Source organism: Streptococcus suis (assembly GCF_019856455.1).
In the GTDB taxonomy this organism is placed as follows: Bacteria; Bacillota; Bacilli; order Lactobacillales; family Streptococcaceae; genus Streptococcus; species Streptococcus suis_AE.
Genome location: NZ_CP082205.1, coordinates 2,305,426 through 2,420,768 on the forward strand (window position 1 = coordinate 2,305,426; position 115,343 = coordinate 2,420,768).

Sequence of the window (115,343 nt, forward strand, 5' to 3'; positions counted from 1 at the left end):
CTCGCCTATGCAGTTCCTGAGCGTATTCTTCCTCGGATACATAGAAGACTGGCACTTGATGTTCAGACAGGTCCAACAGCCCAAGCAAGCGTTCTAGCCAAAGGTCCCAACCATCTGGATAGGCTGGCAAGTCCGTTTCATCCAGGGCACGAACTTCGACAAAATCATCACCCTCAAACTGGGATTGAATAGCTCTAAAGCGAGTCAATAAATCCAAGCCAATCAAGTCGCCACGATCCCTATCATAGCCTGAAACCACCACACAAACCTGACCACAGGCCAACTTTGCTCGCTCGATCAAATCCAAATGTCCCTTGTGCATAGGGGCAAAAGTTCCGAAAACAACAGCTATGGTTTGATTCATAGATTTCCTTTCTACTTGCTAAAGAGGCGAGCAAGCTCACCTCTCCAACTATTTCATCCTTTTTTCAAAACGGAAGAATAATTCTGCATCTGGAAAGGATAGCAACAACAAGCACTCCTTATCCCTTTACCACATCAAACTTGAGCTCTTCACCCTTGACCCCAACCTTCAAGGTCGAACCAGTAGTCAAGTCACCACGGAGCAACATCTCTGCCAATGGATCTTCCAACTTGGTCTGCAAGAGTCTACGAAGAGGACGAGCCCCCATTTCTGGGTCGTAACCTTGTTTAGCCAATAACTTAAGGGCTGACGGTTGCAGTTTAAGAGTAATTCCTTTCTCAGCTGTTACAGCCAACAAAGGTTTAATCATGACCTTGACAACATCCTGCATATGAGTTTCCGTTAGGCTATGGAAGACAACTTTCTCGTCAATACGGTTGATAAATTCTGGACGATAGGCTTTTTTCAATTCCTCAAAAATGCGTTTCTCCACTTCCTTGTGGTCCTTAGATAAATCAAGGGCACCAAAACCAACTGTCTTATCATCACGAAGGGCTGTTGCTCCAAGGTTTGACGTCATGATAATGATAGTATTGGAGAAATCAACCTTGCGCCCTTTACTGTCCGTCAGAACACCATCATCCAAGACCTGCAAGAGAACATTGAAAATATCTGGATGAGCCTTTTCAACCTCATCAAAAAGAAGAACAGAATAAGGTTTGTTACGAACTTTTTCTGTCAATTCGCCACCTTCTTCATAGCCCACGTAGCCTGGAGGCGCTCCATTGAGACGGCTGGCCGCAAATTTCTCCATATACTCAGACATATCAAAACGGATAAGAGCAGATTCATCATCAAAGAGAACCTCTGCCAAGGCTTTAGCAAGCTCTGTCTTACCGACACCAGTTGGTCCCAAGAACATAAAGGAACCAATCGGTCTGCGACCTGTACGAATCCCTGACTGATTACGGCGAATAGCTCTGCTAACTGCAGAAATAGCTTCTTCCTGCCCAATCACACGCTTGTGCAATTCTGCTTCCAGATTCAGATACTTCTTAGTATCTGATTGGCTAAGCTTGGCTACTGGGATACCTGACAAGCGGCTAAGTGTTTCTAAAACATCTTCTTCTGTTACTTCAAGGTCATAGTTTTGACTAGCCTCGGCATCTTCTTTCGTTTTAATCAACAGCTTGCTGACAGTCTTATATTTTTTATCCATCAAGGCCTTGTCTATGCTCGTCAGTCCTGTTTCCTCAGCCTGCCCTTTCACTCGATTTTGTACCGTTGCACTGGCTTCATCCAGCAAATCAATGGCTGAATCTGGCAGGTTTTTACTGGTCAAATACCGCTTAGCGTAGGTCACAGCAGTCTCTACAGCTGCTTGTCCAATACGGACCCTGTGGTATTTTTCAAAAGTACCTTTTAAACCAGTCAAAATGGCAATGCTATCTTCCACTGTCGGCTCTTCAATGGTGACTTTGGCAAAACGACGAACCAGGGCTGCGTCTTTCTCAATATGCTTTTGGTACTCTGTCTGAGTCGTCGCTCCGACCGTACGGAGGGTGCCACGAGCAAGAGCTGGTTTGAGGATATTGGCCGCATCCAAGGTCGAATCAATCCCCGAGCCAGAACCCATAATGGTATGCAACTCATCGATGAAAAGGATGACCTGACCATCTTCCTCGATGTCGTTGATGATATTATTCATCCGCTCTTCGAAATCACCACGGAAACGAGTTCCAGCGATAACGTTCATCAAGTCAAGTTCCAAAACCCGCATCTTAGCCAAGCTGACAGGGACATCACCTGCAGCAACACGTTGAGCAAGACCCAAAGCAAGCGCAGTTTTTCCGACACCAGCATCACCAACTAGAACTGGATTATTCTTAGTTTTACGTGATAGAATTTGAATCATCCGTGCAATCTCAGCGTCTCGACCGATGACAGGTTCAATCTTCCCTTCACGCGCCAAAGCTGTCAAATCACGAGTGTAGTCTTCTAATCCACCACTTTGAGGTGCTGGGGGCATTCCCATCATCTGTCCCATATTGGCAGGTTTGGCTTTGCCACCCTTCATCACACTGCGGATAGCTTTAAGGTCCTCTTTGGTAAATCCCGCACGTGCCTCCAAGTTTTTACGCAAATCCAAGAAACGAAACTTATCATCTGAGTCTTCAAAACAAAAACCTACCTTGTCCAAAATCTGACTAGCTGTTGACCGCTTGTCCAACAACATAGCCATAAACAAATGTTCCGTTCCCAACTCCTTAGCCTTGACGACTTCTGCAATTTTCTTGGCAAAACTAGCTGTTTCATCCAAACGTTTAGAAGATGGTAAAATACGAAAACTATCCAACTCTTCACGATAGACCTTGTCGGTCACAACAAAAGTTGCATGTTCATAGTCAGAAATTGAAATAGGATATTCTGCCAAAACAGCGCCAGCGACTGTATCATGGTTGATAACGAAAGACAAGAGAACATGCCAGGTTTCCAAGTAATCACAGGCATAACGTTGGGCCACTAACTGGGCATCTTCAAAAACCCGCTGTAAACCAGTTGAAATTTTCATGAATTATTCCTCTTTCCTATCTAAACGTCGTAGTATTTGACGCATCATGCGTGCTCGAATGGTACTTGCATCTTTTCCTAATATTTCATCAGATCCTGTGGACAAAAAGAGATTGCCTTCTCGTTCTGTCATCAATCCTTCATCAAAAAGGAGCTGTAAAATATCCGCATAAACCGTCGCAGACAACTGCTCACCCATATTGTTTAACAAATCATGGACCAGTTCGTGCTTATCCGAAAAGGTAATCCGCCCAATTCGGATATAACCACCACCACCACGCTTACTCTCAACAATATAGCCACGGCTGGCTGTAAAACGAGTTTTAATGACGTAGTTAATCTGACTTGGCACCACTTCAAACCGACTAGCCAATTCACTTCGACGCAACTCAGCTACACTGACTTGGTCCAAGATGGCTTTGATGTGCTCTTCTATATAATCCGATGTATTCTTCATCGCCATAGTATCGCCTCTTTCTTTGACTATCTTTGACCATTATACCTTAAAATGACGAATTTTGAAAGCAAAAGCCTAGCAACTAGCGTAGCAGAATTTTGAAATCTGCTCTGCTTTATCCTATAATAAAAGAAAAAACAGAAAGGACTAGGGCTTCCGTATTTAGTTGAACTGAATACGGGCTACGGACTAGGGCAAAAAGATAAACGAGAACTAGTCGTCGTTCTGTTTCCTATTTTTTCTGTGTCCACTTAAGGCCCTTTATATCTTATACCATGAACTTTCAAGATTACATTCAAGACTTTACAAGTGTGACTGTGGAGCAGGCACAGAACCTTCTAGCCACCAAAGAGAGGGCTGTTCTCTTCATCGGACGAGCAACCTGTCCTTACTGCAACCGCTTCGCACCAAAACTCCACAAGGTAGCCCAAGACAAGCAAGTGACCGTCCACTTCCTCGACTCCAGCCAAATCAGTCCAGAACTCCAGGCCCTCCGCGACCACTACCAAGTCCCAACTGTTCCAGGCCTCCTGGTCGCTAAATCTACTGGTGTCCAAGTCCGCTGCGATTCCAGCATGACCGAAGAAGAAATTGCGGCTTTTATTCAAGACTAATGCTAGACATTTCCTACCAAGCCAACACCTTCCACATCTCTCATCACGGAAGACCAATCGGCAGCATCCATACCTACAGCAACCCCTACCACCAGACCAATATCTATCTGCGACTGGATTTGGCCGATTACGATTGCACCATAGCAGAGCAGCTCTTCCAGTCCCTACAGACTTCCTTAGGCGGAAAAACTCTTCAAGTTATGCTCTCCTCTGCAGAGCAGGAAAAAATTCACTTTCTCACCGCAGCTGGCTTTGTCTGCAAACGAAAGTGTTATGAGTTTGAAGTGACCAAACAAGACTACCTTAGTCAAACAGTCACTTCCAACTTAGGCATAGTCCGCAAAGGCACCGCACCTTATCAAATAGCCTGTCAGCAAATTTTTGACCACTATCAAACAGTCCACCAAGACATCAATCCATGGACTGCCAGTCAAGAAGAATTCGAGAAGGACTTACCTGATCTGGTTTATACAGACTCAGAAAATTGTGCCTTCATAGATACCGATGAAATTGCCTACGTATGCGGAAAAGATGAACAAACTTTTGATTTCTTCATCCAAACAGTTATTTGCCAACTATTTGAACAGTATGAGCAAATTAGCTTTGAGGCCGATGATTGCGATCCTATCGCCATGTGTTTGGCTGACCAATTCCAACAACCAAACAAGCCTAGCTGGGATACTTATATCTTAAAAAGCTAGCAAAAAGCACCGACCACAAGGCCGGTGCTTTTTAAGGAGATTATGAAAAATATTTAGGATTGATACTAGTATAACTCACTCAACCTGTTCAGGCATCAGACCTAAGACCGATTTTACCAAAAAAGAACTCCCATTCGGAAGTTCTTGTGATTTTGAATAGTCTATCAGTTTGCTTTTAGTACTAGGAAACGAGCCGCAGGCTGTACTGAAGTACAGCACGGCGAGTTCAAATACTCCAGTGGAGTATTTGAAGTTGGAAATATGGAAACGGCATTTCCTCATACGTCGAAGTAATAAAAGATAAAATGAAGACTAGCAATTATTTACCAAGAGCTGCTGCCATCGTAGCTGCAACTTCTGCTTCAAAGTCGTTTGAAGCTTTCTCGATACCTTCACCTACTTCGAAACGAGCAAATTCTACAACTGAAGCATTCACTGAGTTCAAGTAAGCTTCAACTGTTTTGCTGTCGTCCATGATGTACACTTGTGCAAGAAGTGTGTAAGCTTGGTCAACTTGAGTGTTGTCGAGCAAGAAGCGATCCATTTTACCTGGGATGATTTTATCCCAGATTTTTTCTGGTTTGCCTTCTGCTGCCAATTCTGCTTTGATAGCTTCTTCAGCTGCTGCAATCACTTCGTCAGTCAATTGAGCTTTTGAACCGTATTTCAACAAAGGCAATGCTGGTTTGTCAACCATTGCACGGCTTTCGTTGTCTTGTTCGATCTTGTGGTTGATTTGTGCCAACTCATCTTTAACGAATTGTTCATCCAATTCAGTGTAAGAAAGAACAGTTGGTTTCATCGCAGCGATGTGCATTGAGATTTGTTTAGCAAGAGTTTCGTCGCCACCTTCAACAACTGAGATAACACCGATACGGCCGCCGTTATGTTGGTATGCACCAAATGCTTGAGCATCTGTTTTTTCAACCAAAGCAAAGCGACGGAATGAGATTTTCTCACCGATTGTTGCAGTTGCGTTTACGTATGCTTCTTCAAGGGTTTCACCTGAAGGCATAGCCAATTTAAGAGCTGCTTCGTTGTCAGCTGGTTTACCTTCTGCAATTACTTTAGCAGTAGTGTTTACCAATTCAACGAATTGAGCGTTTTTCGCAACGAAGTCTGTTTCAGCGTTAACTTCAACAACTGCTGCTACGTTACCATCAACGTAAACACCTGTCAAACCTTCAGCTGCTACACGGTCAGCTTTCTTAGCTGCCTTAGCCATACCTTTTTCGCGAAGCAATTCAATCGCTTTTTCGATATCACCTTCAGTTTCAACCAATGCTTTTTTCGCGTCCATAACGCCAGCACCTGATTTTTCACGCAATTCTTTAACGAGAGCTGCTGTAATTTCTGCCATGTCTATTCTCCTTGTTTGTATTTATAAAATAGAGGAGCGGGCTCAGCCCTGCCCCTCTAGGATTGTTTTTGTGTCTGATAAATGATGTAGAATGTACTCGGACTAAAAAGCTAGGATTTAGACAAATCTCCTTGCAGTCCCCAGACTGCTACGTCCATTTTCTAAAATCTAACGCTTTTTTTAACGTCCTCGTTACTTATTTTATTGTACTCAGGCTAAAATCTTAGTGAAAAAGATAAACTTCCTTGTATGCAAGCATACTGCGTCAGTTTCCTATTTTCATACAGATTTCTAAACGCCTTCGTTACTTATTTTCCTTCTACAACTTCAACCAATTCTTCGATTGATTCTGTAGATGCTGGCTCAGCTGCCAATTCAGCTTCAACTGCTGCTACGCTGTCTTCACCTTGGTTGCCTTCGATGATAGCGTCAGCCATTTTAGCTGTGATCAATTTAACAGCGCGGATAGCGTCGTCATTAGCTGGGATGATAACATCAATATCATCTGGATCTGTGTTTGTGTCAACCATCGCTACAACTGGGATACCCAATTTTTTAGCTTCTTTAACAGCGATTTGCTCTTTGTGTGGGTCAACAACGAACATTACATCTGGAATGCGTGGCATGTCAGCGATACCGCCCAAGAATTTTTCAAGACGAGCACGTTGTTTGTTCAACAATGCTACTTCTTTCTTAGGAAGCACGTCGAAAGTTCCATCTTCTTCCATACGGTTGATTTCTTTCAAACGAGCAATACGTTTTTGGATTGTACCCCAGTTTGTAAGAGTTCCACCCAACCAACGGTGGTTGATGAAGTATTGACCAGCGCGGATAGCTTCGTCTTTAACAGCTTCAGCAGCTTGTTTTTTTGTACCTACGAACAAGATAACTGCGTCGTTTGCTGCAGCGTCACGGATGAATTCGTAAGCTTGGTCAGCCAATTTTACAGTTTGTTGCAAGTCGATAACGTGGATACCGTTACGCTCTGTGAAGATGTACTTAGCCATCTTAGGATTCCAGCGACGAGTTTGGTGACCGAAGTGTACACCAGCCTCAAGAAGTTGTTTCATTGAAATTACTGCCATGAGTATTTCTCCTTTTTGTTTTTTCTCCTCTCCCGAACTTCGACTTGCAGCCTAACCTTTCGGCAACAAGACCACAATTGGTCCGAGATGAGTATTTGTTGCACAGCAACTCTATTAGTATATCAGAATACCTCCCTATTTTCAAGTAAAATAGCAGAGAAATTCGTCAAAATTCAGCACGGTAAATTCTCAAAGTAAGTTCTAGTTCCCGTCCTTCCAGAAGTTACTTTGAGAAAACTGCATAACATCAACAGAATTTAGTCTCAGACTAAGTTCTGTTTTTGACTAAAAATGTTGATAATAGTGAGTTTTAGGGTTGAAAATGTTGAAAAAAAGAGTACACTAAAGTTACTGGCTCTGAGACGTCTCAAAGTAAGTTCTAGCTATCTGGAATTTTGGATGGGACAAGTTCCTTTCTATTTTGAAATTATTTTTTGATAAAAACTAACGATTATTTATCCAATAATCGAGGTGATTGGATGACGTTCTCAGGGTCAATTTTAGAGATTCCCAAAAGTGTTGCCAATTCCTCACCGTAGGTAAATGTAAAGAGTTCATAGGCGGATTTTCCGTTGAAAGAAGCTCGTCTGACGCTGTTGACATGCGAACAAACCAGGTTGATGTCCTCCTGTGTCAAGTTATCAAACGAACTTCCTTTAGGAAGAATATCTCTGATAAGTGTGTGATTCTTCTCAATTCTCCCTTTCTGGTCAGAACGATTTGGGTCACAGAAGAATAGCTTAGATTCTCCACGAACATCCATTTCGATATCGTCCACTCTAGCGAATTCACCGCCATTATCGGTCAGAATGACAGGGAATAGTTCGCAGAAGTCCATCTCTTTCTGATGCAGGTCATTCTTGATAGCGTAGAGATGTTTAGCGACCTCATTAGCTGTTTTATTATCAAGTAATCGAGCGAAGATAAAGTTACAGAAGGAGAGGTTAAAGGTGAGAAGTACCTTTCCACCGATCCGTCCAGTAACGGTGTCCATTTCCAGCCAATAGCTGATTCCTTTCTCTATGAGAAAGCGTTGGAAGTCCTCGTAAGACCGTCCATCTTTGGCAGTTTTAGGAATGGGTTGTAGGTTTCTGGTTCTCCGCTTTCTGAATTTCACGACACGGGGGAAATCAATGGGCTTTGTGGACAGATAGCCTTTTTCAAGGTATCTGTAGATAGAAGCTCTGGATGCCGAAAGTTCGTTTGAGGCGATGATGTGGTTGAGGTGTTGGCCCTTTTGGATGGCAGCAGAAACAATCTCATCCATGCGATAGAATTCTTCCTTGTTTAGTGCAACACCCGTTCTCGAGTCTGAGAGCTTAGTTTCATAATCAAGCTGAGCTCTTTTTGCGTAGTAGAACTGTTTCTGGTATCCGCAGTTGCTTCTCTTTTTCGGACAGGCATTACAAACGTAGGGAGCCTTTTTGAGTAAAGGGCAAGAATCACAATTGGATGTCACAGAATTTTCTTTAGCCACTCGATTTCTCCGAACTTCTTTTGAGATTGTAGAAGGATCTTTACCTAACTTAGCTGCTATAGCTAAGAAGGGCTTAAGTTGTTCAATTCCTATTTGAATATCGTTGCGATCAGAGAGGGTTAAGTGTTTGTTTTTCATTTAGCCTTTTTGTCAGTTACCAACTTGTCCCATAGTAAGTTCTACCTTATTTCTTTGTCTCAGTCTAATTTCCAGTTTTTAAGACAGACTAGAACTTACTTTGGGAATTTAGCAAAATTAGAAATGGGGCTGATACGAAAATTTCCACTTGACCAATTTCACTATTTAAGGTACAATATTATTTGTTATGGCGGTATAGCCAAGTGGTAAGGCACGGCTCTGCAAAAGCTTGATCGTCGGTTCAAATCCGTCTACCGCCTTTTAATCTTCTAAAAAACCTAGGAATCTTCCTAGGTTTTTTACTATTCTTTTCGCTTCAGATTTCCGAGGGCCATAGCTCCACCAAATAGACCTAACAAAGCACTTATAAAGACACTTCCAAGGCTATCCCCAGTTTGAGGCAGTTTCCCACTAGTATCCGCCGCTAATGCACTTGTCTCTCCTCTTCCGCTTCTTTCAAATAATTCTCTGTGAGGTACGGACACTTCTATTCTCTCGTCAGAAATTCCTAGTGCCTCCTCATGTTTTGTAAGTCTCACCAAATGCTCCACACCATCTTCTATTGTATCGCCAGTTAACAGCGCGATTTCAGTGGATTCTGTTTGCGGAGCAAGCGAATTATCTTCTTTTGGCATTGGTACATACGCTTCCGATTTCGGAACAGGAATGCTAGGGGCTTGATCCTTATCTGATTGCTCCACATGAAGGTCTTTTTCAGGAACCTGCTCAGATACTTCCTTGTCATTTAACCGTACCTTATATTTCTTCACAACAGCATTTCCAAAACTGTCACTCAAATCAAGTTTGACTGTATCCCCGTCTTTCAGACTATGTAGCTCATAGCGAAAGGCTTTTTCATTATTTCCATACTGCCTCCAGAAGCCTCCTCGAGCTACAAAATCTTCGTTGATCTTCAAGGACCAATAAATTCCATTATCCTTGGCGCTTCCGGTAAGTGTCAAGTGCCCATCAGCATCTGCCAGGAGAACTCCTGCATACTGATTTTCCTCGTCTTCATCTTCTTCACTATCCACTACCTGTCTTTCCAATGGTAGCACCTCATTTTCCAGCTGTAAAACAGGATTTTCTGTATCAACCAACATCTGATATTTCTTCGTGTAAGTCAACTCATCCTCCTCATTGTACACACTTATATCCACAACATTTCCCTCTTCAATCAGAGTAACTGGATAGGTCAACTTGCCATCCTCAAAATAGCGTTTTTCACCACCATTGATGCGCACAGAATGAGCTTGTTCGGTTTCTGATTTTATTTCAAATGTAAATAGATAAGTCCCATCTTCTTGCTTTTTGAAGTCAACTAACCCGCTATCTAGCTCACGACCAAGACTTTCTTTATTGAAACGAATTGGGTCAATCAACCAGTTATTGACAGTAATCGGAACTTCTGTTTCCTCCTCCTCATCCAGACTCTCTGGACTTGTATTGATACGAAGGTCCTTTAATTTATTGCCTTTCTCATCTACCGCTGTTAATATGATGGCTCTAGGAAAATCGGATTTAAAGAAGTCTTGCTCAAAACTGCCGTCTTCTTTTACATCTATGAATTTCAGCTCGCCCTTACCAATGTCTAGATTGGAATAGTAAAGTTTGATGTTCTTAGGAAGACTAACATTATCACTCACTTTCCCCTTCAATGTAAAACGCCCGTTTTTGCCAATCTGGATAACCTCTTCATCCTCTTCAATATCAAGATCAATCGTCGGCTTTTCATTATCTACCAAATAATTCAAGGTTTTAGTGTAAATAAGCTTGCCATCCTTATCTTTCAAGATTAATTCAAAACTATGACGTCCATCTGATTGCTCTGGAATCTGGAGAGATAGTTGACCATTCTCAAGAGAGTAATTCACAACCTGAGCATCCAAGTTAGCCTGCACATCGGAAACTTGCGCTGAGACGTTCGCTTTAATTTCTACAGTTTTCTTACTTCGAATTGCCATCAAATCTTCCAAATTTTTAAACTGGATTACAGGCGCCACCAAGTCTTTTTCAACAGCAACCACATTACCCGCTATATCCATCACCTCAACACGGAGATGATTTTTAGCATCGAGTGGCAGTTCCACTTCTTTGAGATGGTAATGTAGTTGACCTGCATCATCTACAACCTTTTCAACAAGAAGATCTTCTCCATTTAGATTAGCTCGAACCTCCCAAACTTTATTATTATCCTTGGCTGTAACGACTAGTTCTCTATGGCTGGTTAGACGATTGGTATCAATCGCGACAATCTCTGGCTTTTGATTATCAATTTTGACTGGCAGATAAGTATACTGATAGGCCCCGTTTTCTTTGTTTTTCACCCGCAATCTGAAGAAATATTGTCCTTCTGGTGCTGGTATGTTTTCATCCTGACTTGCATCGTACAGTTTTCCATCCCAGCGGTGCAATTCTATCGGAGTACGAAGCTTGGAATACTCCGAAAGACTTTCAAAATAATCTACATAGCGAACACGAGACAGCATGGTTCCTGTGTCAATCCGCCTCAGAACAGGAGCATCTTCTGTAGCCTCTTTTACAATATCCAAGTCATAGTTGGTAATATCCCTCAATAGTACAAATCGAACAAAAGCATTCCCTGTTTGGCTATCTGAATGTTGGTTTTGAATTGCAATATCTTCTGGATTTATAGGTGATTGATTATCTTGAATCTTTTCACGCCCAAGTTCAATATAGCGCCCAGACTTATTGTGTTTATAGCTAGATAAAACCGAGGTCAGTTTCAATTTAGAACCAGTTTCCCAAGCCGGTGCATCGACAATCCTTTCTTTTGACCAGTCACCCACAAAGCCAAAATAAGGAATGCTGATGTCAGACTGCCCCTCCGTCAATGATTTGAAGTAAATATACCCTTCTGCAAACTGGTCTTTCGCTTCTCCTGCATCCAATCTCAGGCGAATGGTTTTCTTCTCTTTCGGCCCCAGTTGAATAGATTGCTCAGAAAGATGAAGACTCGAACCCTTGATTTCTGTCGCATGAATCTCTTTAACTACTTTTCCAGAACGTCCTATTCTATCAACAGGAACATCTTGACTAGTCAATACTTTCCCAGCTGAAATAGCAAAGTTTCTTTGTTGGTTTCCCAGATTTTCCAAGGTCACCTCAAATTCTGTCTCACGCCCTATTTCTTTTAATTCCACCCCTCCTTTTAGACGGTGGTGAAGAATCACATCTGTTTCAAAGGCTCTATCGATCTGCAGCAGACCAGCACCTTGTTGTCTCGGAGAATTTTCCAAAGCATGCCCAGATGAATCTAGAACATCAACCAAAGGGGTAGCAGTATTCATCAAAATGATTCTCAGCAAATCCATCCTAGTCATGCCTTCTGGTGGTGTCATTTGGCGAATCCGTGGCAATAAAAGTGCACTGGCACCCGCCACAATTGGCGAAGCCATCGAAGTCCCTGACATGGAGCCATAACGATTGTCATTCAAGGTTGCATAAACATCCTCCCCTGGTGCCACAATCTCTGGCTTCAATTCTAAGTTGACCGTAGGACCCCAACTAGAAAAACCTGATACAGTCGGCACTTCAATTAACTTCTTCATTCCAATTGTAGGTTTAAGAACCAAACCAGTGTTACCTTGCGATTGGTTGGCAACTTCTAATAATCGCCTTCCATCTTCCCCACTAAGACTGATGCCCCAGATAGAGGAATAGGAAAGCAAAGTCTTATCGTCTACCAATAACTGATGGGTCTTATAATAATCCTTATTCCATCCCTGATCAGTATTTATCACAATAATTCCAGCAACATCCTTGAATTTCAAATTACGAACGGCATCTTTCAAGTCAAACTTATCTTTTTTGATAATCGCTACTTTACCAGCCAAATCAAGCCCCTGCACTTCTTCCCAGCGACCATTTCCAGCATCTACAAATTCATATTTTCCCTCTGTAAGCGTTGTATAGCCAATAGGATAGTAGCCAAAAGACTGTCCATTCAGCATAAATTCACGTTGAACAAGATGGGTATTTCTTGCCGAACCAACCCCGATAACTGCGGGAGTCGCTGCCACACCAACTGTTGTTGCCGTATCCACAGCTCCTAAGGCATTATTTGTATGCAAGTCAAAGGAGGTGTCTGAAGAGGAGGCACCAGCATTACCAATAGCTGCTGTAATGATAATCCCCTTTTCTGCTGCCCTCTTAGCAATCGTGTAGTAAGCATTCCCTGGCAGCCCGCTATCATAATAACCAACGCTCAAACTAATGACATCTGCCCCGTGTTTGATAGCATCTTCAATAGCAGCATAAGCAGCATCCTCCGTCTCAGCCTTATAATTTTTAGGGTCATTTGAAAAAATCTTGTAGACTAGCAGCTGTGCGTTGGGAGCAATCCCATCAATCCCCTGTTTAGACGCAACTTCTTCGTCTGTTGCATTTCCAGCCAGGGTTCCTGCTATGTGCATACCATGTGGTTCGTGGGTATCATCGTAGAGATTATCATTACCGGATACGTAATTATAGCCATGGGGAACTTTCAGTGTGTATGTCCCTGTCGTAGATGGAGTAATTTCCTTGATTTTAGGGACGACACCTTCATCCAACCTCATGTCTTTGTGCTTAATATCCAAACCAGAGTCAATGACTGCAATCACCATTCCCCGACCATCTGTCTGGTATTTAGAACTTGCTTTTAAGGTACCAACCAGCTGTTTAGCAGTATGAAGAGTCGGTCTGATACGGCGACTCTCTTCTAAAGAGGTTAATTCGGTAATTGCCTTCACATCAGACAAACTTTCTTTCCCCACCTCTACAGATGCTCCCGTTAAAACCTCCTTATACTCATGAACAATTTTAACGCCATCAATTTTCTTTAATTTATCCAATACAAGATTTCGGTTCTCGTCGGAAAATTGTAAAATATAGCGCCCTCTTGTCACCTCTTCTGGCTCAACCGGTGATTCCTGCGGGCTTGTTTGAGGAGCACTAGCTTCTTTTCCGCTAATGTCTTCTTTTTCCCTTGACTCATCTGTTGTCTTACCAGCTGTAGTTTTTATCTCGGTCGCAGCTCGATCTGTGAGAAGACCTGATTCTTCACCCGCCTCTGTATCTACAACTTCTTCGACCCCTCCCTCTTCAGCAACTGGTTCATCCACCTGATCCATGTTAACTGGCTCATCTGATAATGGTCCATCTTCTTTTTTCTCTGCCACAGAATCTGGCCTACTATCCATATCCGTTGCGACCGCAACCGTAGACTCCAATCCTTCTCCACTAGTATCTGCTTGAACCATCGGAATACCTGTGATAAAAAATCCTATTGATACCGATGCCACACCGACACTTAACTTCTTGATACTAAAGCGTTGTTTATTCTCAATCTGAGACCACTTCTGTTTCATAAAACCTCCATTTTTTAAGATTAATTAATTTATAAGTTAGGTATACCTAATTCTATAAAATTTTTAAATCTTTGGCAAGTTTTTTTGAATTTGCGCCCTCAAAAACAAGAAAAAGCACAGGTCTCCCTGCGCTTTAACAACTTATTACAACTCAGCAATCTGGCTCAAATTAACTTCAGCAATGGTATCATTACCAAACATAGAGATAACCATCTTAACCTTGTTGTTGTCGATTTCTGTAATTTTACCTGTATAGTCTGTGAAAGCACCGTCAATGATACGCACAGTGTCGCCAACTTTTACATCAAGATCAAATTCTTGAACGGTTTGTCCCATAGACACCAAGATTTGACGAATTTCTTCTTCCAAAAGTGGCGTTGGTTTTGAACGGTTACCGTGTGAACCCACGAAACCTGTAACGTTTGGCGTGTTACGAACCACAAACCAAGCTTCATCGGTCATAACCATTTCAACCAAAACATAACCAGGGAAACGGTTTTCTTCCACTTCCTTGACCTCACCGTTCTTTTCAACCTGAACAGTCTGAGTTGGAATTTCTACACGAAGGATGTTTTCCAACATGTTATAAGTGTGGGCACGTTGGAGCAAGTTTTCCTTCACTTTATTTTCATATCCTGAGTAGGTCTGTAAAACAAACCAGCCTTTATCAAAACTATCGTACATTGTTACTTCCTTTCTTTGGAAACACGGAATTTTTAGACGCTAAAAAAAGCCCGAAGGCTTTCGCTTTTCTTTATTATATCACTTCCATTTTACAAATGGCAAGTGTTTTCTAGAAAAGATTGATCAAGCTCATGATTCCTCGTGACAAGATCAAGTCAAAGAGGTAAACCACCGCTACGAAAAAGGCAGTATATTCCACTACAGACACGAAATCCGTCCAGCTCTGCTTACGAGTTGGCCAAGACGTATCTTTTAAAATGCGGATAATGTCTTTGATAAATTTCATGCGTGACTCCTATCTGGTTTCCTTGTGAACAGTGTATTGTCCACAGTGTTTACAAAATTTATTTACTTCTAACCGTGTTGGCTTGGGATTGCTCGAAAGGCTGATTGAATAGTTTCGAGAACCACAAACAGTACAGGCTAGGCTTGCTTTTTTTAGTGCCATAAAGCCCTCCATCCTTTTCATTCTACCATGTTTTTATGGATTTGACAACTCTCCAAACCAAGACGTAATGTTATCCCACAAGGTTTTTGCTCGTTCTGGTAACTGGGCATCGATTAGATTTTGTTTGGTTTGCTCAATCAAGTTTTTCGCCTGATCTGAAATTTCTTGTACCTGTTCTTGACCAAGGCTTGATTCAGTTTGCGTAGCCTCATCTGGAGCTACTTCTACAATACCATTTTGTGCATAGGCATTTTCTACTTCGAACTGAGTTCCTGCAGTATATGGCAAGATTGAATTGGCTACAGTCTGGAAGACCGACGGAGCCATCCAGTAGCTACTGCTATCTATATAATGATTTTCATCTGTCTGCTCAAAACCAACCCACTGACTGATGACCAAATCAGGTGTGTAAGCAATATGCCACTGATCATTGACAAGATTGACATCAAAACTTGTTTCGGTTGTTCCTGTTTTCCCAGCAATATAATAATTGGCCGCATCTGCTGTCACTCCCGTACCATTGGTATAGGTTCCAAGCATCATTGCTGTCATCTTATCTGCGACAGAGCGGTCAATCACCTTGGTACTTGTTTCTCGATGCTCTGCTAAAACCTTTCCACTAGCTGTTTCAATACGAGTGATGAGGTGGGCATCCTTCATCACACCCTTATTCGCAAAAGTAGCGTAGGCCTGGGCCATTTGCAGAGGATTAGTCTCCACTCCAGAACCAATTGAAACACCCAAAACTTTCTCGACATTTTCCATATCAAGTCCAAACTTTTGTCCATACTCGAAGGCTTTGTCAATCCCCAAGGTGTTCACTATATAAGCTACTGGTAAATTGTAAGAGAGAGCCAAAGCTTGATACATTGGAATGGTATCAGAAGTCGAATAATCATAGTTATGCAAGGTGTAATCGCCGTAGGTTTCTGTATGGTTATCCAGAGCCATATCAATCGACCAGCCCGCCGCTACTGCTGGAGCATAGGCAACAAGAGGCTTGATTGTTGAACCAGGACTGCGCTTGGCTTGTGTTGCAAAGTTGAAAGTCCGAAAGACCGCATCCTCTGAACTGTTAACTCGACCAACCAAGGCGCGAACTCCACCAGTCCTAGGATCAAGAGCTACGCTGGCAGCCTGAGCATGGGTACCATCAAAACTTGACGTTGGGAACATAGTCTCATCATTAAAAATCACCTGCATGCTGGCTTGAGAATTTTGATCCATCTCTGTGTAAATCCTATAGCCGTTATTAATAATGTCTGATTCTTTCAGTCCGTATCGCTCAATCGCCTCAGCAATCACAGCATCAAAATAGGATGGATAGGAATAATTGCTTTGTTTCCCTGTATAGGTATCTGAAAGCTGACTGGCTAGGTCTACTTGGAAACCTGCATCTGCAGTCGCCTGATCAATATAACCAGCATTGACCATATTTTGCAGGACTGTATCCCGACGATTAACTGCATTTTCTAGAGAATAATAAGGATTATAAATCTCAGGTCCCTTGAGCATACCTGCTATGACGGCTGCTTGCTCAAGAGTAAGATCACTGGCTGGAATACCGAAGTATTTTTGGCTTGCATCTTCCACTCCCCAGACCCCGTTTCCAAAGTAGGCATTGTTGAGATACATGGTCAAAATTTCTTGCTTGCTGTACTTTTTATTGATTTCCAGAGCCAAAAAGAATTCTCGAGCCTTTCGACTGATGGTCTGATCCTGAGTTAGAAAGGCATTTTTTGCCAATTGCTGGGTAATAGTTGAACCACCTCCAGACCGACCTAACGTCAAGGCAGCCAAAATTGTACGCTGGTAATTAATGCCTGAATTTTTGTAGAAGCTCCGATCTTCTGTAGCGATAACGGCATTCTCTAAATTATCAGAGACAGCATCCAGCTCTACATAGGTCCCCTTCTGACCAGACAATGTCCCAGCTTCCGCACCATCTTTATCGTAAATAATCGTTGTGGCTTTTAGCGCCTGTTGTAAATCACCAACATTAGCTGTCTTTGCAAGGAAAAATAGATAGCCACCTACTGTAAGAACTGTCAGGACCATTAAAATGATTAAAATTTTAGTCAGTTGATAACGGCGCCAAAATTTACGAATCGGCTCTGGAATACGTGATTTTTTCTTTGGTTTATCAACAGAGCCACGATTTCCCCTGCGGCGACGGCTAGGTCGGTCTTCATGATCAATTTGGAAATCTTCTGGAACTTCGATTGGCTGGTATTGCAAATCGTCCATACTTTACCTCTTTCTAGTGAATTTTGTACCATTATACACCATTTCCTAAAAACTAGCAGAAAAAAGCCTGCGACAACTTGTGACAACAGACAGAGAAAATTTTCCAAAAATATGATAAAATAGGGTCATTCTGAACAAAGAAGAGGATTCCCATGACACAAGTATATGACATTACTATCATCGGTGGCGGTCCAGTCGGTTTATTCGCCGCTTTCTACGCCCACCTCCGTCAAGCCAAGGTCAAAATCATTGACTCCCTGCCCCAACTGGGTGGCCAGCCTGCCATTCTCTATCCTGAAAAGGCCATTTTGGACATTCCTGCCTTCCCAAGTCTGACAGGACAAGAGTTGACCGACAACCTCCTCGCTCAACTGGCTCCATTTGATACTACCATCTGCCTCAATGAAACCCTGACTGCTATCAAACCTGGGGAAACCATTACCCTAACAACCAACAAGGGCTGCCACCAGACCAAGACTCTGATTATCGCCATGGGTGGCGGGGCCTTCAAGCCACGTCCGCTGGAGATTGATGGTGCTGACAGCTTTGACAACGTCCATTACCACGTGTCTAATATCCAGCAGTATGCCGACAAGGACATCGTCGTCTTGGGTGGTGGTGATTCTGCGGTCGATTGGTCCCTGGCCTTTGAAAAAATTGCTAAGACTACTCACATTGTCCACCGTCGCGACAACTTCCGCGCCCTTGAACACAGCGTAGAGGAACTCAAGCAGTCCAGCGTCACCATCCACACACCTTTTATCCCTAAAGGGCTTTCTGGGGAAAATGGCAGAGCTTCTGCCATTGATTTCGATAAGGTAAAAAGCGAGGACAAGCTCACCCTGTCTTTTGACCACCTCTTTGTCAACTACGGTTTCAAATCATCTATCGGCACGCTAAAAGAATGGGGATTGGAGCTCAATCGCCACCGCATCGTGGTCAACAGCAAACAAGAAACCTCTGTCCCTGGTATCTATGCCATCGGTGACTGTTGCTTCTACGAGGGTAAAATCGACCTGATTGCGACTGGACTGGGCGAAGCCCCAACCGCTGTTAACAATGCCATGAACTACCTCAATCCAAACGAAAAAGTGCAACCAAAGCACTCAACCAGCCTATAAGATGAAAATTGACATTCGCATTCCCCAAGCCTTTCCCCAACTCACTGTCAAGGAAGTCTTGGAAGATTATTTTCTCATTCCTAGAAAAATCCGTCACTTCCTCCGCACCAAGAAACAGGTCCGTGTCAACGGTGAGCTGATTAATTGGCAGAGCCCGATTACCGCAGGCGACTTGTTAGAATTGACCTTTGACCAGGAAGATTATCCTGAAAAAAGCATTCCACTTGGACAAGCGGACTTGGTGAAGGAACTCTATCAAGATGAGCATTTGATTATCGTCAACAAGCCTGAGGGTATGAAAACCCACGGCAATGAGCCGACGGAGATTGCCCTGCTCAACCATGTATCTGCCTATGTCGGCCAGACCTGCTATGTGGTCCATAGGCTGGATATGGAAACCAGCGGAGCCATTCTCTTCGCCAAAAATCCCTTTATCCTGCCCATTCTCAATCGGCTTTTGGAAGACAAGGTCATCTACCGTGACTACCTAGCCCTCTGCCAAGGCCAGCTAAAAAAGACAGACTGGACTATTACTGATAAAATCGGACGGGACCGACACGACCGCAGAAAGCGGGTGGTCGATAACCGCAAGGGGCAGGCAGCCCTTACCCAGGTCCACCTCTTGAAGCCCCTTGGCAAAAATAGTCTAGTTTCCTGTCGTCTCCAGACAGGAAGGACCCACCAGATTCGGGTGCATTTGTCTCATCATGGTCATGCTCTAATCGGTGACCCGCTTTACAGTCGAGTCGCAGCACCTCGCCTCATGCTCCACGCCCAAAAACTCAGCCTGACCCACCCGCTGACACTCGAAGAAATCAGCGTAGAAGCACGGTCGGAGACTTTTGAGAAAGTGTTGAGAAACAGCAATTAAGGAAACCCAAAAACCTCCAGAGTTAGACAAAACTTTTGGAGGTTTTATTGTTCCTTTTTATTGAATGAAGCATTTTAAGCAAAACAATTATCTCGACCTTAAAGGATTTGACGGTTGCTTATCAATAACTTGCGTGGCCTAATCTTATCATACTCCCGATTCAAACAGCATTCAAAATTGTAGCGTAACCAACTTGTATAACAGAAAAAATCCAATTGATTGATGACGATCAGTTGCTTTCTAATCTGTTCGCCCTTTTCTAAACTACCTTGATGATTGCTAATAGATAGTTCATACAACAGTAGCTCTACCAATCCTGTACACAAAATAACATTCTTGGTATCTACAACTCTTTCCAGAATCGGTTCAACTAAATCATTGTCAATTAAAAAGCAGCATTGGTGAATCGCATCGTAAAGAAGAAGGCACATCAAATCAGAATAAACCAGCCCTAATTGTTCTAGTCGTTCCGTCACAGTTTGATACAAATAAGGTTCAAATGAGGTTTCTCTTTTCCACCTATACTGGTTGAATACTGGTTCTATGGCATTAAAAGTCAAATGAGTAATGTCCACTATATTCCACAAAAACAGGCTTGTAAACAATATAGATAGGACAGTCTTGTTCAAAATAAGTGTTAGGAAAATCAACAGTAAGAGAAGAAAACTGATTTTCGATTCATATTTTAAACTAGCTGTTGACAGTGTTTTACGATGGAAGGAAAAATACGGCGAGAATCTCACGTTTATTGTTTCTCCGCTGATAATAATAAAAGGGAAAATCGTAATAATCCGCTCTCTCTTGTACACATCTCTACATGCGAATAGCAGGTCTAGAAGGATCTTTACCAACAGCAAGACTAAAAAAGTAAGAGCCAGAACCACTATAAAATCAAAGGGTACAGCTAGACTGAATGGCAATCGATTCATCAGCAAATATAACTCCAACCACAGTCCATACATAGAAAGAAAGAGTAAACCTCTACTAATTCTAGGCGTCATATCCATTATCCTTTCATCACAGGTAGATCTCCATAAAATATCCGCAACTACGGTTTGTTTGCATGTTTTCTCCAAGAAGCCAATCTGGAATAGACAAAACTTCCCAAGTAGATAATCACAACAGAGCCCGTACACAAGCCTAGAATCGCATTTAAATTTTCTGCATTAGGCAGAACCGTCACAAGTAAGCAGACCAGAAAAGCAACTGTGCTATTCAACTCTTCCTTCTTCTTGTAAAGGAGATAGAGTTGGTTCAGCACAACTACATTTAGCGATAGGGCAACAAATATATAGAGAGTATTCATCTTAATAAAATACCCTATTATTACCAAGATAAGTCAATGCTGCTCCTGCACTAAATCCAGCTAAAAATCCAGTCCAAAATCCACCAATTATCCCTACAAACTTCCCAATTGCCCAGGATATCTTACCTACAATAAATGAAAAACTTCCTTTTAAGGCAGCTAAAGCACCTGCATTAACATAACCCAATGATTTTGCCATTGCATTAACAACCGAGAATACTACCGCAAATTTTTTAGCTGCTCCCCAAAGATTATTTCCTAAAACAGAAGCACTCCATCCCCCATCAAGGTACATCATTTCTTCTTCTTCAAGAACTACATAGTTATTCGGCATTACTAATTCCATAAAAATTCTCCTTTAAAAATCATGGTTAGACGCAATCCTCTAACTGGATATAATCAACGTTTCTCATTCTTGCCTCGATAACAGAAGAGGCTCTCCTCTATGCTGTTTTGTAATGCTAAACGTTACCATTCTAAGTGTCCATCTTCACCAAAAACTTTATTTTTACTCCACTAGATAGAATAAAATCATTGACAATATAGAATAAATGATGAATTGAAAGACATGACTAAGTATTGCTTGGAGTGAGAGACATTTCACAAGTCTATTTTGCTCTATGTACTGCTTTTCTTCTAAAAAGGAGAGAGCTCCTTTAGAAGCGTATGTTTCTATAGATAGTGTGATGGGTATACAAACCAATAACATGACCGAATCAATTAGCAATAGCGACTTCAAAAAGGGAATGTATTTTTGAAACAATAATGAATACGAAGCTAATAGCTTCAGAAATACTGAAATCAGATTAAAATAAAGAGATGTAAAGGATTGTAGCTTTAGCAATCTATTTCTGTCCTTAGAATGATAGAGTTCATGTAAAAAAGCAAAGGCATCCACCAAATAATTGCTTTCTATATTTTTTACTCCGATTGTATGAGACATTGGGCGATACCAAAATGTCTTCGATGCAACAATTTTAGGGGTATCTACAGCTTCTATCTCACAAAACTGTAGAAAAATCGTATGTAAACCATCCCTTATTCTTAGTTCTTTACGAATGTGTCTGTTTAAAATAATTTTATTCGTTACACTCAAAATACTTATTATAAAAAAAAGAATAAGTAGTATAACAACCATCAATATCTCTTTTTCACTATGAAGTTTCATCACCAGAACTTGTAATGTCTCCCTGTATAATATACAGCCAAACCAACAACTGCTGCACCACCCACTACTGCAAATGCACCTCCTGGATTAAGCCACGCTGATATCACTAATGCGTTAATGGTATTAGCAACCCATCCACCAGCAATATTGATTGCTGCACCAACAAAGCTTTTTTTCACGGCATAACCAACTATCTGGGACACCACCCCACCAACAACAGCAATTGCTGCGTCTCTAATCCAATCACCCCCGTCAAGATACATCATTTCTTCTTGTTCAAGAGCCACATAATTATTTGGTAGTACTAATTCCATAAAAATTCTCCTTTAAAAATCATGGTTAGACGCAATCCTCTAACTGGATATAATCAACGTTTCTCATTCTTTACCTAGATAGCAGAAGGACCTTTCATCTACACTGTTGGGATTTATCTACTGTAAAGATGTAAAACCATTATTGTTTAAAACTCAACAAGTCTAGAATCCAATCCAAATAGGTTTCTTTAATATTTTTTATAAAGATAGTACCATTAGATTTATCTTCATAAATAAATTATTGACAAATAATGTTACAACCTTTTAATACAAAGCTATTTTACTTTTATCAATAAGTAATAAGAAATTAGCATACAAATTTGTGCTAATGTAACAATAAGTGCAACCCCCGATAACTGATTAAACTCATTTTGCGAAAAATATATTGTACCGCATAACAAAAGAACAATACTGCCTTCTATGAATAAGAACAAAGGTAAATATTTCATAAATGATTACTTCCCAGTTACTTTTGCATAGAAAGCGTTTTCAAATCCAGTCATAAAAATACCTCCCCAAACATTTCCAACAACTAGTGCCGCCGCCCGAACTTGCCATTTGATTTTTTGATATTGCGAATTTCTTAACCCTGCATAGTATACTCTAGTACCTGCAGCTAAGCCAGCTCCATAAGCTGCTCCACCCGCAGCTACGGCAGCTGATATTATCCCTAATACAGTAGCTGTGGCTATTTCACCCCCATCAAGGTACATCATTTCTTCTTCTTCAAGAACTACATAGTTATTCGGCATTACTAATTCCATAAAAATTCTCCTTTAAAAATCATGGTTAGACGCAATCCTCTAACTGGATATAATCAACGTTTCTCATTCTTTACCTAGATAGCAGAAGGGCCTTTCATCCACACTGTTGGGATTTATCTACTGTAAAGATGTAAAACCACTATTGTTTAAAACTCAACAATTCTAGAATCCAATCTAAATAGGTTTCATTATCATAAACGATACGAGCCTCCACTGGCATATCTTTTTGTAAAACTACAATTTCTTCATCTTTTTTTAGAGTCAATTCTTCAAGAGCAACAACTACTTTGTAAAGACTAACATTACCATTCTGAGTTTCCTGAGTAATCGTTCCAGAGTCTATCTGAGTTACAGCACCCTTTAAGGTACCAAATTTCTGACTATTTACACCCGTGATAGCTATGTCTACCTCTGCACCGACTGTTACACGGGAAATATCTGTCGCAAGAACAAAGGCTTCTACATAGGCTTCTCTATCACTACCAGCAATTTCAGCGATAGTCTGATTTTGTTGGACAGACATCCCCTGCTTAAGCGGAGTAACATAATGTAGAGTTCCATCACTGGAGGCAGAAACAGTTAGCCCTCTATCCTGACCTATGGAAATCCCTAAATTGGCTTCTAACTCTGTTATGCTTTTATTATTGGCTGCCCTTGCTGTCCCTAACTCACTGATTAACTGGGCATAAGTGTTGTAAGCTTGAGAAGTAGGATCATTGTAAGAACGCTCCATCTCCCTAATACTAGACTGTAGGGACTCTATTTCCGTCCCCTTTCCCTGTATAGAAGAAGTTGTCGTTTCAATTTTTGTTTTGACTTCTGATATTTTTGTATTTAGCTGCTCCAACTGAATGCTATTAGGAGAAGAGTCAGTAGATGATGAATTGGTCTCACTATCGGAATTCGTTTCTGCTGTCTCTTGAACAGAGAGAGTTGACAATTCTGCCTCTAAATTAGCAAGTTGCGATTGGTAACTAGACAAGTCCGTTTCTAATTGACTTTTCTCCGCCACTAATTTATTCAACTTAGTGTACTCTTCCTGCAACTTAGCATATTGACTACCATCATTATAGTTTTCTGAGCTAAGTTGAGATAGATAATATTCTACCTTCCCGTAATACTCCTGCTCTTCACCTGAATTTGCCATATAATTAACTTTTTCATTCAGAGACTGTTCATACTTTTGAAAGAGACTCTCTTTAGCTTTGAGCTTGTCCAATTGTTTAGTTAAAGATTCAGTCTGAAGTCCTTCTTGTCCACTAGATAGAGAAAGAATAACCTCACCAGCTTTTACACTATCCCCTTCCTTTTTATGAAGTGTCACAATCTTCCCATTGCTCAGAGCAGATACATACTCTGTTCCTGTTATCACGGAAGTCCCCCTAGCTTTGACTATGTAATTTTTAGGCAAATAGGCAGATACTGCAAAAGCTATAATCAAAGTAGCTAGTGTACTAAAGATTAGGATAAACGCGTAGGCTGGAGGACGCTTATCGAAGAAGATTCTAGAATAACGAAGTTCAGATTTGTTATATAGTTTCATAAGCTAATAATCGGTCTAAAAATATCCACCGTCATGGTTTCATTATTTGTATTGACATAGACGGTGTAAATAATGCCATTTGTTTCCAAATCATTTTCATAGAAATGTAAATCTAGTTTAGAATATGCATATTGCAAATACTCTGGACTATCTTCAAATCGTACATAGACACAATGTGGACAAACAATTTCTTCATAAACAGTATAAAACTTATCATACTGGCGAAAATCATGAGCTTGGACATACAAATCATAGTCTACAGTAATAGTCCCATCTTCATGAAGAATAGTTCCACTATTTTTTACAATCAAAGGGCCAAACATTTGCACTTTCAGTAATTGTAAGTGCTGATAAAACTTATCTATTTCTTGTTCCAAGTCTTCAAACTGAAGGCTACTTAGCTTCTTACAAATCACTTTTTTCAAAACTAATTTCTTGTTTTCTAATACTTCTAACTTACTCATATACCACCTCTTCTGACCAGCTAGTAGCAACTGTTTTTTCTTGCTTATCTAGTTGAATGCTTTGTAAACCAACCATTGTTGCATAGCGGCCACCCAACTTCATCAACTCATCATGCGTCCCATATTCTGCAATTTTCCCGTCTTCCAAAAAACAGATTTTATCACAACGTAGAATCGTTGATAATCTGTGGGCCACTACAACTGTCGTCTTGCCAATAATTTTTTCAAATATTAAATTTTGGATAATCTGTTCACTAAAGGAATCTAGATTGGAAGTTGCTTCATCAAAAATATAAAGATCTGCTTTACTAAGAAGAGCTCGGGCAATAGCAAGACGTTGTTTTTCTCCTCCTGAGAAATTCTGGCCACCTTCTTCAACAAAAGAACCATATCGGTTTTGTAATTTTTGAATTGTGTCATGAATCCCTACTATGCGGCATACACGTATCATATCCTCATAGCTAGCTTCTGGATTTCCTATCTTTAAATTATCAATTATAGTCCCTGAAAAGAGCTCGACTATTTGAGGGATATAAGCTATTCTTTTCCGTAATTCTCCATAATCTAGATCCCCTAAGTCATACTCACCAAACTTTATTTGACCTTCAATAGGCTGAATGAAATGAAGAAGAAGTCGTACAAGAGTACTCTTTCCTGCTCCACTTTCACCTACAAAAGCTATTTTTTCACCTTGTTTGATTATCAAACTAAAATCTCGAATAATAGGCGGTCTAGACCCGTAAGCGAAAGAAACGTTTTTGAAGACAATATCTTCCAATAACGAAAAATTATGGATACTATTCCCTACTTGACTATCTTCACGCTCAACATCCATCAATTCTTGAAGTCGGCTAACAGCAACCTGAACTTCCTGGAAAGTAAGTTGGAGACCAACCAAATTCTGAACAGGCTCAGTAAAATACTGACTCAAGGTCTGAAAAACAAGAAGATCACCAATTGTCATCTTGTTATCAATAATAAATAAGGCTCCCACTCCCATAAAAATCAAATTCCCTAGAGTTCCGGCTATAGAAGAAATTGTAGATTGAATATTTTGTAAAAAACCTTCTTTATAGCCAATTTCTAAGGTGTGAACAAAATTCTCTTCTAGTTTATCCAAACGTTGTCGTTCATCATGCTGTGATTTTATGGTATCTATGTTACGAATAGATTCTATCAATTGCGAATTAAGCATAGAGTTTGCTTCCATCTGCTCATTATTAATCTTCTTATAAGGTTTCTTGAAGCAATAAATTAACACGATATTCACAATCACTATCATAACCAATATTAGAAATAAAGTGGGGTTGAGATGCCATAAAACAAAGGCACTTATCAGTGATAGGCTAATATCCATAACTAACGAAATAGAAACCGAGGTAAAAACATTCTTTATCGTCATGGCATCTTGAAACCGTGTCAAGACATCACCCACCCTTCTGCTACCGAAAAAACTATAAGGTAGGTGAATAATATGGTCATAATAGCCCAGGAGCACAGGAATATCAATTTTTCTTGATAGAAATAGCAAAATATGTTGCCTAAAAGCAGATAAGAGACTCTGCACTAAAGAAACGATGCCAAAAACAATCAAGAATAAGTATAAGCTGTTCTTTAATCCAAAGGGAATAATCTCATCCATAATAACTTTGGAAAAAAGACTAGACAAAATACCAACGATACTTAGCAAGAATGATGCTAAGATGATTGTCCCCACAAGTCCTTTCTGTGTTAATATCAGAGCTGAAAATAAGTCAAATAGTCCTTTGCCTTTCATGTTTCCTTTTTCAAACTCGCTATTTGGAACCATGAAAATGGCTATTCCTTGATAAACTTCCTCAAGTTCTGTAATTGAAAGCATATCCAGTCCTTTTGCTGGATCAGCTACCAAATAATTACCATCTTTCTTTATCTTATGAATCACTATAAAATGATTCTGCCCCAGACTATTCCGTATTTGTAGTATAGCTGGAAAGCTAATATCTCCAGTTAAGTCATCCAAGGATACTCGAACTGCCTTTACGGTAAAATTTAACTTTTCAAGACCAGAAACAATTCCGTGAACGGTCGTTCCATACATATCTGTTCCAATAATTTCCCGAATTTTCATTATTGAAAGTTCTTTTTTATAGGTCAATAATACAGTGGAGACAACAGCTGCTGCACAATCTGACTGGTCATGTTGCAAAGTGCAAGCATATTTTTTAAACATATATACTCCGCCCTAACTATTTTGCATAGATAAATATTTCTTCTCTATCTACACCAAAAACTCTCGGCAATTGTGGAACTCTAATTAAAATAACCGCTAGTAATCCCACCACCAAAACACTCTTAACTATTCTTTTCATTTTGTAACCCCTTTCTTTCCTATAGTATAACCGTTTCGTTACCTATTGTCAATGTTTTTTGATATTTTTCTAACAAAATTTATTATTGTTATATTTTTGATATAAAAAGAAGCCTGCCCCTCTGGAGCAAGCTCAATCTGTATAGGTTTCTTTGAGGTATTTTTCTATTTTCAAAGCAATAGCATCAATGCCTGCTAACTCGTAAAGAAGTCGTGATAGTTCATAGCGTTTTTTGACCAGTTGCTTATCCGCAAAGTCTTCTGTCACATTTCCTAAGTCACAATAAAAATCTGCCAAGAAATGGATAGGATAGATTGACTTGAATTCCTCAATGCAGGCTGTAACCAGCTCAATTCCCTTTTCCAACTGATTTGTCAACCATAGGTAGCGGATGTAGTTGGACTGAATACTGAAGTAAGCATCTATATCCACCAATAAATCCAACTTATTTTTATCAATCTTTTCGATTACCTCACTATAGAATTGCTCTGCCTCAGCATTCTTCTCATCTCGAATCAATAGAATCAATAAACTATTGTACAGATAGAGGTAGCCTCTCCTATTCTCCCCAACTCGTTCCAGCAACTCCCTCAATTTCTGAATAGCATCTTCTCGCCTTGCTTCCAAATTCTCTGCTAAAACAGCCTCCACCCATTCCAAATAAACTTGGTCTGGAAAGTTCAGATGAGATAGGGTGCCCTTTTCCCTTTCATATAGAAAGCCCAAAGCCTCATAATCTCTTTGCATAAGACAGTTTTTGGCAAGTTTTCTAAACTGTTTCAAGTCAGAGACAATTTCGCTTTCCTCTTCATCAAAAAAATAGTCCATTCTGACTTGGAGTTTTTTAGCAAGGGCATGAAGCAAGTCTGCACCAGGCATGTAGGTTCCCTTCTCAATGCGGCTAATCTGCCCTTGATCACAGACCCCTTCTGCCAACTCCTTCTGCGACCAGCCCAATTCTTTTCTTCTATTTTTTAACCTTGTTGCTAGTAAAACTTTCATATCAACCTCTCAGAATCCAATCTATATTTATTATAACAGGTTAAGCCCTAGCAGACAAACAACAAAAAACCTCTCATCAAGAGAGGCTTAACGATTAATCAAAAATATTTCCCAACTCAACATCCACGCGATTTTCTTTGACATTGATGTCGGTCACAGCGAGCAAAGACTTGTAGTTAGCTACGCTACGGTCCCCTTTTTGGTTTTCTGCAAAGACAGCTACGCCTACCAAGGTTGAGTCAAACTCAGACAAGAGGCTAATCATACCATTGATGGTACCACCATTTTTCAAGAAGTCATCGACGATTAAGACACGGCTTCCTGCCTTCAAACTACGCTTAGACAGGAACATCTTTTCGATACGGTCGCTAGAGCCTGACACATAGTTGACAGAAACGGTTGAACCTTCTGTGATTTTCAAATCACGACGCACAATAACAAACGGTACATTAAGGACATTGGCAACAGCATTGGCCAAGGGCACACCTTTGGTTGCAACCGTCATCACTGCATCAATTTTTTCATCTTTAAAAGCGTCAGCTATGATACGACCGACATTTTTCAAAATATGTGGTGTAGACAGCAAGTCAGATGAATAGATATAACCGCCTGGCAAGATACGATTACTTTCGGCCATCTGATCACGAAGGGCCTGTGCAATTTCGACAGACTCTGCCTTAGAGATTGATGGAGTAAAAACAACTCCTCCACTGGCACCTGTAATGGTTTCAATATGCCCGATAGAGCTTTCCTCAAAAGCCTTTTTAATGATGGCAATATCCTCTGAGATAGATGACTTGGCAGATTCATACTTTTCCGCAAAGGTATTCAAACTAGTTAATTCATAAGGGTGGTTGATGAGGTAATTGGAAATGACAACCATACGCTCACTTCTTCTTAATTTCATATTGTTCTCCTTTTTGGCTTTTTCCTATTATAGCACATAAAAACACAAAAAGCGAACCTTTTTTCTTGAAAAAGTTCGCTTTTTCGTATTTAGCTATAAACTTGTAGATACCACGTTGGAATCCAGCGAGTAAAGTCCGCATACCATTCTGAGATGGTGGCTGCCTGTTCCTGCATCAAGGGGATTTGGAGGGGATCTACGCGCTCTGCCCAAGAAAGAGCGCCTAGACTATTTACTGTTACATAAAGAGCCATGAGTTTCCAAAATTCCTCTGGAATATCCCCCTCAAAATAGGCATCCACCTGACCACGCGCAAAGGCTGGAGACAAGTCTGCCGTAAAAATCAAACGGTTGAATTCTTCCCAGGGGTCCCCTATGTCGTAGCGATCAAAGTCTAATATTTTCAGTTTCCCATCCGCACCCAGTAGGAAGTTACCAGTGTGAAAATCACCGTGATGGTAGGCAATTGGTCTTCCTGCCAGCAAGTGACGGTTGGCTTGGACAAAGTCTATCATGGCTTGACCATTTGGATAGGAATGACTAGCTGCTCGGTAGGTAGCTAATTTACTGTCAATCTTAGCCTGATAAAAACTGTTCCAGTCGCGCAGACTTTGATCAATCGGTAGGGCATGCAAGATTCGCAAAAACTTCCCTGACTGACAGCCCAAATCATATAAGACAGAATCAGACAAACTAGAAGCCACTTCATTCATATCCTGACCTTCCACCCATTCATAGAGGGTGTAGACTGACAAGTCATCCGCCCAAAGACTTAGTGGCTCTGCCACAGGCAAACCTAGACCAAACAGGTTTTCAACTAACTGAAACTCTAATCGCTTAGCCTCATAGGCTGGCCGCTCTGCTATTCTCAAAAGACCAAGGCGACCATCTTCCAGCTGGACCTTGTACTTTTGGTCCGTGGACCAGCCTTTGGTGAGGGGCTGTCGAGACACTATCCTAACTGCCATCAGTCGATGTTGGGCTTATAGAAGGCGCGGTTATCCATGGCAAAGATGCGGTTGGTCATCTCGCCTGGGCCAACCTTGTCCAAGGCCGATAGCATCATCATCATTTCCGCATCGATGTTGTCAATCATGTGGAGGATTTCCGCCTCCATAATCTGCGGACGGACAGGGCTTCCATACTCCAAGAGACCGTGGTGGCTGAGGATAACGTGGCGCAGAACAGTCACTTCCTCCAGACTGTCATCGATGCCCAATTCCATCAAGACCTTGGTAATCTCCTCATCAATCAAGGAAATATGCCCAATCAGATTACCACGCACTGTATAACCTGTGTTATCAGGACCGGTCAACTCAATAACCTTGGCCAAGTCGTGCAACATAATGCCTGCAAAAAGCAGGCTCTTATTGAGCTGAGGATAAATATCTCCAATAGCATCCGCCAAACGCACCATAGTCGCCGTGTGATAGGACAGGCCTGAATAGAAGGCGTGGTGGTTGGTCTTGGCAGCTGGGTAGGAATAAAATTCCTTGTCGTACTTGCTGTAAAGAGCACGCACAATCCGCTGCCAAGTCGCATTTTCAATGCGGAAAATCATCTGGCTCAAATAGTCCTTGGTGTCCTTGACATCAACAGGCGGCTTTTCCTTGAAATCAGCAGGGTCGTTGGGCTCGCCTGCCTTTGGTAAACGAAGAACCAGTTGGTTGACTTGGGGGGTGTTGTTGTAAACCTCACGGCGACCCTGCATGTGAACAACAGTTCCAGCAGTAAAGTCCTTGATTTTCCCTGGTTGGGCATCCCAGACCTTTCCTTCAATCTCGCCAGTATCATCTTGGAAGGTCAGAGCTAGGTAGTCTTTGCCAGCTCGTGTTTGACGGACTTCAGCAGTCTTGATCAGATAGAATCCTTCGAAGAATTCATCTTTTTTCATTTGGTTAATTTTCATTATCTTCCTCATCTAATGGGGACAGGCCAAGCAGTCCCTTGGTTTGGTCATCTTCGTACAGGTCAATGGTCCGAAGACTACGCTCAATAGCGTTGGTGCGAGTGGTTAGGAGTTTGTCAATATTGCTGCTGGCTTGATTAAGTTGTTTCTGAGCCTTAAGCAAGAGGTCAGAAAACTTGCCAAATTCCAGCTTGACATTGCCCAAGACCTTGGAAATATCATCGGCTGACCGTTGAATGTTAAGAGTCTTAAAGCCGACGGAGAGGGAATTGAGCAGGGCAGACAGGGTGGTCGGTCCTGCTACCACGATATTTTCCTGACGGCGAAGCTCATCAAAGAAAATCGGATTGCGGACCACTTCTGAATACAGCCCTTCGGTCGGCAAGAACAAGACACCAAAGTTGGTGGTTTCAGGCGGATTGAGGTACTTGCTCTGAATGTCCTTGGCAAAGCGCTTGATAGCCGCCAAGAGATTTTTGCGATGGAGGTCAATCTGGTCCTTATCCCCACTTTCATAAGCATCTTCCAAGCGGTAGTAATCCGCCAGCGGAAACTTGGAGTCAATCGGCAGATAGATATAGTCTCCCTCGGTCCGTCCTGGTAGCTTGACCGCATACTCCACACGCTCACTAGAGCCTGAAACCGTGGCAAACTCTCGCTCATATTGGCTAGGTGTTAAAATATCCTCGATAATCTGTCCCAGCTGCAACTCACCCATGATGCCACGGGTTTTGGTACCAGACAGAACCTTGTTAAGACTGCCCACATCACGCGCCACCGTCTGCATTTCACCCAGACCACGATTGACCGATTCCAACTGCTTGGACACCGTTTCAAAGGAGGCTTGTAGGCGGGTTTGCAGGGTTTTCTCCAGCTTTTCCTCAACCGTCTGCCGCATTTCTTCCAGGCGTTTTTCATTAGACTCCTGAATGGCCTGCAAGCGACGGTCGGTGGCATCTCGCGTTTCCAAGTGGCTCTTATTCAGCTCTTGGCGAATGTCAGTTAGCTGTTGGTAAAGCTCCGTGCGGAGTCTTTCCACCTCCTGATGAATGGCCTGCTGCTGTTTGAGAGTTGCGTTTTCTAGTTGATAGCTGAGCTGGTCAGACAAGTTGTCTGCTGTATCTTCGGCTTGATCTTGCAAAAGCAGGGTCAAGCTCTGCCATTTTCCATAAAGAAAAACCAAGGCAAGCAAGACCAGTATCAGCAAAATAAGTAATACAATATCCATCTAATCCTTGTCCTTACTGTAGATAAGGACCACGTAGCCCTTATCCAGTTGAATGTCTATGTCCCTATCTATAAATTCGTTAGAAGCATAGCATTTTTTGAAAAAATAATTGCTGGCATCCAGCGGGTACTTGGCATGACGAATGGTCAGGCAACTCTGGTCCGACGGCATAAAGGAAATGTAGTTCATACCAGCAATCGGTGACAAACGGTGCTGACCTGCAGGTCGAAATCGGACGATGTTCTGACTATCCACCAATTCAATCTGCTCCACATAGGCTGCCAAGTCTGGTTCAGCTGGTAAAAAGAGATTGCTCATCATGTGGTCCATGCGACCACCCAAGGCTCCGTATATGCGAACCTTGGCCTGCGGATAAACCTTGAAGATTTCCTTTAAAGCCAGCTCCAAATCTGTATCATCTTTTTCAGCAGGAGCTTGCAAAAAACGCTCTGCTAGATCCTTTATCTGCCCTAATTCTTCAGGTGTCACCGAGTCAAAATCACCGATAGCCCAGTCAAGAGGCAGAAAATGGTCCAGAAGACGAAGAGAGCCTGCATCTACCCCCACATAGAGGTCGGCAGGCTCAGGAAGGCAGTCAAAGGAACCGCCTGCAATGACAGCAATCTTAATCATTGAGGGCAGCTCTCAATTTGGCAACGTTGGCATCCAAATCGCCTTTGAAGAGGTAGGAACCAGCCACAAAGACATTGGCACCCGCATTTTTGGCTGAATGAATAGTCTTATCGTCAATCCCGCCGTCCACTTCGATGTCAAAGTTCAAGCCTTTGGCTTCACGCAATTTAACCAAATCCGCAATCTTCTCAGCCACTTCTGGAATGTAGGCTTGTCCACCAAAACCTGGGTTGACCGTCATGAGAAGCACCTGATCCACCAAGTTAAGCACAGGCTCAATGGTCACAAGGGGAGTGCCTGGATTGATGACCACACCCACCTTCATACCAGCAGCACGGATTTTTTGTAGGGTCCCATGCAGGTGAACCGTTGCTTCTGCGTGAATGGTTAAAATATCTGCACCTGCGCGGGCAAAGGTCTCAATATGATTTTCAGGATTGGACACCATGAGATGGCAATCAAAAACCAGCTTGCTATGAGGACGCATAGCCGCAACCACATCCGCCCCAAAGCTGATATTTGGCACAAAATGACCGTCCATGATGTCAATATGAACGTATTCCACACCTGTCTTTTCTAGACGCTTGAGCTCTTTTTCAAAATTTGCATAATCTGCCGCCAAAATAGACGGTGCAATCTTATAATGTGACATACAGAACCAACTTTCTATTTGAATTTCTTACTTACCTTGGTATAGGTTTCACGCTGATTTTGGATTTCGCTGAGGAATTGGAGATAATTATCAAAGCGGCTTTGGGAAATGGCAGAGCTGGCAACAGCTTCCTTGACCGCACAATCCGGCTCATGGGTATGGGTACAGGTCCTAAATTTGCAGTCCTGGCTGGCTTCCGCAATTTCTGGGAAACAATCTGTCAGAGCCTCCGCCTCCTTGACTTCATAGTCTAGGGATGAAAATCCTGGCGTATCCGCAATTTTCCCACCGAAGACATTGTAGAAACTGACCGCACGAGTGGTATGGCGACCACGCCCCAGACTATCTGAAATCGCACCTGTTTCCAAGGCTAATTCTGGCGCAATGCGATTGAGAAGAGTCGATTTACCAACCCCTGTCTGCCCCATAAAGACGGTCACCTTATCCTGCAATAATGGCGTCAGTTCCTCCAAACTATAGACAAAAGGATAGCCAATTTTCTCATAGATAGTCTTGAAGGCATCCATTCCCGTCTGATCTTCTACCAAGTCCATCTTAGAGATATAGATAATGGGATCCATATCCTTCTGTTCAAGGAGAACTAGGAAACGATCCAGTAGATTGGCATTAAAATCAGGTTCCTTAGCCGACATGATAACCACCGCCTGATCGATATTGACAATTGGAGGTCGAACCAAACTATTCTTTCTCTCGTGGATTTTTAAAATATAGCCTTCTGAGTTTTCCTCCGCAGAAAAGTCCACAAAATCACCCACGTAGGGCGTTTGGCCTTTCTTACGAAAATTTCCTCTAGCTCTGGTTTGATAAACCTGTCCATCCGCCTCGACATAGTAAAAACCTGCCAAGGCCTTGATAATTCTTCCTTGCAATGAAGACTCCTTTGTGTGTACTTGTTCCTATTATACCAAATTTCCTAGGAAAAAGGGAGCAAAGCCAAATCCTGCACAGCTAGTATTTTCTTGCCAATGGAAATATATACAATAGAAAAAGCCCTCAAACGAGAGCTTTCTTGGGATACATAGATGGACTAGTCTCTTTTGCGTGATGTAGCAGCTAATCCCAGACCAGAAAGACCGGACAAGACGCCCCCTAAGACTAGGAGCATAGAGCTGCTATCACCTGTTTTTGGCAAGGTTTTGGCAACAGGTTGTGATACTTCCTGTGGTTTAACAGCAGGAGTGCTTGGAGCGGACTTGTCTACCGTTTTCTTATCAGTTGCTGCCACTACTTGAACCTTGCCAGCTGTCTGGTCAGTTAAGGACGAGGCATCTGTTAGCTGTTCAACTGGTTTGTCTGTCGGAGTTTCAGCTGGTTTTTCGACTGGTTGCTCAACTGGAACTTCAGCAGGTTGTTCAACTGGCTGCTCAACTGGAACTTCAGCAGGTTGTTCAACTGGTTGTTCAACTGGTTGTTCAACTGGCTGGTCAGCTGGTTGTTCAGTTGGCTGTTCAACTGGTTGTTCAGTTGGTTGTTCAGTTGGTTGTTCAGCTGGCTGTTCGGCTGGTTGTTCAGCTGGAGTTTCAACTGGCTGTTCAACTGGTTGTTCAACTGGCTGGTCAGCTGGTTGTTCAACTGGTTTGGTTTCAGCTGGTTTTGGTACATCTACCTTATCATAAAAGAAGCTAGCCGTAGGATACCAATCTTCATCATGCCAAACATTATCACCTGTAAATTTTTCGTAGGTTACCTCAATAGAATCTTTACCCCAAGACTCAGTAGTGGGGGCGTATCCATCAATATGAGGAGCTACTTCCACTACTACTTCACCCTTTGAAATCACACCCTCCTTATAAGGTGCAATATCTGTGTAAGAAGGAGTACCCCCATTCTCCGCCACATCATTCAGGAAGTAATGAATGCGATAAGTGATGGATTGCTCATCCGCATAAACAACAGCAGGACCACCTAGCAGCCGACCGCCCACAGGGGCAACCACACCACCCAAAACAAGGGTTGAAGTAAGGGCTACGCCCCATTTAACCAATTTTTTAGTATTCATCATATTTTCCTAAGGTCTTATCGACCTTTCCTTTCTTTTAAACCTCTTATAAACCCCTGCTACAATAGGGTTTGTACCTGTTTTAGTTAAGGGTCGTTAACTAAAACATAGAAAAATCAAAAAATGCCAACTTGATAAGGCTTGAAAAGCCCGTCAAATCAGCATTTTGAATATTTTCTATTGACAACTTTGATTGTTTTACCAAACGACCGTTTGCTAAAACACACATATTCGCTTACAGTTTATCATTTTCTCCTGTTTCTGTCAAAGAATTATGTGCTTTTTGACGACGAAATGGGATATTATTTCGTTTTAAGACTTGATAGATGGTTGCTGTTGAAATATTGAGTTGGTTGTCCATGTCTCGAACGGTTGTTTCTTCTACCACATAGCTCTGAATCACTTGTTTTTCTTTTGATTTTGAAATACCCTTATTGCCCAATTTTACACCACGTTCTCTGGCCTTACGTAAACCGTCTTTTGTACGGTCAGAAATGGCTTGGAGTTCCCATTCTGCCACATAGCCTAGCATGAGGCAGAAGAATCGGCCTGTCAGCGAGTCAGTTTCGATTTGTTCGTGGATGGATTGCAGGCGGATCTGATGGCTGGTCAAGTCTGAGATGATAGCAGACAGATGGAGCATCTTTCTGGTTAGGCGGTCTAGCTTATAGACTACAAATCTGGTCTCTATCCCGCTTTCAGCACAGGCTTTGGCTAGCTTGATAGCTTTTTGAAGTTGTGGGCGGTCTTGATGACCTCCCGATTCCTTTTCCATGTAGAGTCTGTCACAGAAGTGTAGGGCTTCTTTTTGCACTTCTAGTCCCAGTTCTTGCCGATTATCCCTCGAGCGTAGCCAATGACAACAAATCCTTTTTCTTGGTATTGCTTGATGATTCTCTTCATATTTTCCTCCTTGTTCTACTATTGTAGCGGGGGTTGGTATAAAAGGTCTGATGAACATGTGATCATGGTTTGATAATCATTCCATTTTCCCCTAGCCAAGTCAAGAAAAAAATAGTATAATAAAAAACAAGCGGAGGTGGTGGAACGGCAGACACGCATGCTTCAGGCGCATGTGCCCATCGGGTGTGAGGGTTCAAATCCCTTCCTCCGCATGATAAACGAGAAACCCCAAGTCAGAGTTGATGACTTGAGGTGATACTTTATGCTAGTTATTTGGCTTCAAATCATTTAAGTAATGTTATCCAGTTTTGCTTTGAATGCAAGATACGGGCTACAAAAACCTGATAGCCCTCTATGAAATAAAAAACGAGATAATGTTCTATCGGCATATAACGGTAGGGCTTTCCATCGGCAGTTAGGTTGCCAAATCCTCTGCTAGATACCAAGGGACAGACTTCAGGGAATAACTCTAATATTTCCAAAGCCTTCAATATCAAATCAATTTTGCTAGCCGCTGCTTGTTGGCTGTAAAAATTGATTAGAATGTAATCATATATAGCCTGCAAATCCTGTTTGGCTCTATCAGAAATAACAAGCTCATATTTTTTCTTATCAGTCAAGACCAAATTCCTTTCTGACAGCCACGAGAGAACTTGTCTTACCTGCTAGAATATCCTGATGTCCTAACAAGATTTCTTTCTTTAACTCTTCAAAAGCAATCTTGTTGCTATCCTCCCTACCGTCTTTTGTAACAAATTCTTGGACATCAATAGTACCTGTCGCAATTTTTCTCAAGGTCGCATTCAGCACATCTGAAACTGTCATGCTTTCTCCTGCTAATAGCTCCTTTGTTTGCTGGTAATAAAATGAATCTGCCCTAAAGTTTACCTGTTGTGTCGCTCCCATTATTCTCAACTCCTTTGTATAGACATTTTGTACATACAGTTTATCCCTTTTTCAGAAGTTGGTCAAGATATTCGCTAAATAACCCCAAGTCAAAGTTGATGACTTGGGGCCATTTTTATATCTTCTCACGCAATTTCCCATCACGCATTTCCAAAACCACATCAAACATGTCAAGTATGGCAGAGTCTGATTCATGCAAGATGGTGATGATAAGTTTGTCCTCCAGCTGCAAGAGGTTGGTCAAAACCTGCTTGGTCAGGGCAGGATCTAAATGAGCGGGCGGTTCATCCAAGAGCAAGACATCCTTACCACTCATCAAGGCACGGAGCAGGCACAGGACATTTTTCTCGCCTCCACTCAAGAGACTGGGGTCTGTTGTTGTACGCAAGGTGTCCTGTAAACTCATTGGCAAGCTCCTTAACAAGCCAAGCATGACATCTCTTCCCTTCTCATAGGTTCCAAAAACAGACACATTGCTTTCAAAATCGGTATGGTAAAGATGCTCAAACTGGCTGAGATAGAAGGCGGTAGCTGCTTCCATTTCATGCAAAACATCGTTTTCCAGATAGGAAACACTCCCCTTGTCCAGAGCCAGTTCTCCTGCCAACACTCGTAAAAAAGTGGATTTTCCACTGGCTGACGGACCAATGATGGCATACTTTTTCCCCTTGTCAAACCGATAGGAAAAATCTGCTACCGCTAATTCTCCCACATGATAGGCCACGTCCCTGACTTCCAAGGCTGTCACATTGGGATAGCTTGGTACTTGCTCAGACAAGACCTGACCAGCAAGATAACCTTCTAAATTGGCAACCGTTTCCTTGGTCGAATGGATATAATTGACATCCATGAGGATGTATTTCATGGGATAGATGAAATTTTCAACATAGCTGAAGGTTGCAATGGCAGCACCGATGGTCAACTCTTTTTGCAGCAAGAGATAGCCGACCAAGCCAAAAGCCGTTAATTGCACCAAAAACATGGAAAATCCATTGACAACATTGGCCAGGGTTTTGAATTGCCCAAAGCGAAAACGAGCCTGTTCACTTTCTTCTACCGACCGATGGTGGACACGACTGATGGAGCCGAAGGTTTCACTATTAACGCGGTTCTTAGCAGAAAAGAGGTCAGTCACCACCTGAAAATAACTTTCCAAACTCTGTAAAAATGCCCGCTGACGCTGAGAAAGAGGACCTGAAATCCATTTAGGAATGAAAACCGCCAAGGCAGACGACAGAATAATCCCAACCGCAATCAGCGGATGAACAAAGAGAAAGAGGGAAACCGCATAGATGACCATGCTCAAACTAGAGCGGATAATGTCCATGAGGGGACTCAGGTAACTCTCCTCAATGGTTTCCAAATCGTTGTCAAAAATGGATAGATAGGCAGAGACATTCTTCTCTGAAAATTTGGATAAAGGCTGTGATAACAAGCTGTTTGCCAGGCCTTTTTAGCATTGACATAGAAGCCCTGAGACACCTTCCACTCATAAACCTGGGAAATGTACTGAAAGACTGATACTCAATGAAAATCAAAATCAGACTAGCTCCAAAGGTTTGGGGAACCTTTGGAGGTTGGAGATAGAGCGAACGTAGTTCGTTTCTACTTACGCAGATAGAACCCTGTTCTATTTTGTTTCAAGTCAACAACGTCTGATTTTGATTTTCGAAGAGTATGAATTAGCAATGATGGTCAAAGCGTAGGCCAACAAGAGCCAGACAAGCCCTGTCCAGCCCATCTGAAAAATATGATCAAAAAGATACTTATTTAACTCCGGCAAAGCGACATTGGTCAAACTATATAAGATATGGAAAATCAACTGAATGGCAATAACAGACCTCAATTGATAGATGATTTTTTTCATAACTCCTCCTAGATAGGAACAATCTGACAAAAATTAATTGCTCTCCCCAATCCGTACCACCCCATCATAACGGCTAAGGACCTCATCGGACACGCGGTGGGAAATATGAATGAGCGTCTTATCAGCTAGAGAGGTAAGGTAGGCTTCAATCACTGCATAGGTTTCCTGATCCAAGGCAGACAGACTTTCATCCAGCAACAAGACATCCTTATCTTGCAGCAAGGCACGAATCAAGAGTAGGCGCTGCTTTTGTCCGCCAGACAGTCCGCTATCATCACTAATTTCCTCGCTCAAAGAAGCATAACTTGGGAAACGACTGATATGTAAAGCCCTTTGTCAAGTAAAAACAATCGAACTGATTAAAAAATGAAAAGTATCTAGAAAGAGCCTAGTTCTTAGCTTCGGGCATTGGCCACTCTGATATTCGTGGATTGGTTACCTACAGGTCAATGGTTCTGCCGCGAGTCCTACTCTCTATAAGCGTGGATCACAATTGTGCCACTTAGTCGTTTCGTAGATGACTCAAACCTTGAAGTCCTAAACTCCTTCAAGATACTTTCCATTCAAACATGATTTCAATCCTTATTTCTGTCCAAATTCACCCAGTGATTTTGGATAGAAATAGGGATTCCTCATCGCTCTGCGATGATAAAACTTAATGGTCAAAAGTGTACATGAAAACAAGCGCTAACTTCAAGCTATTCTTCCTGTCATCATCCCCCAAATAAAACCAGACAATTCTCGTGCAATAGCTGTTTTAGCAACATTTTGTTTCTTATTTTTTCCTAGAACAAGTGTGCGATAACGTCTTCTTAAGCGTTCATTAGCCTTATCCGCATAAGCAATCACCTCCACTCGGTTTCCACTTTGTCTCCTTTTCAATTCTTTGGATTTATACCCAATCGTCCCCTTAGCCAATGATTGTGCAGCTTCTATCAGAAGTCGTCTCACATGGCTATTCCCAGCTTTGGTGATAGCACCTCTTCTCTCCTTGTCGCCGCTAGAATTTTCGCTAGGAGTTAGCCCAAGATAAGAAGCAAAATGTTGAGCTGTCGCAAAGCGATTAAAATCACCGATTTCTGTCACAATGGAAAGAGCAGTTAGTGTTTTAATGCCAATAAAGCAAGAAAGCCGTGAGACCTTCTCTTGATAACTGTCGCTTTGACCCAGTTGCTCAATTCGTGCATCATACCGTTCTATTTGATCTACTAATTTCTCATAGGTCAATAGATATTCTGTCAAAATCTCTGCGTAAAGTCCCTCAGGTTTTAGGGAACGGAGCCAGCGAACATGTTTCTGTGTCCAATTACTGCTTCCCTCGGTATAGCGAAAATCATGTCGGAGACAGAAGGCAAGAATTTGTTGTTTGATTTTCTTCAGAGCCACTTTGTGGTCTGTTCTCATACGGATATATTCTTTGACTTGTTCATCCTCAGCAGTAGGAATATGAACAGGCTGATAGCTACGAAAGGCCAGAGCTTTTGCGAGCTGAGCCGCATCTTTCTTATCAGTCTTAACACGCTTAGATCCTTCCTTCATTACCGTTGTAGGTGCCATCACGATACAGGGAATCCCGTGAGCTTGTAGCTGGTGATATAGGGTAAATCCGAGGCATCCAGCTTCGTAGCCACATAACACTTCTGCATCTTGACCATATAAACGACGAAGCTCATTCACATAGTTCACAATATAGCTAACATTTGGACCAACTTTAGTGCTATGTTTGAATTGATTCGCCATCATATCATAATAGCAGAGTGAAAAACTTTCTTTGTGAACATCCATTCCGATGAAAAGTGTGGTAAAATGAAACATATAAGACCTCCAATTGAGTGTGGTAATTCCTGTTAGAAGTTGATTGTTTTTTTATTCTAGTGTACAGGTAAATCCACGAATTCTCAACTGGGGGTCTTTACATATTGTCTATCAAGGTTCATGGTCTTAATGAGAAACATCAGCCTATCTTCTGAAACCTCCCGTCCCATGGTCAAGTTGTAAAGAACAGTATCATGGAAAAGGGCTCCCTCTTGTGGCAAATAGGCAATCTTGTCTTGAATGGCTTGGTAGGACAAGTCTAATAGAGAGGTTTTATCAAAGTAAATATCCCCTGCTTGCAGTTGGCTATTCTTGGTTAAAATAAGAGCCAAGGAAGATTTGCCAGAACCACTTTCCCCAAGAATTAAATACTTCTTGCCACGTTCAAACGCTACGGTCAGGTCTTCAAAGACCTGTTTCTCACCGACAGCATAACTAGCCTTGACCAGTTGCATGCTCTGGAAAGCTGAAGCTAGTTCCTGTCCCTTCGTTTCTTGACCCAGAGTAGATGGCTCAAACTCTTGCTTCAATTTCTTAACGGCATGCCTGTCCAAAAAGGCTGCCGCAATGCTGTTAATGGGATCCACCAACTGCTCTGAAATGGTCAGAATAGCTGTCAAGCCACCGATGGTCAAGGCCCCAGAAAAAACCTGAAAACCACCAATAAAGATAATCGAAAGCGTGGTCAGATAAAAGACCAAACCGACTAAGAGCCGCATGGTTACTGTCGTTCGATTGGCCTGATTGACCTTGTCATTGACTGCTTGATAGCAATCATTCAGCCCATCTAAAACTTGCTGTCTTTGGCAGCTATTTTTCACTTGCAAATAACTCAGAAGATATCTGAAACCCTTGTATTATAGACCTGCTGACTGTCCGAAATCGCCTCCTGATTGAGCCTTCTCCGCTTTTTAAACAAATAGGGAATCACAACTGGCAAGAATGAGATCAGAACCAAGAAAATAGCGGTCAGACCATCCAAGCTAAGCAAGGCCAAACTGGCAATGCCAAAGGTACAAGCACCTTGAAAAATCGTAAAGAAGGCGTCGTAATAATCTTCTTTCACCGTCTCCAAATCATTATTGAGCTGGGAAATATAGGCCCCTGCCCCCTGGTCAACAAACTGCCTAAAAGGTAAATCAAAAATTTTCCCAATAAAGGTCGCCTGCAATTGGAAACCTACTTGATTGAGATAGCTGACATTGGCAATCTGACGAATGTATTCAAAAACCAGCATGACAAGGATAGTTAGCCCCATCAGCACAAAATAGGACACAAAGGCCTGTCTATCTCCAGCTGCAATAGCATCAATAATATAGCGATATTGGTACAGAAAGCCAACATTTAGCAGGGCTACTGCAAAAATACAAGATAAGGTTAGCCAAAAATTCCTCTTTTTCATTTCTCCTCCACCGTTTGATAGAATTCTAAGCAAACATTTGGTCGCTTTCATCTATATTATAGAATAGGAATTGGAGACGATTTTATTTGTCCCCTATATGCAACTATTTCTCGTTCACTATTTTTTCAAGTATCGTTTCATACCAATCTGCTATATTCTGGCTATCGACCGCTCGTAAAAGTCCAATACACTTTCTCATCTCCAAAATAGCATTAGAAGTTCCGGTATTTTGATAATCATAAAAAGCCTTACCAAATTTAAACAAAATCCGTTCAAAAATTTCCGTTTCATCGAAAAATAGACCTTTGATGGTCTTTTCAAGAAAGATTGCGTCGACAAGTTCCTTATGTTGAACGCTGACGAGATAGGCACTAAGTAAAATTTGAGAAACTGCCAATCGATGTAGTTTCATTTCACGATAAAACTGTGTACGACCAATTAGTTCCCTGCAAAAAAGCATCATAGTCTGGTGTTCTAATTCATCCATGGTATTGGCAAATAGCAAGAGCTCGTAATAACTCCAGTTGTCCACTTGAAATAAGTAATCCGTTAAAAAGGCTGTATCTTCTTTCGAAACAACTACTGTCTTATCTAAGTCGCTCAGTTTATACGCGATTAAAATAGCATTCAACCGATGAAACTCCCTACGAGAATCTCTTTCTGCTTTTGCTAATTGTTCAGACAAGATTTTCTTTATGGTTACAACATCTCTGATATAGATGGATTGTTTTAGTTGTTCCAAAATTCTAGTCAGCTCATCTTTTTTGAAATCCTGACTGGCATACACGAACTCGTCCACATCCACATTCATTTCTGCCAGCACACCAAATAATTTACTAACAGTAATGTCGGATTCTCCATTTTCAAACCGAGAAAGTTGAGAAGTAGAAATATGTCCCTTGGCGACCTCCGCCAAACTCTTCCCCTTTCCCTCTCTTATCAATTTTAATGTCCTACCAAAACGATTCATGCTTTACCTCTACACTCACGATTAAAAAATCATTTGTAAACATAATTATTATACCACAACTTCCCATATTTGTGTATGTTTTCACATAAAGAAGAAACCAAGCCAGCTATCTGACTTGGTCATATTTTTATTCTGTCGTTTCAGTCGCTACTTTGAAAAAATCTTTGTATTTCAAAAGGTAGCCTTTTCCTGTGGATAGGTCATATTGGACCAGTTTGAGCTCTTCTGCAACTTTCGCATCTCGCTCAGCCTGTCCTACTCGGTCCTTATGGAGCACTTCTGTCAAGAGGGCATAGTAAGGACTGACCTTGTTGTTGGTCGTCTCCAGCATCAGTGCATTCATGTCGCTAGAATTGACCAAATCATAATGGTAGTCTTCTGTTTCAAAATTACTCCACACGAAATAATCTGTCTTATACTGCGCGCTTGGGTCCGTCACGAAAGCAGACTCTGGATACAAACCTGGTAGGTGGTCACCGTAAAAAACAACTGTCACTTTCTTATCCAAGGTCTTAAGCTGGTCTAGAAAATCCCTTGTTGCCTGATCCGTAAAGGATAGGAGGCGAACATAGCTGGTCAAGTTTTCATTTTCCTCAGCCGTGAAGCCCTCACCCGAAGCTGTAATACTTGCAGGCTCAGCAGAGTTCCACTGCACATGGTTTTGCATGGTAATGGCAGAAACGAATGTATTTGTTCCTGAACGCACCTGATCCAAAATCAAATCATAGGTCTTCTTGTCACTGACAAAATTCCCCTGATAATCTTCAGCCGTCACTGCAAGTGGATAGTTGGCACTATTAAGAGTATAGAACTGTTCAATCCCCAACTGTTTATAGATAGAATTACGATTGTAACTGGTATCAAAGTAGGGGTGAATAGCCACACGACTATCTGCTGGATAGAGGTCGCTGATACTTGGCAACTTCTTCATATTTGGTGCCACATCCAGATAGACAGATGAAATAGAAGAGTTATAATTGTAAAGTGGTAAACCACTATAAACCTGAAACTCGATATTGGCAGTCCCACCACCATAGTGGTCACTCTTCATCAAGCCACTGGTAGTCTGGCTCATGATGTACTCAATATTTGGTAGAACATTTTGGCTGAGGGTTACACCGGGAATCCGACGAGGGTCAGCCAAGCTCTCACTAAGAATGTAGATAACCGTCTGGTCAGTCAATTGACCTGTCCGCTCTGCATTGATTTCCTCAGCCAAGGCAGTGTATTTCTTCACAATGGCCTTCATGGTCTTCTCAGAGTAATTCTCAGGCATTTCCATACTGGTCTTGCTGAGCTGCTGCAACCAGAGGAATGAAAGAGTGCGATAACGAGCCACAAAGGCGTAGCCCTTCCAGTCTACGTTACGCCAGTTATTGACCTGAGAAAGAATAGGAATCCAGCCAGCAATCTTATGGTCTTTTTCATTGCGAATAGCCCACCCCATTCCCAAAATCAAGGACACAATGACTGAAATCCCTGCCAACCGTTTCCAGATAGAAGCGACAATCCTTCCTTGGAAGTAGTTCTTATGAATTTTCCGATAAAGAAAGAACAGAAGAACTAAAAAGAATAGCGATATGAGCACAACACGCAGACTGATAAAGCTGAGAATCATTCCCAAGTTCCCGACCCACTTGAAATCATTGGGAGTCAATGGCTCCGAACGGTAGCGGAATTTTAGGAAATTGGCCGTAACCAAAATGACGTTTAGACTAGCAATCACGGCAACAGATAAGATTTGGCGATTGATAACTAGGCTAATGATGACATTGAGGAAAAAGAGGCAGGCAATCTGGAAGACAATAGCCCCTGGAAAGAGATGACGTGTGAAATAAGAACCCGTTCCCCCAGCCATAGAAGCCTGATAACCGATATGCGACAACATAGCCAGAGCCAGACTGATAAAGAGCATACTGTGAACGTTGGTCCGATTGGCCTTAAACTCTACAAATGCCTTATGAAGATAGCGAAGAAAAATGTAGGTCCCTATAAAATGAATAGGTGCAAACAGCGGTGTCTGGCTGAAAAACTCTATGTAAGAACCTTTCTCAACCAAACTCTCATAATGGCTATCTTTCCAGTAAGATATGGCGAGAGGACTGAGCGAGAGTAAGCTGGTCAAGAGCAAATAGCCATCTGGTACCAAGTGATTGGCTGACCACTGGCTTAATTTTTCTCGAATTCCCGTCTTCTTCCGCCACAAAAATGCCAATAATACAGGAAGAGCCAACATCAATAGAAGTTCAAATTGAAAGAGATTATTACGGAAAATATTCCAGGGTTGATACTTCTTGGCATTGAGCCGATAGACTAGGTTGACAAGATACAGAAAGCCTAGAAAACAGCCGACATACTTGGCAAAGCTCTTAGTCTTGATAAACTGTTCGTACTTATCCAGCAGGACCAGAATATAAAAAGTAAAAATAAGATAGGCAAGTAAGGGCAGGGGGACAAGCCAGAGCGGAAAAGATACTCCACTAAGCAATAGAGCCCGACCCATCGCAAGTAAAATGGTCATAATCATAACCAGAATAAATTGCTTGCTTGCCTTTGGATTGATTTGTTTCATAACATTTCTCTCTTAGGAAAGGTTTGATTTTCGGTAAATAAAGCCGTAGTACATCGACCAGATTAGCCATCCAGTCAAGCTAATCACGATAACAGGCAGTAACCACCACTGTTGCTTGTAGGATAGGACAAGGGTATTCTGCCCTTTTTTGCTGGTAACCGTTGGTACTCCAATAGTGGAAAGAATCATATCTTCTCTATCTAAAACGGTATCATTCAAAATAAGCTGACTGTCTTGGTAAACAATAACTGGTACCGCAGTTTCTTCTGCTTCTGACGCCGTCCAAGTTACCACCAGCTGATCACCATCAACTTCTTTGGTAAACTCTTGATTTGGTAAAATCACTTGGTCACGATAGGTAAAATAGGTATTATCCGACTCTTCATTGGTGATATGACCAGACTTTTCAGACAAGTCTGGTACATAGTCTGGCGTTGATTTCTGAGCAATGTGGATAAATTCGCCCAAGTCTTTAGAATGGAAAGAAGCTCGTAACTCTTCCGTCGTGCCATACAAGGTCGTATGAATGCGTTTTTGCAGGAAGGTATCGCTATAGTAATGCCCATTGATTTCCTTATAACTTTCATTCCAGAGGAAACCAACCGAAACAAGCAAAGAAATAACAGTCAAACCAGAAAAGATTTTCTGCATCTTTTCTGATAAACCAGAAACCTGGACCCCCACAACTGCCAACAACAAGGCATTGGCATAGAGGAAGAAGCGGAAAGGAAATTGAATCAATTCGACAAGTGTAATTCCTTTACCTGCAAACAACTGCCAAGGGAAGAGGTTGGTTGACAAGATTAAAAATACTGCGTAGGTCAAAGCAAGACCAGCCAGAACCAGCGATTGTTTCTTCCAATTTTTCACCAAGAAATAGAGATAGATTCCAAAGAAAATTGGCAATGGATATGGATAGTATAGAAAGGCTGTTTTGAGCCATGTTACGGTATTGAGGACAAATTTCTTGTTAACAAATGGTGGTACCAAAGTGTTGGTCGCGTTGATATAAATAAGTGGCAACCAGATATTGATGGTCAGAAGCAAAAAAATTCCTACCGATAGAGCTACTTGCCCAATAATCTTCATTTTTTGGTCTGATTTCCACCAACCAATAAGGAAGAGTACACCATAGGCAATGACCAAGAACAAGGTCGATAGCATATGAACCTGCAACATGAGCCCTACCGCTCCTGCCATGAGGAATATCGGTACTTTTTTAGTCTGTAAGAAACGAACCGCAGGAATCAAACAAAGCGGAAAGAGAGCCACTCCCCAGCTGGTAAATCCTTGGGTCGCCCACCAATACTGAATGGAGTAGGTGGTCACAAAGAACATAGACAAGAGAATGGAGTGAGCATATTTGACCTTGACCTCACGCATGAGGAAATAGAGGGAGGTCGCACTCAGAGTTCCCAAGAGAAAATTGGATAAAATCTGATAGCGGAACCAGGTCCCACTCAAGAGTACCAAGGCTCCCTGTAGATAGGCAAAATAAGGCCCATAGAGGGCATTGACAATCCGTCCTGACTGTTGGTAGCCATACAAACTGATGATATAGGAGAAATTGCCCTCCTTCATCTGCATAGCCGCATCATAGAAACGATTGTAATGGAAAATCAAGTCCGCACCTGTCACCATTCCCTTGGTTAGCAAGTGGGGAACCAATAATAATAAAGAAAAGCCCACAAATAGGCCCAGGGCTACTAAATGGGGATGCTTTTTCAGCATAGTTTTTAACATATAGATACCTTCATAAAAAAAGAGGGAAACCCTCTCTTGTTTTTGTAAATATTCTGCCAATTTGCAGACAATATTTTTCAAAAGTTAGTCACATTTCAGTATAGCAAGCTTTCCACCCACTGTCAACGAACAAGGCAAACAGGAAAACAATTTTCCATTAAAATAAATATTGATTGCAGATTTCTCCGCAATCAATACTTGCTTATAAACCGACTTCTTGGAGGCTGTCAGATAGACGTGCGAAGTCAGTCATGGAAAGGGCTTCTCCACGAACACTGGCTTCCAGCTCTGCCATGCCAAGTGCCTGCGTCAGCTTGTCCTTGACCTCGTCGGACTTACCAAAATGGTTGGTCAGGTTGTTCCACAAGGTCTTACGGCGGTGAACAAAGCTGGCCTTGGACACCCGGAAGAAGAAATCCTCGTCCTTGACACTCACCAAGGGTTGCTCGCGGCGGACCATTTTGAGAATGGCGGAGTCCACGTTTGGAGCGGGCACAAAGACAGTGCGAGGCACGATGAAGGCCACCTTGGCAGTCATGTAGTACTGGACCGCAATGGACAGACTGCCGTAAGCCTTGGTGTTTGGATCGGCAGAAATGCGGTCGGCCACCTCCCGCTGCATCATGACCACGAACTCGCTGAAAGGAATCTTGCTCTCAATCAGGTGCATGAGGATGGGAGTAGTGATGTAGTAAGGCAGATTGGCCACGACCTTGATAGGCAGGTCAGGATTCTTGAAATTCTGAATCTGGGTCTGCAGGTCGGTCTTGAGGATGTCTTGGTTGACCACAGTCACATTGTCAAAGCGACCCAAGGTGTCTGCCAAAATCGGAATCAGGCGGTCGTCAATCTCAAAGGCCATGACCTCAGCAGCACTCTCCGCCAAAAACTCGGTCAAGGCTCCGATTCCAGGACCAATCTCGATGACATTGACATTCTGGTCAATCTCAGCCGTGTCCACAATTTTCTGTAAAATATTGGTATCGGTCAAAAAGTTCTGACCGAAGGATTTCTTAAAGGTAAACCCGTGGCATTCAAGGACGGCACGAGTAACGTTTTTGTCTGCGATTCTCATGTGTGTTCTTTCTAAATTATTTGATAGGTAGCCATCAATTCTCTAACTTCGTTCGCCCCAATATCATCTCCTGCTTCCTCAAAAGCAGTAATGGATTGCATGAATGCATGTTCAGCTAAATCAGTTATTCTGCTTGTAGCATAGATTTCCCCCAAACCTCGATAGGCACAAGCTTGGGCAATGAGGTCATCTGTCATTAAAGCATTCTCTAAACTTCGTTTCATAAAATGCAGAGCAGATTCTAGCTCTCCTAATTGCAATCGCAAATAGCCTTGCTCATACTCATTAACCGACCATTTCAATTTGTCTTCTGAAAAATCAGTTGCTAGCAACTTAGCCTCTTCCTCAATTAACTCCAAAGCCTTCTCAAAGTTACCTTGACTCCGATAGACCATGGCAAATTGGTGCAAACCGATATGCTCTTGCTCCACGTCTTTTTCATCGCGAGATAGTTGAATGTAGCGTTGACAAGCTAATAAAGCTTTTTCAAAGTTTTGTTCGTCAAGATAAATGTAGGCAAATAAATTGAGAACAGCATATTCCAAACAAGTCTCAACCCGATAATCTTCCTCAATCAACTGCTTTGCTTCTACTATTTTTCCTTCAAAAAAATACTCCCATGCCTTGTCTATAGTATTACTCATATACATCTCCCATCGTATCTTCACATTATTCTGAGTTCATAATCTTGATTTTACCAACGGTTACTAGATAGTCTCCATTCTATCCTCACTTATAATGGTCCTTTAACGACAAGATATACAACTGGTCTGCTTCTACCATATAAATCAACCGATTCTCCGCATCAATCCGTCTCGACCAGGCACCCTGATAATCATACTTCAAAGGTTCTGGCTTGGCAATTCCTTCAAAAGGATGTCGTTGCATATCCTTGATAATCTTATTGATTCGCTTCAGTGTTTTCTTATCCTGACCCTGCCAATTAAGATAGTCTTCCCAAGCATCCTCTGTAAAATGGATTCCCATGCTAGTCAGCCTCTATCAGGTTTCGTTCTTGAGTTTGTCCCGCTTTGACTTGAGCCATACCACGTAGAACTTTTTGGGACAGATAAGTGTTCCGAGCAACAGCAAGGGTTTCTTGTAAGCTATCCCACTCACTCTTTGAGAGTACAACAATATCTTCCTCTGGATTTTTATTAACCACGACCAAGGGCTCAAACTCGTCATTGACCTTTTTCATATAGTCCTTTAAGTGATTTCGAAAATGGGAATATACAATAGCTTCCATATGCAATACCTCTCATCATTTCTAGGCTTACTATAGCACAGAAAAAAAGAGTTGTCAAACTTATTGTACAACCTTTTAGCGATTCTCCACTTTCCACTCCCCGTCTTCAAACCAGTAAAAATTCTCCGTCAGTTGAGGCTGTTCAAAGATTTCCAACATAGCTTCAAAACCGTCTGCCAGCTGAACATTCTTCAGGTCCGCACGATCAATCCAAAAGACTTCTCCCTCATCTGAGGATTGAAGAACACCTGAAAACTGGTTGGTTTTGTAGCAAAATACCAGATAGCGATAATGGTCAGTAGGATCCGTCCAGTTTTGAATACCACAGAGTTCTAGATTGGATACCGTCAAGCCTGTTTCTTCTTTGACCTCGCGGACGACGGAGGAAACAAGTGACTCATTTGGCTCGATATGGCCACCTGGAAAACTCACACCAGGCCATTTCTTTGACTTCCTATCCTGAACTAATACCTGCTGACCGTCTGTAATCATGCACATATTGGTTAGGATGACTTGCTCTGTTCTACTCATACTCTCTCACTTCAACAACTTAAGATAATCACTCTTGGTCGCAAAAAGGTGACCAACTCGCACTTCATTTTCTACCACGCGATAGAGGGCGATGTAGTCTTTTCCAATGACATAGCCTCGGGTTAGATGAGGCGGGTCTATCTGCTTACCAAAACGGTTATCGGCGTTAAAACCACGTTCAGGAAAAATTTGCAAACTCTCCAAAGCTTGGACAATCATCCCAATTCGTCTTTTGGCAATTTCTTCTGAGAATTGTGCCGAGAAATAGGCGTAAATCTCTGCAAGTTCCTGCTCTACTGCTGGAGCAAGTATCACTGAATAAGAATCAAATTCCATACTTCTCTTTGACACTTTCTAGGCTGATCCCTTGACCTGCCTCAATCGCCTGCTGATTTTCCTGGATTTCCTTCTGAAGCTGTAAAAACAACTCTTCTCTTTCCAACTCTTCTTCTGTCAGAATGGGCAACTCATTTTTTACAGCGATATTTTGCAAGAAGAGGTTAAAACCAGCAGTCAAATCCAACTGGTTCATAGCAAATATTTCCTTGGCTTTTTCCAAAAGTCTGGAATCAGTTTTAAAATTTACTTGGGCATCTTTTTTTATAGTTATCAAGCTAGTCCACCTCCTAGTTTTCTATATTGTAACACGAATAGACATCAGTAGCAATCTTCAAAAAAGCAGAAATAGTAACATTTCCGTTCTAGATTGTCTATCTCCCCAAATCATCAAAATAATAGAGATTCAAAAATTCTTCCTCAGTAACTAGACGTTCAAAATTGTAAAACCAGCGATAGACTTCCACGGCTGGGCCATCAAACTCTACCCTGTCGTCCATTTCTTGCACACCGGCAATATGAAACAAACGACTCTGCTTCCAAATACCATCCGCATTAACATAGCCATCTTCAACTGAACCACGCAAATAGTCAGCTAGTTTGTTCTTATCAACCTGCTCATCCTCCCAAACAAGGACATTAGCCGGCAGCAAGTAGGTCACTTCTTCATAAGATGAATAATTTTCATAAGAAGGTTCAAACTCGTTTTTTACCAAGCACTTAACAGCGTAGCCCCTATCCATGATAGCTCCCCATACACTCCTCAACCTCTGCCAAGCTAATCCCAAACAATTCCAAGCGTTTCAGTAACTGTTTGCCGTTGCAGTAGCCGATACGGAGCTTTTCTCCCAGATACTCCCTCCGCTTGCGGCTGTCGCCACCCATGAGGAGGCCAAGGCGCATCAGATCTGACTTGCTGATGTCAAAGTTGTTTTCATCATCATAGTAGCCACGCACGCCTGCTAGGGCCTTTTCCAAGTCCTCAAAGCTGGCGTGCTCAATGCCCAAGGACCGCCCTTTTGTCTTGGACTTGGGAGCAGCCTCGTCCCGCTGTAAAAAAGCGTGTTTGACCGTAGGAATGGCCTGCATAATGATTTTTCGAATCCGCTCGCCATTGTAGTCTGGGTCAGTAAAGACAATGACGCCACGCAGGTCATGGAGTTTCTCGATGCGTTCCAAGTCATCATCTGATATGGCAGAGCCTCTGGTTTCGTAGGTGTCCACCTCGTAAAACCGCTTCAAGTTTGCCGTGTCATCCTTGCCCTCGACAACGAGGACTTCTTGTATCTTAATTTTCTGAGTCAATTCTGAACAAACTCCTTGCATTCTCGTAGGTCGCTCTCGCCACCTCTTCGACCGACTGGTTGCGAAGCTGGGCCAGCATATCCACCACATATCTGGTGTAGCCGGTGCGATTTTCCCGACCACGCTTGGGAACTGGGGCCAGATAGGGCGCATCCGTCTCGACCAGGATTTTTTCTAGGGGCAATGCTTGCGCCGCTTCCTGAAGTTCAACGGCTTTTTTGAAGGTCACTACTCCCGAGAAGGAGATGTGCATACCCAAGTCCATGAAGGCCTGAGCCTCCTCCAGAGTGCCAGAGAAGGAATGCATGATACCTCCGCGCGGACCAACACCGACTTCCTTGATGATCTGGTAAGTATCTTCCAAAGCGTCACGAGTGTGAACCACAAAGGGTAAATCCAACTGCTTGGCCAACTCCATCTGTCGCTTGAAAACACGAGCCTGGGTTTCCTTATCCGCCGTCATCCAGTAGTAGTCCAGCCCAATCTCCCCCAGGGCAATGACCTTGGGGTGTTTGAGTGCCTCAAGCAAGTAGCTTTCTACTTCCTCGTCATAGGTGCCAGCCTCTGTCGGATGCCAGCCCAATGTCAGATAGATTTCAGGGTGCTGGTCAGCAAGCTCCATAGCCTTGTCAATGGTTGCACGGTCAAAACCGACGACGTTGTGGAGGGTGACCCCCATCTCCTTGGCAAAATCTAATTCTTCTTGAACCCGACCGTCAAACTGCTCCACGTTGAGGTGGGTATGTGTATCAAAAATTTGTAGTGTCATATTCTTATTGTACCACAAGTCTCATGGAGGACCTAATCTTGTATGTGCCAGTCAAGCATGGTACAATGGGCCTACTTAGGAGGTACCTCATGATTCGACTCTTAGCCATTGAAATGGCAATTAGGTTATTGATACAATATAACGAAATAAATATCGTTGGAATATGAGGGTTAGACGGCTTTGCTGAATAGAATGAGAAGAAAAAGTCACATAGGACTATGTGGATAGTACAAGTGTTTTTGAAGAAATATTGAAATCGTTAAAAAGTATGTAATCGTTAAATGATATGTTTTCTTGCACTTACCATGCGGAGTGTGTGGTGTTGTTGACGAAAACACATAATTGATAGTGTGTAAAATGGCTTGAAATAAGACTTTTCCGGGGATTTTGACATAAATCCAGGTCCTCTGTTTTTATATTTTATGGGGCGGAAAATAAGGTAAAATATAGGTTGAGAATACAAAACTATTTACACTTCAAGAACGGACAAGTCATATCCATGTGATATGGCTTTTTAATATTGGTAGATGGAGAGTAAAAATTTAAGCAGAATAAAAAAAGAGTTTGGAATAGAACGAGGCCACTGAAAAAGTAATCAACCCCAAAATTCAGTCAATAAAAAACGAATGATGTTTTCTCTTTGAAGTAAAAAGATAGCACATCATTCGTTTTTTTATTGAAATTGACAATAATTTTAAGAACATCAATTTTGGAGATATAAATTTATTTGTTTTTCTCAATATCTTGCCAATTTTGATTAGTTAAAATTTCAGCCTTATCCCCTAAAAATGCCTGCTTAGCTTGTTCATCATTTTGTAGATGATATAAAAACCAAGCGGTCATATAACCGTCTGTTCTCATTAGCATCTGTTCGTGTTCAGCATTTACTGCTCTTGCGCGAATTTTTAAAATGTGACTATCCATAGTGTTGTAGATATCAATAAGTGATTGTAGTGGTGCAACACCTGGAAAGTCTTTATTAGGGTCACTAACTTGTCTATCATCTGAATTCCCCGTTGCTGCAGTCATGAAGTACGGAATTGTAATTTTTGTAGCGTCATATTCCCAGCCCATATTTTTGGCAAGTGTAGGATAGGCAGCACTTCCAGTAAAAATAGCTTTATATAAGTGACTATTATCGTATTTTGTAATTGCGCCTAAAGCACCTGCTCCACCTTGTGAGTAACCAGTAATACCTATATTTTCTTTATCTACAAATTGTGATACTTCACTTTCATTTAAGATAAAATCTAAAGTTAGTGAAGTGGTTTGACCACTTCCTGCTTGTGGGTCATCAGTTCCTACAACGATAAATCCCCATGATGATAATCGTTTGAAAAATGGTAAATAAGTTTTAGCAGGTGTTTGGCTACCGTTGACAACCATAATTAGAGGGTACTTTTGGGTATTATTTTTTAAGTCACTCGGATAAAAAATATATGTATTTTTTATCCTATCATTTTTTGACGGTATGATAGTGTGTTCAACTTGAAAAGAACCTAAACCAGTGTATTGTTTTTCCAATGTTGAAGTAGTTTGGTCAGCATAATAGGTATAGTAATTGTCAGTGAATTTCGGGTCATTTAAAGCTTTGTGTGTCTGATAGGCATTCCATATCAATAAACTAGCTAGCAAAACGCCGATAACACTAATGGATATAAGTAAAAATTGAAACATTTTCTTCATGGCATCTCCTTTTGTTTGTTGAGTAAAGTTGTGATAATATAGATACAAATGTATCGCATAAAACGTTTCTATTATATTCTGTGTGTTAGTTAAAGTCAAACCTAAATAGTATAAACGAAGCGATGAGATACAAAAAGGAGAATTTGTTCTATGGCAAAAGATAAACAAACGGAATTTTTTAAAATTTGTCTAGCGGACGCATTAATACAATTAATGTTTTATAAAGCGTATGAAGATATTAAAATCAATGAAATATGCGAAACAGCAGGAATTGGTAGAGCAACTTTTTATCGTCATTTTGGAAGTAAAGCGAATAAACAAGAATTGATCATATATAAAGTGAAGACCGAGTGGCAAAATTACCAACAAAATCATATAGAAGAGGTGCATATTGATAGAGGAAAAGCTTTATTCCAATTTATTTATGAGAATAGAAAATTATTCCGATTATTGCATCAACACAAGTTAGTATCAATTATTATGGTTGTTATTGAAAATTTTATGATTGATGGAGAATTTTATGATAAAAAAACATCGTATTTAATGTCATATTTTACGTATGGTTATTTTGGTTTAATTTATCAATGGATTAAATATGATTTTGATGAAAGCCCAGAAGAAGTTATGAAGCATATAAATGATATATTATTCAAATCAAAAGCAACATGATTGTACGTTTTTATTATTGGCGAAAAACTTTGCTAATGTGATTCAATAAAAGCAAAGTGAAAACGCAGCAAAAACAAGGACTTCGTAAATCGTTAAAAGATGCACACCCTAAATAGCGTTTGCACACCCCTAGCGTAAAAAAAGGAGAAATTGTATGATAAAACTCATCGCGATAGACTTAGACGGCACCTTGCTGACTTCTGAAAAGACCATTCACCCTCGGGACAAGGCTGACATTCAAGCTGCCAGCCAACTGGGAGTAATCATCTTGCTGGCAACTGGCAGACCTATTTCAGGGATTAGGGAGTGTTTTGAACAACTCGCCATCCCTAAACAACTTATGCTGTTGGAAACAACGACTGCTTGACCTTGGCAACCAAAGACTGGTCCATCCTAGACTATCACTCGGTACCAGCTGAACAACTCGCCTCTCTTTATGCTCTTTTAGAAGATTTTCTAGACCTAAACTTGGTCCTCTTTACCCCTCATGCTAATTATGCACTGGGACAAGAGCTCAATGAGGCCACGAAAAATGATGCGATCATCGAAGCTTCTATCCTTTACCATACCGACTTGGAGAACTTTCGCTCCTTGAACATCCCTGTTCTTGTTCCGATTTTTATGGGAGAGGAAGAGGAACTGGATCAACTGCAACTAGCTTACAGTAATGAGCTAGCAGAAAACTTCCACCCTGTCCGTAGTTTAGACTAAGCTTTTGAAGTCCTTCCAAAAGGAGTTAATAAGGCTAGTGCATTGGTTAAACTAACAGAGAAGCTCGGCATAACTCTAGAGGAAGTCATGGCGGTTGGAGATGGGGACAATGATATCCAAGCTTGGCATTGCCATGAAGAATGCCAGTCCATCCCTACTAAAGTTTGCGGATGATATCACAGACAGCCATAATGAGTCTGACTTGGCCAAGGCTATCGAAAAGCATCTCCTCAACGTGAAATAACAACGAAAAAACCAGCAGACTCGAGTTTCTGCTGGCTTCTCTTTTCATCTTCTTATGCTACTGTAAGAACTTTACGTCCCTTACGGCGACGAGCAGCTAACACGCGACGGCCGTTTTTAGTTGCCATACGGCTACGGAAACCGTGTTTACGCGCGCGACGGATTTTACTTGGTTGAAAAGTACGTTTCACGATGAATACCTCCTCTTAGATTCTTGTATTCGTTTAGCCGGCTAGTTTTGATCAGTTACTAAACATACCAAACTATTTTATATAAATTCTGTTCGTTTGTCAAGCTATTCTACCATACTTTTAGGAAAGAATCAGAAAATCATTGAAAAAAGAGGACTAGCCTCTTTTTAATCATGATTCCCTTCAATATCTACAACGACATATCGGTTCGGCTCGCTACCTTCTGAATAGCTTGTCAAACCATCCATTTTAGAGATAATGCGGTGGATAATTTTACGCTCACTGCTTGACATCGGATCTGTATGATAGGCTTCTTGCTCAGCCAAGACACGTTCAGCCAATTTTTGTGCGTAGCCTTGAAGAACCTCTGCACGGTGTTCTACATAATCATTCACATTGATTGTGATATAGAAATTACGCTCATAACGGTTGTATAAGAAGTTCTGAGCCAAAAGTTGCAAAGCCTTTAAGACTTTTCCGTGATAACCGATAACACGACCTGGTTCATTGGTATCCACTTGAATATTGATTGTACGGCGATTATGACTTGTATCAATACGCGCCTCAACATCCATATCATCCAGAATTTCTTGTACATAAGCTGTCACTTCCGAAACAACTTGTTCAATATCATACTGGGGCTCAATCTTAATATCTAAATCAGCAAAATTATCTGCTTGATTTTCTGAGATGACTTCTTGATTTACGTCTTCCTTAGCAGATGTTGTTGCATCTGTAGTAGTTAGTAAATCCTCTGAAAGAATTTCAATCCGACCTGTTTCTTCCAAAATCGTTGTCGCTTCTTTTTCATTTTTCAAGATCTGCGCTTTAATATCATCATCAAGCGTTTGACCAGACTTTTCAAATTCTTTCACCGCTGCAACAACTTTTCCTAGGTCAATCGTAGCTTCTGAAACACTTTTTACTGGTTCATTGAGGTCATTGATTTCATCTGGAACGCCACGAACTGCTTTCTGATTAGCCTTAACAACCGTTGTTTCATTGATGACATCAATATCCACAATCGCTGGCTTTTTACCGAAACCAAGGAAACCTTTTTTCTCACGCGCAACCACAGTAATATGTGCTTTTTTTCGAGGAATATTTAGCTCTACCAAGCCATTTTGGATGGCCTCTTCAACACTTGCTCCTGTAAATTTCATCTTCTCTCTCCTAGTTTTCCTATTTCTTTTTCTGTGCTTTTTTCTGTGCCCGTCGGATTTTTGCCTGACGCTCTTTTTCCGCATCAATTTTCGCTTGACGCTCTGCTATTATTTTAAACGGATTGTTGAACACCAAGGTTTGAGCAACCTGATAGGCATTTGACACTGTCCAATACAAAGCCACCCCACTAGCAGCTGCCACAGCAAAGAAAAAAATCACCACGGGCATGGCATAGGTCATAATTGTCATAGCCATATTCTTCTCAATTGCTGATTTATTGGTCAACCATGAGCTGAGGAATGTAAACACTGCAGCCATAATCGGCAAAATAAAGAGCGGATCCGGCTCCCCAAGATTTAACCAAAGGAAGTGACCTACTTTCAAGGCTTCAACACGTGTCAGAGCTTGAAAGAGGGCCAAAAGAATTGGCATTTGAATAAAGAGCGGAATCATGGACGCTCTCATGCTGACGCCATTCTCTTTGTAGAGAGCTTGCGTTGCTTCATAAAGTTGCTGGCGACTTTCCATATCCGTTCCTGGATACTCCGCTTGCAACTTTTTCAGCTGAGGTTGAAGCTCCTGCATCTTCCGTGAGGAATTCATCTGTATTTGGAACAACGGCAACAGAAGGGTTCGAATTAAAATGGTAAAAAGTATAATACCGATTCCAATTTGACCGTTGATAGATAGGAACTGAATAATGCTGGTAAACCAGTAAATTAATCTATCCCACGCATCTGTCGATTGGCTGGTCACTGGCCCTGTTCCGCAGGCTGTTAAAACAATTAGAGATGCTACCAGTAGACCTGCCCATTTAACTTTCTTTTTCAATCACAACACCTTCCTGGTATAGTTTAGCTAGTTTCAAAACATGGATGAGGTTTTGCTTCATTTCTTGATAGGACAATTCCTCTACACCTTTTCGAGCAATGATAACAAAGTCATCTGCTACCAGTTGATGTTGGCATTCAATTAAGATGTGACGAATCCTGCGCTTAATCTTATTTCGCATGACAGCGTTTCCCAATTTTTTGCTGACAGATAAACCTACTCGGAAATGCTTTTGCTCTTTAGGTAATCGGTAGACAACAAACCTCCGATTGGCGACATTGTTTCCTTTTGTAAAAATGTCATTAAAATCTCGTTCACGCTTGACACGATAGCTTTTTTTCAAAATGCCTCTCCATCTTCCAAAATTACCTCTATTATACCATAAAATTCAAAAAAGCCAATAAACATACCGTTTAGAGGCCTTTCGAAGCGATTATTTGTGCTTTTGCTTGCTGAATTTGCTGGCGAATGGATTCAAATCCAGTTCCACCTAGCGAATTTCTGCGTGAAACGGCTGTTTCCGATTCTAAAGCTGTATAAATATCCGGTTCAATGACAGGCGACAGCTCTTGATAACGTTCCAAAGGAACATCTTGTAAATAATAGCCTGCCTTGCTGCATTCTAATACCAATTTACCTACAATCTCATGCGCCTGGCGGAAGGGTAGCCCCTTGCTGGCCAAATAATCTGCCAACTCTGTCGCATTTGAAAAGTCCTTCTCTGTCGATTGAGCCATCCTTTCCTTATGGACTGTCATAGATTGCAACATCCCTGCCAAAATATCGATAGACACTAAAATCGTTTCCGCACTATCAAACATGCCTTCCTTGTCTTCTTGCAAGTCCTTATTATAGGTTAAAGGTAGGGATTTCATGACTGTCAGTAGGCCAACTAAGTTCCCATAAACTCTACCTGTTTTTCCCCGAATCAATTCTGCCATATCTGGATTTTTCTTCTGAGGCATGATGGAAGAACCTGTTGAAAAGGTATCAGATAAGGTGACAAATTGGTATTCATGTGAACACCAGTTGATGATTTCTTCACACAAACGCGACATGTGCATCATGAGAATGCTGGCATTGGAGAGGAATTCCAGTATAAAATCACGGTCAGACACAGCATCAAGGGAATTACTATAGGGCTTAGCAAATCCCATCAAATCAGACGTCATCTGACGGTCAATCGGAAAGGTTGTCCCTGCCAAGGCCGCCGCCCCAAGTGGGGAGATATCAGTGTGTTGCACATTGAACTCAAATCGTTCCTTATCCCGCTGAAACATATTATAGTAGGCCAATAAATGCTGGGCAAAACTGATAGGCTGGGCATGCTGCAAGTGGGTATAGCCCGGCATGATTGTTTCCACATGTTGCTCCGCCACGTCCAGCAAGACCTCCTGCAAGTTAGTCAACTTGCTGATAACCTGGAACAAGGTATCTTTCAAATAAAGGTGCATATCCGTAGCCACTTGGTCGTTACGAGAACGAGCTGTGTGGAGTTTACCTGCAACTGAGCCTATTTTCTCCGTCAATAGACTTTCAATATTCATGTGAATATCTTCGTTTCGAATATCGAACACTAACTTGCCAGCCTCATGCTCCTCTAGCAATTCTTCCAAACCAGTTTGAATAGCCTGAGCTTCTTCTTGATTGATAATCCCTGTGGCTCCGAGCATCTTGACATGGGCTAAAGAACCCTGAATATCATACTTGGCCAGTTTTTGATCAAATCGGATGGAAGCTCCGAATTCTTCTACCCATTCCTCAAGACTGGCTTCAAAGCGACCGCCCCATAATTTCTTTGCTTCCATACACTCCTACTTTCTAGTCTTTTTTATGAATTTCTGCGTTTACCTTAGTCGGCAAGCCCCAAAGCTTGATAAATCCGACTGCCGCGTCTTGATCAAAAGTATCTGCACTGGTATAAGTTGCTAAGTCTTCATCATAAAGAGAATTTGGTGATTTCCGAGCAACCACTTTGGCTGACCCCTTATACAATTTCACTTTTGCTGTGCCATTAACAACTGCCTGGGTCTGAGCAAGATAGGCCTTCAAGGCATCTGTTGCTGGATTGAACCACAAGCCATTGTAAATCAAGTTAGAGAGTTCATTTGAAACAATCGGTTTGAAATGCGATACTTCGCGCACCAAGGTCAAATCTTCAATTTCCTTGTGAGCTGTCAAAAGGGTAATGGCTCCTGGACACTCGTAAATTTCCCGTGACTTGATCCCAACTAAACGATTTTCCACATGGTCAATCCGGCCTACACCATGCTTACCTGCAATGACATTGAGTTTTTGAATGAGATTAGCAAGACTTAGCTCTTCACCATTTACAGCAACGGGTACACCCGCCTGAAACTCAATATCGACATACTCAGGAGTATCTGGTGCATTTTCTGGAGAAGTAGTGATGCCAAAAGCATCTTCTGGCGCTTCATTCCATGGATTTTCTAAAACTCCGCACTCATTGGCCCGTCCCCAGAGGTTTTGGTCGACTGAGTAAGGGCTATCCAGGTCAGCTGGGACTGGTACACCATTTTCCTTGGCTAAGATAATTTCTTCTTCACGCGCCCACTTCCATTCACGGACAGGAGCCACGACTTTCAAGCTTGGATCCAGGGCTGCAATGGCTACCTCAAACCGCACCTGGTCATTTCCCTTACCAGTACAACCGTGGGCGATAGTGGTTGCTCCTGTCTTATGAGCCATTTCCACCAACTTTTTGGAAACCAAGGGACGGCTGAGAGCTGATACCAGCGGATATTTTTGCTCATAATAGGCATGAGCTTGCAGGGCTGGTAGGACATATTCTTGGGCGAATTCTTCTTTCACATCCAACACATGGGACTCAATGGCACCAATGGACAGTGCTTTATCATGAATGAATTCAAGATCTTTCCCCTCACCTACATCCATACAAACCGCAATGACATCATAGTCTTTTTTCAACCAAGCAATCGCAACTGAAGTGTCTAATCCACCTGAATAGGCTAAAATCAATTTTTCTTTTGTCATAAGCAATCTCATTTCTTTTTATTTTTATAAAACTTAGTGACTATTGTAGTGTATATTTATACTTTTTACAACATAAATATACAAATTTTTGAAAATTTTTTGTATGGTTTCAATATTGATTTGAAAATAAGCAAATGAAAGAGGCGACTGACGTCAGCTTTCTAGCTCAGTAATCCTCCAATCATTCCGGTAAATTCTCAAAGTAAGTTCTAGTTCCCGTCCTTCCAGAAGTTACTTTGAGAAAACTGCATAACATCAACAGAATTTAGTCTCAGACTAAGTTCTGTTTTTGACTAAAAATGTTGATAATAGTGAGTTTTAGGGTTGAAAATGTTGAAAAAAAGAGTACACTAAAGTTACTGGCTCTGAGACGTCTCAAAGTAAGTTCTAGCTATCTGGAATTTTGGATGGGACAAGTTCCTTTCTATTTTGAAATTATTTTTTGATAAAAACTAACGATTATTTATCCAATAATCGAGGTGATTGGATGACGTTCTCAGGGTCAATTTTAGAGATTCCCAAAAGTGTTGCCAATTCCTCACCGTAGGTAAATGTAAAGAGTTCATAGGCGGATTTTCCGTTGAAAGAAGCTCGTCTGACGCTGTTGACATGCGAACAAACCAGGTTGATGTCCTCCTGTGTCAAGTTATCAAACGAACTTCCTTTAGGAAGAATATCTCTGATAAGTGTGTGATTCTTCTCAATTCTCCCTTTCTGGTCAGAACGATTTGGGTCACAGAAGAATAGCTTAGATTCTCCACGAACATCCATTTCGATATCGTCCACTCTAGCGAATTCACCGCCATTATCGGTCAGAATGACAGGGAATAGTTCGCAGAAGTCCATCTCTTTCTGATGCAGGTCATTCTTGATAGCGTAGAGATGTTTAGCGACCTCATTAGCTGTTTTATTATCAAGTAATCGAGCGAAGATAAAGTTACAGAAGGAGAGGTTAAAGGTGAGAAGTACCTTTCCACCGATCCGTCCAGTAACGGTGTCCATTTCCAGCCAATAGCTGATTCCTTTCTCTATGAGAAAGCGTTGGAAGTCCTCGTAAGACCGTCCATCTTTGGCAGTTTTAGGAATGGGTTGTAGGTTTCTGGTTCTCCGCTTTCTGAATTTCACGACACGGGGGAAATCAATGGGCTTTGTGGACAGATAGCCTTTTTCAAGGTATCTGTAGATAGAAGCTCTGGATGCCGAAAGTTCGTTTGAGGCGATGATGTGGTTGAGGTGTTGGCCCTTTTGGATGGCAGCAGAAACAATCTCATCCATGCGATAGAATTCTTCCTTGTTTAGTGCAACACCCGTTCTCGAGTCTGAGAGCTTAGTTTCATAATCAAGCTGAGCTCTTTTTGCGTAGTAGAACTGTTTCTGGTATCCGCAGTTGCTTCTCTTTTTCGGACAGGCATTACAAACGTAGGGAGCCTTTTTGAGTAAAGGGCAAGAATCACAATTGGATGTCACAGAATTTTCTTTAGCCACTCGATTTCTCCGAACTTCTTTTGAGATTGTAGAAGGATCTTTACCTAACTTAGCTGCTATAGCTAAGAAGGGCTTAAGTTGTTCAATTCCTATTTGAATATCGTTGCGATCAGAGAGAGTTAAGTGTTTGTTTTTCATTGTCAGTTACCAACTTGTCCCATAGTAAGTTCTACCTTATTTCTTTGTCTCAGTCTAATTTCCAGTTTTTAAGACAGACTAGAACTTACTTTGGGAATTTAGCCTCCAATCATTCCAATACGCAAACACCCGCAAGATACTTGTCTAACACTTCCATGTGTGCTATACTGAATAACTACAAAATTGACAGGAGAATGAAATGGAAATCTGGAACGCCTACACAGCCGACGGTCAGCTGACCGACCACACCCTCACACGCGGAGAACCTAATCCCCACGGCCTCTACCACCTGGTCGTTGAGTGCATCATCCGCCACCACGACGGCAGCACCCTCTTCATGAAACGCGACAGCACCAAACCCTCCTACCCTGACTATTATGAAGCGACAGCAGGAGGTTCGGCATTGTTTGGGGAAATAGCAGAGCAGGCTATTTTAAGCGAAGTCCGCGAAGAGACAGGAATTGAGCTGACAGCTGACCAACTCCGCCACCATACACACTTTGTTGCCCATGACGACCAGTGCATTTTCCACTGCTACTGGGCTGAAACCGACTGGGACAAAGCGGCTATCCAACTCCAAGCCGACGAAACCAGCAACTACATCTGGGTCCCACAAGAAAAGTTGAAAGATTTTCTTGGAACAGAACTGGTCATTCCAAGGCAGAAGGACTATGTGGAGAGGCTGTTTTTAGAAAGCTAAAAGAGCCAGAGCGAGAATGAAACTCAGTAAAAGATGAGATAAAAAGTGACTGAGACGGTTTCTCCCAAAAAGAATGCGGCCACCTATCACTCTCACCCCGCAAGCCAATAATAAGCCTAATATAAATCCCCAAACCGTCTGCCAGCCCAATAAACTGAGCAGAACTGGGCAAGCATATAAAACCAGTAACCAGCTAGGAAGTTGCTTGCGATATACCCAAGCAGATAGCGGCAATAGCCCCAAATAAAGCACAATCAAGCATTTAACAACAATAATCATATAGAACTCCTTTCCCCATCAATGTATCATGAGGGGGTGACCCCCTGTCAAACGAAATGAGTAAAAGAGGAAATTATGAAAACAGGACAAGTTATGCAACAATTTGGTATCAAACGGGATACGCTTCGTTTCTACACCGAACAAGGATTGCTACAACCGCAATTGATTAACGGTAATTACTTTTGGAGTGCCGAAGAAATCAACAACCTAGAAAATATACTAGGACTTCGCCAATTAGGTTTGTCCGTCAAAGCCATTATCCGCATCAAAGAACTACATGACACCAAATGCGGCAGTCTCGAACAGCTAAAAGAAAACAAACAGGTCATACTGGATGAAATTGCCGACCGTGAAAAACAAATCCTCCTGCTCCAAGAACAGAAGGAAAATCTAGAAAATCTACTCCAACAGATTGAGGAAAAATGTAAGCGCCCAATAACAAGGTATATTGAAAAGGCTCCAAAGTCCTGTCGACTCTGGAACCTTTTTCTATTTACAAGCTCTCTTAATATTTTTATCCCATGGCAAATAGGCTTCTAAAACCTCCTTTTTTGCGAGCGACTCCTCATTAGGTAAGTGTTCTAGAAGATAGGTCATATATTTTTCTGCATCAAGTCCGTGTCGCTTAGCTGTTTCTAAAAGACTCAAAATGACAGCTGTCGACTTGGCTCCCTCAAAGCTCTGAGAAAAAAGCCAATTTTTTCTGCCCATCACCAAGGTCTTCATAGCCCTCTCAGCCATATTGTTGGACAGGACTAGGTCACCGTCCGAGAGAACGGCTCGGAAGGTGGTTTCGTATTTGAGGCTATACTCTATTGCAGTACCCAATTTGGAAGCTGGCAAGACAGCCTGTTCACGGCACCAATCAAAGAACTCGTCCATCAAGGGAGTTAACTCTGTCTGCCGTTTATGTAGCCGTTCCTCAGTAGACAGGTCAGCCCAGTCACTCTCCAAGGCAAACAGGCGGTCGCAATAGGCTAATCCCTTGGCTCCTAAAGAAGTATTATCTGTCTTCTTAGGAGTCGCCTCAAAAAATTTTCGTCTAACATGAGCCCAACAGCCAACGAGCTGAGCCTTGTCTAATTGACGATAAGCACTCCACATGTCACAATGAACGTAGCCCGCATAGTCCCCAAGAAACTCCTCCACAACTAAGCCGCTCCGTCGTTTGTCATGATGATAGAGGGTAATTCCATTTTTCTCATGTTTCCCAGACAAGAAAGTCCAGTAGTAGGTCAACTGGCTATCATTTTCTAAGACCTTGTAGGAAGTCTCATCCGCATGAAGAATAGGCTGCTCCAACAATTTCTCGTGCAACAGGTTATAAATCGGCTCGAAATAATACTGACTAGACTTGATGTGCCAGTTGGCTATTTCCTTCCGACTGATGGGCAGGCCAAGTTTATGCCAGTCCTCTTCCTGACGGTAATTGGGTACCTTCAGATTGAATTTCTGATGAATGGTGTGAGCGATGATAGAGGCTGAACCCAAGCTGTGTGCCAAAGGTGCCTTAGGAACAGGAGCCTTGATAATCTTATCGCTTAGATTCTTCTGACTACATGCCTGACACTTGTATGCGTGTTGAACATGGTCAATCCGCTTTAATTGTGCAGGAATGAAGACCAACTCTTGTCGTTGAACAGTTGAGCCAATCTCTTTCAGCTGACCATGACAGTCTGGACAAGTGCAGTCTTCGCCCTGCAATTCGTGATGCACAATCTCTGGAGTGAACTGGCTGAAAATAGCCTGACGAACTCCCTTAGCTTTCTTGCGTTTATAGGTGATGGTCTCCGTTTCAACTGGGTAAGTCAGCTTCTTCTTCAGGGAGACTTTCCTCCCCAAACAAGCTCAGCTGACCTGGTTGATATACGACCTTCTCTGATGATTTTCCGTAGAGTTTCTGTCTCAGATAGTCAACCTGTTCTCGAAGGAGAGTGAGTTCATTAGCCATCATCTCTATCGTTTTTGACTGTGTTTCAATAATTTTTTCTAGTGATGACATAACCAATCTCCTTCTTTTTATCTCATTATACACAAAGAAAAGCCATGATTTCAATAGAAATCACGACTTTTTGAAACATTTATTTTTGGAATGATAGAAAATCCTTTCATGAGCCAGTCGACTTGCTCGGAAGTTAGAGCCTTGACCTCTTCTTCATTGTTTGGCCAGGTCAATTTCCCATTTTCAAAACGTTTATACAATAACCAAAATCCCTGTCCATCCCAATAAAGAGCTTTGAACCGGTCTTTTCGACCTCCGCAGAAGAGATAGACCTGACCGGAGAAGGGATCCAGGTTGAACTGACTTTTGATAAGATAGGCCAGGGAATCAATTCCCTGACGCATATCTGTTTTTCCACAGACCAAGTAAACTTGACCTAAATCACTGAGTTGGATGGTCATAGAACAGTACCTTATCTAAGATTGTTTCTAGTGTTTCTTGATTGATAGTGTGAAAGACTGTGAGCTCCACTTTTCCGAGACGAATTTTCATCATAATATCGTTTCTGCCTCGCTTCTCAAAGCGGCGAGATTGGGGAACAGTCAATGGAATGATGGGGTGTGACATAATAATACTCAACAAAAATCAAAATCAAACCAATCAAGTGTTTTTTAACCATCGTCTACTAACAATTGGTTTTAAAATAGACCAATCTAACTCTCGTATCACTTCTTGAAGCTTGTTTATCACATCATCTAGTGTTTTAAAAGCTTTATTCTTAAACCCTCTCTTTCGAATCTCAGCCCAAACTTGTTCAATTGGATTCATTTCAGGAGTATAGGGAGGAATAAACTCAAAACCAATATTATGTGGTTTCTCTAAGGTACTTGATTTATGCCAAACGGCATTGTCCATCACTAATAAAATATAATCGTCAGGATAAGCTTCAGATAGTTGTTTGAGAAAAACATTCATCCAATCTGTATTGCAACCCCCAGCGATAATGAAGAAGGACTCTCCTGTATGGGCATCAATAGCACCATAGCAATAGCGATACTCACGAATATAGTGGCTATGTACATGCGGTCTCACCCCTTTTGGTGCCCAGGCCTTTCCAATTTTACTAATCCGACCGAAACCCGCCTCATCTTGATACATTAGTCTGACTTTATGATAGCGACGACTATTCTTGAAGCGCTTTCCTATTTTCGTGAATGAAGATTTTATTTTTAGACGCTAGAATCGTTTCGGCGTCTGCTTTTTTAGGGTGTTCTGGTCTTGGCGTCACTTTGCGCCAACCATGGCGTTTCAGAAGGGCATAGAATCCTTCCTTGGTCGTAGGGTGTCCAACCCGTTTCTGATAAGTTTCGTAGAGAGAGTTTATGGTCACAAATTCGCCATTTAGTGAAGCTGTTAACTGTTCTTTTAGAAATGCTTCCTCTTCTTGAAGGGTTAAATATTGACGGTTCCGTCCACCTCGCGTTTCTCTTACTAGAGCTGAAATCCCACCAAGCTCATACTTGCCTTGTAAGGACCAGATTGTATACTTTGAATAGCCGATAAGGTTAGTGATTTCTCTATAACTGAGACCTTCGGCTCTGAACAGGATTACTTGAAGTCGTCTATGAAATGGGGAATAGGTTTTATCTTTCAAATAAGTTTTTAATTCGTTTGTTTGTTCGATAGTAAGTTTCATAAATCTATTATACGTTAGTTTTTGTTTTTTGAACAGTATAAATCCTCCAGTTTTGTTTTTCTAACAGTATACTGGAGGAGGGAGTGGGTGGATAGATACCTTGTTATTGGGCGGTTACGGAAAAATTATCGAACTACTAGCAAAATCCCCGCCGTCACAGGACAGCGGGGATTATTTATCTTACAAACTCTTCAACATATTATCAATATGCTGGATGGATTTCTCACGGCCGAGCAGGTAAATAGTATTTGGCAACTCTGGTCCGTGCATTTCGCCTGAAACGGCAATGCGGATTGGCATGAAGAGGTTTTTGCCCTTGATGCCTGTTTCTTTTTGAACAGCCTTGATTTGTGGGAAGATGTTATCTGGTTGGAAATCTTCGTCCGTCATGGCTTCCAATTTTTCCTTGAGGGCATTGAGGACAGTCGGAACAGTTTCACCTGCCATCACTTCTTTTTCTTCCTCTGTCAATTCTGGGAAATCAGAGAAGAAAAGGTCTGTCAAACCAACGATTTCATCTGCAGAAGATAATTGTGGCTTGTACAATTCCACTAATTTTTCCGCCTTGTCTGTCAAACGCCCCGCTTCTTCCAAGAATGGTTTGGCAAGGTTGAAAATAGTTTCCAAATCAGCTTTTTTGATGTACTCATTGCCCATCCAAGCCAACTTTTTAGGGTCAAAGGAAGCAGGCGACTTGCTGAGGCGTTTTTCATCAAAGAGTTGGATAATCTCATCTTTGGAGAAGATTTCTTCCTCACCACCAGGTGTCCAACCCAAGAGCGTAATAAAGTTAAAGACGGCTTCTGGAAGGTAGCCTTTTTTGCGGTAATCTTCGATAAAGGCAAGGGTATTGGTGTCACGTTTGGACAACTTTTTACCCGTTGCAGAGTTGATAATCAAGGTCATGTGGGCAAATTCTGGTGCTTCCCAGCCCAGTGCCTCATAGACCATGAGCTGCTTGGGTGTATTGGCAATGTGGTCATCTCCACGGATAACGTGTGAAATCTCCATCAAATGATCGTCAATGACCACGGCAAAGTTATAGGTTGGGTAACCGTCACGTTTCTGGATAACCCAGTCGCCACCGATGTTGCCACCTTCAAACTCGATCTCACCCTTAACCATGTCATTCCACTTGTAGATACCTGTTTCGTTGACAGCCAGACGGACAGTGGGGACAATACCAGCCGCCTCACGCTCTGCGATATAGGCTGTTTTTTCATCTTCAGACATGCCAAGGTATTCATTGATGTAGCGAGGAGTTTCGCCTGCAGCTTCCTGACGCTCACGTTCCGCCGCCAACTCTTCTTCTGTCACATAAGACTTGTAGGCCTTGCCTTCTGCCAAAAGCTGATCAACGTATTTTTGGTAAATCTCCAAACGCTCTGATTGACGGTATTGCTCATGGGTTTCTGGACTTTCATCCCAATCAACACCCAACCAACGCAGGTTTTCCAGCTGAGAACGCTCTCCGTCTTCCACATGGCGTTTGCGGTCTGTGTCCTCGATACGAATAAGGAAAGTACCGCCATGATGACGAGCAAAAAGATAGTTAAACAATGCAGTACGAGCATTTCCGATATGTAAAAGTCCCGTTGGACTTGGTGCGTAACGCACACGAATTGGTTTAGTCATGTTTCTCTCCTGTAAAATTTTCATACTCAATGAAAATCGAATTCAGACTAGGCGACGTAGAAGCAGATAGAACTGAAGTTCATCAAGTCAAGTCAACGACGCCTGAATTTGATTTTCGAAGAGTAGCAATCAAGAACATTATAGCATAGATAGGCATAAGAAAACAGAAAAATCAGCCTAAACAGACTGATTTTGAGGTGTTTTTTGGTTGCGTGCCAGCCAGTAGAAGACATAGAGGACCAACAAACCAGTTGCAGTTAGGAAAAGACCGCTAATCTGATCTACTGTTAGCACCAAGACCAGACCTGATACCAGTAGTCGAGTAAAAGCTTGACCTAGCATAAAATAGGTTGATACCGCTCCGCCGATGGTCGCTAATTGCTCCTCTGGCATAGAATTGACAAACTTAGCGTTAAACTTAGGTCCACTAGCTCCAGAACTAATTCCCATTGTAGTAAGGAAGAAGAAAATAATTGGCAGTTGATGTAGCAACATTCCGACAAAAACGCCAAGAAGAGAGAAAGTGGCTGCCACTTCTAGCGTCACCATGCTGGTCTTTTTGAAAAGGGTAAAGACCAAGGTCGAGCCCAGAATATGTCCGATAAAGAAGATCAGAATGGTCAGGGCAAGGGTTGTTTCAACATTAAGGAAGACGAGGTCTGGGTCTTCGCTAATCAGCAGGACCAGAATAGGATAGAGAATCGCTCCACAGGCATTGATAAGAGGGTTGGTAATCAGGACCAGACGGAACTCGGGAATCTTGCGCAGCTCCACGATGGCTTGCTTGAAGGAAGCTAGAATGCCTGGACCTTTGGTTTTTTGCTCAGTCTGGCTCGGCTGCTCTGCTATTTTCAAAGGCTGCTCCGTCAGGAGTTTGCGAAAGGCCGAGTACTGCTCCCGCTCTTCCTTGGGCGCTACGCGTAATCCCAGAGGTGTATAGAGGCCGTTTTCATAGAAGCCAGCGAAGTCTGCAAAGACATTGAAAGTTGCAGCCACCACGACAATCCAGAGGGCTGGCTCAAAGCCCATGCAGAAACCGAGGATGAGGTAGAGTACAACACGAAAGAGAAGGGTCAGCTTAATGGTACCGATTTTGTTGACCGTCTTGTCTGCCAGATAGCCTGTGAAAAGCCCCATAAAGCTAGGGAAGATTTCCGAGAAGGTCACAATCGCCAGAGCCAGACGACTGTTGGGCACCAGCAAAACATAGTTCATCAAGGCCAGATAATAGACCACATCGCCAAAATTGGACAGCATATCCGCAGTCAGTACCCATAGGTAAGTTGTGTTTTTCAAAATCTTTTTCATGATAATCCCTTTCTTTTAGTTAGTTTTCGGAATATTCTGACTTTTTGCCCTACAGAGGAACCTGAATAGACTTTCCTCTGACTTTCTTGTTTTATGCTGAATAAATTGTAAGGGTTGAGAAGGCCAAGTCACCTGTGACAAGGAGGACCTTTTCTCCCAACTCGGTCGCGTAGTTATTGGTTATTGACATAGCACTGTCCAGTTCCACCACCGCTCGCCAGTTGGTCGGCAGATAGAGGGTCACAGAGGAGAAGGCCGCATCGATATGAAAATCCGCCTTATCTCCCAGAATAATCGCCTGATCAAAGTAAACTGTACTAGAGCCGAAGGCTACTTCCACACTATCATGGAGAAAATTATCGTCGTGAATATAGCGAGTTGAAGAGCCAAAAGCCGTTTCCCGTCCCTTGTCACCAATCACCCCTGTGACAACTCCATGAGCCAGTCTACGCTTCTTCGGTTTAAAAATCAGTTTCAAGCCAAGGCACAGCAGGACAAGTGACAGAACCATATTCCAGGTCCCGAACTTCACCCAATCATAAACTGAGTTCACCGCTATAAAAGCCAGACCGAAACAAAAGACACTGGCAAGCCAATCCAGCTTCACCAAGCGGTGAAAACCAGTCACAAAGGTTAAAACAAACCAGACTGTTGTCCAAAATGGCATAGCTAAATGCAAACCCAGTGAATCCCTAACTAGGACCAATCCTGCCAAGACCAGCAGAGCAATTCCTAAACCATATTTTTTCATCTTCCTACCTCATTTCCTGTAATTTTTCTTTAAGCAAGTGGTAATAGTGCCGCGACACATGAACTTCCTTGTGGGTCTTGTAGAAGGCAATTCGACTGGTACCCGAGAAGGACTTGTCCAGCGAATAGACCGCCTTACTGTTAACAATGGTTGACTTGGCCACTCGACAAAAGTAGATTGGCAAGTATTCTTCCAGCTCATAGAGCTTCATCTTGACCTCATAGGCATCGTCGCCTGTATGGGCAAAAATCTTGGTCCCGTCCGTTTCAAAGAAAAGCACCTCACTCAAGGATAAGAAATACTCACTGCTCCCCTTATAAAAGACAAGCGAGGGACGGCTAACTTGTTGCAAAGCCCGCTGAATCTGTTCAATCTCTGGTCCCAGCTGACTGGTTCGGATAACAACTTCAACCTGATCTAAGCTGTCATCAAATTCAATCCTAACTTTCATAGCTCCCTCCTTTTTGATAGGTCTATTATACCAATTCCAACCACAATTACAAGGGCATTTTAAGTGGTAAAATTAGACAGGTAAGTGGTAAACATTCATCATTAAATGTCGCTAGAATTCAAGTATCTATTTCTCCATCTTTTCAGAGACAGTTCACCTCTAACAGATTACTTTTTATACTCAATGAAAATCAAAAACAGACTAGCTCCAAAGGTTTGGGGAACCTTTGGAGGTTGGAGATAGAGCGAACGTAGTTCGTTTCTACTCAGCAGATAGAACCCTGTTACTATTTTGTTTCAAGGTAACAGGCTGGGAGTGGGAAAGAACTCGACCAAGATAAAAAGAGTTCGTCTTCCCACCCCCGCACAGCTCAAACTGTCTGGGAGACAGTTTGAGGTTGGAGATGAAGCGAACTCTGTTCGCATCAGTCGTAATGGCCAGATTTGAAGTGCAAAACACGAACAAATGTGCCAATCAACCACTGCGCTGAGATGTTGCCACGAACTCTGAGTAGTTCCTGGGCTTTTTGCCCAGCCCCACTCATCAAATCAAGTCAACAACGTCTGATTTTGATTTTCGAAGAGTATTAGTCAATAAGGTGACAAAACGATAAAGAATATAGCATAATAAGAGCCAGCCAAATATCGTTAAATAAAAGACGAAGCTGAATGAGTGTTGTTGGTACTGCTTCATTTCTTCTTGACTTGTCTGTTTTGATTGAGCATCTCCCTCAGCTACATCCGGCTGACGATAGGCGTTAACCAACAAGCGATAGTCAAAAGGAGGAACTAGCGGATCACACGTCAACAGCGTTAACATATCTTGATTTTCAACAGGCAATAATTTTTGCCAATCGGTCGCCTTTATCACTTCTGTATTTTTGACCAAATATGTCAGTGTTGTCCCACCGATTTCAATAAAAATCTTATCTCCTTCTTTTAGCTCCGTTAAACGGAAAAAACGAAGATCTGTATACCAACTACGATGACCTGCAATGACACTTCGGTGCCCCATACCACCAACAGGTAAATCTGTTCCAATAATAGAAGCCACCCCATCATTTAAATGCTGGCTAGTCGCTCCGATATAAATTGGCTGGCGAATTTCAATACTTGGAATGCTTAGATAACCAATCACACCGTCTTCCAAATTAGGAACAACAACAGAATGACTATCCGAACTATTCTTTTCTGCAAAAGGGTCAATTGTTGGGATATCTCCGCTATTGATTTGTTCTTCATAAGTATCGATTGCCGCTTTTTGCTCTGCTGAGAATGATGTTGAACGACTTTGGTAGGACTGATAGTGTCGATAAGTTTGAAACTCATGCACAGACATATTTGTCAGTAAGATTAATGGCATTAATAAACCAATCAGCATGAGAATGTAGCCTATTTTTTTCATGTTCTTCCTCTCACCTTCTGCTGCTTTCTCTTACGTCGAAGGTACAAGACTCCAAAAATCAACAGCATCAGCAGGAAAGCAATTAAATAGGAAAGACTCAACATATCTAAAAAGAATATCGGCTTTTGCTTAGCTGCAACTTTCGGCTCATAAGGAACACGATGCCCACGCACTAATAAACGATGGCTGTTAATCATATACGGAGTGCAGGTCAATAAGGTCGCGTAGTCTTCTCCGGATTGAACCATGACCGGGTCGAAGTCACTCGGTTCAACAATCAAAATCTGATCCACCTCATAGGCTAAGGTTTCTGCTATATTGTGGATATAGAATTGATCACCAATTTTTAAGCGATCGAGATTGGTGAACAAGGAGGCATTCGGTAAACCACGATGGGCTGAAATGACTGTATGAGTACTTTCTCCCCCAATCGGCAATGACGACCCCTCTAAATGTCCAGCTCCTTTTTGTAATACATCTTCGGTTGTCCCAGCATAAATGGGAATCTGCTCATTGATTTTTGGAATTTCCACAAAACCAATTTTTTCCTTCACCTCAAGCATGCGTGCATATTCTGCAATCCCAGCCTTTTCCTCTTCTGAGTATGGATCTTGCATTTTGCTTGGATCCAAGGTCTGATTATACGCCCGCGCATTCTCTAATCGCTTGGAAACTTCTTCGCTCGGGAGCTGTTGTGCTTGCTCATAAAAAGATTCTACTTCACGGTCTGACTCATATCGATAATAAAATTGAGAAATCAACGGATATACCGTAATAAGCAAACCAAAGACAAATATCAGTTTTAAAAGTATGGATTGTTTGGACAATCCTTTTTTATGCTGTATACGCTTCTTCACCACTCTTCACCTGTTTCTTCTTTTTCCGCCTTTTTGTAAATAGGAAAATTAATAAAATGATAATCAACATTCCTAATGCATACAAAAGATAGCGAATAAGAATGCGCTTTTCAGCATTTTCAACTGTTTTACGATAATCTTCAGCAACGTAAGGAACACGATGCCCACGCACTAATAAACGATGCGTGTTTACCATATAAGGTGTACAAGTTAATAACGTTGCATAATCCTGTCCAGGCTTTACCAAAAGTTCTTCAAACTGTGTCGGTTCCACAACTAAAATCTGATCCACCTCATAGGCCAAGGTTTCTGAAATATTGTGGATATAAAAAGTATCCCCAATCTCAACCTTGGTCAAATCTGTGAACAAACGCGCCTTTGGCAAACCGGTATGAGCTGTCAAGACTGTATGGGTATCACTTCCCCCGACCGGCAAAGATGTCCCTTCCAGATGCCCAACTCCCTTTTGCAAAACTGACTCGGCTGTTCCAGCATAAATCGGAATCTTGGCCTCAATTTTAGGAACTTCAACGTAGCCCATTTTCTCACGCAATTCCAACATCCTCGCATACTCTGCCCGCCCAGCTTCGTGACGTGACTTAGTATAAGGATCTTCAGAAATGATATTGTTTAAACTTTCGTTGAAAGCATGAGCCAAATCAATTCGCTCTTGAACCTCTTTAGGTTTTAAATTCTTCTTCTCCTGATCGAAAGACTCTGTCAACTGACCAGCCTCATAGCGATAATAAAAATTTGATACATGAGGATAGAGTAAAATCCCCATCCCAATCAGAAAAACCAAGTAAAAAGGAAGGTTGCTCTTCTTTTTTTTCTTTTTAGGTTTAACTGATTTCTTTTGGTTTACAATTTGATCTTCTTTTTTCTTCATCATTTTTCCATTATATTCTATCGTATTGCGGAGTTGAAAATTTCTCCAAATATCCTCTATTATACCACAATTCGGTTCTAAGAGCCTAATGTTTTCAAGAAAAAATACACCTGCTGATACTTGATTCCAGCAGGTGTATTCTGTCAACAATATGACCAAAGGTAGACTAAGTCTTTTCCCCTTTCTTGTATGTGACCAAGCGGTAGCCTAGCAAGAAGAGAATAATGCCTAGCGATAAAACCGCTATGACCACCGCATTTCCGGTATATGGGATTTCAATACCGGGAGGTGTAACGGGTTTGTTCTTGATTTTAACAATTTCAGACACATGTGAATCCGAAGTGATTTCAAAAGGAATCGTATCTTGGGCTAGAATATAGCCTGCAGGAGCCTTGACCTCTTTCAGATAATAAGTACCATAAGGAAGAGGTCCTACAACAAACTGACCGTTTGCTCCAGAAGTAACATGATAAGGAAAGCCGTCGACTATCACTTCCTTCAATTCTCCGTTCACTTCCTCAAGAACTGCAAACTCTGCACCAGATAAGGGGGCAGTACTTGTAGATACCTTCAGAAATGGCTTACTTCCTTTTGCTTTGCTAGGCCTTCTTACCTTAGCCTCAATCCGCGCAACACTGCCATCAACTTTCATCAAGAATGGGACAACCTCGAGACTCGTAGGAGTTCCTACTTGTCGGACATAATACCACCCTTTCGTCAAGCCCTGAAAAGTGGCCTGACCTTCTGAAGTAAGGTCTTGAGAGGAAATCGGCTCTCCGTAGAGTTGGTTTAACTCGGACCGAGTTTTTTGATATAAAGTATCTGCCAACCGTTCAGAAGAGGCTGGCTCTTCTGCAGCGATATACCAAGCCTCCAAGCCTGTCGAAACTTGACTGGCATCTATCCCATCAGGAAGCGGAATATGAACCTGAACATCAAAGGAATCTTGTGCTTGGAGTGAAAGCGAGGGCAGTGACAATACACAAATAATAGCTATGAAACAACAGACTAGCTGTTTAATAATCCTCATCAGACCCTCCTTTTCTACTCTATCCTAGGCTTCTTCTGCCTGACGTTTTTTCATAGCGATGAATGCAAATACCATTGTACTCAAACCAATAACTGTGAAGACAAGGGTACCAATGCCACCAGTTTGTGGAATAGTAACCTTTTTGTTTTTCACTTGTAAGTGATTATCAATATGAGTTGTAGTATCCATCCAGGTATTTGGTCCAACGGTAAACGGAACAGTGGTACTTGGCAATGCGTAGCCTTCTGGAGCCTTGGTTTCAACAAGTTCATATTGACCTGCTTTAAGACCTTTAACCTCAAATTTACCATCTGTAGATGATACGAAAGTGAATGCCTGTTCCTTAGCCACCCATTGCCACTGCATATTCAAGGCTTCATAGGCTGCATTTCTTAACGCTTTTTTATTTTCGACTTCTGTATTAGATTTCACTGCTGCTAGGTAGGCAGCTTCAGCTTCTTTATAATTTCTTAATTCTGCAGCTTTGGTATTTGTATCTTTCAGACCAAGGTATTCTTCGGTTCCTTGTTTCTTCACAATAAACTCTGCACCTGTGAGTTTTTGAATATCACCTGCATTTACTTCCTTATCATCTGTCTTAATAAAGCGTTTTCCGTAAGTGATAACTTTTGGTTGTTCTGGTACTATCGGTGGTGGGTTATCTGATGGGTTGTTGGTTACGGTGAGGATATGACCTTTATCAGCACCAACTTCTTGTGTATAGGTCGGTATATAACCATTAACATCTTTTTCAACAACAATATATTGTTTATCAGACTTCATAGCATCATTAGTAAACTCAACGCTACCTTGTCCAGCAGACACAGTTACTTCCCCTATTTTAGTACCTGATTCTTTTTCATAAACAACAAATGTTGCAGATTTATCTTGTGAATTATCTGCCCAAACTTTATTGATTTGAATCTTTATTTTTCCACCTTCTTCTTTCGGTGTTACAGGTTCTGGCTCATCATTTTTATCTTCACGTGGGCGGTTACCATAGTGGAATTTCACTTGGTTAGGGATTTCTGTATCAACCTTAGCTGAGTCGTTGAGGACAGCCTTATAGGTCAAAGTGATGTTAACATCCTGAGTTTTAGCAGCCTCTTCAATAGCAGCCAGACCTGCCGCTTTCATTTTTAACATAAAGCCACGTTTATCTTGAGTGATAGTGTAGTGATCAGTTTCATTAAGGGTGTCAACTTCTTTATAAGCTACAGTCAATGAACCTGTTACAAAGTCCAACCCTTCAACCATCAAGTCTTCCCAGACAATTGTCTTGTAAGAAGAACCTTTTGGAATTTTTGTAGTAATTTTGTAGGTTACTTCTTCACCAATTTCGACATTTTTAGGTCCCATGGTATTGTCTGAAAACTGCTTGGTCACAGTCGGCTTATCTTCTGTGTTTTTTGGATAAACGTGAAGAGGATTAGCTGTGCTATCAAAATATCCTGTTCCATCTGGACGAGTAACTGGTAAAACGAGACGGAAAGGAACAGCCTTAGCTTCTGTTAGTTCACTACCTTTATCATTACCTTCTTGCTTGTTGTAGTAAGGTGAATGTTCCTTATCTTCTACGAAGATGTAGGTGCCGTTTGGAAGTGTGAACTCAGCACCAGCACTACCTTCTCTAGTATTGACACCGTCAGTGCCATTATTCGTAGTATCTAATACATAATGTTCGTCTTGCCCCTCACCAGTAATACCTAATTGAGCACCAGTTTTTGAGCCATTTTGTTGTGAATCAACCTTTTTCCAAACCTTAAAGTTGACACCCTCAATTTCTTTCGCACTTGTACCGAAATAGTTTGTGAACGTACCTTGTTGAATTGCTGTACCATCATATTTCTGTACATTTTGTGCTGTCTCGTGATTAAAATTATTAAAATCTTCTTTACTCATCAAGACCTTATGCACTACAACCTTAGTTTGATGCGTAGTATTCGCATGTACTAAATGTCGAAGATTTCCCAATGGACCGAACATCGTCAGAAGAACGGTCAAGAGGGAGAATACTTTTGTTAACTTTTTCACTATTTTCTCCTTTTCTTTTTTAATCTTTCAGTTTGCTTTTATTACTAGCACCAACTATCTAGGAGATAGTTGGTGGGTGGAAATTGAACGAACACAGTTCGTGTCAAAATCTGCAGACTGTACTAAAGTACGTCAAAACCAGTTAACCAAGTAATAAAAGATAAAATGATATGTAGCTTATTTACGTATATGTTTCCAACGTTTTTCTTTTCCTAGCTCGACGGCAAGAGCCAGTAACATCATCACCCCCCCTAATGTGATATATGGTAGAACTCCAAAACCTCCTGTCTTAGGATATTCCCCTTTTTTCAGGTTTTTAGCAGTAAGCAACTGCCTATTGCTATCATCTAGGGACAAGAGGTCATCTCCATCTAGGAGTTCCACTTGACCACTATCGGTAAGACGAAGTCGGTAAACTTTCGTATTGAGCTGATAGCCTTCAGGGGCTTGGGTTTCTTTCAGTTGGTAAATCTGACCGATACGGAGGTTATCAAAGACAATTTCTTCTCCATCGGTCGCTGTCGTCTTGGTGGCAACAGGAGTCGCACCATTCTCTTCTTTCAATTCAAACACCGCTGCGAGACGACGATCGCTATCGCTATAAGCACGTTTGGCTAGCTTAAACTGTCCTGTCTTTCTTCTGTTTTTCACCTGCAATTTTAGGACATTATCCGTTGCTGTGCTGCTGGTATCGACAGTCACCTTATCACTAGAGGACAAAACCGCAAACCGTGTCACGACCTTGTTTCTCGTGTCAGAATGTGCCTGTTCTGCCTGTGTCGCTTCAAGTAGAACTGGCTCACTCAATCCAATATAGCCATCTGGGGCTTGGGTTTCGACCAAGGCATACTTGCCAAGTTCCTTGATGAGCAAGGTTTCATTACCAGTCTGTCCATTGGCTAGTTGGAAGGTTTGAATGAGATTGTTATCATTAATGGCAGTGGACAGGGTAGTTTCTGTAGTATCTTCCGGAACCTTATAGAGCTTGAAGGTCGCTGTTCCTTGGATAATGGCACCTGTCTCACTATCTAGTTTTTCCATTCGGATAAATGGATTTTGGATGTTCCCCAAGAGATAGATATTGTCAGGAGTGTCTGCTTGGGCACTTGGAATGTTTTTCTCCAGTGTCATCTGGCGAACCTCCACACCAATATCCCTAAGAACAAACCACTTACCAGAAACCTGTGCATTATTTTTAATGCGAATATAGCGCGCCAAAATATCAGTCGCATGTGCCACATCATTGGTATTTTGCAGGCTGGTCAGGTCTGTGTAGACACGACCATCGGTCGAATACTGAATTGTAAAATCATTGAACCTATCCAAAGGATTGTTGCCACCTTGTCTAAACATGACTTTGGTCACGTTTTGAACAGAGCCCAAGTCCAGACCTATATAGACAATATGTAAAGACCCCCAGTTGAGAATTCGTGGATTTACCTGTACACTAGAATAAAAAAACAATCAACTTCTAACAGGAATTACCACACTCAATTGGAGGTCTTATATGTTTCATTTTACCACACTTTTCATCGGAATGGATGTTCACAAAGAAAGTTTTTCACTCTGCTATTATGATATGATGGCGAATCAATTCAAACATAGCACTAAAGTTGGTCCAAATGTTAGCTATATTGTGAACTATGTGAATGAGCTTCGTCGTTTATATGGTCAAGATGCAGAAGTGTTATGTGGCTACGAAGCCGGATGTCTTGGATTTACCCTATATCACCAGCTACAAGCTCACGGGATTCCCTGTATCGTGATGGCGCCTACAACGGTGATGAAGGAAGGATCTAAGCGTGTTAAGACTGATAAAAAAGATGCAGCTCAGCTCGCAAAAGCTCTGGCCTTTCGTAGCTATCGGCCTGTTCATATTCCTACTGTTGAGGATGAACAAGTCAAAGAATATATCCGCATGAGAACAGACCACAAAGTGGCTCTGAAGAAAATCAAACAACAAATTCTTGCCTTCTGTCTCCGACATGATTTTCGCTATACCGAGGGAAGCAGTAATTGGACACAGAAACATGTCCGCTGGCTCCGTTCCCTAAATCCTGATGGACTTTACGCAGAGATTTTGACAGAATATCTATTGACCTATGAGAAATTAGTAGATCAAATAGAACGGTATGATGCACGAATTGAGCAACTGGGTCAAAGCGACAGTTACCAAGAGAAGGTCTCACGGCTTTCTTGCTTTATTGGCATTAAAACACTAACTGCTCTTTCCATTGTGACAGAAATCGGTGATTTTAATCGCTTTGCGACAGCTCAACATTTTGCTTCTTATCTTGGGCTAACTCCTAGCGAAAATTCTAGCGGCGACAAGGAGAGAAGAGGTGCTATCACCAAAGCTGGGAATAGCCATGTGAGACGACTTCTGATAGAAGCTGCACAATCATTGGCTAAGGGGACGATTGGGTATAAATCCAAAGAATTGAAAAGGAGACAAAGTGGAAACCGAGTGGAGGTGATTGCTTATGCGGATAAGGCTAATGAACGCTTAAGAAGACGTTATCGCACACTTGTTCTAGGAAAAAATAAGAAACAAAATGTTGCTAAAACAGCTATTGCACGAGAATTGTCTGGTTTTATTTGGGGGATGATGACAGGAAGAATAGCTTGAAGTTAGCGCTTGTTTTCATGTACACTTTTGACCATTAAGTTTTATCATCGCAGAGCGATGAGGAATCCCTATTTCTATCCAAAATCACTGGGTGAATTTGGACAGAAATAAGGATTGAAATCATGTTTGAATGGAAAGTATCTTGAAGGAGTTTAGGACTTCAAGGTTTGAGTCATCTACGAAACGACTAAGTGGCACAATTGTGATCCACGCTTATAGAGAGTAGGACTCGCGGCAGAACCATTGACCTGTAGGTAACCAATCCACGAATATCAGAGTGGCCAATGCCCGAAGCTAAGAACTAGGCTCTTTCTAGATACTTTTCATTTTTTAATCAGTTCGATTGTTTTTACTTGACAAAGGGCTTTACATATCAGGCATTTGTAGGAATATTATCACCACTATTATTGAAATTATGGTAGGTGACAGACGTCGCTGGATTATTATCTGTCGCAGCTAATTCCTGACCTGACTGAATGTTCCCAAAATCAGCTGATTTGAAGAATCTGGTCTGACTGGCAGGGCTAGAAGTTCCATTGGACTGCTTGTAATACTGTTCAAAAAACAAAAACTAACGTATAATAGATTTATGAAACTTACTATCGAACAAACAAACGAATTAAAAACTTATTTGAAAGATAAAACCTATTCCCCATTTCATAGACGACTTCAAGTAATCCTATTCAGAGCAGAAGGGCTTAGTTATAAGGAAATCACTAACCTTATCGGCTATTCAAAGTATACAATCTGGTCCTTACAAGGCAAGTATGAGCTTGGTGGGATTTCAGCTCTAGTAAGAGAAACGCGAGGTGGACGGAACCGTCAATATTTAACCCTTCAAGAAGAGGAAGCATTTCTAAAAGAACAGTTAACAGCTTCACTAAATGGCGAATTTGTGACCATAAACTCTCTCTACGAAACTTATCAGAAACGGGTTGGACACCCTACGACCAAGGAAGGATTCTATGCCCTTCTGAAACGCCATGGTTGGCGCAAAGTGACGCCAAGACCAGAACACCCTAAAAAAGCAGACGCCGAAACGATTCTAGCGTCTAAAAATAAAATCTTCATTCACGAAAATAGGAAAGCGCTTCAAGAATAGTCGTCGCTATCATAAAGTCAGACTAATGTATCAAGATGAGGCGGGTTTCGGTCGGATTAGTAAAATTGGAAAGGCCTGGGCACCAAAAGGGGTGAGACCGCATGTACATAGCCACTATATTCGTGAGTATCGCTATTGCTATGGTGCTATTGATGCCCATACAGGAGAGTCCTTCTTCATTATCGCTGGGGGTTGCAATACAGATTGGATGAATGTTTTTCTCAAACAACTATCTGAAGCTTATCCTGACGATTATATTTTATTAGTGATGGACAATGCCGTTTGGCATAAATCAAGTACCTTAGAGAAACCACATAATATTGGTTTTGAGTTTATTCCTCCCTATACTCCTGAAATGAATCCAATTGAACAAGTTTGGGCTGAGATTCGAAAGAGAGGGTTTAAGAATAAAGCTTTTAAAACACTAGATGATGTGATAAACAAGCTTCAAGAAGTGATACGAGAGTTAGATTGGTCTATTTTAAAACCAATTGTTAGTAGACGATGGTTAAAAAACACTTGATTGGTTTGTTTTTGATTTTTGTTGAGTATTAATTTGCACCCATTCGAAAATAAACCAGTTATGATTATCGGGGCATCTTACTACGATCAAGGAACTTCTCGTGCCCAAGTTCACCTACGGAAAATTTTAGATGCACCAGGTGTCAATGCTTACACACTACCAGGTAATGAATTCCTCCTTGGTAAGGCCAAAGAAGCTTTTGACGATAAGGGCAATATCATCAATGAAGGCACCGTGAAATTCTTAGAAAGCTGTCTAGACAACTTTATCAAGTATGTCGGTGTTGTATCCAAATTGAAAAAACCAAAGCCAATCGCACCAGAAGATTTAGACTGTACCAAACCAATCGCAACGACCATCACTGGTGTGGATCCCGATGATCCAGATTGGCTAGAAAAGGCTTCTAAATTGGTTAACGCAGTTGAGGGAGATACCTATGTTAAACTGGACAATGGTCTGTTGACCGTTAACCAACTCAATATGTTCCTCAATGCGATGCCATTTGAATTGACCTATGCAGATGATAATAACCAGTTCCTCTACTACAACAATAGTCACCAAGAACCCGATACCATGTTGGGTAAACGGGTACTTGCTCAAGTAGGAAATCGCCTGTCAACTGTCCACGGTACGCTACCTCCTGCCCGCATGAAGAATGTTGAATGGGTTGTCGGTACTTTGCGTAATGGTAATCAGGAATATGTTCGTACCATTGTACCCGGTACCCCTGCTGAAATTATCAACACCCACAACTACCAAGCTATGTACTATCCTGACGGATCCTACGCTGGTATCAATGAAATTATCTTTAATTTCAAACCATGGCTAGATTGGTATCTTGAAGCTACTGGTCAACGCTTGGTTGGTGGTTCGGGAACTGCCGCAGCTCCTGCACATGTTGACGCAACCTCTGGTGCATCAGATGCTGGTAGTGCCCCTGCTACTTCCACACCGACAGATGCAGATTCTGGTGCATCCGCTCACTAATCGTTCACATATAGTGGGAAGAACTCTTCCCACTTTATTTTTCAAACAAAATATTGATAATGATTTCACAAGGAGTTCCTATGTCACCATTTCAAGAAAAAATTTCAGCTGCAGTTTCAAAAAAAGAAGCCCTTTTTGACGAAAGTCTAGGCCGCTATGCCTTGCGTTCTATGTATGCAGGAGCCTACCTGACTATGTCAACAGCTGTCGGTATTATCGGAGCAGACGTTATTGCCAGTCAATTTCCAAGTTTGTCGCGCTTTGTCTTTACCTTCATCTTTGCTATTGGGCTGGTTTTTGTTCTTATTTTTGGTGGTGAATTAGCCACTTCTAACATGATGTATCTCACAACTGGTGCCTACTATAAGCAAATTAGCTGGAAAAAAGTGACACAGATGCTGCTATACTGTACTTTCTTTAACTTTGTAGGCGCTACTATTCTAGCCTGGCTCTTCAATCAGTCCTTCTCCTACCTCAATCTCTCTGATAAGAGCTTTGTCGTCAATGCCGTTACCATCAAACTTGGAAAATCTGACTGGAGTAACTTTATTGAAGGGATTACGGCTAATATGTTTGTAAATATGGCAATCCTTGGCTTCATGCTCATCAAAGAACAGTCTGCTAAGTTCTTTGTCATCATTTCCTCCATTTTTATGTTCGTTTTCCTCATCAATGAGCATCTGGTCGCCAATTTCGCATCTTTCATGCTCCTAGCTTTTAATGCTACTCGAAGCAATGTCGAAGCCTTCAATATGATCAATATCCTTCGTCAATGGATTGTGGTCTTTTTTGGAAATTGGCTCGGAGCCGGTCTCTTTATCGGTATCGCCTACGCTTGGCTCAATCAAACCAAAACCAACCATATTGAGCAGTAAGCCTACCACAAAAACAGCCAAGATAAACCACGTCCTAAACGTTTAAGGATTGTGGTCTGCTTATCTTGGCTGTTTATTTTTCTATATATTATTCAAACACAAACTGGTTGTGGTAGAGTTCGGCGTAGAAGCCGTTGAGCTTGAGGAGCTGGCTGTGGTTGCCTTGCTCGATTACTTTTCCATCTTTGAGGACGATGATTTCGTCCGCATTGAGAATGGTTTTGAGGCGGTGGGCAATGACGAAGCTGGTCCGTCCTGCGATAATGGCCTCCATAGCTTTTTGTATTTTGGCTTCCGTTACGGTATCAACGTTAGACGTTGCTTCGTCCAAAATCAAGACTTGTGGGTCTGTCAAAAGCGTACGGGCAATGGAAATCAGCTGTTTCTGACCTGTCGAGAAAACATTCTCATCATCGGTCACAAAGGTTTCATAGCCGTCTGGCAAGCTCATGATAAAGTCGTGGATATGGGTGGCACGAGCTGCGGTTTCCACCATTTCCTGCGAAATGCTCTCATCACCAAAGCGAATATTGTCCGCAATAGTGCCTGAGAAAAGAACCGACTCCTGCAAGACAATGCCGACCTTATCCCGCAAACTGTCCAAGTCATATTCCCGAATATCACGACCATCAAAGGCCACGCTACCACCATTGACATCATAGAAGCGGTTAATCAAGTTCATAATGGTCGTCTTACCAGATCCCGTCGGACCAACGACTGCCACCATTTTGCCCTTAGGAGCAGAGATAGACACCTTGTCCAAAACCTTCTGACCTGGCAAGTAGCCAAAGTCAATGTCCTTGATTTCAACACCTTCTTTTAATTCGGTAAATAGCGGAGCGTTTTGAGGGCGAACTTCCTCAGGCTCATCAAACATTTCCTGAATACGATGAGCTCCTGTGAAAGCTAGCTGCAATTCTGCCCAGCTGGCAGCAACCTGCATGATTGGCTGGTAATACTGTTGTGAATACTGTACAAAAGTCACGACCAGACCAAGTGCAGCAGCTGTTTCCAGCGAGCTATCGTTGAGAACAATGCTGGAGCCTGCAAAGATAACGATGGCTGTATTGACCAAGCTCATCCCATTCATAAATGGAAAGAGAATCCCACCAAACAAGCGTCCCTTGAAGGTCGTACGACGAACTTCTTCATTGAGTTCCAAGAAACCATCAATCGTCTCTTCCTGCACACCTTGTACAATAATCGCTTTTTGTCCAGAAATTTTCTCGTCCATGTAGGCATTGAGCTTAGACACCGCAGCCTGTTGCTTATCCGTATATTTCCGTGATAGGCGGATGATAACGACCAAGGCAACCAAGGCAACTGGCGTAGAAGCAATGGTCACCAAGGCCAAGCGAGTATCCTGACGGAACATCATAATGACCATACCGACATAAAGAGCGATGTTGGTCACCACTTGGGTCAAGGACTGATTAAAAGCGTTTTGGATATTGTCCAAATCACTGGTAAAGCGAGAAAGAATATCCCCGTCCTTGTGGCTATCAAAGAAGGCAACTGTCAAACGTTCCAGCTTGCCAAACAAGCCCTTACGCATACGGTTGGTCGAATAAGCCACGATACGCGTGAAGAGGAGAGTGTAAATCAAGGAAGCCACAACCGTCGCCGCATAGGCAAAGAAAAGATTGAGCATAACCCCGTTAAAATCAGACAGGTCAGGTTTGAAATCTGACTGGCCCATTTGCACCGAAGCAAAGTAAGCCTGACCGATTTTCCCCATTTCTGTAATGGCATTTCCAAGGAAAACAGGTGTCTTAACCTGCAAGTAGGTCGCTGTCACAATGGCTAGAAAAATCACAGCAAAGGACAGTTTATAGCGTTTGAAATAAAACCAGAAAAATCTAAGTGTTTTCATCTATTCCTCCCTCCCTTTCTGTGTTTCGTAGATTTCACGGTAGACATCGTTCGTAGCTACCAGTTCGGCGTGGGTACCTTGGCCGATCAGACGACCTTCGTCAAGTACCAAAATCTTATCAGCTTTGACAACAGAAGAAATCTTCTGGGCAACGATGACAGTGGTTGTCCCCTTCAAATCATGGTTGAGAGCCTCTTGGACTAGTTTCTCAGACTTGGCATCCAGGGCAGAAGTTGAGTCATCCAAGACCAAAACCTTAGGCTCGCCAATCACCCCACGAGCAATGGACATCCGCTGCTTCTGACCACCAGAGAAGTTATTTCCACGTTCTTCTACTTGGCTCTCATAGGTATCATCCAAGCGGTCGATAAATTCTTTGGCTTGGGCAATACCTGCGGCCCGCTCCAAGCGTTGCAAATCAGCACCAGGAGAGCCTTGACGCAGGTTGTCCGCAATGGTTCCCGAGAAGAGAATAGCCTTTTGCAAGACAATCGATACCGTATCACGCAGGGTGTTCTGGCTGACTTCTCTCAAGTCCCGACCACCGATGGACACCGTTCCTTCTTGCGGGTCAAACAAACGCGGAATCAGTTGAGCAAGAGTGGATTTACCCGCACCTGTTGCACCAACCACACCGACCATTTGCCCTGGCTCAATCTCAAATGAGATATTTTTCAAAGTCGGCTCCGTATCATGTGGGTAGGTAAAGCTAACATTGTCAAAGACAATCTTACCAGTCAATTCTTCATCCGCCACATCCTTGAAGGTCATAGCAGGTTCTGTATCCAAGACCTCGCTAATCCGCTTAATAGAAATGGCAGCACGTGAAGCCTGCATCCCCATGAAACTAGTCATGATAATGGCAAACATGATTTGCATGAGGTAGCTCATAAAGGAAGTAAAGCCACCAACTGCTTCCATATTGGTTTCCAACATCCCAGACACCAAGTAGAGCGATGCAAAAATCGCCATGTAAGAGATAAACATCATCAAGGGTTGCAAGATAGCAAAACCGTAGCCGATAAAGAGATTGAGGTCCAAGAGTTCGTTGGATACATCCTTGAATTTCTTATACTGATTTTTCTCCTGAACAAAGGATTTGACCACACGGATTCCACGTAGGTTTTCCTTAGCAATACTGTTCATCTTGTCCATGAGGTTCTGGAATTTTCCAAAACGTGGTCCCATCTGCCCCATGACAACCGCCATAATGGCCATAATCAAGACCACCATGAGAATAATCATCCACCAGAGTTCTGGCATGGTCCGCACCGCCATGATGAAGGCTCCGACAAACAGCAATGGAACCCGCATCAACACTGTGAAGAGCATCATGACAAGGTTCTGGATTTGATTGACATCGTTAGTCATCCGAACAACCAAGTTCCCTGCGTTAAACTCTTCGATATTGGCATAAGAGAAACTTTGGATTTTCCGAAAAGTCTTCTCACGAATATCTGCAGATACCCCTTGTGAAATTTTTGCTGCAGCAATGGTATTGACAAGCCCTGCCAAAAGACCAGTTCCAGCAATAATCAGCAGTAATTTGCCCACACGAACAATTTCATCCTTGTCATTGGCCAAGACTGCTGTCAAAACATCCTGCAAATAACTAGGTTGCATCAAGGTCGTTGCTACGACAATTGACGTCAACAAGACCGATGCTAAGGCGTACCATTTATAACGTAAAATGGCTTCTTTAAACATGATTCTTCTCCTTATAGTGTTGAATATTTTCTTTTAATTGATTAGCCACCTGTTTGACCAAATCAAAGTCTTCTTTTTGAATGCCCCAAAAAAGTGAATGGTGCATTTCTTCATGGAAGGCTTTCAGGTGACAGATCTTCCCTTGCCCTTTCTCTGTCAAAACCAATTGCTTGTAGCGTTTGTCAACCTGAGAAGGCAGGACTTGGATAAAGCCATTTTTCTCCATTCGCTTGACCAGATTGCTGGCAACGGATTTGGAAATCTTTAATTCCGCTTCTATATCTTTTACAAAGGTTTCGGTTTCCGACCGTTCCGCAATGAAACGCAATGCCCAGCCCTGTGGACCAGCCAAGTGCTCCACATCGTATTCTTTTGCAATGGTTTCACTGATTTGTTCAATCTGATTGAGCAAGTTCCGAAAATCTGCAATGGTATGTCCCACGATGACTCCTTTCCAATCAATTAATTAGCATGAGAACTATTATAGTTCTCTTAGGAACTATTGTCAAGTTTTGGCTCTGCTATTTTCCAAAAAAATGCAACTATGTTATAATAATAGAAAATACTTACACAGGGGAATCGTATGGAGAAACAAACCATTGCTGTTCTAGGACCAGGGTCTTGGGGAACAGCCCTTGCCCAGGTCCTCAACGATAACGGACATTCTGTTCGTATCTGGGGAAATATTCCAGAGCAAATCGATGAAATCAACAAGCAACACACCAATACCCGCTACTTCAAAGATATCGTCCTAGACGAGAAAATCAAAGGCTACAAGGATTTGGCAGAAACCCTAGACGGTGTGGATGCTGTCCTCTTCGTTGTACCAACCAAAGTAACCCGCTTGGTTGCCAAACAAGTTGCTCAAGCCCTTAAACACAAAGTGGTTGTCATGTACGCTTCTAAAGGTCTGGAGCCTGATAGTCACAAGCGCTTGTCAGAGGTCTTGGAGGAAGAAATTCCTGCAGATCTCCGTTCAGAAATCGTTGTGGTTTCTGGACCAAGCCATGCAGAAGAGACCATCGTTCGTGACTTGACCTTGATTTCTGCAGCTTCAAAAGATTTGGAAACTGCAACCTACGTGCAAAATCTCTTCAGCAACCGCTACTTCCGCCTCTACACTAATAACGATGTGATTGGCGTGGAAACAGCAGGGGCTTTGAAAAACATCATCGCTGTAGGTGCTGGCGCCCTTCACGGTCTGGGATATGGTGACAATGCCAAGGCAGCTATTATCGCTCGCGGTTTGACAGAAATCACACGTCTAGGCGTTGCTATGGGCGCAAATCCCTTGACCTATAGTGGGCTTTCTGGTGTCGGAGACTTGATTGTTACAGGAACCTCAGTTCACTCACGCAACTGGCGGGCTGGTGACTTGCTTGGTAAAGGTGAAAAACTGGAAGATATCGAAGCCAACATGGGCATGGTTATCGAAGGAATTTCTACTACCAAGGCTGCCTATGAATTAGCACAGGAATTGGGCGTTTATATGCCGATTACACAAGCCATTTACAACGTCATTTACCAGGGTGCTAGCATACAAGATGCTATTAAAGAAATCATGTCCGGCGAATTCCGCCACGAAAATGAATGGTCTTAATAAAAAGGAGATTGCATTATGACAAAAAAAGTTAGAAAAGCCGTTATCCCTGCAGCAGGTTTGGGAACACGTTTCTTGCCTGCTACTAAGGCTCTTGCCAAAGAAATGTTACCAATTGTTGATAAACCAACTATTCAATTTATCGTTGAAGAAGCCCTTCGCTCTGGTATCGAAGATATTTTGGTGGTCACTGGTAAATCAAAACGTTCTATCGAAGACCACTTTGATTCAAACTTTGAATTGGAATACAACCTCAAAGAAAAAGGCAAAAATGATTTGTTGAAACTTGTTGATGAGACAACAGGCATTCGACTACACTTCATTCGTCAAAGCCATCCACGTGGACTTGGTGATGCCGTTCTTCAAGCTAAAGCCTTTGTTGGAAATGAACCTTTCGTTGTCATGCTCGGCGATGACCTCATGGACATCACAGATACAAAAGCTGTCCCATTGACCAAGCAACTCATGAACGATTATGAAAAAACACATGCTTCAACCATTGCTGTTATGCCAGTTCCACATGAAGAAGTTTCTGCATACGGTGTTATCGCTCCACAAGGTGAAGGTGTCAACGGTCTCTATAGTGTAGAAACCTTTGTGGAAAAACCAAAACCAGAAGATGCTCCTTCTGACCTTGCTATTATCGGACGCTACTTACTCACTCCTGAAATCTTTGAGATTTTAGAAAACCAAAAACCAGGTGCCGGGAACGAGATTCAATTGACAGATGCCATTGATACTCTGAACAAAACGCAACGCGTGTTTGCTCGTGAATTCAAAGGCAACCGTTACGATGTTGGGGATAAGTTCGGTTTCATGAAAACTTCTATCGACTACGCCCTCCAACACCCTCAAGTAAAAGATGATTTGAAACAATACTTGATCGATCTTGGTAAAAAATTAGATACAAAGAAAAACTAGCAAGCGCTAGTTTTTTTATGTCACATAAAATATACCTAGTAGCAAAGCGATCAAACCCACATAGCCAATGAAACTGAAAAAAATCTGTTTTCCTGTAAAAAGATCCTTTTCCACAAGAGGTGGAAGGAACATCACGACCAAGCAACCTCCAACAGCTCCTCCAATATGTCCTGCCATACTAATGGTTGGATTAAAAAGTCCCAAGACCAAGTTCAATCCCAAAAGGACCATATAGCGTTGACCAAGAACCTGCAGATAAGGGCTGCGACTAAATTTTCTCAAAAGTGCCATAGCTGCAAAAAGACCAAAGAGCGAGGTCGAGGCACCTGCACCAACTACATCTGGTGTAAAAAAGAGAACAAAAAGATTGCCCATTATCCCAGACAAGATATACAGCAGGAAGAAACGCCTTGACCCAAACAGTCCTTCTAATTGATAACCCAAACCAAGCAAGGTAATACTGTTAAAGATAAAATGCTCCAAACCAATGTGGACAAAGATAGGGGAAATCAAGCGCCACAACTGAGTCGGATCATAACGCACTACCTCACCAAACATACCACCAAATTCAAAAATCGTATAGGCAGCCGTCGTCTGTCCGAAGCGAAATACTTGTATCAAAAGAAAAACAAGAGCCGTGATAGCCAACAAGCCATTGGTCACAGGATAGCGCTTATCAAAAAAGTTCTTCAAAAATCAACAACTCCTTTACTGGAATATCAAAAACATCTGGTTCGAAATCATAGATTTGAAAGTCTGCCAAGGTCGATACCGTCTCTCCCTGATAATCTACTAGGTAGCGATCATAAAAACCACCACCGTAGCCCACTCGAAAACCCGCTTGATTCCAAGCTAAACCAGGGACATGGATCAACTTAACCACAGACTTATCCACAGGTTGTGAATAAGTCCCAGGTTCCCAAACTCCAAACCTAGATTTCACCAAATCATCAGGATTATATTCTACAAAATCCATGCGTCCTTGTGAATAGGTCTTAGGGATGAAAATCTGCTTACCATCCTTTTGAGCCTGTTCAATCAGGTAAGAAGTGTCGAACTCATGGGGCATGGAAAGGTAGGTCCCAAGGGACTTTGTGCCTTGATAGGCCTCAGAAGCAAGGAGGCGTTCCGTTAGCTGCTGGCTCCATCTTGCTCGTTGACTACTAGTCAGGTCTTTCAAACTCTGCAGAACTTCTTTCCGTATACTCACTTTATCCACAGAAACTCCTTTCTTTCAGAAAAAGACTGGAAAAACCAGTCTAGTTTGCTTTCATTTTCAAAAAATCACTCAACTTATCCACAGCAAAGGGAAGCACTTCCTCTTTGGGACTGAGGCGTGGGTTGTGAAGGGGATAAGGCGTATCCACACCCAACCAGAACATAACACCTGGAACCTTGTTGAGCAGGTAACCGAAGTCCTCTCCCGTCATGGCAGGTGGACAGTCAATCATCTCCACACCGTCAACCTGTTCAAAATAAGTCATTAGTTCATCTGCCAACTGAGGATTGTTCTCCACAGGCAGATAGCCACTTGGATTGAGCTCGATGTCTAGACCCACTCCAAAGGACAGGGCGATTCCTTCTGCAACTTCACGCACCCGCTTTTGCACCAGAAGACTCATACTCTGGGTCAAAGCCCGAATGGTGCCATGCAAGAAGGCCGTTTCCGCAATGACATTATTGGTCGTGCCCGCGTGCATGGAGCCGAAGGTGACCACCGCTCCCTCAATCGGATCAACGTTACGGCTGACCACCGACTGCACCTGGGTCACAAAGTAGCTTGCTGCCACCAAGGCGTCATTGGCGGTATGGGGAAATGCTGCGTGACCACCTTTTCCTGTAAACCGTATCTTGACTTCACAGGTCCCAGCAAAGAGGGTCGCACGGTTAGTTGCCAGTTGACCGACTTTGAGGTCTGGTCGGACATGGAGCCCATAAAATTCATCTGGTAACCAATCCCCAAATGCTCCTGCTTCATACATGAGCATGCCACCTGCTAGATTTTCCTCCGCAGGCTGAAAGAGGAAGAGAAGATTATTTTTCGGTTGCTGCTCTGCCATTTTCTCCAAAAGCCCCAAGGCAATGGTCATGTGAAAATCATGTCCACAGGCGTGCATACGATCTGGGTGGAGGGACTTGAAGTCCAGGCCCGTCTCCTCCACGATCGGCAGACCGTCAATATCCGCCCGCCAGCCAATCGTTTTCTCTGGAGCAGAGCCTGTCAGATAGACCAAAATCCCTGTCTTCCAAGTGCGGACTTGGGCAAAAGTACAATCTTGAAGTAAACCTTCAATCGTTTCCATAAGAAAGGCGTGGGTCTTGAACTCCTCCATGCCCAGCTCTGGAATCTGGTGGAGGGTCCGGCGTGTCGCGATTAAATCTAGCATAGCTACCTCTTAGAGTGTCCGCAAAGCCTCTTCCAAGGCTGTTTTTTGTTGGGTTTGAGCGTCGATTTCCTTGATAATGCGGGCTGGCACACCTGCTACCACTACGTTTTCAGGAACGTCTTGGGTCACAATAGCACCTGCGGCCACTACAGAGCCACTACCGATTTGCACACCCTCGATGACAACAGCATTGGCACCTACCAAGACGTTGTCACCAACTCGAACTGGCTCAGCAGAAGCCGGCTCAATCACACCCGCAAGGACCGCACCTGCACCGATGTGGCTGTTTTTACCAACGGTCGCCCGTCCGCCCAAAATCGCTCCCATGTCAATCATGGTACCTGGACCGATTTCCGCACCGATGTTAATTACCGCCCCCATCATGATAACGGCATTATCGCCGATGGTCACTTGGTCACGGATAATGGCACCTGGCTCGATACGGGCGTTAATGTTGCGTTTGTCAAGCAAAGGCACAGCTGAATTGCGACCGTCTTGCTCCACCACGTAGTCTACATTTTCAGTCAAGTTTGCCAATAGTGGCTCGACGTCTTTCCAGTCACCGAAGAGGACATTGCCAAGCTTTGTCACCTCAGCAGGAACAGGCCCAGCCAATTCACCTTCAAATGTCACTTTAACAGTGGTCTTCTTCACAGCATTGCCGATAAAAGCAATGATTTCTTGTGCAGTCATTTTTTGTACAGTCATAATGTTTCCAATCTAAAAATAATATTTTTACTATTATATCAAAATTTTCTGAAAATTTGATGATGAAATATAAAAAAATTGAAAATGGGAGTGGAAAAGAACTCGATTAGGTCAAAAAGAGTTCCCCTCACTTCCAAACATTTAGGTTCGGGCTAAAATAGTCCAGTGGACTATTTTACTCCCACCCCCGCACAGCTCAAACTATCTGGGAGACAGTTTGAGGTTTGAGATGAAGCGAACTCTGTTCGCTTCAGTCGTATAGGTCAGATTTGGAGTGTAAAACACGAATTGCTGAGATGTTGACACGAACTCTGAGAAGTGATCCTGGGCTTGATCCCAGCCTCCTAAATACTATAGAACTCTCTATCCTCCTAAAGCAGCCGACATTTGCTCTATCTGCTGTTGCAAACCATCTCTATACTCTTTCAAGAATGTAATAATCTCTGCTCTTCCAACAATTGCAGCATTTCCTAATGGACCATATTGTTTTTTCTGTTGCTCAACAGATTGTGATACCGTATCACGCACAGACTGGTACATAGTGGCATCACCCAATCCATACTGGCTGACCATATTTTCATAGTTCGTAATATATTCATTCACAATGAATTCATACATCTTCATATAGTCGCTATAAGTTTTTATACTTTCAATTGTTGCATCTGAGCTATCTGTCGGATTAAATTCTGAAACTGTAGCAGTACTTTCTGAACTTGTTGGGGTTTCCGTAATTTTAGAGGAAGATTCTACTACCTCATCACTAATATCTACGCTATTTAAGATCTGCTCAAACTCTTGTTTCCTAGTGGAAGAATAGTCATCCTTTGACATATAAATTACATTTAAAATCCCTGTTGGAGTGTCGACTAAAAAGAGTTGACCTTTATATGCTTCGCCATCTATCGTACCTGTCGCATCATAAAGGAAGCTGTCCATCCCATCAATCTTAGCCGAGCTTTCGTTAGCTGGTATCACTTTTCCTGACTGTTCCATCCCCTTCAGATATTGGGAGCGAACAGTTGCATCTTTAACTGATTCCTCTAAGGGCAACCAATATGCCATTGCCAATGATGAATCATCGGGATAAAAATATAAGGTATCACTCGTATCCCCTTCTTTACTCTTCCATGATTCATTTATGCTGATAGCCACTTCTGACAATTGGTAAGTTTTGTATCTTATAGAGCTTGTACTTACCTGTTCTGTCGAAGATTGGCCACCGCTAGAGCTCGTAAGGTTCTTAATCAGACCAATCGCAAACAATCCAACCAACACAATAAACCAAATTCGCTTGTAAAATGGTTTCTTTTGCACATAGACATTCCCATGTTCATCTCTAATTTTCTTCGCCATATAATCCTCCAAAAAATTGTGTACAAGACCATTATATATATATATATATATGCGTTGTCAAGTAGTAAAATAAAAAAAATTAGAAGTTTTACCTCCTAATTTTCATGTATTATTTTAATCTTCAATTTCTTTTCTGGGATTGACAGCTCCAACGATGTAATCTTGCACTAAACCTGTGTCATCCAGCACAATCCCGTGTAGAACTCCGCCGTAAACAGCTCCACCATCAATCCCCATTTTCCCATCTGAACTGGTCCAAATTTGACTAATACGGAGATTGGTCTGATAAAGGTTGTACACAGGGGTATGCCCAAAGACAATCATCTTCCCTGTGGTATTTTCAGCCTCATGGAAAGGGGTACGTAACCAAACCTTATCATGATTGCTGGTTTCGCGCCAGTCTGGTAAGGTCAAGTCCACACCAGCATGGACAAAGATATAGCGTTCAGTCTCTATATGATAAGGACAAGATTTGACAAAATCAATCAGGTCCTCGTACTGTTCCATCACTGCATTGGCATCCACCAATCCATCTACAGGAGCATCCAAGGGCCGACCAAGAAGGGAGTTAATCGTCGTATCGCCACCATTTCGCCGATAGTGGTCATAGCGGTCAACCGGATCACGCAACCAGGCTAGAAACATCCGTTCATGATTGCCAGTCAGACAGATAGCATCTTTTTCCCGGACTAATTGCCAAACCAACTCTAGACAGGCCTTTGAGTTTTCTCCACGGTCAATCAAATCCCCCAGAAAAATCAACTGTTGTCGTTCTTCATCCCATTTCTTTAAAATATCAAGCAGGAGTTCAAACTTACCATGAACATCTCCTACTACAAAAAATTCTTTTTTCATAGAGAATATTCTACCATATTTCTAAAGGAAAGAAAAACTGGGAGTGTGATAGAACTCAAGACATAGAAACATACTAAGATTAGTAGTGAGGAAATCTCCGACGGGAGAGAGTAGTCACTACTTTTTCTTTATGTTAAAGTAGAGGTGTCTTGTTAAGTCGAGAACTCTTTTGACGCTAGACGTCGCATCAAAAACTGGCAAGACACCTGTTTTAGAAAGAATGTTATCAAAGTATGTGGGACGCCAGACGTCGAGTATTGAAAATGACATCACTAAAACAAGGAATCATTCAAGACAAAGAGGTAATATCATGCGTGCAGTTTTTGGGATTGATGTGAGTAAGGCAAGTTCAGAAGTGGCCATTCTAGTCAATGGTGAGAAAGTTCATGGCTATGCCATGTCCAATGACGCCATCGGCTTTGCTCGGCTACTTGGCGATTTGAGAACCGTCCATAAACCAGAAATCATCTTTGAAGCAACAGGTGTCTATTCTCGCCGTCTCCAAACTTTTCTAGAAGATAATGGCTATGCTTATACAAGGCTTAATCCCTTAGAAGCTAAGAAGCAACTGGATAGCTTGCGTGTGAGGAAAACAGATCAAATTGACGCTGAAAAACTGGCTCAATCTCAATTTGTGCTGAATCGTAAACCCACTTATGTCCAAGAAGAAGTCTATCAAGAACTGCGAGATTTAAGTCGCTTCTATCAGAACTTAACTGAGGACATCGTTCGAGCTAAAAACCGTCTGCACAAGGTCTTGCAAGTCACGTTTCCAGAGATAGAGACTGTCTTATCAAAGCCAACTGGGGAACAATACTGGAACTTAGTTACTGCGTTTCCTTACAAGGACTTCGTGCTTGATTTAAGCAAGGACAAACTCTTAGAGAGCATTCGTCAGTCCACCTCAAAACGGATTTCGGACAAGCGTGTGGCGTACTTAGCCGAGAAGCTGATAGCACTAGCTAATCAATCGTATTGTGCCGTCAAGAAAACCTCTCCAATGCTGGAAGAGGTCCGTTACTATACAAAAGAATTGCTTCGGCTTTCTGGACAGAGACAGGCAGTCTTAGATGAAATGGTAGAACTAGCTCAGCCATTACCTGAATATGACATTCTGCTCTCTATTCCTGGAATAGCTGAGACTACTGCAGCAAGTATTATTGGTGAACTGGGAGATATTCGCCGTTTTCAGTCTGCCAATCAAATCAATGCCTTTATCGGTATTGATCTGAGACACTATGAATCTGGCAACTTCCTCGCTAAGGAACACATTACCAAGCGTGGCAATCCCTACGCTAGAAAGATTCTGTTCAAATGTATTCACAATATCGCTTCAGCCAGTCACACCAAGCCTTGCCATATCGCCGACTTTTATGAGAAACGAAAAAGACAATCGCAAACGACTTCTACGAAGCCACACACGATTGCCTCCATACATCGTCTCATTCGGACAATGTATTACCTCATAACGCATAATAAGCTTTACGATTATACTTCTACCCAAAATCGGTAAAACTGTTTATGCAATATTATTGTAACACCTTATCAAAAATTTTCAACATAAGGTGTTCATTTCGTGTACTCTTTTTTACACGAAACTTTAGTCCAAAAGAAAACAATTTCCTTATTTTAACTATTGAACTCAAAATATTTTTCATCAAATACCTTGATAGGCTTGACAAATGGTAGAAAAAGAGTTCGTCCTCACACCCCCGCACAGCTCCAAAGGTTCCTCGAACCTTTGGAGGTTGGAAATAAAGCGAACTTTGTTCGCAACAGTCGTAATGGTCAGATTTGGAGTGTGAAACACGAACTGCTGAGATTTGCTTTGCAAATCCTATCTCCAACCTTAAACAGTCCCCCAGACTGTTTAAGCCAATCAACCACTGCGCTGAGATGCTGACACGAACTCTGATAGGCGGGCTTAAAATTTCATTCTATTACAAACGTGCGTTCAATTCTGCACCGAGTTCTTCAAATCCTGGCTTGCCAAGAAGAGCGAACATATTTTTCTTGTAGGCTTCTACACCTGGTTGGTCAAATGGATTAATCGCATTGAGGTAACCAGAGATAGCAATCGCCAACTCGAAGAAGTAGAAGGTGTAACCAAGTGTGAACTCATCTTGTTGTGGAAGGGTCACAAACATGTTTGGTACGCCACCATCTGTGTGGGCAAGAAGTACACCGTCCGTTGCTTTTTTGTTTACAAAGTCAACATCCTTACCTTGCAAATAGCCAAGACCATCAAGGTCTTCTGCCATGTCAGGAATGAGGATATTTTTTCTTGGTTTGTCAACACGAACTACTGTTTCAAAGATATTGCGGTTTCCTTCTTGGATAAATTGTCCAAGTGAGTGCAAGTCTGTTGAGAAGTTAGCAGATGTTGGGTTGATACCTTTTTGGTCCTTACCTTCTGACTCACCAGCCAATTGTTTCCACCACTCGCTGAAGTATTGGAGTGATGGCTCGTAGTTTGCCAAGATTTCTGTTACATAGCCTTTTCTGTAAAGAATGTTACGCACTGCAGCGTATTGGTATGCTTGGTTTTCAGCAATCTTATCAGATGTAAATGTCGTACGAGCTGAGTTTGCACCTTCCATAAGGGCATCAATGTCTGCACCAGCTGCCGCGATTGGCAAAAGACCAACTGCTGTCAAGACTGAGAAACGACCACCGACATCATCTGGAACAACAAAGGTTTCCCAACCATTTGCGTCCGCTTCAACCTTAACAGCACCTTTTGCCTTGTCAGTTGTTGCATAGATACGCTTGTTAGCTTCTTCTTGACCGTATTTCTTGACAAGCAATTCTTTGAAGACACGGAAAGCAATCGCAGGCTCAGTTGTTGTACCTGATTTTGAAATCACGTTAACTGAGAAATCCTTGTCAGCAACGTAGTCCACCAAGTCAGCAAGGTAGCTTGATGAGATAGAGTTTCCAGCGTAAAGGATTTGTGGAGCTTTGCGCTCTTCACGTGTTTGTAAGTTTACAAAGGCATTGCTCAAGAAATCAATAGCTGCTTTAGCACCAAGGTAAGAACCACCGATACCAATAACTACCAAAACTTCACTTTCATTTTGGATTTTAGCTGCCGCTTCCTTGATACGCGCAAACTCTTCTTTGTCGTAGTTTTCTGGCAAATCCAACCAGCCGATAAAGTCGCTACCAGGACCTGTTCCTTGACGGAGCATTTGGTCTGCAAGGGTAACTTGTGGTTGCATGTATTCTACTTCTTGAGCTCCAACGAATTGGCCCAAGACTTTTGAATAATCAAATGTAATATGTGTCATGTCATTCCTCCATTTATGTACCATAATATGATAACGCTTTATCAGTTTTTTTTCAAGGGATTTGTGAATTTTCATTTATTTTCATGAAATGGTTTGCGTAACTTGTTTATTTTTCACAAACATAGGGTCGTGATAAGGAGTTTTATAGTCTGCTAAAACTTGACCCGACTGTGTCACTGTTATCATATTTGGCAATATTTTTGACAATATATATAGCGGGACCAGACTCATAGCGGGACCAGACTCACATACCAGATTGTCATCACTTCAAAAATAAATTTGCTATTATTCCCTCTCTGAACATAGCGTTGTCTGTACTCTTCTTTTAAAGATGAATGAGGAATGTAAATGTGAAACGGGACAGCACCACGTACAAGCATAACCAACAGCATCCTTACTAGAAAATTCATCGCGACAAGGACAGTCTTCCCCTCCTCATGCAAGGTATAGGCTTTTTCCACGTAGATGTTTTTATAATTCTTGTCTTTAATCGGACGTGGAGTTGATTTTCTTTCTTCTTTGTTTAAATGACGAACACTAGAATTATCATATTTGATATCCGACATCTCTAAGTCGACTATTTGTGAAGATTGCTTGGCAAGTGTCGTTTTCCCCATACCTGGAAAAGCAAATATAAACATAGGCTTTCCTCCTTTTCCTCTGTAGAATAGCAGAGCTAACAAAAAGTTTTCTTAAGAGGAAATCTATTTTACTCCTTTTTCCCTATAAATCAATAAAAAATCCCAAAAATCAGTCCCCAGACGGAGAGAAAAGTACTTGCAAAGGCAGTTGCCCCTATTTCTAAAAACAAGCCAAAGAAAACCCTCTGAAAGCTTGATTTCAAAGGGTTTTTAGACTATACGCAAAAAGAGCACACACCCGACTTCGCTTAGGGCTGCTGGATTCCTCCCCTGACCCGCTTCACGCACGAATGTTGCTCCATTTATTATTATAACACAAATTGATGAAAGTGCAAGTTTAGAGTGTAAACTAGCTATCCGAAGTTGTCCCATACTGAGCTTTCAAGGCCTCTTTCTCAGCCTTTTGCTTCTCTCTTCTTTGTCTGAAAAAGTCTTGCATAATCTTAGCACAAGCCTCTTCCAGAATGCCCGTCTCAACTGCCACACGGTGATTGAGCCGCTCGTCTGTCAAAATATCATAGAGACTGCCTGCCGCACCAAACTTTTGGTTGGTAGCACCGTACACTACCTGAGGAATGCGGGCAAGTCCGATTGCTCCGCTACACATAACACAAGGCTCAATGGTGACAAAGAGGGTCGTATCCAACAAACGCCAGTTGCCTTCTGATCTATTAGCTTCCTGAATAGCCATAACCTCAGCGTGCATGATGGCCTGATTGAGTTCCTCACGCGCATTATGCCCTCTGCCAATAATCTGGCCACCCTTGACAATCACACAACCAATTGGAATTTCATCCTTTTCTAGCGACTTTCTAGCTTCCTGCAATGCTTGAGTCATAAAATACTCTTTTTCTTCATGTGTATAGTTCATAAATCTATTATAGCACAGCCCTGATAACAGTTCAAAATCACTTCTTTATTCTCTGCTATCAAAATCAATCTAACACTACTTCTTCCTTGTCACACATTTCTTTCAAAATTCTGCCCTTCTATTAACTTAAAAATATAAAAATACCTCCTCAGTCGAGAAGGTAGGGGGAGCAATATTGATATTTACAGATATTAATATACTATCTGTTGTCGATATTGTCAAGAAAATTTTTAAAAAAATGTCAAAAACAGCCTCGAAAGGCTGTCTCTGACATTTTCTATTACAATTCGCCAACTAATTTCACAACATTTTCTACTGTGAAGCCGTAGTTGTCAATAACTGTTTGGGCTGGAGCTGAGGCACCGAATGTGTCGATACCAAGGACTTTACCGTCCAGACCGACATACTTGTACCAGCTTTGAGTTGCACCCATTTCAATTGCCAAACGACGACGGATAGCATTTGGTAGGATTTCTTCCTTGTAGGCAGCATCTTGTGCATCGAAGAGTTCAGTTGATGGCACAGAAACCACACGAACCTTAGTGCCTGCTGCTTCTAGTTCTTTGGCAGTTTTAACAGCCAAGTTGACTTCTGAACCAGATGCAAGAAGGATCGTATCAAAGCCTGCTGCCTCATAGACAACATAAGCCCCTTTTGCAACCTTGTCAAAGTCGGTTCCTTCTTCAACTGTCAAGTTTTGACGAGTGAGGACAAGAGCTGATGGAGTTGATTTGCTGGTCAATGACAGGTACCAAGCTGCCTGTGTTTCACGCGCATCTGCTGGACGGAAGACATTGAGGTTTGGCATAGCACGAAGTCCTGCCAAGTGCTCGATTGGTTCGTGAGTTGGTCCATCTTCACCAACTGCGATAGAGTCATGAGTGAAGACATAAGTCACAGGAAGTCCTTGAAGAGCTGACAAACGAACTGCTGCCTTCACATAGTCTGAGAAGACAAAGAAGGTACCACCATAGACACGAAGTCCACCGTGGGCTGCCATACCATTCAAGATAGTTCCCATGGCAAATTCACGCACACCAAACTGGATATTGCGGTTGAGTGGGTTTGCTGCATCCTGCAAACCATCTTCCTTGATATAGGTCATGTTTGAGTGAGCCAAGTCAGCTGAACCACCTAAGAAAGTTGGCAAGACCTTAACTGCTGCGTTGAGGGCATCTTGTGATGAGTTACGAGTTGCTTGTGAGAAGCCATTTTCATAAACAGGGAAGTCTTCTGGCTTGATTTCGACTACATCACGACCTTCCAAGATAGCTGTTACTTCAGCTGCTAATTCTGGATGAGCTACTTTGTAGTCTTCGACCAATTTCACCCATGCATCGTAGGCAGCAGCACCGCGGTCTGCTACATTTGCTTTGAAGTCCGCATAGACTTCTGCTGGAATTTCAAATGGTGCGTAGTTCCAGTCAAGTGCTTTGCGAGTTGCTTCTGCTTCCTCTGGTCCAAGCGGCGCACCATGGACGGCATTTGTACCTTGTTTGTTTGGCGAACCATGACCGATAACAGTCTTGATTTCGATAAGAGATGGCTTGCCTGCTGCCTTAGCTTTTTCAATAGCAGCAAAGATTGCATCCACATCTGTACCGTCTGTTACGAGGTCTGTATGCCAGCCATAAGCATTGTAGCGTGCGCGCACATCTTCTGTGAAGGAATCTTTTGTTTCACCATCCAAGTTAATGTCGTTTGAATCGTAAAGAACGATGAGTTTTTCTAATTTTTGAAGACCAGCGTAAGAAGCCGCCTCTGCAGAAACACCCTCCATCAAGTCGCCATCACCACAGATTACATATGTATAGTGGTCAAAAATTAGGAAACCATCGCGGTTGTACTTAGCCGCAAGAAAACGTTCAGCTTGAGCAAAACCTGTTGCCGTTGAAATCCCTTGACCAAGAGGACCTGTTGTCGCATCCACACCTGCTGTGTGACCGAATTCTGGGTGACCTGGTGTTTTTGAGCCCCACTGACGGAAGTTCTTGATTTCGTCCATGCTGACTTCTTCAAAACCTGAAAGGTGAAGAAGTCCGTAAAGCAACATAGAGCCGTGTCCTGCTGACAAGATAAAGCGGTCGCGGTTGATCCAGTTTGGTTGAGCAGGGTTGATACGGAGTTCTTTAGTGAACAAGCTATAGGCCATTGGTGCCGCACCCATGACAACACCTGGGTGGCCAGATTTTGATTTTTCAATGGCGTCAATACCAAGGAAACGAATTGCGTTTACTGAAAGTTGTGACATGTTTTTCTCCTTTTAAAAAGTCATGGCTTCATTATACCATAAAGCGTTTTCTATGTCTGTTTCAAAAGGCAGGACTTTCGTCCCGCCCCTCTTGTCTTCTTATAGCAAGGCCTTGAATTGAATGTTCGAATCTTCCAAGAAGCAATCGTCAAAGCCACGTGGGTGATGGTATTCAATGCGGTCTTTGTCAAGTGGATAGGTGTACTTGCCACCAACTTCCCAGATGAATGGATGGAAATCATATTGCAAGCGTTCCTTACGCATTTTCCAGAGCTGCAAGATTTCATCTGTTGACGCCATGAAGTTAGACCAGATGTCATAGTGAACAGGGATAATAACCTTAGCACGCAAGTTTTCTGCCATACGAAGAAGGTCGATTGAGGTCATCTTGTCTTGGATACCGATTGGGTTGTCACCGTAGTTGTTGATAGCAACGTCGATGTTGAAGTCACGACCGTGTTTTGCAAAGTAGTTTGAGAAGTGAGAGTCTGCACCGTGGTAGATGGTTCCACCTGGTGTTTCAAAGACATAGTTGACTGCCTTACGAGCCATGAGTTCATCTGTCACAGGAAGTCCTGCTAATTTACCACCATTTTCGTCATAACCTTCAATCGGAAGTGTCACCAAGCAAGTACGGTCGAAGGACTCAACTGCGTGGACCTTGATGTCTTTGAATTCAAAGCTATCACCTGGTGCGATACGGATGATACGGTCAGCTGGAACGCCCCATTTTTCCCAGATGTCGCCACTTTCAACCGGTCCGACAAATTTGACATGGTCCAATTTAGGATTGTTGATGATGGCAGCGGCTGTGCTGATGTCCATGTGGTCACTGTGGACGTGCGATACTAGATAGTAGTCCAATTCATTGATGGCAAATGGATCGATAACCATTGGCTGCACACGCAAGTTTGGTTGCAATTTGCGAACACCTGCCATGTTAGCCATCTGGTGTCCCCAAACCATATCTTTCACTTTTTTAGTGGATTTTCCACGTGATGACCAGAGGTCCATGACCACGTTAGCTCCACCAGGTGTCTTAATCCAAACACCACAGTTACCCAGCCACCACATAGCAAAGTTGCCTTCTGGCACTACTTCTTCTTCAATTTCTTCATTGAGCCAAGTTCCCCACTCTGGGAAGGTTGAAAGAATCCATGATTCTCTTGTAATATCTTGAACTTTAGCCATTTTTCATTCCTCCTATAAGGCTGATTGTGTTTCTATGCTTCTAGTATATGCGCAAAAGGTCACAAAAAAAAGACCAAATGAAACACAGGCTTGTGTTCACATTTGGACTTTTGCACGTAGATGGCTAATACAAATCTGTTTCCAGATCGGAACTAGCTAAGCTTGCCAATAATTCATTGGCAATCAGATTTTGCAAACGCTGTTTCAATTCCAGGGCTTCCTGGCCATTTTCAACATATGACGCTAGGAGTTTGTCCAATTCTATGGCAAAACCTTTTTGACTGTCTGTCAGATTGCGGTATTTGGCAAAATGAATCAAACGCAAGACATCATCAAAATCCAGAATCGGATGGACTTGTATCACCGGCAAATCCGTATCCGTCACTTCATTGGTCGAAATCAAGAAGTCCACCTCCAACAGGTCTTCCACACTCTTAAATTGCTCTGTTGTAAAGACGGCAGAGATGGTTTTTTCAGGTAGGTGGTGCTGGCATTGTTTCATCAACAATTTCTGCACAGAAACTCCCTCATCACAGATAAGAAAGACAGTCGGACTGGTCAGCTTTCGACTACTGCTTCGACGAAGGGCTCCACCCAAATGCACCGTCAGATAGGCAATGTCCTCATCTGTCAACTGGATTTGCCAGGCCTCTTCCAAGATATGGCTAGAAGATTTTGTCAATCGAAAGAGGGTATCATACTTGTAGCGAATTTGATCGACCAAAGGATTGCGCGATAAAATCCCGTAGGTTTTTCGAAACAGCATGGCCTTGCAGTGAGCCAGCAAATCATGGGCTAGCTCCTCTTTTTTCTCCAATTCAAAATCTGAATGCAACTCAAAATGACGGATAAAGGCATCGACCACCTTCTTCAAATCCGCAAAATCCTGACTAGTAACATGGGCATCCCGGTCCTTGCGATAAGACAAGAGCAAGACAGCAATCAGCGACACCTCTATCTCGTCCAAATCAGGACCAAACTGCTCATCTAGGGATTGACTGATATTTTGGGCAACCCTGTACTCAATCCGTTCATAGACCAAGGCGAATCCTCGGACAATCGCATCCTTCTCCTCTTGCTCCAAACTCATATTGCGATAAGTTAGCAACATATAAGGAAGAATCTTAAGCATCAGTTCAATTTCAGATCGATTGATTTTCTTACCAAGATCTTTTTCAATACCATATACCTGGTGGAACAAAAACTGGGCCAAATCTTTTGAAAAAAGGGACTGGCAACCACTGAAAAGACTAACCTTGTCTTCCAAAATGCTGACAAAACTCTTGCTCGCTTCTGTGAACAAACTATAGAGTAGAGAGTGGATATACTGGATTTTTGTCAAGGGATGACAGGCCAGATTGTACCCTTGTGACTTAGAAACATAGAGGGTCATCTGATACTGTTCCTTACTCAATCGACTACGGATTTCATTTAGATCATTGAGAACGGTATTTCGCGAAACCTCTGTCAGATCCATCAATTTTTCCAAGGTAATTCGTTCGTGTGCAATGCAGATATAAAGGAGCATCAACTGCATCCGCTCATCCATATTCATAATATAGCTATAGGAATCAATGGAATCTAAGAGTTGACGACAGGCTTGCTTTTGCTCTTCGGACAAACGGATTCCGATCCGAGGTAGACTTTCGATTGGCTCAACATGGTCTGGAAAGGCAGCATTGATTTTTTCTAAATGATAATAGATTTTTCTACGCGATTGTTGCAATTCCTTGGAAATAGCCATAATGGTTTCTGGCTCTTGGATACCAATCAAATGACGCAATAAGGCACAACTACTTTTATCTAGTAACACCGTTTCTCCCTCCTCTCTTACTATTTTAACATATTTATAACACAAATTCTAACAATAATATAAATAGGTATTGTTTTTCCAGTCAATAGATACTCTTGATAATCTCCACCCGTGTAATCAAATCTCCATGCATATTGTCAATCCGTAGTGCTACATTTTTCAGATAGACGCAGGCACCGATGGCGATCGTTTTTTCTTCTTCATTGAGTTTGCGGGTCACAAATTCACGCAGGGTTTCACTGCCTTCACTAGGAATTTTTACCCGTGCAATGATGTTGGCAACCTTAACCTTCTGGCTGGCCCGCATGATGATATTATTAGAGTCATCAAACTGGGTAAAGAGGTATTTTCTTACTGCAAATAAGATGGCAACCGACGCAATACCAATCAGGTAATCCATACTAGACCCATGTTCCACAATCAGTTGACGGGCAATGGCAACCAAGAGCACCTCGATGACAGTACTAGGCGATTGTTTGCAAAGCATTTTGATGAATTCGACCCCGACTGCCAAAGTCATAGCCTTGCTTAAAAAACTCTGGATAAAGGCATCTGCCTGTATCTCACCTGTGAAGGACTGAAGGAGGTCAGCTAGTAGCAAACCAGACAAGGCAAGAAGGGCAAGCCCTAAAATGGCAGACAAGATCAACTCAAGATAGTAGGCAATCTCTGTCAGACTGTCTTGTAAAAACTTTCTCATGTCCTCTCCTTTCAAAAAAAGAAGAATGAGGAGAGCTCTTTTCTCATTCTTCTAATCGTTTTTGGCTAGAAACAAAGCTTAATGTTCATCACCTTTTTGTCCGTAGTAGGCATTTGGACCGTGCTTACGGAGATAGTGCTTGTCCATGATGTAGCTTGGTGCTGGTTCCACCCGTGGATTGATTTGCTCTGTGTAGCGGTTCATCCGAGCCACTTCTTCTAGGACAACACTGTGGTAAACTGCCTGAGCAGGATCCTTGCCCCAAGTAAACGGACCGTGATTGCGGACAACAATCCCTGGTACAGCAACTGGGTCAATGCCTCGACGTTTAAATTCCTCGATGATAACTGAACCTGTTTCTTTTTCATAGGCAGAATTCACTTCTTCGGCCGTCAAAGAACGGGCACATGGTACCGGACCGTAGAAATAGTCTGCGTGCGTTGTTCCATAAAATGGAATGTCACGACCAGCCTGAGCCCAACCAACTGCCTCTGTCGAATGCGTATGGACAACAGCGTGTACATTTGGCCAAGCCTTGTAGAGGGCAACGTGGGTCGCCAAATCAGATGATGGGTTGAGATCACCTTCTACCACATTTCCATCCAAGTCCGTCACCACCATGTTTTCTGGTGACAATTTTTCATAGTCCACACCAGAAGGCTTGATAACAATGCGACCAAGTTCACGGCAGACTTCTGATACGTTGCCCCAGGTAAACTTGACAAGTCCATGATCAGGTAGGGCGATATTGGCTTCATAGACCCGCTGACGCATTTCCTGTAAATCTTTTGGCATTAGTTCAACCCCGCTTTCTCAATCAATGGATAGAGGAAAGCCTGTGCCTCCTTGATAGCTGCACGTGTTTCCTCAACCGTTTCACAATTTTCTGACCACATTTCAATCAAGAATGGACCTTGGTAGTTGGTCTTTTTCAAGACTGCAAACATATTGTCCCAGTCCACACAGCCCTGACCGAATGGGACATCACGGAATTGACCCTTGGAGTTCTCGGTTACCGCATAGGTATCTTTGAGGTGAAGAGCTGCAATGGAGCGGTGTCCCAGATAAAATTCGCTGCAAATGTCATTGTGCCAAGCAGAGACATTGCCCGTATCTGGGTAGACAAAGAGATAAGGCGAGTCGATTTCTTTTTCAACGGCTAGGTATTTTTCAATGGAGTTGATAAATGGATCATCCATAATCTCAATAGCCAACATGACCTGAGCCTGTTCTGCCCAGTCGCAAGCCTTGCGGAGATTCTTGATGAAACGTTCTCTAGTTTCAGGTGATTTTTCCTCATAGTAAACATCGTAACCAGCCAACTGGATGACACGGACACCCAAGTCCTGAGCCAGTTCGATACACTGTTTCATGGTTTCTAGCGACTTAGCTTCAAGAGCAGGGTCATTAGAACCAAGCGGATAACGACGATGGCCTGAGAAACAGATAGTCGGAATGCGGACACCTGTTTCATAGATGGCCTTGACCAAATCCAAACGCTCTTCCTTGGTCCATTCCAAACGAGCCAAACGAGCGTCGCTCTCATCCACCGACATCTCCACAAAGTCGAAACCTAATTCTTTGGCAAACTCCAAACGCTCTTTCCATGTGAAATGCTTGGGCGTTGCCTTTTCATATATTCCGATTGGTCGTGCCATAGGCCTTACCCCCAGATACGACGGATTTCGTCTTTGAATTCACGCGCTGCAGCTACTGGATCTGCTGCTTCTGTAATACCGCGACCTGCGATAAAGGTAAAGACATCTACACCCTCGAAGAGTTTGAGGGTATCCACATCCAAACCACCTGTTACAGAAACACGGAAGCCCATATCAACCAATTTTTTCACTTTATTGAAGTCTTTTTCACCCCAGGTTTCGCCAGCAAGAAGGGCATCACGAGATTGGTGATAAATCGCTTGAGAAATACCTGCGTCCAACCAAAGTTGAGCCTGTTCATAAGTCCAGTCACCGTAAAGTTCGATTTGGATCTCACCCTTGTCACCACGCACTTCCTTGATAGCCTTCAAAGCCGCTTCCATAGTTGGAATGGTCGCAGAACAAATACAAGTCATCCAGTCCGCACCACGAACAGCATTGTTTTTGGCAACCGTACCACCCGCATCCGCACACTTGGTATCTGCAACGATAATCTTGTCTGGGAAAAGGCTGCGAAGCACTTCCACCAATTCGCTACCAACTTGGAGCAAGCAAACCGTACCTGCTTCAATCACGTCAACTTCATGACCAACAGACACAGCAGCCTTAATCGCTCCTTGCAAGTCTGAATGATCCAATGCAACCTGTAAATTTGGGATATGTTTCATGTTTTTCCTCCTAACTTTCTAAATCTAAACCTTCTAGGTAAGGACTGTTTTTAGACTCTTCAACCATTGCCAATACTTCTTCTGGAGTTTTGCAGGCAATCAAACGCTCGATTGAATTTTCCAATTCGAAGAGGGCGATAATCTGCGGAATAGCTACTGAAGTATGGATTTTTGGATCTGTCGCAGCCAAGGTCAATAGGACAGAAACCTCTTTACCATCTGAAAAGGCTACTGGTTTTGTCAGGGTAATCAAGGCAAAGGAATCTTTCAAAACACCGACACCAGCCTGGGCATGAGGCATAGCCATACCTGGCATGAGCACATAGTAAGGACCGTATTCTTCGGTTGAAGCGATGATGGCATCGTAATATTCTTCCGTTGCGGTGCCACTTTCAATCAAGGGCTCAACAGCCTTGTGAACAGCTTCCTGCCAGGTTTCCGCTGTCAATCCCAAGCGAATGGAATTATTTTCCGTAAATGATTTTTGTAAATTCATAGTTTTTCCCTTCTACACGCTATATGAAAGGGGGAGGGAGACTCCCTACCCCTAACGGCTATTTATAGCACTGCTTGTAATTTTGTTTTGATTTCGTTATCGTCCATGAGGTTGTCAAGACCAACCAAATGACCTTTCGTGCGACCTTCCAACTCAGCAATCAAGTGATTTGAAGCAACTACGATATCATATCCTGCCGCCAAACCTTTTGCTTCACCTACTGAGCAAGAAGCTGATTGGAAATCTGTTACACCAAGTTGACGAAGGGCATTTTCAACCTTCATCTTAATAACCATGGATGAACCCATGCCGTTACCACAAGCAGTTAATACTTTAACCATCTTATTTTCTCCTTGTTTTTTATAAAATATATTTTGTTGTTTTTGTTAATGAACCAAGTAATAAATGAGGACTTATACTGTTGATGTTCGAAGAATATTAGTCTGCTTGTGCCTCGCCACGATAGTACGCTTCCTTATCTTTTGCTTTCGCAAATTGAAGTTGTGGGATAGCCAACAAGAAGAGGCAGACAAGAACATAACCAGCAACACCGAGGTATTTGAAGGCATAGCCGAATGGCAACCATGGGATTTCGAAGTCGATGTTTCCGTGGTAACCACCGCTCAATTCAAGCAAGCCGACGCAGACTGCACCAAGGGCAACTTGAAGGACACCTGAGATGAAGGAAAGGATGGCTGCCGCTTTCCAACCACCACGTTTGTCAGCGTACACTGCGATAGCTGCGTTATCGAAGAATACAGGTACGAAACCAGTGATGATGAGGATTGGACTCTTGAAAACAATCAAGAGAACGATTGTAATCAACTGACCGATTAAACCGAAAGCAAAACCTGAAAGAACTGCGTTAGATGAACCAAAGCCGTAAGAAGCTGCAACGTCCACCGCTGGGAATGAACCTGGAAGCAGTTTGCTTGAGATACCTTGGAAGGCATTTGTCAATTCTGCTACGAACATGCGGACACCTTGCATCAAAATGAAAAGATATACTGAGAAGGTGAAGGCTGTTTGTACAACGTACATGAAGAATGCTTGTTTAGCTGGGTTGTATGGAGTGCCAGAAGTGATCACTTCTGGGTTTGCCATGATTTCTGGACCCAAGATGAACAAGATGACACCGAAGAAGACCAACATCAAGGTTGCAGATGCAACTACTGTATCGTGGAAGATGTTGAGGAAGCTAGGCAATTTCAAGTTGTCCAAGTTTTCTTCTTTTTTACCAAGTTTTGGAGCAATCTTATCTACAAACCAGATTGCAAATTGTTGTTGGTGACCGATGGCAAATCCACCACCACCTGTCAAGCGTTGAGTAGCTTCAACAGTCATGTTTGAGCTGACTGCCCAGTAGATACCACAGATGATACCGATAGCTGCCGTACCGAATTGATTGCGAAGAGCCGGGATAAGGAAGAGCACCATCAATGAGACTGTTGCCGCTTGTTGTACCATGATGTGTCCAGTGATGAACAGAGTACGTACTTTGGTAACCTTACGTAGTGCCACCAAGAGGATGTTGACACCGAAACCAATCAAGAGAGCTGTTGTAGCTGCCGATACGAAATCAGGAAACTCTTCAGCAATTTTTCCGTTTGCTGCCGCAAGACCGAAGTAAGGGTCAATAACTGCCGCATCGATTTGGAACTTGTGGTTCAAGGCTGCCAAGATTGGACGGAAGGTTGTTACCAAGCCTCCAGCAGCTACGTTCAAAATCATGTAGCCAACCGTCGCTTTGATAAACCCTGCAAAAACATCATGAGGCTTTTTCTTTAAGAGGGCATAGCCCACCAATACCAAAAGACCTACGAAGAAGGCTGGATTCTGCAGGATATTCTGTGAGAACCAGTTTAATGGGGTTTGAAGGAAATCCATTTTTCATTCTCCTTTTTTGAAATGATTTTTATGGTTTTATTATAAGTTATGTAAGCGGAAACAAAAAGACCAAATAAAGCACAGGCTTGTGTTCACTCTTGGACTATTTACCAAAGTTTCTATTGACTACTTCTAAATCGTAAAATTTAAAAGACGATTTGGTTTCTGCCCACAAAATAAAAAAGAGGTCAAGAACCATAGGGTCCCTAACCTCTTGGGAGGAAAGCATACTATTCTTCTGATTTTTTAGTTCTTCCTTGCGCAGCAACTGTCAAACCAAGTCCAGCAAGTCCGAGACCTAGAAGTGCCAAATCGCTTTGTCGGTCACCCGTAATCGGCAGACTCGCCTTGCTTGCACCACTTGTCGCTTGTCTAGATGCTTGAGCAGTAGTAGAAAGACTTGGTTTTTCAGCCTCTTTCTTAGCCTCCATACTGCCTTTCACAACAATACGTGTTTCGCTATCAACAACTGTTTCTGATAACAAGTTAGTAGCGACCACCTTGCCATCAACTAAGACATCTTGATAATTCACAACTTTCTTGCCTGCCTTACCTTCTTGTAGGACATAGGATTGACCTTTTGCAAGAGTTTCATCATAGCGAACTTCCTCTGCAATCGGAAGGACAGATTCTTCTGTACGTTCTTTCGTAGTAAAGTCTAGGATTGGTTTTTCTTCAGCAGTAGGCGCTGTATCTGGAACTTCTGCAATGATGTCAGACAAGCGAATCACCGTTGCAGTCAATGGCGCAAGTACAACTGCATCATCTGTCAATGTCACACCTACCAAATCAGTCAGCGCTGCTATTCCAGCCCGCTTACCATCGACCAGCACTTGACCCTTAAGCAATTCTTTGTAACTATCAGAAAGAACAAAGCTGCGCTCCTTACTGTCGGCGTTAACAAAGACAGCATATCGATCACCGTTGCTTGCAATGGTTTGATAGGCAATGACCACATCATTTTTGGCAATGCCATTTTGACCTGGAATTGAAATCAAGCTAACCATTTGATCGACTTGGTCTTTTGTTCCCAAACGGAAAGCATCTGTAGATTTGCGCAAGGCAATCAATCCTTTTGTAAAGGCCTGAGTACGGGTATTCTCTGGATAGAGCGCCTCATCTGTCGCTTTGGTCCAGTCAAATTTGTTAACCGCATCAGATGAATCGTAAGAATCATGAATGTAGTATGGATAGTCAAATGGTGTACCATCAGCATTGGTCAACAAATGAGCTTTGTTTGGTACCTTGTCCTCTGTAACTGGCTCCTTGTAATCGGGATGGCGGAACTGTTTGGTCCGTCCATACTCCTGACCAGAATGGATAAACGGTGTCCCTTGAGCAGTCAAGACTAGCAAATTACCCAAACGTTGACGTTGGTGAATTTCAGTGTAATTTTCAGCGATTGATGGATCCTTCTTGATGGACTGAGCGATAATATCAAAGAGCGTTAAGTTATCATGCGCAGCAATATATTGGATCACATCACCCGGATCATCTGCCAAGAAGTTGCCTGGTTGTGCCTTGATGTTATTGAAGACAGACTCAACACTCTTAGCACCGCCTGTGATAAAGGCTGGCTGACCTTCGTTTGGATAACCAGATTTAAGTGTGTTGCGAATCTCATCTGAGAATACCGCAACCGTATCTGTTGAACTCATCCAGTCTTGGTCCGCTGGCTGAACAGGCTGATTGGCGTCGCCTGTAAAGGTTCTCCATCCTTCACCAAGCATAATGATGTTTGGATTGAGTTTTTGAGCCTCAGTAAAGGCCAGCTCAATTGCTTCGGCATCATGGTCCCCCATCATATCGAAGCGGAAACCATCTACCTTAAACTCGTCCACAAGATACTTGATGGAATCAACTAAGACACGGCGGCTCATGTAGTGAGTGGTTCCCAGACGACCACCACCAAAGCTTGATTTAGCCGTACCATCTGCCTCCATGAAGTGATAATAGTTTGGCTCTAAGTCTTCAAATAAGAAGGTCTTAGAAGTGTGGTTGTAGACCACATCCAAAATCACACCCATGCCTTGTTTGTGGATTTCATTGACCAGTTTTTTGAATTCCTCGATGCGTTTCATTGGATCGGTCGGATCTGTAGAATACATACCTGTAAAGGCAAAGTAGCTCTGTGGATCATAACCCCAGTTGTAGTTGCTGTTGCTAGAAGCATACTCACTCATCCGCTCTGCATTTTTCAATTCATTGACAAAATAGTAGCTCATAACTGGGAGCAGCTGAATATGGGTCACACCTAGGTCTTTGAGGTAGCTGAGACGCTCTGCAAAGGCCACAAAGGTACCGAACTGAGCTGTCAATTCATCGGAAATAGAAGGATCTGATGTGAAGTCACGGACATGAGCCTCATAGATAATAGCATCTTCACGCTGATTGAAGTTAGGAATTGTGGCATAGTTCAAATCACTTGGACCAACTTCTGCTGGGTCCACAATCGCAGCTTTTGCAATCCGATAAGATGGATCTGTATCTGCCAAATCACTATTCCACTCCGCTAAAGACTTAGCATATGGGTCTAAAACAAGAACAGATTGATCCCCACGAGTGATTTCATAATGGTAGTAGTAACCACGATAGTCAGCGATACCAAGACCTGATTGACTGTTCAATTCGAGGTCCCATTGTCCCTTATCGCCCTTGGTCATGGCTAATTTACCGACCACCTTAGATTGGTCATCCTTATCGTAAAGAACGACTGCCACACTGTCTGCACTTGGAGACCAGAGAGTCATATCAACGACACTACCAGCCTGACTCACACGTGCACCCAGCTCTCCATCATAAGCATATAACTCATCCTTCAACTGCCAGCTCATAGTTGTTGTGAAGCTATCATTGCCATATTTGAGGGTATAGCCCGCATTTTCTTGGTTGAAATCCCCGAGGACTCGCACCTTGTTGCTGGTAATGTCCAAGACAAGGTCCGTTACTGCAACTGTCTGACCATTCTTATCTGTTACAGACAATTTCTCCAAGATGCTATCCTTATCCGCACCTTCCAATGTTGTAAAGGCTGCTTCTAAGGCTGTTAGGCTAACGTGAGAAACGCCTGTCACACGGACATTATTGACAAAATAAGGGTTGGTGTAAATAGTCGCATCATCATCTTTGAGGAAGATTTGTGTCTGATTTTTCAAATCTTTAAAGCTATAATCTTTCTGTTGAATCTTCACATCGTCTCCTGACTTGCTTTCATCCAATAGCAAGAAGCCAATGGTACTTGGTAAATCTGTTAATTTAACATCAGTATAGGCACCGTACTTGCCTTGGTTTTCAAAATCAATACCATTTGGCCAGTCACCCAAGGTAAGGTCAGTCACATCACCCCAAATCCAGAGACCTTTTTGATCATAATTGCCATCGGTACGGAAGTAATTGATACGGATGTAGCCTTCTTTAAGCGGTTGATAGAGGCTGAGTTGATAATTCTCATCAAACCAAGCTTCATTCATCTTGGTGCTAATCCGTTCAATGGTCTTGTCACCTGTGATGTTATCACCAGAAGTGTTATTGATCAACAGGCTAATCTTGCTGGCTGTTTCATCTTTCATCTTGATGTCCAGATAATAGCCATAGTCATCCTGCTTAGCAGTACTGAAATTGGTTGCACCTGTTGGCCAAGCACCAAGATCTGACGATGGTTTTTCCACATCATCCCATGTCCATAAACCTAAGCTAGATAAATTATCAGATGGTAGAGTTTTAAAGTGAACACGGAAGTAGCCTGCTTCAATTGGCTCTTCAGTTGCTTCTTGCACACTTGCATTGACGATGTCACCTACTTCTGTCTGAAGGAGCATGGTGCCACCTTGACCAATTGTTGGCAGTTCGACTTGAACAACCCATTTACCGTCTTTCTCGACAGCTTGATAAGATTTTCCTGTGTAGGCATCTGTGACCACTACATCTTTACCAGATACTTCAAGCGCCATTTCCTTGTTCTCGGTATTGGTTGAGAAGACAAGATAGGCAGCTTGATCTTGGTAACTGCGTTTGCTGATAAGCCAACCTTGGCT

At 42.3% G+C, this 115,343-nt stretch carries 111 protein-coding genes, 2 tRNA genes, 1 other RNA gene and 6 pseudogenes (2 of these 120 only partly in view); 19 read left to right on the top strand and 101 right to left on the bottom strand.

Features of this window, described 5'->3' with window-relative positions; translation table 11 throughout:
• The 3 genes from K6969_RS11015 to K6969_RS11025 form a co-directional block, all read right to left on the bottom strand.
• Positions 1-364, bottom strand: partial view of an adenylyltransferase/cytidyltransferase family protein gene (locus tag K6969_RS11015; protein ID WP_029173245.1) — the 5' portion only. Its footprint begins 128 nt before the window's first position; only the first 364 of its 492 coding nucleotides appear in the window; the start codon lies at positions 362-364; its stop codon lies off the left edge, out of view.
• Positions 365-482: 118 nt separating this feature from the next.
• Positions 483-2,936, bottom strand: coding sequence for an ATP-dependent Clp protease ATP-binding subunit (locus K6969_RS11020; protein ID WP_044771056.1), 2,454 nt, complete (start codon positions 2,934-2,936; stop codon positions 483-485).
• Positions 2,937-2,939: 3 nt separating this feature from the next.
• Entirely contained in the window at positions 2,940-3,398 is a 459-nt protein-coding gene (locus K6969_RS11025; RefSeq protein WP_002937810.1) for a CtsR family transcriptional regulator, read from the bottom strand.
• Between the two features lie 269 nt (positions 3,399-3,667).
• Here K6969_RS11025 and K6969_RS11030 point away from each other — a divergent pair, with 269 nt between their 5' ends.
• Together K6969_RS11030 and K6969_RS11035 are read left to right on the top strand one after the other, a co-directional pair.
• Entirely contained in the window at positions 3,668-4,006 is a 339-nt protein-coding gene (locus K6969_RS11030; RefSeq protein WP_029178603.1) for a thioredoxin domain-containing protein, read from the top strand.
• Entirely contained in the window at positions 4,006-4,707 is a 702-nt protein-coding gene (locus K6969_RS11035) for a GNAT family acetyltransferase (RefSeq protein ID WP_171943139.1), read from the top strand. The genes K6969_RS11030 and K6969_RS11035 overlap by 1 nt, the downstream gene beginning before the upstream one ends.
• Before the next feature lie 319 nt (positions 4,708-5,026).
• Here K6969_RS11035 and tsf read toward each other — a convergent pair whose 3' ends face one another.
• From tsf to K6969_RS11050, 3 genes are all read right to left on the bottom strand, one after another.
• Positions 5,027-6,067, bottom strand: coding sequence for a translation elongation factor Ts (tsf, locus tag K6969_RS11040; RefSeq protein ID WP_002937816.1), 1,041 nt, complete (start codon positions 6,065-6,067; stop codon positions 5,027-5,029).
• 308 nt (positions 6,068-6,375) lie between these two features.
• Positions 6,376-7,152 carry a 30S ribosomal protein S2 gene (gene rpsB / locus K6969_RS11045; protein ID WP_014637198.1) on the bottom strand — a complete coding sequence of 259 codons (777 nt, stop codon included), beginning with the start codon at positions 7,150-7,152 and terminating at the stop codon, positions 6,376-6,378.
• 451 nt (positions 7,153-7,603) lie between these two features.
• The gene (locus tag K6969_RS11050) at positions 7,604-8,767 is read right to left on the bottom strand and encodes an IS30 family transposase (RefSeq protein WP_321537413.1); all 1,164 of its coding nucleotides are present in this window, start codon (positions 8,765-8,767) and stop codon (positions 7,604-7,606) included.
• 189 nt (positions 8,768-8,956) lie between these two features.
• On the opposite strand from K6969_RS11050, the gene K6969_RS11055 reads away from it, so the two are divergent.
• A tRNA-Cys gene (locus K6969_RS11055) sits at positions 8,957-9,027 on the top strand.
• A 42-nt stretch (positions 9,028-9,069) separates the two neighbouring features.
• Here K6969_RS11055 and K6969_RS11060 read toward each other — a convergent pair.
• The 5 genes from K6969_RS11060 to pbp2a form a co-directional block, all read right to left on the bottom strand.
• The gene (locus K6969_RS11060; RefSeq protein WP_321537414.1) at positions 9,070-14,139 is read right to left on the bottom strand and encodes a S8 family serine peptidase; all 5,070 of its coding nucleotides are present in this window, start codon (positions 14,137-14,139) and stop codon (positions 9,070-9,072) included.
• A 144-nt stretch (positions 14,140-14,283) separates the two neighbouring features.
• The gene (gene nusG / locus K6969_RS11065) at positions 14,284-14,823 is read right to left on the bottom strand and encodes a transcription termination/antitermination protein NusG (RefSeq protein WP_053863674.1); all 540 of its coding nucleotides are present in this window, start codon (positions 14,821-14,823) and stop codon (positions 14,284-14,286) included.
• A 109-nt stretch (positions 14,824-14,932) separates the two neighbouring features.
• Positions 14,933-15,109: a preprotein translocase subunit SecE gene (gene secE / locus K6969_RS11070; protein ID WP_002940255.1), complete on the bottom strand. Its 177-nt coding sequence runs from the start codon at positions 15,107-15,109 to the stop codon at positions 14,933-14,935.
• Positions 15,110-15,118: 9 nt separating this feature from the next.
• Positions 15,119-15,271: a 50S ribosomal protein L33 gene (rpmG, locus tag K6969_RS11075; protein ID WP_002940258.1), complete on the bottom strand. Its 153-nt coding sequence runs from the start codon at positions 15,269-15,271 to the stop codon at positions 15,119-15,121.
• Between the two features lie 33 nt (positions 15,272-15,304).
• A complete protein-coding gene (gene pbp2a / locus K6969_RS11080; protein WP_171942618.1) occupies positions 15,305-17,518 on the bottom strand; it encodes a penicillin-binding protein PBP2A in 2,214 nt (737 codons plus the stop codon).
• Between the two features lie 152 nt (positions 17,519-17,670).
• Between pbp2a and K6969_RS11085 the strand changes: the two genes are divergently transcribed.
• The gene (locus K6969_RS11085; RefSeq protein ID WP_029178381.1) at positions 17,671-18,639 is read left to right on the top strand and encodes an NAD(P)/FAD-dependent oxidoreductase; all 969 of its coding nucleotides are present in this window, start codon (positions 17,671-17,673) and stop codon (positions 18,637-18,639) included.
• A gap of 1 nt (position 18,640) precedes the next feature.
• The gene (locus K6969_RS11090) at positions 18,641-19,510 is read left to right on the top strand and encodes an RluA family pseudouridine synthase (protein WP_029173252.1); all 870 of its coding nucleotides are present in this window, start codon (positions 18,641-18,643) and stop codon (positions 19,508-19,510) included.
• A 98-nt stretch (positions 19,511-19,608) separates the two neighbouring features.
• On the opposite strand, the gene K6969_RS11095 is transcribed toward K6969_RS11090, so the two are convergent.
• From K6969_RS11095 to K6969_RS11185, 19 genes and pseudogenes are all read right to left on the bottom strand, one after another.
• Complete coding sequence (locus K6969_RS11095) at positions 19,609-20,439, bottom strand: hypothetical protein (protein WP_414820580.1); 831 nt, start codon at positions 20,437-20,439, stop codon at positions 19,609-19,611.
• 119 nt (positions 20,440-20,558) lie between these two features.
• On the bottom strand, positions 20,559-20,816 hold the full coding sequence (locus K6969_RS11100; RefSeq protein WP_029173254.1) for a hypothetical protein: 258 nt from the start codon (positions 20,814-20,816) through the stop codon (positions 20,559-20,561).
• Between the two features lies 1 nt (position 20,817).
• A complete protein-coding gene (locus K6969_RS11105; RefSeq protein WP_029173255.1) occupies positions 20,818-21,162 on the bottom strand; it encodes a hypothetical protein in 345 nt (114 codons plus the stop codon).
• Positions 21,163-21,983: 821 nt separating this feature from the next.
• A complete protein-coding gene (locus K6969_RS11110) occupies positions 21,984-22,298 on the bottom strand; it encodes a hypothetical protein (protein ID WP_029173257.1) in 315 nt (104 codons plus the stop codon).
• 455 nt (positions 22,299-22,753) lie between these two features.
• Complete coding sequence (locus K6969_RS11115) at positions 22,754-23,062, bottom strand: hypothetical protein (protein WP_002938413.1); 309 nt, start codon at positions 23,060-23,062, stop codon at positions 22,754-22,756.
• 139 nt (positions 23,063-23,201) lie between these two features.
• Positions 23,202-24,605 (bottom strand): HlyD family efflux transporter periplasmic adaptor subunit, encoded by a 1,404-nt coding sequence (locus tag K6969_RS11120; protein WP_029173258.1) that lies wholly within the window; start codon positions 24,603-24,605, stop codon positions 23,202-23,204.
• Positions 24,602-25,069: a hypothetical protein gene (locus K6969_RS11125; RefSeq protein WP_024375762.1), complete on the bottom strand. Its 468-nt coding sequence runs from the start codon at positions 25,067-25,069 to the stop codon at positions 24,602-24,604. The genes K6969_RS11120 and K6969_RS11125 overlap by 4 nt, the downstream gene beginning before the upstream one ends.
• Positions 25,062-27,281 carry a peptidase domain-containing ABC transporter gene (locus K6969_RS11130; protein WP_029173259.1) on the bottom strand — a complete coding sequence of 740 codons (2,220 nt, stop codon included), beginning with the start codon at positions 27,279-27,281 and terminating at the stop codon, positions 25,062-25,064. The genes K6969_RS11125 and K6969_RS11130 overlap by 8 nt, the downstream gene beginning before the upstream one ends.
• A gap of 16 nt (positions 27,282-27,297) precedes the next feature.
• Positions 27,298-27,420, bottom strand: a complete 123-nt coding sequence (locus tag K6969_RS11135; RefSeq protein WP_257212197.1) for a hypothetical protein — start codon at positions 27,418-27,420, stop codon at positions 27,298-27,300.
• A gap of 132 nt (positions 27,421-27,552) precedes the next feature.
• A complete protein-coding gene (locus tag K6969_RS11140; protein ID WP_044776550.1) occupies positions 27,553-28,422 on the bottom strand; it encodes a helix-turn-helix domain-containing protein in 870 nt (289 codons plus the stop codon).
• 94 nt (positions 28,423-28,516) lie between these two features.
• Entirely contained in the window at positions 28,517-29,329 is an 813-nt protein-coding gene (purR, locus tag K6969_RS11145) for a pur operon repressor (protein WP_029173742.1), read from the bottom strand.
• Positions 29,330-29,418: 89 nt separating this feature from the next.
• The gene (locus K6969_RS11150; protein WP_029173741.1) at positions 29,419-30,297 is read right to left on the bottom strand and encodes an aminoglycoside phosphotransferase family protein; all 879 of its coding nucleotides are present in this window, start codon (positions 30,295-30,297) and stop codon (positions 29,419-29,421) included.
• The gene (locus tag K6969_RS11155) at positions 30,297-31,238 is read right to left on the bottom strand and encodes a 3'-5' exoribonuclease YhaM family protein (protein WP_029173740.1); all 942 of its coding nucleotides are present in this window, start codon (positions 31,236-31,238) and stop codon (positions 30,297-30,299) included. Before K6969_RS11155 ends, K6969_RS11150 begins: the two co-directional genes overlap by 1 nt.
• Positions 31,228-32,466 (bottom strand): DNA recombination protein RmuC, encoded by a 1,239-nt coding sequence (locus K6969_RS11160; RefSeq protein ID WP_029173739.1) that lies wholly within the window; start codon positions 32,464-32,466, stop codon positions 31,228-31,230. The genes K6969_RS11155 and K6969_RS11160 overlap by 11 nt, the downstream gene beginning before the upstream one ends.
• Entirely contained in the window at positions 32,467-33,099 is a 633-nt protein-coding gene (locus K6969_RS11165; protein WP_029173738.1) for a thiamine diphosphokinase, read from the bottom strand.
• Positions 33,092-33,751, bottom strand: a complete 660-nt coding sequence (gene rpe, locus K6969_RS11170; RefSeq protein ID WP_029173737.1) for a ribulose-phosphate 3-epimerase — start codon at positions 33,749-33,751, stop codon at positions 33,092-33,094. Before rpe ends, K6969_RS11165 begins: the two co-directional genes overlap by 8 nt.
• A gap of 14 nt (positions 33,752-33,765) precedes the next feature.
• Positions 33,766-34,641, bottom strand: a complete 876-nt coding sequence (rsgA, locus tag K6969_RS11175) for a ribosome small subunit-dependent GTPase A (RefSeq protein ID WP_029173736.1) — start codon at positions 34,639-34,641, stop codon at positions 33,766-33,768.
• A 158-nt stretch (positions 34,642-34,799) separates the two neighbouring features.
• Positions 34,800-35,771, bottom strand: a complete 972-nt coding sequence (locus K6969_RS11180) for an LPXTG cell wall anchor domain-containing protein (protein WP_321537415.1) — start codon at positions 35,769-35,771, stop codon at positions 34,800-34,802.
• A 235-nt stretch (positions 35,772-36,006) separates the two neighbouring features.
• Positions 36,007-36,674: pseudogene (locus K6969_RS11185) on the bottom strand (recombinase family protein).
• A 130-nt stretch (positions 36,675-36,804) separates the two neighbouring features.
• Between K6969_RS11185 and K6969_RS11190 the strand changes: the two are divergent.
• Positions 36,805-36,886 (top strand) — tRNA-Leu (locus K6969_RS11190).
• Positions 36,887-36,958: 72 nt separating this feature from the next.
• Here the strand turns inward: K6969_RS11190 and K6969_RS11195 are convergent.
• The 22 genes from K6969_RS11195 to K6969_RS11300 form a co-directional block, all read right to left on the bottom strand.
• Positions 36,959-37,294, bottom strand: coding sequence for a type II toxin-antitoxin system RelE/ParE family toxin (locus tag K6969_RS11195; RefSeq protein WP_029173734.1), 336 nt, complete (start codon positions 37,292-37,294; stop codon positions 36,959-36,961).
• Complete coding sequence (locus K6969_RS11200) at positions 37,287-37,580, bottom strand: hypothetical protein (protein WP_029173733.1); 294 nt, start codon at positions 37,578-37,580, stop codon at positions 37,287-37,289. Before K6969_RS11200 ends, K6969_RS11195 begins: the two co-directional genes overlap by 8 nt.
• 115 nt (positions 37,581-37,695) lie before the next feature.
• Positions 37,696-39,015, bottom strand: a complete 1,320-nt coding sequence (locus tag K6969_RS11205; protein WP_253911789.1) for an ATP-binding cassette domain-containing protein — start codon at positions 39,013-39,015, stop codon at positions 37,696-37,698.
• Between the two features lie 210 nt (positions 39,016-39,225).
• On the bottom strand, positions 39,226-39,447 hold the full coding sequence (locus K6969_RS11210) for a hypothetical protein (protein WP_029988962.1): 222 nt from the start codon (positions 39,445-39,447) through the stop codon (positions 39,226-39,228).
• A gap of 33 nt (positions 39,448-39,480) precedes the next feature.
• Positions 39,481-39,741: an ATP-binding cassette domain-containing protein gene (locus K6969_RS11215; protein WP_321537416.1), complete on the bottom strand. Its 261-nt coding sequence runs from the start codon at positions 39,739-39,741 to the stop codon at positions 39,481-39,483.
• Positions 39,742-40,140: 399 nt separating this feature from the next.
• Positions 40,141-41,262, bottom strand: a complete 1,122-nt coding sequence (locus K6969_RS11220; protein WP_321537347.1) for an IS110 family transposase — start codon at positions 41,260-41,262, stop codon at positions 40,141-40,143.
• A gap of 83 nt (positions 41,263-41,345) precedes the next feature.
• Complete coding sequence (locus K6969_RS11225) at positions 41,346-42,083, bottom strand: ABC transporter ATP-binding protein (RefSeq protein WP_321537417.1); 738 nt, start codon at positions 42,081-42,083, stop codon at positions 41,346-41,348.
• Between the two features lie 11 nt (positions 42,084-42,094).
• On the bottom strand, positions 42,095-42,664 hold the full coding sequence (locus K6969_RS11230) for an ABC transporter transmembrane domain-containing protein (RefSeq protein ID WP_253911790.1): 570 nt from the start codon (positions 42,662-42,664) through the stop codon (positions 42,095-42,097).
• Positions 42,665-42,767: 103 nt separating this feature from the next.
• Positions 42,768-43,634, bottom strand: a complete 867-nt coding sequence (locus K6969_RS11235) for a helix-turn-helix domain-containing protein (RefSeq protein ID WP_029173730.1) — start codon at positions 43,632-43,634, stop codon at positions 42,768-42,770.
• A 127-nt stretch (positions 43,635-43,761) separates the two neighbouring features.
• A complete protein-coding gene (locus tag K6969_RS11240; protein WP_171942620.1) occupies positions 43,762-46,206 on the bottom strand; it encodes an LTA synthase family protein in 2,445 nt (814 codons plus the stop codon).
• Between the two features lie 12 nt (positions 46,207-46,218).
• Positions 46,219-47,949 (bottom strand): hypothetical protein, encoded by a 1,731-nt coding sequence (locus K6969_RS11245; RefSeq protein WP_171942621.1) that lies wholly within the window; start codon positions 47,947-47,949, stop codon positions 46,219-46,221.
• Positions 47,950-48,151: 202 nt separating this feature from the next.
• Complete coding sequence (rsmA, locus tag K6969_RS11250; protein ID WP_171942622.1) at positions 48,152-49,024, bottom strand: 16S rRNA (adenine(1518)-N(6)/adenine(1519)-N(6))-dimethyltransferase RsmA; 873 nt, start codon at positions 49,022-49,024, stop codon at positions 48,152-48,154.
• An 11-nt stretch (positions 49,025-49,035) separates the two neighbouring features.
• The gene (locus K6969_RS11255) at positions 49,036-49,668 is read right to left on the bottom strand and encodes a tetratricopeptide repeat protein (protein ID WP_216661442.1); all 633 of its coding nucleotides are present in this window, start codon (positions 49,666-49,668) and stop codon (positions 49,036-49,038) included.
• A gap of 85 nt (positions 49,669-49,753) precedes the next feature.
• On the bottom strand, positions 49,754-50,011 hold the full coding sequence (locus K6969_RS11260; protein ID WP_029173359.1) for a Txe/YoeB family addiction module toxin: 258 nt from the start codon (positions 50,009-50,011) through the stop codon (positions 49,754-49,756).
• Position 50,012: 1 nt separating this feature from the next.
• Positions 50,013-50,273 (bottom strand): type II toxin-antitoxin system Phd/YefM family antitoxin, encoded by a 261-nt coding sequence (locus K6969_RS11265; RefSeq protein ID WP_029693536.1) that lies wholly within the window; start codon positions 50,271-50,273, stop codon positions 50,013-50,015.
• Positions 50,274-50,348: 75 nt separating this feature from the next.
• A complete protein-coding gene (locus K6969_RS11270) occupies positions 50,349-50,804 on the bottom strand; it encodes an 8-oxo-dGTP diphosphatase (protein WP_029173358.1) in 456 nt (151 codons plus the stop codon).
• Between the two features lie 6 nt (positions 50,805-50,810).
• Complete coding sequence (locus K6969_RS11275) at positions 50,811-51,140, bottom strand: type II toxin-antitoxin system RelE/ParE family toxin (protein WP_029173357.1); 330 nt, start codon at positions 51,138-51,140, stop codon at positions 50,811-50,813.
• Positions 51,130-51,417 (bottom strand): hypothetical protein, encoded by a 288-nt coding sequence (locus K6969_RS11280; protein ID WP_002940311.1) that lies wholly within the window; start codon positions 51,415-51,417, stop codon positions 51,130-51,132. Before K6969_RS11280 ends, K6969_RS11275 begins: the two co-directional genes overlap by 11 nt.
• A 97-nt stretch (positions 51,418-51,514) precedes the next feature.
• Positions 51,515-51,883 (bottom strand): hypothetical protein, encoded by a 369-nt coding sequence (locus K6969_RS11285; protein ID WP_029173356.1) that lies wholly within the window; start codon positions 51,881-51,883, stop codon positions 51,515-51,517.
• Entirely contained in the window at positions 51,876-52,445 is a 570-nt protein-coding gene (gene rnmV / locus K6969_RS11290) for a ribonuclease M5 (RefSeq protein ID WP_029173355.1), read from the bottom strand. Before rnmV ends, K6969_RS11285 begins: the two co-directional genes overlap by 8 nt.
• On the bottom strand, positions 52,429-53,214 hold the full coding sequence (locus K6969_RS11295; RefSeq protein WP_029173354.1) for a TatD family hydrolase: 786 nt from the start codon (positions 53,212-53,214) through the stop codon (positions 52,429-52,431). The genes rnmV and K6969_RS11295 overlap by 17 nt, the downstream gene beginning before the upstream one ends.
• A gap of 723 nt (positions 53,215-53,937) precedes the next feature.
• Positions 53,938-54,900, bottom strand: a complete 963-nt coding sequence (locus tag K6969_RS11300) for an alpha/beta hydrolase family protein (RefSeq protein WP_029173353.1) — start codon at positions 54,898-54,900, stop codon at positions 53,938-53,940.
• Between the two features lie 150 nt (positions 54,901-55,050).
• Here K6969_RS11300 and K6969_RS11305 point away from each other — a divergent pair, with 150 nt between their 5' ends.
• From K6969_RS11305 to K6969_RS11320, 4 genes and pseudogenes are all read left to right on the top strand, one after another.
• The gene (locus K6969_RS11305; protein ID WP_029173352.1) at positions 55,051-55,569 is read left to right on the top strand and encodes a TetR/AcrR family transcriptional regulator; all 519 of its coding nucleotides are present in this window, start codon (positions 55,051-55,053) and stop codon (positions 55,567-55,569) included.
• Positions 55,570-55,723: 154 nt separating this feature from the next.
• Positions 55,724-55,936: an HAD family hydrolase gene (locus tag K6969_RS11310; RefSeq protein ID WP_050572173.1), complete on the top strand. Its 213-nt coding sequence runs from the start codon at positions 55,724-55,726 to the stop codon at positions 55,934-55,936.
• Positions 55,933-56,280: a hypothetical protein gene (locus K6969_RS11315; RefSeq protein WP_171942623.1), complete on the top strand. Its 348-nt coding sequence runs from the start codon at positions 55,933-55,935 to the stop codon at positions 56,278-56,280. Before K6969_RS11310 ends, K6969_RS11315 begins: the two co-directional genes overlap by 4 nt.
• Before the next feature lie 42 nt (positions 56,281-56,322).
• Positions 56,323-56,524 (top strand): annotated as a pseudogene (locus K6969_RS11320) (HAD hydrolase family protein).
• 52 nt (positions 56,525-56,576) lie between these two features.
• Here the strand turns inward: K6969_RS11320 and rpmH are convergent.
• The 7 genes from rpmH to K6969_RS11355 all read right to left on the bottom strand — a co-directional run bounded on the left by rpmH (position 56,577) and on the right by K6969_RS11355 (position 63,347).
• Positions 56,577-56,714: a 50S ribosomal protein L34 gene (gene rpmH, locus K6969_RS11325; RefSeq protein ID WP_002939016.1), complete on the bottom strand. Its 138-nt coding sequence runs from the start codon at positions 56,712-56,714 to the stop codon at positions 56,577-56,579.
• Positions 56,715-56,881: 167 nt separating this feature from the next.
• Positions 56,882-57,877, bottom strand: a complete 996-nt coding sequence (jag, locus tag K6969_RS11330; protein WP_029173351.1) for an RNA-binding cell elongation regulator Jag/EloR — start codon at positions 57,875-57,877, stop codon at positions 56,882-56,884.
• A 19-nt stretch (positions 57,878-57,896) separates the two neighbouring features.
• A complete protein-coding gene (locus K6969_RS11335) occupies positions 57,897-58,709 on the bottom strand; it encodes a YidC/Oxa1 family membrane protein insertase (RefSeq protein WP_029173350.1) in 813 nt (270 codons plus the stop codon).
• Positions 58,693-59,052 carry a ribonuclease P protein component gene (rnpA, locus tag K6969_RS11340; RefSeq protein ID WP_004194560.1) on the bottom strand — a complete coding sequence of 120 codons (360 nt, stop codon included), beginning with the start codon at positions 59,050-59,052 and terminating at the stop codon, positions 58,693-58,695. Before rnpA ends, K6969_RS11335 begins: the two co-directional genes overlap by 17 nt.
• A 70-nt stretch (positions 59,053-59,122) precedes the next feature.
• Complete coding sequence (argH, locus tag K6969_RS11345; RefSeq protein WP_029173349.1) at positions 59,123-60,517, bottom strand: argininosuccinate lyase; 1,395 nt, start codon at positions 60,515-60,517, stop codon at positions 59,123-59,125.
• Positions 60,518-60,530: 13 nt separating this feature from the next.
• Positions 60,531-61,724 (bottom strand): argininosuccinate synthase, encoded by a 1,194-nt coding sequence (locus tag K6969_RS11350; protein ID WP_029173348.1) that lies wholly within the window; start codon positions 61,722-61,724, stop codon positions 60,531-60,533.
• A 459-nt stretch (positions 61,725-62,183) separates the two neighbouring features.
• Complete coding sequence (locus K6969_RS11355; RefSeq protein ID WP_321537413.1) at positions 62,184-63,347, bottom strand: IS30 family transposase; 1,164 nt, start codon at positions 63,345-63,347, stop codon at positions 62,184-62,186.
• 199 nt (positions 63,348-63,546) lie between these two features.
• On the opposite strand from K6969_RS11355, the gene K6969_RS11360 reads away from it, so the two are divergent.
• Positions 63,547-64,047, top strand: coding sequence for an NUDIX hydrolase (locus tag K6969_RS11360; RefSeq protein ID WP_029173347.1), 501 nt, complete (start codon positions 63,547-63,549; stop codon positions 64,045-64,047).
• Here the strand turns inward: K6969_RS11360 and K6969_RS11365 are convergent.
• Entirely contained in the window at positions 64,036-64,326 is a 291-nt protein-coding gene (locus K6969_RS11365) for a hypothetical protein (RefSeq protein ID WP_029173346.1), read from the bottom strand. The genes K6969_RS11360 and K6969_RS11365 overlap by 12 nt on opposite strands.
• Positions 64,327-64,401: 75 nt before the next feature.
• Between K6969_RS11365 and K6969_RS11370 the strand changes: the two genes are divergently transcribed.
• Entirely contained in the window at positions 64,402-64,866 is a 465-nt protein-coding gene (locus K6969_RS11370; RefSeq protein WP_321537418.1) for a MerR family transcriptional regulator, read from the top strand.
• Here the strand turns inward: K6969_RS11370 and K6969_RS11375 are convergent.
• From K6969_RS11375 to K6969_RS11445, 15 genes and pseudogenes are all read right to left on the bottom strand, one after another.
• Positions 64,816-66,168 carry an IS66-like element short variant transposase gene (locus K6969_RS11375; RefSeq protein ID WP_029943010.1) on the bottom strand — a complete coding sequence of 451 codons (1,353 nt, stop codon included), beginning with the start codon at positions 66,166-66,168 and terminating at the stop codon, positions 64,816-64,818. The genes K6969_RS11370 and K6969_RS11375 overlap by 51 nt on opposite strands.
• On the bottom strand, positions 66,122-66,328 hold the full coding sequence (locus tag K6969_RS11380; protein ID WP_029178852.1) for a transposase: 207 nt from the start codon (positions 66,326-66,328) through the stop codon (positions 66,122-66,124). The genes K6969_RS11375 and K6969_RS11380 overlap by 47 nt, the downstream gene beginning before the upstream one ends.
• Before the next feature lie 50 nt (positions 66,329-66,378).
• Positions 66,379-66,729 carry an IS66 family insertion sequence element accessory protein TnpB gene (gene tnpB / locus K6969_RS11385; protein WP_029188189.1) on the bottom strand — a complete coding sequence of 117 codons (351 nt, stop codon included), beginning with the start codon at positions 66,727-66,729 and terminating at the stop codon, positions 66,379-66,381.
• Positions 66,710-66,895, bottom strand: coding sequence for a hypothetical protein (locus K6969_RS11390; protein WP_029188188.1), 186 nt, complete (start codon positions 66,893-66,895; stop codon positions 66,710-66,712). Before K6969_RS11390 ends, tnpB begins: the two co-directional genes overlap by 20 nt.
• A 33-nt stretch (positions 66,896-66,928) precedes the next feature.
• Positions 66,929-67,787, bottom strand: a pseudogene (locus K6969_RS11395) (IS630 family transposase); the annotation flags it as partial.
• 357 nt (positions 67,788-68,144) lie between these two features.
• Positions 68,145-69,599, bottom strand: a complete 1,455-nt coding sequence (gltX, locus tag K6969_RS11400) for a glutamate--tRNA ligase (protein ID WP_029174270.1) — start codon at positions 69,597-69,599, stop codon at positions 68,145-68,147.
• A gap of 177 nt (positions 69,600-69,776) precedes the next feature.
• Complete coding sequence (locus K6969_RS11405) at positions 69,777-70,907, bottom strand: MFS transporter (RefSeq protein WP_029174271.1); 1,131 nt, start codon at positions 70,905-70,907, stop codon at positions 69,777-69,779.
• Between the two features lie 91 nt (positions 70,908-70,998).
• Positions 70,999-71,658 (bottom strand): LiaF transmembrane domain-containing protein, encoded by a 660-nt coding sequence (locus K6969_RS11410; protein ID WP_029174272.1) that lies wholly within the window; start codon positions 71,656-71,658, stop codon positions 70,999-71,001.
• Between the two features lie 4 nt (positions 71,659-71,662).
• Positions 71,663-72,109: a LytTR family DNA-binding domain-containing protein gene (locus tag K6969_RS11415; protein ID WP_029174273.1), complete on the bottom strand. Its 447-nt coding sequence runs from the start codon at positions 72,107-72,109 to the stop codon at positions 71,663-71,665.
• Between the two features lie 543 nt (positions 72,110-72,652).
• Positions 72,653-73,513, bottom strand: coding sequence for a class C sortase (locus K6969_RS11420; protein WP_029174274.1), 861 nt, complete (start codon positions 73,511-73,513; stop codon positions 72,653-72,655).
• On the bottom strand, positions 73,510-74,370 hold the full coding sequence (locus K6969_RS11425; RefSeq protein WP_029174275.1) for a class C sortase: 861 nt from the start codon (positions 74,368-74,370) through the stop codon (positions 73,510-73,512). Before K6969_RS11425 ends, K6969_RS11420 begins: the two co-directional genes overlap by 4 nt.
• A complete protein-coding gene (locus tag K6969_RS11430; RefSeq protein ID WP_029174276.1) occupies positions 74,348-75,259 on the bottom strand; it encodes a class C sortase in 912 nt (303 codons plus the stop codon). Before K6969_RS11430 ends, K6969_RS11425 begins: the two co-directional genes overlap by 23 nt.
• A 166-nt stretch (positions 75,260-75,425) precedes the next feature.
• The gene (locus K6969_RS11435) at positions 75,426-76,289 is read right to left on the bottom strand and encodes a collagen binding domain-containing protein (RefSeq protein WP_321537419.1); all 864 of its coding nucleotides are present in this window, start codon (positions 76,287-76,289) and stop codon (positions 75,426-75,428) included.
• 24 nt (positions 76,290-76,313) lie between these two features.
• A complete protein-coding gene (locus K6969_RS11440; RefSeq protein WP_321537420.1) occupies positions 76,314-78,323 on the bottom strand; it encodes a SpaH/EbpB family LPXTG-anchored major pilin in 2,010 nt (669 codons plus the stop codon).
• A gap of 177 nt (positions 78,324-78,500) precedes the next feature.
• The gene (locus K6969_RS11445; RefSeq protein ID WP_216661489.1) at positions 78,501-79,787 is read right to left on the bottom strand and encodes a discoidin domain-containing protein; all 1,287 of its coding nucleotides are present in this window, start codon (positions 79,785-79,787) and stop codon (positions 78,501-78,503) included.
• Positions 79,788-79,830: 43 nt separating this feature from the next.
• Between K6969_RS11445 and K6969_RS11450 the strand changes: the two genes are divergently transcribed.
• A complete protein-coding gene (locus K6969_RS11450) occupies positions 79,831-80,952 on the top strand; it encodes an IS110 family transposase (RefSeq protein ID WP_015445098.1) in 1,122 nt (373 codons plus the stop codon).
• Between the two features lie 373 nt (positions 80,953-81,325).
• Here K6969_RS11450 and K6969_RS11455 read toward each other — a convergent pair whose 3' ends face one another.
• A complete protein-coding gene (locus tag K6969_RS11455) occupies positions 81,326-81,520 on the bottom strand; it encodes a hypothetical protein (protein ID WP_171943299.1) in 195 nt (64 codons plus the stop codon).
• A gap of 198 nt (positions 81,521-81,718) precedes the next feature.
• Between K6969_RS11455 and K6969_RS11460 the strand changes: the two are divergent.
• The 3 genes and pseudogenes from K6969_RS11460 to K6969_RS11470 form a co-directional block, all read left to right on the top strand.
• A pseudogene (locus K6969_RS11460) lies at positions 81,719-82,577 on the top strand (IS630 family transposase); the annotation flags it as partial.
• A gap of 21 nt (positions 82,578-82,598) precedes the next feature.
• Positions 82,599-83,564 (top strand): annotated as a pseudogene (locus tag K6969_RS11465) (PAS domain-containing protein); the annotation flags it as partial.
• Positions 83,565-83,644: 80 nt separating this feature from the next.
• The gene (locus K6969_RS11470; RefSeq protein WP_024395466.1) at positions 83,645-84,439 is read left to right on the top strand and encodes a formate/nitrite transporter family protein; all 795 of its coding nucleotides are present in this window, start codon (positions 83,645-83,647) and stop codon (positions 84,437-84,439) included.
• Positions 84,440-84,527: 88 nt separating this feature from the next.
• On the opposite strand, the gene K6969_RS11475 is transcribed toward K6969_RS11470, so the two are convergent.
• The 3 genes from K6969_RS11475 to K6969_RS11485 are packed head-to-tail and all read right to left on the bottom strand — an operon-like array spanning position 84,528 to position 88,461.
• On the bottom strand, positions 84,528-86,312 hold the full coding sequence (locus K6969_RS11475) for an ABC transporter ATP-binding protein (RefSeq protein WP_044764513.1): 1,785 nt from the start codon (positions 86,310-86,312) through the stop codon (positions 84,528-84,530).
• Complete coding sequence (locus K6969_RS11480; protein WP_029174720.1) at positions 86,313-88,019, bottom strand: ABC transporter ATP-binding protein; 1,707 nt, start codon at positions 88,017-88,019, stop codon at positions 86,313-86,315.
• On the bottom strand, positions 88,012-88,461 hold the full coding sequence (locus K6969_RS11485; RefSeq protein ID WP_171943101.1) for a MarR family winged helix-turn-helix transcriptional regulator: 450 nt from the start codon (positions 88,459-88,461) through the stop codon (positions 88,012-88,014). The genes K6969_RS11480 and K6969_RS11485 overlap by 8 nt, the downstream gene beginning before the upstream one ends.
• Positions 88,462-88,602: 141 nt before the next feature.
• Between K6969_RS11485 and K6969_RS11490 the strand changes: the two genes are divergently transcribed.
• The gene (locus tag K6969_RS11490; protein ID WP_171943102.1) at positions 88,603-89,619 is read left to right on the top strand and encodes an NAD(P)H-dependent glycerol-3-phosphate dehydrogenase; all 1,017 of its coding nucleotides are present in this window, start codon (positions 88,603-88,605) and stop codon (positions 89,617-89,619) included.
• An 18-nt stretch (positions 89,620-89,637) separates the two neighbouring features.
• On the top strand, positions 89,638-90,540 hold the full coding sequence (gene galU, locus K6969_RS11495; RefSeq protein WP_023371721.1) for a UTP--glucose-1-phosphate uridylyltransferase GalU: 903 nt from the start codon (positions 89,638-89,640) through the stop codon (positions 90,538-90,540).
• Positions 90,541-90,555: 15 nt separating this feature from the next.
• Here the strand turns inward: galU and K6969_RS11500 are convergent, their stop codons facing one another.
• From K6969_RS11500 to K6969_RS11530, 7 genes and pseudogenes are all read right to left on the bottom strand, one after another.
• Positions 90,556-91,233 carry a rhomboid family intramembrane serine protease gene (locus tag K6969_RS11500; protein WP_029178570.1) on the bottom strand — a complete coding sequence of 226 codons (678 nt, stop codon included), beginning with the start codon at positions 91,231-91,233 and terminating at the stop codon, positions 90,556-90,558.
• On the bottom strand, positions 91,217-91,759 hold the full coding sequence (locus tag K6969_RS11505; RefSeq protein ID WP_029173339.1) for a 5-formyltetrahydrofolate cyclo-ligase: 543 nt from the start codon (positions 91,757-91,759) through the stop codon (positions 91,217-91,219). The genes K6969_RS11500 and K6969_RS11505 overlap by 17 nt, the downstream gene beginning before the upstream one ends.
• 40 nt (positions 91,760-91,799) lie before the next feature.
• Positions 91,800-92,927: an N-acetyldiaminopimelate deacetylase gene (locus tag K6969_RS11510; protein ID WP_074411063.1), complete on the bottom strand. Its 1,128-nt coding sequence runs from the start codon at positions 92,925-92,927 to the stop codon at positions 91,800-91,802.
• 9 nt (positions 92,928-92,936) lie between these two features.
• Positions 92,937-93,635, bottom strand: coding sequence for a 2,3,4,5-tetrahydropyridine-2,6-dicarboxylate N-acetyltransferase (gene dapD, locus K6969_RS11515; RefSeq protein ID WP_171943103.1), 699 nt, complete (start codon positions 93,633-93,635; stop codon positions 92,937-92,939).
• Between the two features lie 363 nt (positions 93,636-93,998).
• Complete coding sequence (locus K6969_RS11520) at positions 93,999-94,466, bottom strand: hypothetical protein (RefSeq protein ID WP_029996657.1); 468 nt, start codon at positions 94,464-94,466, stop codon at positions 93,999-94,001.
• Positions 94,453-94,988 (bottom strand): annotated as a pseudogene (locus tag K6969_RS11525) (hypothetical protein). Before K6969_RS11525 ends, K6969_RS11520 begins: the two are co-directional and overlap by 14 nt.
• Before the next feature lie 114 nt (positions 94,989-95,102).
• Positions 95,103-95,843, bottom strand: a complete 741-nt coding sequence (locus tag K6969_RS11530; RefSeq protein ID WP_171943104.1) for a metallophosphoesterase family protein — start codon at positions 95,841-95,843, stop codon at positions 95,103-95,105.
• Between the two features lie 310 nt (positions 95,844-96,153).
• On the opposite strand from K6969_RS11530, the gene K6969_RS11535 reads away from it, so the two are divergent.
• The gene (locus K6969_RS11535; RefSeq protein ID WP_321537510.1) at positions 96,154-97,356 is read left to right on the top strand and encodes an IS110 family transposase; all 1,203 of its coding nucleotides are present in this window, start codon (positions 96,154-96,156) and stop codon (positions 97,354-97,356) included.
• Between the two features lie 427 nt (positions 97,357-97,783).
• On the opposite strand, the gene K6969_RS11540 is transcribed toward K6969_RS11535, so the two are convergent.
• The 15 genes from K6969_RS11540 to K6969_RS11610 all read right to left on the bottom strand — a co-directional run.
• Positions 97,784-99,133, bottom strand: coding sequence for a glucose-6-phosphate isomerase (locus K6969_RS11540; RefSeq protein ID WP_171942991.1), 1,350 nt, complete (start codon positions 99,131-99,133; stop codon positions 97,784-97,786).
• A 227-nt stretch (positions 99,134-99,360) separates the two neighbouring features.
• Positions 99,361-99,774 carry a hypothetical protein gene (locus K6969_RS11545; RefSeq protein WP_414820581.1) on the bottom strand — a complete coding sequence of 138 codons (414 nt, stop codon included), beginning with the start codon at positions 99,772-99,774 and terminating at the stop codon, positions 99,361-99,363.
• A 217-nt stretch (positions 99,775-99,991) separates the two neighbouring features.
• Positions 99,992-100,081: signal recognition particle sRNA small type (gene ffs / locus K6969_RS11550), an RNA gene on the bottom strand.
• A gap of 42 nt (positions 100,082-100,123) precedes the next feature.
• Positions 100,124-100,645 (bottom strand): tRNA adenosine(34) deaminase TadA, encoded by a 522-nt coding sequence (gene tadA / locus K6969_RS11555; protein ID WP_171942992.1) that lies wholly within the window; start codon positions 100,643-100,645, stop codon positions 100,124-100,126.
• Positions 100,646-100,925: 280 nt separating this feature from the next.
• Positions 100,926-102,896: a transketolase gene (gene tkt, locus K6969_RS11560; protein ID WP_171942993.1), complete on the bottom strand. Its 1,971-nt coding sequence runs from the start codon at positions 102,894-102,896 to the stop codon at positions 100,926-100,928.
• Between the two features lie 99 nt (positions 102,897-102,995).
• The gene (ulaG, locus tag K6969_RS11565; protein WP_024381204.1) at positions 102,996-104,087 is read right to left on the bottom strand and encodes an L-ascorbate 6-phosphate lactonase; all 1,092 of its coding nucleotides are present in this window, start codon (positions 104,085-104,087) and stop codon (positions 102,996-102,998) included.
• 124 nt (positions 104,088-104,211) lie between these two features.
• Entirely contained in the window at positions 104,212-105,900 is a 1,689-nt protein-coding gene (locus K6969_RS11570) for a BglG family transcription antiterminator (RefSeq protein ID WP_171942994.1), read from the bottom strand.
• Between the two features lie 82 nt (positions 105,901-105,982).
• A complete protein-coding gene (locus tag K6969_RS11575) occupies positions 105,983-106,600 on the bottom strand; it encodes a phosphate-starvation-inducible PsiE family protein (RefSeq protein WP_029173330.1) in 618 nt (205 codons plus the stop codon).
• A gap of 78 nt (positions 106,601-106,678) precedes the next feature.
• The gene (locus K6969_RS11580) at positions 106,679-107,395 is read right to left on the bottom strand and encodes an L-ribulose-5-phosphate 4-epimerase (protein WP_029173329.1); all 717 of its coding nucleotides are present in this window, start codon (positions 107,393-107,395) and stop codon (positions 106,679-106,681) included.
• Complete coding sequence (locus K6969_RS11585) at positions 107,395-108,258, bottom strand: L-ribulose-5-phosphate 3-epimerase (protein ID WP_029173328.1); 864 nt, start codon at positions 108,256-108,258, stop codon at positions 107,395-107,397. The genes K6969_RS11580 and K6969_RS11585 overlap by 1 nt, the downstream gene beginning before the upstream one ends.
• 5 nt (positions 108,259-108,263) lie before the next feature.
• Positions 108,264-108,926 carry a 3-keto-L-gulonate-6-phosphate decarboxylase UlaD gene (locus K6969_RS11590; RefSeq protein ID WP_029173327.1) on the bottom strand — a complete coding sequence of 221 codons (663 nt, stop codon included), beginning with the start codon at positions 108,924-108,926 and terminating at the stop codon, positions 108,264-108,266.
• A 10-nt stretch (positions 108,927-108,936) separates the two neighbouring features.
• On the bottom strand, positions 108,937-109,422 hold the full coding sequence (locus K6969_RS11595) for a PTS sugar transporter subunit IIA (protein ID WP_029173326.1): 486 nt from the start codon (positions 109,420-109,422) through the stop codon (positions 108,937-108,939).
• Between the two features lie 62 nt (positions 109,423-109,484).
• Positions 109,485-109,763: a PTS sugar transporter subunit IIB gene (locus K6969_RS11600; RefSeq protein WP_029173325.1), complete on the bottom strand. Its 279-nt coding sequence runs from the start codon at positions 109,761-109,763 to the stop codon at positions 109,485-109,487.
• Between the two features lie 97 nt (positions 109,764-109,860).
• On the bottom strand, positions 109,861-111,309 hold the full coding sequence (locus K6969_RS11605) for a PTS sugar transporter subunit IIC (RefSeq protein WP_171942995.1): 1,449 nt from the start codon (positions 111,307-111,309) through the stop codon (positions 109,861-109,863).
• A gap of 230 nt (positions 111,310-111,539) precedes the next feature.
• On the bottom strand, positions 111,540-115,343 hold the 3' portion of the coding sequence (locus K6969_RS11610) for a pullulanase (RefSeq protein WP_171942996.1). It continues 2,502 nt past the right edge of the window; only the last 3,804 of its 6,306 coding nucleotides appear in the window; its start codon lies off the right edge, out of view — the gene reads right to left on this strand; its stop codon occupies positions 111,540-111,542.

Bases quoted from the DNA above. Each gene is read 5' to 3' on its own strand.
- K6969_RS11160 (WP_029173739.1), bottom strand. From the start codon at position 32,466: ATGGATATTGTATTACTTATTTTGCTGATACTGGTCTTGCTTGCCTTG.
- K6969_RS11300 (WP_029173353.1), bottom strand. From the start codon at position 54,900: ATGAAGAAAATGTTTCAATTTTTACTTATATCCATTAGTGTTATCGGC.
- K6969_RS11590 (WP_029173327.1), bottom strand. From the start codon at position 108,926: ATGAAACATATCCCAAATTTACAGGTTGCATTGGATCATTCAGACTTG.
- jag (WP_029173351.1), bottom strand. From the start codon at position 57,877: ATGAAATTTACAGGAGCAAGTGTTGAAGAGGCCATCCAAAATGGCTTG.
- K6969_RS11270 (WP_029173358.1), bottom strand. From the start codon at position 50,804: ATGAGTAGAACAGAGCAAGTCATCCTAACCAATATGTGCATGATTACA.
- K6969_RS11585 (WP_029173328.1), bottom strand. From the start codon at position 108,258: ATGGCACGACCAATCGGAATATATGAAAAGGCAACGCCCAAGCATTTC.
- K6969_RS11095 (WP_414820580.1), bottom strand. From the start codon at position 20,439: ATGAATCGATTGCCATTCAGTCTAGCTGTACCCTTTGATTTTATAGTG.
- K6969_RS11480 (WP_029174720.1), bottom strand. From the start codon at position 88,019: ATGTTTAAAGAAGCCATTTTACGTTATAAATGGTACGCCTTAGCATCG.
- K6969_RS11390 (WP_029188188.1), bottom strand. From the start codon at position 66,895: ATGTCACACCCCATCATTCCATTGACTGTTCCCCAATCTCGCCGCTTT.
- rsmA (WP_171942622.1), bottom strand. From the start codon at position 49,024: ATGAGAATCGCAGACAAAAACGTTACTCGTGCCGTCCTTGAATGCCAC.
- K6969_RS11180 (WP_321537415.1), bottom strand. From the start codon at position 35,771: ATGAATACTAAAAAATTGGTTAAATGGGGCGTAGCCCTTACTTCAACC.
- K6969_RS11545 (WP_414820581.1), bottom strand. From the start codon at position 99,774: ATGTTTATATTTGCTTTTCCAGGTATGGGGAAAACGACACTTGCCAAG.
- K6969_RS11580 (WP_029173329.1), bottom strand. From the start codon at position 107,395: ATGCCAAAAGATTTACAGGAAATGCGTCAGCGGGTCTATGAAGCCAAT.
- K6969_RS11285 (WP_029173356.1), bottom strand. From the start codon at position 51,883: ATGGATAGGGGCTACGCTGTTAAGTGCTTGGTAAAAAACGAGTTTGAA.
- tadA (WP_171942992.1), bottom strand. From the start codon at position 100,645: ATGAACTATACACATGAAGAAAAAGAGTATTTTATGACTCAAGCATTG.
- tsf (WP_002937816.1), bottom strand. From the start codon at position 6,067: ATGGCAGAAATTACAGCAGCTCTCGTTAAAGAATTGCGTGAAAAATCA.
- K6969_RS11355 (WP_321537413.1), bottom strand. From the start codon at position 63,347: ATGAAAAACAAACACTTAACTCTCTCTGATCGCAACGATATTCAAATA.
- K6969_RS11085 (WP_029178381.1), top strand. From the start codon at position 17,671: ATGACACAAGTATATGACATTACTATCATCGGTGGCGGTCCAGTCGGT.
- K6969_RS11125 (WP_024375762.1), bottom strand. From the start codon at position 25,069: ATGAGTAAGTTAGAAGTATTAGAAAACAAGAAATTAGTTTTGAAAAAA.
- ulaG (WP_024381204.1), bottom strand. From the start codon at position 104,087: ATGGCTAAAGTTCAAGATATTACAAGAGAATCATGGATTCTTTCAACC.
- K6969_RS11150 (WP_029173741.1), bottom strand. From the start codon at position 30,297: ATGGCAGTTAGGATAGTGTCTCGACAGCCCCTCACCAAAGGCTGGTCC.
- K6969_RS11210 (WP_029988962.1), bottom strand. From the start codon at position 39,447: ATGAAAAAAATCATCTATCAATTGAGGTCTGTTATTGCCATTCAGTTG.
- rpmG (WP_002940258.1), bottom strand. From the start codon at position 15,271: ATGGCACTAAAAAAAGCAAGCCTAGCCTGTACTGTTTGTGGTTCTCGA.
- rpsB (WP_014637198.1), bottom strand. From the start codon at position 7,152: ATGGCAGTAATTTCAATGAAACAACTTCTTGAGGCTGGTGTACACTTC.
- K6969_RS11025 (WP_002937810.1), bottom strand. From the start codon at position 3,398: ATGGCGATGAAGAATACATCGGATTATATAGAAGAGCACATCAAAGCC.
- galU (WP_023371721.1), top strand. From the start codon at position 89,638: ATGACAAAAAAAGTTAGAAAAGCCGTTATCCCTGCAGCAGGTTTGGGA.
- K6969_RS11410 (WP_029174272.1), bottom strand. From the start codon at position 71,658: ATGAAAAAATATGGTTTAGGAATTGCTCTGCTGGTCTTGGCAGGATTG.
- K6969_RS11430 (WP_029174276.1), bottom strand. From the start codon at position 75,259: ATGAAGAAAAAAGAAGATCAAATTGTAAACCAAAAGAAATCAGTTAAA.
- K6969_RS11600 (WP_029173325.1), bottom strand. From the start codon at position 109,763: ATGGTTAAAGTATTAACTGCTTGTGGTAACGGCATGGGTTCATCCATG.
- nusG (WP_053863674.1), bottom strand. From the start codon at position 14,823: ATGTACGATAGTTTTGATAAAGGCTGGTTTGTTTTACAGACCTACTCA.
- K6969_RS11595 (WP_029173326.1), bottom strand. From the start codon at position 109,422: ATGAATTTACAAAAATCATTTACGGAAAATAATTCCATTCGCTTGGGA.
- K6969_RS11450 (WP_015445098.1), top strand. From the start codon at position 79,831: ATGTTTCATTTTACCACACTTTTCATCGGAATGGATGTTCACAAAGAA.
- K6969_RS11130 (WP_029173259.1), bottom strand. From the start codon at position 27,281: ATGTTTAAAAAATATGCTTGCACTTTGCAACATGACCAGTCAGATTGT.
- K6969_RS11020 (WP_044771056.1), bottom strand. From the start codon at position 2,936: ATGAAAATTTCAACTGGTTTACAGCGGGTTTTTGAAGATGCCCAGTTA.
- K6969_RS11310 (WP_050572173.1), top strand. From the start codon at position 55,724: ATGATAAAACTCATCGCGATAGACTTAGACGGCACCTTGCTGACTTCT.
- K6969_RS11360 (WP_029173347.1), top strand. From the start codon at position 63,547: ATGGAAATCTGGAACGCCTACACAGCCGACGGTCAGCTGACCGACCAC.
- K6969_RS11540 (WP_171942991.1), bottom strand. From the start codon at position 99,133: ATGACACATATTACATTTGATTATTCAAAAGTCTTGGGCCAATTCGTT.
- K6969_RS11230 (WP_253911790.1), bottom strand. From the start codon at position 42,664: ATGAAAAAGAGGAATTTTTGGCTAACCTTATCTTGTATTTTTGCAGTA.
- K6969_RS11295 (WP_029173354.1), bottom strand. From the start codon at position 53,214: ATGACACTACAAATTTTTGATACACATACCCACCTCAACGTGGAGCAG.
- K6969_RS11415 (WP_029174273.1), bottom strand. From the start codon at position 72,109: ATGAAAGTTAGGATTGAATTTGATGACAGCTTAGATCAGGTTGAAGTT.
- K6969_RS11605 (WP_171942995.1), bottom strand. From the start codon at position 111,309: ATGGATTTCCTTCAAACCCCATTAAACTGGTTCTCACAGAATATCCTG.
- K6969_RS11115 (WP_002938413.1), bottom strand. From the start codon at position 23,062: ATGGAATTAGTAATGCCGAATAACTATGTAGTTCTTGAAGAAGAAGAA.
- K6969_RS11405 (WP_029174271.1), bottom strand. From the start codon at position 70,907: ATGAAAAAGATTTTGAAAAACACAACTTACCTATGGGTACTGACTGCG.
- K6969_RS11365 (WP_029173346.1), bottom strand. From the start codon at position 64,326: ATGATTATTGTTGTTAAATGCTTGATTGTGCTTTATTTGGGGCTATTG.
- argH (WP_029173349.1), bottom strand. From the start codon at position 60,517: ATGGAAGCAAAGAAATTATGGGGCGGTCGCTTTGAAGCCAGTCTTGAG.
- K6969_RS11575 (WP_029173330.1), bottom strand. From the start codon at position 106,600: ATGAGAAAGTTTTTACAAGACAGTCTGACAGAGATTGCCTACTATCTT.
- K6969_RS11220 (WP_321537347.1), bottom strand. From the start codon at position 41,262: ATGTTTCATTTTACCACACTTTTCATCGGAATGGATGTTCACAAAGAA.
- K6969_RS11060 (WP_321537414.1), bottom strand. From the start codon at position 14,139: ATGAAACAGAAGTGGTCTCAGATTGAGAATAAACAACGCTTTAGTATC.
- K6969_RS11350 (WP_029173348.1), bottom strand. From the start codon at position 61,724: ATGACAAAAGAAAAATTGATTTTAGCCTATTCAGGTGGATTAGACACT.
- K6969_RS11370 (WP_321537418.1), top strand. From the start codon at position 64,402: ATGAAAACAGGACAAGTTATGCAACAATTTGGTATCAAACGGGATACG.
- K6969_RS11510 (WP_074411063.1), bottom strand. From the start codon at position 92,927: ATGCTAGATTTAATCGCGACACGCCGGACCCTCCACCAGATTCCAGAG.
- K6969_RS11305 (WP_029173352.1), top strand. From the start codon at position 55,051: ATGGCAAAAGATAAACAAACGGAATTTTTTAAAATTTGTCTAGCGGAC.
- purR (WP_029173742.1), bottom strand. From the start codon at position 29,329: ATGAAATTAAGAAGAAGTGAGCGTATGGTTGTCATTTCCAATTACCTC.
- K6969_RS11260 (WP_029173359.1), bottom strand. From the start codon at position 50,011: ATGGGAATCCATTTTACAGAGGATGCTTGGGAAGACTATCTTAATTGG.
- K6969_RS11090 (WP_029173252.1), top strand. From the start codon at position 18,641: ATGAAAATTGACATTCGCATTCCCCAAGCCTTTCCCCAACTCACTGTC.
- pbp2a (WP_171942618.1), bottom strand. From the start codon at position 17,518: ATGGACGATTTGCAATACCAGCCAATCGAAGTTCCAGAAGATTTCCAA.
- K6969_RS11100 (WP_029173254.1), bottom strand. From the start codon at position 20,816: ATGAATACTCTCTATATATTTGTTGCCCTATCGCTAAATGTAGTTGTG.
- K6969_RS11530 (WP_171943104.1), bottom strand. From the start codon at position 95,843: ATGAAAAAAGAATTTTTTGTAGTAGGAGATGTTCATGGTAAGTTTGAA.
- K6969_RS11155 (WP_029173740.1), bottom strand. From the start codon at position 31,238: ATGAAAATTAACCAAATGAAAAAAGATGAATTCTTCGAAGGATTCTAT.
- K6969_RS11105 (WP_029173255.1), bottom strand. From the start codon at position 21,162: ATGGAATTAGTAATGCCGAATAACTATGTAGTTCTTGAAGAAGAAGAA.
- tkt (WP_171942993.1), bottom strand. From the start codon at position 102,896: ATGTCACAACTTTCAGTAAACGCAATTCGTTTCCTTGGTATTGACGCC.
- K6969_RS11240 (WP_171942620.1), bottom strand. From the start codon at position 46,206: ATGAAACAAATCAATCCAAAGGCAAGCAAGCAATTTATTCTGGTTATG.
- K6969_RS11435 (WP_321537419.1), bottom strand. From the start codon at position 76,289: ATGAGGATTATTAAACAGCTAGTCTGTTGTTTCATAGCTATTATTTGT.
- secE (WP_002940255.1), bottom strand. From the start codon at position 15,109: ATGAAATTTATCAAAGACATTATCCGCATTTTAAAAGATACGTCTTGG.
- K6969_RS11420 (WP_029174274.1), bottom strand. From the start codon at position 73,513: ATGAAAAAAATAGGCTACATTCTCATGCTGATTGGTTTATTAATGCCA.
- K6969_RS11140 (WP_044776550.1), bottom strand. From the start codon at position 28,422: ATGAAAGTTTTACTAGCAACAAGGTTAAAAAATAGAAGAAAAGAATTG.
- dapD (WP_171943103.1), bottom strand. From the start codon at position 93,635: ATGACTGTACAAAAAATGACTGCACAAGAAATCATTGCTTTTATCGGC.
- K6969_RS11470 (WP_024395466.1), top strand. From the start codon at position 83,645: ATGTCACCATTTCAAGAAAAAATTTCAGCTGCAGTTTCAAAAAAAGAA.
- K6969_RS11475 (WP_044764513.1), bottom strand. From the start codon at position 86,312: ATGAAAACACTTAGATTTTTCTGGTTTTATTTCAAACGCTATAAACTG.
- K6969_RS11490 (WP_171943102.1), top strand. From the start codon at position 88,603: ATGGAGAAACAAACCATTGCTGTTCTAGGACCAGGGTCTTGGGGAACA.
- K6969_RS11235 (WP_029173730.1), bottom strand. From the start codon at position 43,634: ATGAATCGTTTTGGTAGGACATTAAAATTGATAAGAGAGGGAAAGGGG.
- K6969_RS11275 (WP_029173357.1), bottom strand. From the start codon at position 51,140: ATGGAATTTGATTCTTATTCAGTGATACTTGCTCCAGCAGTAGAGCAG.
- K6969_RS11120 (WP_029173258.1), bottom strand. From the start codon at position 24,605: ATGAAACTATATAACAAATCTGAACTTCGTTATTCTAGAATCTTCTTC.
- K6969_RS11135 (WP_257212197.1), bottom strand. From the start codon at position 27,420: ATGAAAAGAATAGTTAAGAGTGTTTTGGTGGTGGGATTACTAGCGGTT.
- K6969_RS11165 (WP_029173738.1), bottom strand. From the start codon at position 33,099: ATGATTAAGATTGCTGTCATTGCAGGCGGTTCCTTTGACTGCCTTCCT.
- K6969_RS11380 (WP_029178852.1), bottom strand. From the start codon at position 66,328: ATGTCATCACTAGAAAAAATTATTGAAACACAGTCAAAAACGATAGAG.
- K6969_RS11255 (WP_216661442.1), bottom strand. From the start codon at position 49,668: ATGAGTAATACTATAGACAAGGCATGGGAGTATTTTTTTGAAGGAAAA.
- K6969_RS11245 (WP_171942621.1), bottom strand. From the start codon at position 47,949: ATGTTAAAAACTATGCTGAAAAAGCATCCCCATTTAGTAGCCCTGGGC.
- K6969_RS11110 (WP_029173257.1), bottom strand. From the start codon at position 22,298: ATGGAATTAGTACTACCAAATAATTATGTGGCTCTTGAACAAGAAGAA.
- rpe (WP_029173737.1), bottom strand. From the start codon at position 33,751: ATGTCACATTATAAGATTGCACCGTCTATTTTGGCGGCAGATTATGCA.
- K6969_RS11050 (WP_321537413.1), bottom strand. From the start codon at position 8,767: ATGAAAAACAAACACTTAACCCTCTCTGATCGCAACGATATTCAAATA.
- K6969_RS11200 (WP_029173733.1), bottom strand. From the start codon at position 37,580: ATGGGAGCGACACAACAGGTAAACTTTAGGGCAGATTCATTTTATTAC.
- K6969_RS11520 (WP_029996657.1), bottom strand. From the start codon at position 94,466: ATGTCAAAGGATGACTATTCTTCCACTAGGAAACAAGAGTTTGAGCAG.
- K6969_RS11035 (WP_171943139.1), top strand. From the start codon at position 4,006: ATGCTAGACATTTCCTACCAAGCCAACACCTTCCACATCTCTCATCAC.
- K6969_RS11030 (WP_029178603.1), top strand. From the start codon at position 3,668: ATGAACTTTCAAGATTACATTCAAGACTTTACAAGTGTGACTGTGGAG.
- gltX (WP_029174270.1), bottom strand. From the start codon at position 69,599: ATGACTAAACCAATTCGTGTGCGTTACGCACCAAGTCCAACGGGACTT.
- K6969_RS11265 (WP_029693536.1), bottom strand. From the start codon at position 50,273: ATGGAAGCTATTGTATATTCCCATTTTCGAAATCACTTAAAGGACTAT.
- tnpB (WP_029188189.1), bottom strand. From the start codon at position 66,729: ATGACCATCCAACTCAGTGATTTAGGTCAAGTTTACTTGGTCTGTGGA.
- K6969_RS11535 (WP_321537510.1), top strand. From the start codon at position 96,154: ATGCGTGCAGTTTTTGGGATTGATGTGAGTAAGGCAAGTTCAGAAGTG.